Origin of the sequence: Hymenobacter fastidiosus (assembly GCF_039539565.1) — a bacterium.
Lineage (GTDB): Bacteria > Bacteroidota > Bacteroidia > Cytophagales > Hymenobacteraceae > Hymenobacter > Hymenobacter fastidiosus.
Genome location: NZ_BAABDJ010000007.1, coordinates 285,547 through 400,889, shown reverse-complemented (window position 1 = coordinate 400,889; position 115,343 = coordinate 285,547). Strand labels below are relative to the sequence as shown.

The following is a 115,343-nucleotide window of genomic DNA, read 5'->3' as shown; positions in this document are numbered from 1 at the left end:
GAATCGTAGATAAGCGTTGCGCTCTTCCCCGCTGTCGTCATCAGCTGCCCGAAAGCGGGGTACACCATTTTCTTCCTCAAAGAGCACAAACAGCACGTCGCTTTTTCCGCGGGTTTGAATCTCGTAGTTGCGGGTTTCGGTGGGGCTTATAGCAAAGTTGAGCTGTTCCCCATTCTGGATGTCCAGCGGCTGCGACTCCCCAACTTTCAGCAGGGGCATTCGATCGTCCATAGGTGGGTAAAACTGCTTCACCCAGTTGATGTCGGCGTCCGAGAACTGGTTGCCAATAGGCGCCGATTGACTCCTGGGGTAGATACCTGTGGTGTCGTATGGCTTGGGACTTTTCACAATACCGGGTTGGAACTGATACTGCATAATGGAGTCGTGGTCCCAAGTGGAGCCACGCACTAGGGACGGCGAAAGAGAGTCCAGAATGTTGGACTTAATTACATCCCGCTTCCAGTTGTTTGGTGGGCCGGAGAAATACTTATACACCTTCTTCTCATTCCAGACGATGCCGCTGAAAGGGCTTTGGTGCTCATGGGGCAGGCCTAGGGTATGTCCTATTTCGTGCAGAGCAGTGCAGTGCCCGTAGAGGGTTCGTAGGTCCCAGCCAAAGTTCATGGTTCGCTCGGCCGTACTGCGCTGCAGAATCTCGTCGCCGATATATGACCAGCTGCCGTCGGAGGCCAAGAAGCCGATCCGGATTTCTGCTTCCTCGCGATGCTGTACCTCCACGAACTCCAGACCGATACCCAGCGCTTTCCACTCTTCAAAAGCACCTCGGACCACATCCTGCTGGACTTTGTCACCGATCCAACTCTGGCGAACTTTTGTTCGGTCGGCTTGCTCTACATCGCTGAAGTCATGGTTAGGGTCATTGAAGAAGTAATAATGAAGGATAGTGCCATTTACCCATTTGTGGGCACCCGTAATGATGGCATGCGCCTGATCGTGGCTGATCGTCGCTGGTAACGGAGGCAGCTGGGGCGGGGCGGAGCTGCACAGCGGCACCTCTATTCCATTGCTGTGGACCGGCTGCTTGGGCTTAGGGCTAGCGGCTCTCAGAGCGGATTTGGTGGGAGTATTCATACAAATAGAAAAAGGTGGGGAATACTGAAAAAGAAGCGTGCTTGTGCCGAGTAATATTACCCGGCACAAGCAAGAGCGGGGCCGATGGTCACAGTGTGGAAGGCCTAGAAGTCGTGACAGCGGCTTGAGCAGGCTCCCACGCCACGGGCGCGTAGGGACAGAATACGACTAGTTGCCAGATCATTATTTCTAGCATCAGGACTGCTTGTTGGGCGGCATAACGGGGGGGGGGGCAGGCCGTAAGCCAGCGCTATGGCCATTATTGGCCATGGCAATTAGAGTGAAGGAGCGCCTCGCCAAAAAAGTATGTGTGATGGGAATTACCGCCTACTTCGCGCGGGTTACTCCAGCACCTGCTGCAGCGTCTGGCCCAGCTCCCGGATCTGTTGGGCAACGGCCTGAGTCTGGTTGGTTTTGCTGGTCATGGTTTCGTTGGTATCGGGCATATGGCGGGTTTGTGGCTGGCCAACGGGGGCCATCATTTGTGGGCTGGCTTGGCGGCTTTTAATCTGGCGCTGCAGGCCTTGCAAATGGTCCAGAGTATTGCCGATCTCGGCGAGTGATAAGTCGTTAAGCGACTCCAGCGCTCTATCCTTCAGATCCCCAAACGGACAGGATTCACGATACTCGATTAGGTCCTGGCGGGCGGTCTGACGCTCGTTCTGCGTACTGGTCGGGTGGCAGGCGGCGTCAGCTGCTACCACGAGCGTGTCGAGTTCTTGCTCCCATTCTTCATAGGAATTCAGGAGGGCAAAGTCGGAGTGGGACATGAGTGAAAGGGAATAATGGTGGATGGATTATTTGGGGTCAGTAGCAGCAACGTCACCTTTGGCTTCCTTTGCTTTGTCGGCCGCTTCTGCGGCCTCTTTGGCCGCTGCTTCCTTCGCGTCCTGCAACTCCTGAATCAACTGCTGGATGATTTTGGCTTGTGCCGCCAGGTCCTGACTCGACACGTTGCCGGCTTTGAGCAGCAACCGGCGCAGATCGTGGTGGCTGGTGGCCCAGGTATCTACCAGCTTCCGGCTTTTCTGAAACTGGACTAGGCTTTGCTGCCGGGGTAGGGTGTAGCTGCTATTCCAGCGCGCCTGTTCAGCCGCATACACAGTCTGCGGAAACGGATTGTCGATGATGGCTTGGTAGAAAGGCTGTCGCTGCCGCAGGGCGGCAAAAAGCCGGGCGTTCGTGTCCGGGTTGGGGCTGCGCTTAAATGCCTGGTAAGCAGTGTATATCCTAGCGTCCGCATCGGCCCCTATTACCCGAATCTCATCTATTGGCCCGCACTTATCGTCTTTGCCACATGTGGCCAAGCCAGCCTTGCCATTGCTTAATAAGGCAGTATTAGTGGGCGCGGTCATCAGCAGATTTTCTGCCTCGGTTAGCTTGGACAGGATAAAAAGCACCGACTCCCGCTGTTTCTGGATATTTCGGTAGTAGTCTTCTACTTGGGTATGCCGCACGTTGTTATCGAGCAACAGATTGTACGCTGCCGCATCAATCTGCGCGTAATCAGCCAGGCCTGCACTCAGTGCCTTGGCCGTGGTCTGGATCAGCTTTTCCTGCTCCGGCGAGGCTAGGGCTTTCAGTTGGTTGTTGGTCCGGTAGCTATTAACTGTGCCAGCAAGAATTTTCAAGGCGTCAAGGGCCGTTTGTAAAGGTACCGAGAAGGTTTTGAGAGGGACTGCAAAGTCCTGGCTGGCCTTAACAAGCTCATCGGTTGCCTTGAATACCGCTGTTATTTTCTCGTCGTGCTTCTTGCCCTTCTCGGCTGCCTTCTCCAAGGCTTCGGCGTACATATTGAAGGCGTGAGCTACAACCGTGAATTTTTCGGTTCCCTCTCGCAGCTGCTGTTGAGAGTTGCTTAGCTTCTTTTGCTGCTTTTCTGTAAGTGTGCGAATCGTAGTAGTTTTACCCAGGTCCTCCACTACCTGTTTGAGGCTCATGTCGATGGCCGCGCCCATATCGGAGGTGGCTTTGGTGAAGGGCTGAACATCAACAATACCGCTGCACCCGGACATGAGGGCCAAGAGCAGGAAAACATAAAAGCGAGTTTTTTGCATGACAAAGTAGGTGAAAGTGAATCTGTATCAGTGATGTCGGACTGGTAGGCTGCCAGGCACAGGGCGGGCTTTACTGACCAGCGGCGGTATAGATCAGGCAAACTAGTCGGAGTGAACTGGCAGCGGATGGTAGCAAGCCTTACCTTACCCATCCAGGAAGCTCTCGGGGGCACCCGTTACGTGCGTTAAATCATAAGCCAGCACCGTTTTGCCCGCATCCATCATGGCGACTACCGTGAAGGTGCCGGCGGAGAAGAAGCTGAGCCGGGCCTGACCGTCTTTCTGCACCGGTACCCGTATCACGCGTTGCTGGTAGGTAGGGTGCAGCAGAAACACGACTTCCCCCGTCAGCAACTCGCCCTCCACCCTTTTTACCGTGGCCAGCAGGTCGAGGCCACCCTTCAGCGTGGCAATAATCGTTACCACCAGGCGGCGGCCGTTTTGGGCGGCGGGCAGCAGTCCAAACACTTCTTTGCCGGGGTCACTGTCCCAGTCGACATACTTTGAACGCTCGTTGAACTTGGCCAGCAACTGATTCCACTGTTGCAGGTCGTCGAGGTAGGGCGACGTGTCTACTAGGGCGGCGGCGGCTGGTGCGCCCCGGGCAATGGCAGATGGCACAACGGGTATCGGGGAGGCAGCAGCATCTGAAGCGGCAGGAGCAGAGGGGGCGGTGGGCTCGACAAAGGAGACCGTGGGGGCAGAGCCTGCCGGGGGCGTTCCTACGTTTATGATGGTGGTGCCGCCCCCGGGTGGCATCCGCGAAGGGCCACCGCTGTCCGCGCCCGGCCCGCGCCCGGTAGGCAGCGACGTGCTGCCATCTGTTTTGGGCGTCACCTCATTGTTTTTCTGCACTAGGAACCCCGCGCTGCTAATGGAAATCAGGGCCAGAATACTGTTATCCAGCTCGGGCAGCGCCCAGTGGACGAGTACGTAGCGAATCAGATAGAGTCCTACTACAGCATTGAAGATGACAAACTGCAGGCGTACCACGCTAATGCCGTTCAGATCGGTGAGCACATCCTGCACCCAGCCCCGCGACTGTTCAATATGTTCGGTATGGCCCGGCGTGGTGGGCGTGGCGATAGCTTCGTCCTGCGTACGGTTGATGAGCCGGCTGAACAAGCCATTGGCGATGCTGATACCCAGCAGCCCCAGCAGACCACTGGGAATACTCGGTAGTGCCGACGTCACCAGGGAGATCATGAGGTACGCCGCCACTACGAGCAAGGTCCAGTAGGCTACCTGCGCCTTCGCCAGGCTGAAGGGGACCTGGCGGTAGAGCTTATCGATGACGGCTGCCTGTCTGCTCTGGTCAAGTGGAATACGATTCGAGCGGTCGGAGCGAATGAAGGTGCTGTTTCTTGCCAACCAGAAGAATACCCACACCAGCCCCGCCAGTAGCAGCACCCCAACCCACATCCAGCCCTTCTGGACCAACACCAGCTGCAGTCGGTCGTTGCCATTGGGGTAGGCTTTGCCCAGTTGGCCGGTTTCAAGCCCGACATTGATCCGGCTGAGATGCTCGTAGGTGCCGGGTATCTTATAAAAAAGCTGCCAGGTAGGTTCCGTTTCCAGATTCCGGACGAGCTGGAAGCGCACCGTAGCCGTATCCCGGCGCTGAGTCGTGTCGACAGCTATAGGGGGCATGGGCAGCATGATGTCATCTACGAACAGCCGTAGGTCTTTGAATAGGCGTTTGGACCGCCTCAAGGCCAGCCGTAAATCGCGCACCTGAAGCACGATATAGTCATTGAGGTGAAACCGGGTACTATCTTTCGACGACGGGTTGCTTACGCCTACCACTTCCACCTGGGGCAGCCTTCTGCTGTCGTTCTGCTCCCGCTGTTTGGTGAGGCTCAGGTAAGTTGCACCACCCGAAGCGGACTGGGGAGTAGCCTTCGGTTTCTGGTCATTGACGGAATCAGTTGGAGCCGGCCTGGGAACAGATGGCTTTTGGCTTCGGGGAGGAGCAGAATCAGTTATCTGTCCGTAGGTCTGCCTACTCAGCCAGCCATCGGCAACGGAGAGCCACCCAACCAGCAGAAAACAGAGGTTAATACGCATTATGGATTCTTGCTGAAAATGGCATCCGGTGGGCAGCACCAGAGGGGTATTGGTAAAAAGCCGTAGTCCTGAACTGACGAAGTAAGTTGCCATTTCGGCGGCCCTGGCGCATCAGTGCTACCACTGAATTTTAGGCATGCTACAGTGCCCGATGCAAATAGTTGGCACTCAGGCAGCGCCCGCCGAGCCCTGCGCATCTGTCAACATTGGACCCTAAACTCTGATTCCCGTGAAACAAGCTATCCTTGTCCTGCTCTGCGGCGCCTGCCTGCTCAATGCCCCCATGGTCCGGGCTCAACAGGTGAAGCAGACCCGCTCCACCGAAACCATCCAAGCCGTGTACGCCGGCGGGGGCATCGACGTATTTCTGACCCAGGATGAGGCCACGACCGTGGTAGTGGAGGCCCCGGCGGCGGCCCAGGGCAACCTGCGCACCACGGGACGCTGTCCATCGGCTGGGAGCCGGGCTTCTCCCGGAAAAAGCTGTTCGGCCAGGCCAGCGGCAACGTGCGCGTGTACGTGACCTGCCCGCGCCTGACGGCCCTCACCGTGAGCGGGGGCTCCGACGCCCGGGGCCAAACGCCTTTCACCACCGGGGAGCTGCGCCTGAGTGCCAGCGGCGGCGGCGACATCCGCCTCGCGCTCACGGCCACCACCCTCACCAGCTCCGCCTCGGGGGGCGGCTACATCTACCTCACCGGCAAGGCCACCCACCAGCGCGTATCGGCCAGCGGCGGCAGCGACTACCACGGCTTCGCCCTGCGAAGCACCACCGCCGACGTGCACGCCAGCGGCGGCAGCGACGTTGAAGTGGCTGTGGACGGCGAGCTGTCGGCCGATATGTCCGGGGGCAGCAGGGTGCGCTACAAGGGCAGCGCCCGGGTGCTAAAAGCCCACGCCAGCGGCGGCAGCGGGCTGCGCCGGGTGCAGTAGCCCGGGTTCAGGGGCACCCTGGTGCCTGCGCACCAAAAAACACCGTCATGCTCCGCCCGGCATGACGGTCTTTTGGAGTAATGCTTGCTGGTAAAGTGAGGTCCACGTCTCTAACGCAGCCAGCCGATTTTCACATTTCACTTCGGGACGAGTACAACTCCAATAGCCTGCTACGCGGCCGGGTCGTTGAAGTGGCGTTCCAGAAACCGCCAGACGTTGCGCCAGAGCAGGTCGCGCACCTTGTCGCGCACGTTGTCGGGGTCGAGGCCGTAGCGGGCGCGGGGGTTGCCGTCGGCCAGGCCCACCAGCCGCTTTACCAGGGCATCTTCCACGTCGTCGAAATCGAGCACGGAGCGGCTGCACTTCAGGGGCACGATCAGGCCGTCGAAATCGGAGCCGATGCACAGGCAGCGCCAGGTACCGGGACCGCCCACGCGCACCAGATACAGGATCTGCCGGGCCAGGAATCTGAGGTGCCGCCGCCGGGTGCGCTCCGGCCAGGAAATGCCGGCCTCGTGGTCGTCGGCTGGCCCCGGGCTGCGGGCTTCGGCCTGCTCGTCGGCTTCCAGCAGGTCGTCCTCATCCTCCACGTCGGCATCTTCGGTCGCCTGCGGCCCGGCCACTTCCACCGCCGGCCGATCCGGAATCAGGTTGTACTCGGCCCGGCTGAAGATTTCCTTGGCCGTTTTACTGACGCCGGTAATGCGCTTGTCGAGCGACAGGCCAATGAGTCCGCCCGAGTCCACGATTTCGCGGATGTCCTCGTCGTAGAGGTTGATGGACCAGCAGTTGAAGTCGCGGGGCGTGACGCCGGGGTTGAGCCCGCCCTGGCGGTAATGCACCACCACCAGGTCGGCCTCGGCGCGGTGCGCCACCGTTTTGCGGCTGGGCGGCTGGTCGCGGCTGCAGCCGGCGGCGGCCCCGTGGCTGCAGAGGATGGGCCGGGCCGGGAATTCCTGCCGCCGCAGGGCGTAGTACTGGCGGCGACCTTCCCGGCCCAGGTGCTTCACATCGATGAGCACGCCGGCCCGCAGCGCCACCCGGATCAGGTCGGCCCCGGTTGGAGTCAGGCCCGCGCCGCGCGGGTAAAAGTCGCGGCTGCGGGTAATAACGACAGGGCCGGCTTTCATGCGCATCCCGAAGGCGTGGGTGCAGATCCGGTTGTCGGTGAGGTGGGCCAGGGTGAGGTAGAGGAAACGGTGCCCCTCATCCAGCCGCCGCCGCAGGTTATCGGCCGCCGTGCGGCCATCCGGGTCACTGTACAGGCAATGCGCCCCCTCAACGGCGCGGATGATGTTCACGGCCTCGGGGTCGTAGTAGGCCAGGCGGCGCAGCACCCGCACGCGCTGTCCCTGCGGGCCGCGCAGACCGTCGGGCAGCAGGGCCAGGGAGTCGCGCAGGTGGTCGAAGTAGGTGCGCTGCCCGGGCTGCCCCACCTGCTGCACCTCGCGCAGCAGCGCCGGGCTCACGAAGGTGGGAATCTGCCCGGCCACGGTCTGGAACAGCTTACTGGCCACCATGCCGGCCTCGGGCGAGTGGTGGACCGACACGTTCAGGTTCACTTCCCCTTGTTCCAGCTGGTAGAGGTTGGCCTGGTGCCGCAGAATAGTGCGCATAAACAGCACCAGCGGCGAAGCTACGGGTACCTCGTCTTGTTCACTGGCCCATACGGGCCGGCGGTTGGCGGTCTGGGTGCCGCTCAGGTGCGCTTTCAGCGCGGGGTGGGCATGAAGGTCGAAGTAAGCCATAGAGGGAAGGCAAGGCGCCGGATTGTATTTTGCAATGGCTGATCCGGGAGTGGCCGCCATAAATCAGCAGCGGCCGGAGGCTACGAAGGATCTTCGGCCGGCCGGCCGAAAATCGATGCTGGCTTCAGCGTGGTAAAGCCTCGTAGCGGTTGCCGACAGGTGACATCCCGTTGGATCATGGGAAGAAGGTGTCCGCGCATGTGGGGTTTGCCACGTGTCAGGCCAGAGTCAGGAGCAGGCGCGGATTCAGCTCAGAAGCAAGAAGCTCTACCACGGTGGTTGCCGGGCGCCTACGCCCAGCGTGCTGCCGCCCGCCAGCACCCGCAGCACCTGGCCGCGGTTGGGCCGGTGCGTCACGTAGCTCGCGTGGACCCAGGCCGGACTGCGGGCCGAGCCGTACTCCCAGATAAGCTGGTCGAAGGGCAGGCGACGGCGCACGTAGTCGAACAGCTCCGCGTTATCGAGCCTGGTGGCGTCGCCATCCATATCAATGGCTTCGCCGCGCACGTGCTGGCTGGTAGGCGAGCCATTTACGGCCTGGTTCAGCGCCGGGGAACGGTAGAAGCTGGTCACGCGTAAGGGCCGGCCAAACGCTGCGCGCAACGGGTCGAACATGGCCTGGGCTACTGCCTCCATGCGCCGGAGCGTAGCCGCATCGGGGGTATTGTAGATGCCCAGGCGGATAGCGGTGGGACTTTTGTAGCCTTCAGCCTCAGAAACGTAGCGGGAAATCATGGGCGGCGTAGGAGTAATGGTGAAGCGCAGTACCCTGATCCGGTACCCGAAAAGGCCACTAGCGAAAGGCAGCGGAAAAGTACTCCACCAGAGTGCCGGGCGAATCAGTGCCAGCACGGAATTTTGTTGGCCGCGCCCTGGTGCCCTTCCTGCCTGAGCGCGCGGAATGCCGGCCCGCGCGCCGTCAGGCGACGCCGGGTCTGCCGGCCCGGCGCCGGTATCCTACGCCGTCACCCAGCCCTGGCGCACCGCCTGCACGGCCAGACCAACCAGGGTGCGCAGGCCGGACTTTTGCAGCAGGGCCCGGCGGTGGCTTTCCACGGTACGCACGCTCAGGTGTAGCTGATCAGCTATTTCCTGATTACAATAGTCGGCCATGATCAGGCGCAATACTTCCAGCTCGCGGCGACTGAACGGGGTTGGCGGTTCATGGGCGTGGCACCCTCTGCGGAAGGATTGATTCCGGAACTCCGGACTTTCGCCGTCGTTGTGGTGCAACAGTTGCCCGATGGTGAGCAATACCGCTTCCGGCGCGGCATGACGCGGCAGCAACGCCAGCGTCTGACGAGATGACCGGTCCTGGCGGAGTATAGTCAGGAGCGGGGGGCTGGTCAGGAGCAGTAACTGTTGGGCTGCGCGGGCCACGAACAACTGTTCCAGCAGCTGGGGCAATGGGGGGGCGACGAGCAACTCATCGACCACTACCAGCCGATAAGGCTGGTGCCGTAGCAGGGCGGGGGCTTGGCACGCGTCGGCCGTCAGGATAAAGGTCAGCGTGGGCCAGGCTTGCCGGAGCATCAGCACTAGCCCCTGACGATGCAGGGTAGGAGGAGCGATAATTAAAACGGCTCCGGATGAGATTGGCATGCCGAGCTGGGTAAAGTTCAGATCATATGGGTCAGGTAAGGAAGCGTGCAATAGGGTTAGGGCGGGGCGGAATGGCAAAGAGTGACTGGATACGAACCAGCGGTGGTAGCTGAGGGAAAAGATAGTATATAAAAAATTAAATATATAGTATGATTATAAAATTAAAAGAGCGGTTGCGTCCAGCTATTCACCCTGCGCAGCAGACCCCTGACGTGTAGCGGGGGGTAAATGCTGTAGCAGTCAGAATAATGCGGCTGATCGAACCCGGTACGCCTGAAACAGCCATGACACTTTCTCGCTTCCGTCCTACATCCTCAAAACAGTATTTTTTCTGAGCAGTATACTTATGAGAGTATGTCGGATAATTCAAAAAAATTCTTGAATAGAGTAAATTTTCTGGTAATCATTTGATTATCAGAAAGTACCTGAACGAAGAGCCGTCTGTGTATTTGCCGCGGGCATTGTAGTAAAGTAGTAGCTTTGCACTTCGCTCTGTACCCACCTTATTGCTCAAATGAAAAAAATTCTGACGCTTCTGCTGGCAGTCTTCTGCTGGGCTAGTGCTTACGCGCAAAATCCAACCTACCAGTTCTACTACGGCAACCTGCATGCCCACTCGTCCTATTCCGACGGCAATCAGGACCGTAATATTTCCAAGGCGGCCACCCCTGCCCAGGATTACAGCTTCGCCGATGCTTCGTTGCACCTCGATTTCCTGGGTATTTCGGAGCATAACCACTCGCAGGCGGGGATGCTGCGCCCGAATTACGCCAAAGGCCTCCACCAGGCCGATAGTATGACGAATGCCAGCTTCGTGGCCCTGTACGGCATGGAGTGGGGCGTTATTTCGGGCGGGGGCCACATTCTGGTGTATGGCGTGGATCAGCTGCTGGGCTGGGAACCCGGCAACTTCGACGTGTTCGTAGCCAAAAACGACTACCAGGGGCTGTTCAAGCAGATCAACCGCCGGCCCGGGGCCTTCGCGCTGTTTGCCCACCCTCAGAGCAGCGACTATGGCAATCTGGCGGGCACAGCCACCTTCAGCCCGCGGGCCGATAGTGCCATAGCGGGCACGCCCCTGCGCTCTGGTCCGGCTACGTCGACCAACATCACCTATTCCAACAAATCGACCAGCTCCTACGAAAGCACGTACCAGCGAATGCTGGCGAAAGGCTACCACCTGGGTATTGGCTTCGACCACGACAACCACAACACAACTTTCGGCCGAACCACTCCGGGCCGGGTAGTGGTATTGGCTCCTACGCTCACCAAAGCCGATCTGCTGCAGGCCTTGCGGGGCCGCCGCTTTTATGCTTCCGATGACTGGAACATTCAGGTTAATCTTACCGTGAACGGGCAGCCGATGGGCAGCATCGTGGAAGGTACGGGCAATGCGAACATCAGCCTGAACGTAGCCGATGGCGACAATGAAGCTGTGGGTTCGATAACCCTGATGCGCGGCGTCCCCGGCAATGGCGTCAACGCCGTGGCGGTAGCTACTACGCCCCTGGGCACCGCCGCCCTCACCTACACCGATATCAACGTGCCGAATTCGGCCTATTACTACTACGCTGTCATCATCCAGAACGATGGCGACCGTATCGTAACCTCGCCCATCTGGTATAGCCGCGGCTCAGTCATGGCCACGGCCAATGCGCAGGCGCTGGCCGCGCTGGATGTATTCCCGAATCCGATACAGGGCGGTGAGGCCACGCTTTCGTATGCGTTGCCCGGTGCCTCCCGCGTAACGTTAGACGTGCTCGATAGTATGGGCCGCCGGGTGAAGGTACTGGTGCAGAACGAACAGCAGTCCGCTGGTCCGCATGCTTACACCTTGCCCGTAAATCAGCTGAAGCTGGCTCCCGGCCTGTACACGGTGCGCCTGCTGCAGGCTACCGGGACTACCTATCGTAAGCTGGTGGTAGCGCAGTAAGGCAGGTTTATATTTGTTGGAAATCCCCGGTCCCATACGTGGCCGGGGATTTTTTTATGGCCCTGACGCATAGCGTTGACGGGATTTAGGCGGCGGGCAGCATAGCAGGCGCTACCACTACGTGGTGGGAGCAGCCGGGCGCCATCCCTACCAGAACCGACCACTCTACTCACCTAACGGCTCATCCTGACGCGCGACCCTGGCCAGGCCTAACCAGCGTATCACGCGAGCAACTCACGTAGTTCACCTTCGGGGTTCTTGACGGTGAACGAGGCTATTCCCTCCGGGTAGTGCTGCTCCGCCGGCTGCCGGAAGTTCAGTCGGTTTGGCCCGTCACCAAAGAACCCCGACTGTGCTGCCGGACCGTGACGCGTTATGAACTGGGGCGAGCAGTACATGAGCAGCTACGACGTCCAGGACTATCGCCGTAGTGGAAATTGCCCCGCTCCGGCAAAACCCGGTAAACGAGTTAGTCGCCCTTGCGCTGCCTGTGTTGAGCGTTTCGATACGTGCCGTATAGTGCGTTTAACGGCATTGAAGGGCGGATCGGTAACTGCGGCAGCGCCCATTTACAGGGGTGATATACTTGCGCTATTAAATTATTCCATGTTATGTACCTCAAATAGGGTGGAATAAAACCCGCACTGTTTATGATTTATTAATATAAATATTGCCTTAAATAACGTGCAGTCAGCAAGAACATTTGCTTAGAATTAAATTATTCTATGATATGCGTAGGATGCGATGTTGCCTGCCCGATTAGGACTGAGTTCATTGCCAGGACTTAGTGTAGCTGGTCCTTTTCTCGTGTTCTTTTCGTTTCTGCCATGAAAAAAACTTGTACTGTTTCACTTGCCGGCCATGTCGTTCGAAGGATACACGTCGGCATTCTAGCTTTGTTCGCGGCGGGGTCGTTTACTCCGGCTCAGGCGCAGTTTCCGCGTAACGAAACCTTTAAAGGCAGTTCGGCCCCGAACTTCTCCTTCGGCAATGCTGCCCGTCTGACCGGCACCGGTGGGGCTAATGATGCCGTGGGTGCGGGCTACCTTCGGCTGACTGATGCCGTAACCAATCAGGCGGGCTTCGTTATCGACAACCTGGGCTTTCCTTCTTCGGCGGGTTTCACCATCTCGTTTGAATTCTTTTCCTACGGCGGCACCACTCCTGGCGCTGATGGCTTCAGCGTTTTTCTGGTCGATTCCAACCAACCAGCTGGGGGCTTCCGCATCGGGGCTACGGGTGGGTCGCTGGGCTACGCGCAGAAAACGGTAGCTCCCCTGGCCGCTGGAGTTTCCAACGGGTACATCGGCATTGGCATCGATGAGTTCGGCAACTACTCCAACGGTCTGGAAGGTCGCTCGGGGGGCAGTGCGGTGCTCGATGCTACCGGGCGCGTCGCCAACGGCGTCGCTATCCGCGGAGCGGGCAACGGGTCGGCCGGCACGGATTATCCTTACCTGACCGGTACCCAACCGGGCGACTTAGGCTTCGCGCTGGACGTGAATGCGGTTCGTGCCCAGCCCGGTGCCGCCGACTACCGCCGCGCTTTTATCGACGTGGTACCCACCACGGTAGGTGCGGTGACCACCTACCGGATTTCGGTACGTATTCAGCACGGTAGCTCTCTGCGGACTGCCATCGACAATTTTGAGGTGCCTGCGCCGCCCCCTAATCTGCGCCTTGGCCTGTCGGGCTCCACCGGGGGCAGCACCAACATCCACGAAATCCGCAACCTGAACATCGTGCTGGTGCCGTTTGCCAATGCCGACGTGGCTACCACCAACTACAATCAGCCCGTGACGGTAGCCGTGCTGAACAATGACGTAGCCCCCGGCAGCAGCATCAACCCGTCGTCCGTAGACCTGGACCCTAACACGAGTGGGCGGCAAACCACCTTTAACGTGCCGGAAAAAGGAGCTTTTGCCGTAGACGCCGCGGGAGTGGTGACCTTCACGCCCAGCGGCATGTTTGCGGGTACAGTGACTGCACCCTACACCATGGAGTCGATTCTGGGCGCTGGCTATACGTCGAGTCCGGCTAACATTCAGGTAAAGGTGAATGGAGCCGATGTGGCTACGACCCTTACGGGGCCGGCTGTTACTACGGTTGGCGCGCAGGTTACCTACGCCATGACCACCGTTAACCAGGGCACGGTGACGGCGCTGAGCGTGGTGCCCAAACTACAGCTCCCCGCCAACCTGCCGGCGGGCAGTGTGACGTCGACCAGTGGCGGCGTATATGCTGCGGCTGACGGGTGGGTGACCTTCACGGCAGTACCAACGCTGGCGAATGGTGCTCCCGCGGTGGCCAATGATGTGACGTTTGAAGTACCAGCCGGTGCTCCCGCGTTCATGACCAGCCTGGCTACCTCCAACTCCTCGACGGTACCCGACCCCCAGCTGAGCAACAACACGGCCTCGCTGATTACTGGTATAGAAGCACCGCTACCCGTGGAGCTAACGGGGTTCATTGTCAAAGCTGCCAGTAACGGCGCCCAACTGACCTGGCTGACGGCTTCGGAAACCGACAATGCCCGGTTTGAGGTGGAACGCTCCCTGGATGCTGACCACTTTGCAACCATCCGGATTGTTCGGGGCCAGGGCACCAGCACCAGTGCTACCCGCTATGAGATGTGCGATAAGGAAGCGCCGCTGCTGCCGCGTAAGCCCATTTATTATCGCCTGCGCCAGGTAGATTATACTGGTACGAGCACTTACAGCCCGGTTCGGGCCGTGCAATTTGCTGGAACAAACAAGCTCGACGTGTCTGTCTATCCCAATCCAAGCCCTCACCTGACTCAGCCTACGCTGGATCTGACGAACCTGCCAACGGGGAGCTGCCACGTACAGGTGTTCGATGTGCGAGGGAAGATGCTGCAGCATTATACCCTTGACGGGGCCCGTCAGCACTTGCTGGATATGCGGGACTTATCGTCCGGCCTTTACATGGTGCATGTGCAGACCGATACGCAGACCACCGTGTTGCCGCTGGTGTACCGGTAACCTTTAAACCCCTCCTGTAGCATCATAAGAATGGCCGCTGGATTATGTCCAGCGGCCATTCTTATGATGCTACAGGAGGTTCACCTTTGTTGGTGACTGCAGAGTCGTCAGGGTAGACCTGAGGCAATAAGCAGGTGTGGCCTCTCACCACAGCGCAGGCTACCGCTGGCGGCTGTAAGCCGGCCGGTGTTTCTTATGCTTCTTTTTTTTTAGAAGCCCCCAGATGCTCGCCGGGGAAGTTGCCTTGACTATTGCGAAAGCAGGTCTGGCTTCGGTCGGAGCAGTTGAATTACTCCCAGCGGTAGCCAGGCGGCCACCTATAAGCAACAGGAAGAGAACGAGGATCTTCATATGATTTGGTATTATGAAAAGATTGATCGGTTTTTTGATGACGCAATATTATAAATAATAATCATATTAATGCAAAAAAATAAATATCATATAACGATATGAACCTAAAAACACCCCCGACAAGCCATAGCCTGTCGGGGGTGTTTTTAGGTTCAGCGCGACCAGAAACGGTTAGCACTACCAGTAAACCTGGGGGGCTTAGTTCGCAGATTTAGGGTCGCTCTCGCCCGCTTTTTTAGACTTGACGTCTTTTACCGGTTCGGCGGAAGTTCTTCCGTCCTCTTCTTCCTGATCAGGCCGAGCAGCACGGCTTACCACTACCACGGCCACGGCCGCAATGGCGGCAATACCCAGGATAAGCTGGGTTGGCGTGAGTCGTTGCGACGCTTTCTTGAGTAGTGTCCCGCCGTGTTTGAGCAGGTCGTCTATGTGGTCGTGGTTGCCTTGCACCAGCACGTGGTAGGCACTTTCAAAAGCGCGGGCCAGATCTTCGGGAAGAATTTTCTCTAGTTGTTGTTCGATCTGCTGTTCCATAGCGGAGCTTTGGTGTTTGTGGAAAAAGTCGGTTCAGATAAAGTGGTGCAACCACCGTGGCCTGTACGCAAAAAGCCGTCGGCGGGCTGCCCCACCGACGGCTTTTTTCATTTGCCTCTAAACATTCCGTGGGTAACGGGTTGGAGGCTCCGTCGCACCGTCCATCAGGTAGTAAATGGGGGGGTAGCTTTACCGCTCTATGGTCAATAACCGGCTGCTTACTCGGCTTCCCTGCTGCACGTGGCAGTAGTAGGCACCGGCCGCCAGCCCACTGGCCGACAGCGTTAGCTCGTGCGGGCCGCGCGGCAACTCGCGGTCCACGAGGCGAAGCACCTCCCGGCCCATAGTATCGAACACCAACACCTGCGTGTGCCCGCCTTCGGACTCGAACGCCACCGTTGCGCTTTCCCGGATCGGATTGGGATACACGCTAAAGTTTTTCACGGTGGTAGCAGTAGCTGAGGCTACGCCCGTCGCCACGCCGGGCCGCAGCACTGGTACGTAAGGCAATTGCCCGCCGCTGGAAGGCAGGAGCGCGTTGATGGTTGCCTGGGGTACCCGGAACCAGTCTTTCAGAATGCTGCCGTAAATGGCGCGGAAGTCGAACTGCATCGGGATTTGGTCATTCACCCCCGCATTGGCCGGCAAAATAGGGTTGGCCCCGTGAATGATTGGGTTGACGCTGGTACCGAATACGAACAGCGGGGCGGCCGCGCCGTGGTCGGTGCCTTTGCCCGAATTCGCCTTAATGCGGCGGCCGAATTCGGAGAAGGTCATGCCTACCACGCGGTCCTGCACGTTGAGGCGGCGCAAATCGTCCTGGAAAGCTTCTACGGCCTGCGAAATTTTGCCCAGCAGCGTGGCATGGGTGCCCACCGTGGTGGTGCCCGTGGCCGGCACCTGCAATACGTGCGTATCGAAGCCGCCGAGGTTACAGACGTAGATGCGCGTTTGCAGGCCCCCCGCCACCAGCTGCGCTACTATCTTGAGCTGATCGGATAGGGAGTTCACGCCCGTAGCAGGGTACATCGGCGAAAGGTTCTGAGCCCGGCCCGCGGCAGCCTGGATAGCCGTGGTATACACCTGGGTTTGCGAAATCACCTGCCGGATAAAGGTCAGTTCATGGCCTGCCGGCGTGTTGGGCGCGGTATCGACGACGCCCGTGAGCAGCTGGTAGAAGGAAGCGGTGCTGGCAATGGCCATGCCCATGTTCACGCTGGGGCCCTGCACGCAGTTGCTTACCACCGAGCCAATGCTGATGGCCAGCGGGTCGGGACTTTGAGGGTTGGGGTAGCCGCCAGGAAAATTGGGATATTCACCGTTGAGATAGCGGCCGGCCCAGCCCGAGGTGATGGTCACGTTCGAGTCGGAGGCCGAGGTCCAGATGTCGGTGGCGCGGAAGTGCGAATAGTTGGGGTTGGGGTAGCCCACACTCTGCACCACGCCCAGCCGGGCGTTGTTGTACAGGCTTTTCAGGCCCGTCATAGCCGGGTGCAGGCCGGTTACGGACGACAGCGGCAACACCTGGCTTTGCGGAATGGCAATGTCGGGCCGGGCGTTCATCAGGGCCGAATACTGGTCGAGCGGAATGACCATGTTCAGGCCATCGTTGCCGCCATTGAGCTGAATGAGCACCAGCACCCGGTCCGTTTGGGAAGCGGCGTTGGTAAGGGCGGCCAGCTCGGGCGAGTAGCCATAGGCACCAATCGGGAAGCCCCCCAGGAGTACCGGTAGCACCGAAGCTGCCGCGGTGGTGTGGATAAAGTCTCTGCGTTTCATTATGAGGTCTTGATTAGTTGGGGTCTCAGGGTCTTGGTTTTTGGCTGGAGGCCAGGAATCTGAACCGCTGGCTACGTCAGCAATCCGGGCTTCCAGGATCCCCAAGCGCCTAAGCCCCCACTAAGACAAATGATATTCGGCCAGGCCCATTATGCTGCGCAGCAGCATTTGCAGCTTGGTCGTCACGGCAGTCTTCTTGGCCGTATTGGTCGGATTGGCCAGGTACTGCGTCCACTCGTCGGTCCACTCAAAATCGGGTAGGCCGGGCAGTAGTACGTCGTTCAGATAGGAAAGCTGGTTGACGGTGAGCGGAATCGGGAAGACCAGCTTGGTAAGCTCCGCAATCAGCAGGTTCGCGTCGGAGGCGGTGGCCGCCGGCAAGGCCAGCACCAGCGCCAACACGTCGATGTTGATCTTGGCACCGTTGCGGGTGTAGCCGTTGGTACTGATCATCTGGTCCGTGAACTGGTTGCGGCGGGGCAGCGTCACGGCATTGATCCACATTTCGTAGTACTGCGGGGTTTGCCAGTAAGCCGCCCAGCCGGCCACGTTGGGCGGGTCGCCTACCACCTGTTGCTGCAGGTTGGTAATGCCGTTCAGGTAGTCCCACATGCCGTATTGTGCCACCAGGTTGGAGGAAGCCGGGAAGGCAATCTGAAACTGGCGGGCCACCGTTACGGTGAAGTCAATGGGGCTTTTGATTACGCACCCCATGTTCACGGCATCGAAGAAATGCTCGCTCGACAGCAGGGTGCGCAACACCGGCGTCACGTTGTAGTTGTTCTGAATCAGGAGCTGGGCCAGGGGCTGAATGACGTTCTGCTCGGTGGTGGCGTCGATAACGTAATACACGAACCAGCGGTAAAGCTTGCGGCACAGAAAGAGGGCCGTTTCGGGTTGCGCGAAAATCAGGTCCACCAGCGTCTTGTATTCCTGGTCCCCGCCGTTTGGAATGGCCGCGTTGCCGAAGGCCGCCGAAAACTGCTTGGTCGTCGCGTCGTGGCGGGAGGCGGTGAAATAGCCGTTGATGTTGGCCTGGCTGTCGCGCCAGCCGGTGAGTACCCGGGCCGCGGCCTGCACGTCGGCCTCCGTGTAGGTGGTATAGTTGCCCGACCCGATAAGCGGCCCCTTCCCCACCGTAAACAGCTCCAGCAATTCGCGGCCGTAGTTTTCGTTGGGCGCGCCGGCCGTGCTCTGGTTGCCGTTGAGGTAGCGCAGCATGGACGGCAGTACGGTTACGTCCTTGGCCAACTGCCTGATGTTGCCCAACGCGTTCTGCCGCAGCAGCGCCGAATACTGGTAGGCGTAGCGCGAATCGTTGATGTCGCTGAACTCAATCACGAAGTGGTTGTGCCAGAATAAGGTCATCTTTTCCCGCAACGACATATTCTGGGTCAGCATCTGCCCCATCCACCAGGCCCGCAGGGAAGCGCGGCGCACCCCTTCAACGTTCTGGTCAAACGCCTGCGTCACCCAGGTCTGCCCCACGGCCACGCTGGTATCGGTGGTCGATACGTTCAGCGGGGGCGCCGGGGCCGCCGGGGCCGTCAGCAAGTCGTTTACAACCTGCGTCAGCGTGCGACCCGCCGAAGTCACGATTTCCGCCCGCGTGGGACCAAAAAGGCTGCGGCGCAGCAGGTGCGCGGCCTGGTTATACCCCCAGGGGCCGGTGTAAGGGGCCAGGCCCGCCGTGGAGCGGGCCGTAGCGGGCAAGGCCTTGTTGGCAAACTTGCTGATGGGTTCGTCGCCACTGCCGGGCGAGCCACTGGGGTCGGCCGGGGCCGGCTGTTCCAATACGGCCGCCGGGGCCGTCAGTACGGCCGCGGGTTTACGGAGGAAAGCTCTACGATCCATAAGCGTACGGTGGTGGGTTAGGTTAGAACGGACAATAATTGGTTCGTAAGGAAGCTGTTACTGGTTTAATTTACAAGCCTCGGTGCTAAGGACATCTCAGAATAGTGAAGGTTTAATACGGTTTTATTTTTAGGGTGCCACGACTCTCCGGGCATAATGCCGTTTCGACGGGGGAGTATTTCCCGCTGAGCCCGTGTTTCGATTGCAGGCGGTGGGCTGCCTCGTCTGACCTGCCGTAGCTTATGGCCGCATGCAGCACAAAAAAAGCCCGGCCATTATCTGGCTCATTCTTACCCAAAACTCAAAAAAGCCCTTCCGGCCACGTGGCCGGAAGGGCTTTTTTGAGTTTTGGGTAAGAATGGGGGCGCTTTTCACGCGGGGTAAGCCAGCAAAAAAAAGCCTTGGCACTACCTTCAGGGAGCCGGAAAAAGATGTGGGTAAGGACAAGCCATTATCTGGCAGGGCTTCCCTATTGGGGTTTGGTAAGTGGCGCGTTGGCTTACTCGTAAACCTTTACTACAAACACGTAGTCCTGGAGCTTGCGGATCTGCTTGGGCCGCGACGTGCCGGTCAGCAGATTAGTCCGGGGCATGTTGTAGGGCTGCCCGGAACCGGCCGCCGACAGCGAGTCGACCAGCCGCATCAGGTAAGAGGACTTGGTGGCGAAAGCGGCGCTCTGCATATCCATCTGCCGGCCGCTGATGATGCCGATCAGGTTGCCCCGATCATCCAGCAGGGGGCCGCCGCTGTTGCCCGGGTTCACCGGAATCGAAATCTGGTAGAAGGCCGTGTCGCCCTCAAAGCCCGAGCGGGCGCTGAGCGAACCGTCGTTGAACACCAGATCCTCCCGGGGGTAACCCAGCGTGTACACCTTTTCCCCCAGGTCGGCTGAGCCGCGCTTGAAGGAATAAGGCAGCCGATCGAAGCCGGTGAATTTACGGTCGTTGATGCGCAGAATGGCCAGGTCGCGGGCGACGTCGGTGAAGACCGTTTCGGCGCGGTAGCGCTGCCGGTCGTGGCTTTCGATGAGCAAAGAATCGGCCCCCTGAATAACGTGGTAGCTCGTGACGAGGTAGCCGTCGGCGGTGAGGGCGAAGCCCGTGCCGCTGAACTTGCCCGGGTTCACTTCCGCCTCCGTCCTGGCCCCGTCGATCTGCTGACTGATGGCCTTGTTCATGGCCCGCTGGGTACGCTTGATGCGCTCCACTTCGCGGCGCAGCACGGTGTAGCCGTACAGCGAAGGCTGCTGCTGCGCAGCCCGCCACCATTCCAGGCCCAGCAGGGTGGTAAATACGGCCATCACGGCCACCGAAGCGGCCACCATCATCGTGGCGCGGTGAGCCCCCCAGAACTCCCGCAGCTTCCGCTCAATGGGCGAAATGTGCAGCGTAGGCATGGTCGGGATACCGGTGTCCAACGATTCACCGTCCAGCCGGACGGCCTCTGCCGCATCCATCTCGGCCTGCACGGCGTGAAGCTTGCGCCGGGTGCTGAGGCGTTGGCCGTAGGCCGACAGCGTGGTGGTCAGGGCTGCAAAGTCGGCGTACTGCTGCGCAAAGTCGGGTTCGGCAGCGAGGCGACGCTCCAGATCGGTGCGCTCCAGAGCCGGCAGCCCCCCGGTTTGGTAGGCTTCAAATAAGGCGTAATAGTCAGCTTCCGTTTTCATAAGCAGGCCGCGACGAGGCGTTTCAAAATGATTCCTCTTCCTTATAATGGGCGAAAAATAACTTCTTCAGACGCACCAGGCACTTGTATTTCTGATTCTTGGCGTTGTCGGGATTGGTGTAGCCAAACTCCGCCGTGAGTTGCTGCATGGACTTGTCCAGCAGATAAAAACCTTCTAAAAGCGAGCGGCACGGCTCCCCGAGATGCTCCAGCGCCTCGCCCATGAGGGCAAACTGCCGGTCGCGCTCCTCGGCCAGGACCAGATCGGCTTCGGCCCCGGTTTCGAGGAAGGGTTCGTGGTCATCGAGGCGGCCGCTGAAGCGGGTTTTCTCGGTGAGCCGCTTCAGCCACAGACGGCGGCACACGGCGTAGAGGTAGGTTTTGATCTGGCAGCTCAGCTCCAGGGAGCCGTCCCGAACCTTCTCATAAAACACCATCACGCCCTCCTGGTACACGTCCTTGGCTTCGTCTTCGGTGCCGCTGTTCTGCAGCACGTAGTGCGAAATCATGGGGTAATGCAGGCGGTAAAGCTGTGCCAGCGCCCGGTCGTCGCCGTGGCGGATGGCCGCCACAAACTCTTCATCGGTGTAGGAAGGAACGCCCTTGCCCATTCGCTTTGGTGGTTAATACAGGAGAGATGCCGGGGTAACCCAGCGAAAATATTTTTTCTGCCGCCGGGTTACCTTCCGGTAAAGCGGGTATGAAGGGCGTTTTTCAGCCAAATTTTTTCAAACGTAACACCAAAAATGAAGAATCTCCTGAAGGTTTCCGCTCTTGCTTTCGTATTCGCTGCTGCTCTGACTTCGTGCGAGTCGAAAACCGCTACTACGGAAACCACCATCACCGAGCCTACGACGGTTGAAACGACTGCTCCCGCTATGGACTCGACCAGCACCACCACCACGGTAACCACCGACACGACGATGGCTGCTCCAGCTACGACGACCACGGAAACCACCACGGAGACCAAGTAAGTAGTTATCCACTTCGGTGGCTCGATAACGCTAAAACGGCCCGGTATCCACTTTGGATGCCGGGCCGTTTTATTTTTGCCGCGTACTTAGGCGTGATTTCATGCTTTAGTAAACTATATAACTTTTATAGTGCAATATTTGCCTGATTCCTCTCTCAATCTGCTCATCGCTGGTATGGTAGCCTGTTCTACCCAAATTCTTTCGTCCGTGCGTTTACATAATTCATTGCCAATAGATTCTGATATGCTGCCCGGCCCGAAAGGGGCCACTCAGATAGAAGATCCAGCGGTTGCTTCCGGCAGCAGTACCGTATTGGCCGTGGGTGATTATCTGGTGGGTGATACGGAGGATGAAGGGTTGAGCGGACATCCGGATATCCGGTATTAGACTTATAGCTTCTCCTCCAGCCACAGAAACCCGGCGGCCAGTACAAACAGGCCGAAAAACCACCCCGCCGGCCACGGCCCGGTCGTGAATTCCGGCGCAGGGGTAGCCTCCGGCGGGCTCATCGTCCGCCACGGCTGGGCGGCCAGCTGGCGCAGGCGGTTTTCCGGCCCGGCCCAGGCGGGAGCCGCGAAAACGTAAAACCAAAAGGAGGACTGATTCCGGACCTGAAGCTGGTGCCACCCAGCCATCGCGGGCCAGTAGCAGCCGGTCTTCCATTCCGGCAAGGCGGCGTCCTGCTCCAGGGCCAGCGTGATGCGGCCCGTTCCTGACGCGTCTGTCACAGTTGGTGCCGCCGGTGGAAATCCGCCGGAAATCAGGCGTAGCGGGAGCGGCTCGTGCGGCCGGGGCCAGGCAGCCAGGACCTGCCACTGGTCGCTGGCACCCCAGGGCCGGGCCGCGGCCCGGAGCAACGTACTCCAGTAGGATTGATAGGTGCCGGCCGCATTCTGCAGGATCCAGGGGTAGGTTTGCGGAACCACGGAAACCGTAACGGAGCCCAGGCCGAGTCGTTGGGTGGCCACCACCGGCTGCCGGCGGGCATCGGCGACCAGCGCGCGGGCCGGCAGCACCAGCCGTAAAGCGGCCGGCACCAGGGCAGTAGCCTTTGGTCCCTCAGTCCAGGCTATTGATTGAGGCCGGTCGGCGGAACTGGCCGGTCGGGGCACGATACCGAAACTGGCCCGCGTGGGAGTAGCCCGCGGCAGTGCCGCCGCGTCGGCCAGCACGACCAGTCCCAGCCCGGCCGACTGCAGCGCCCGGCGCAGGGTCTGCGCTTCCGCGGCGGATATTGCGTTCAGGGTGCCGGCATCGGCAACAACGACGTCGTAGCGGTTCAGGAGCGGAGCCGTGATTCGGGTCAGATCATGGGCCGGCTGATTCAGAAACTCCGTCTGGGTCAGGCCCGGAGTAAGCCCCGTGCGCAGGGCCACGCGGTGTTGCTGAGTGCCGAGGTGGTTTTTCAGGAATTTAAACTCGAAAGAGGGAGCCGCGCTCAGCAGCAGGATGCGCAGCGGCCGGGGCCCGGCTACCTCCACGGGTACCGGTTCGGTGGCCAGCACCCGACCACCCTGGCGTGCGCTGAGCTGGTACACGGCCCGGCCCGCGGTTTTCGGCAAGTACCGCAGCCGGAAGCTGCCGCCCCGACCCGCCACCCGGACTGAATCCGCCAGACGGCCGGGACCCCGCAGGCTAAGCCAGACCGGAGCCGGCGAAGCCGAAGCGCGGCCGGCAAACACGCCTTCCAGAATTACCGGCTGACCAAGCTCCGGCTGCTGATTCCAGCTGGCGTGGGTGAACCCCTGAAAAGGCGGCGGGGTATGCTGTACCAGCCGCAGGGAATCCAGGCGGGTTAGCGCGGCGGCGGGCAGCCCCCGGCCCAGGACGTGAAGCCGGCGCAACGCAGGATACCGCTCCCGTATTGCCTGCAGGCTGGTTATGGTAGGCGGGGCAGCCGACGCGGTAGTCGCATCGAAGCGCCACACCCGCGTACCCCGGCCCAGCTGCCGCACGAGCCGGCGGAGGGTGTCGGGCTGGTAGCCCTGAGTCAGTAGAATGACTTCGGTTGAGCTGCCCGGCAAACTGCGTTGCGGAGGATAGGCCGTGAGCCAGAGCCCCAGAATGGCCAGCCAGCCGGCGCCCAGCCGGGCCAGCCGCCGCCGCTGGTTGGCGCGCCGCAGAGCTGCCACACTAAGGCCGGCAGCCAGCAGCAGACAGACTGCCAGGAGAAGATAAAAGACGGGTGGGTGCGACATGCTAAAGCGAAAACTACCGGCTTAACTCCTGGAAATAACGCCGGCCAAGGCGGTCGGGACTGGCGGGCCGGGCCGGTTGCGGTGGCGGCGGGGGCAGCAGATCCGTCAGGGCCGGTACTACCGCTGCGGCGCAGGACCGGCAGGGCGGGCGGCCCGTCCGGATTTCGGTGGTGAGCTGCCGCAGGTCGCGCATCGCCGCCAGGTAGCGCCCCGGGCTCCGCAGCGCGGCCTGCGCCAGGTTCTGACCAGCGCGTTCCAATACGACTGCCTTACCGGGTACTACAGTTTGGCCCCGGCCTACGGCTTCTAACAGCTCCAGCGCCGCGTGAACCGTGGGTTGCGAAGGAGGCGCGGCTACCTGCTGCTGGCGGCGCGGGGCGGCGGCCCCGTCCAGCTCGCCGGTGAGGCGCACCGTAGCCTCGGGAATGACGGGCGAGTCGAAGCCGGATTTTTTCACGTAGGCCCGGGTTTGCTGCTGCACCTGCTTGAGCAGGCGCAGGGCCCGGTACTCGTAGGGCAGGGCTTCGGCGGGGCGGGTGGTGCGCAGACGCAGCTCGGCCTCCCACATCTGGCTCAGCACGCCGCGCAGCTTGGCCTTGACGGCGGGCTCCAGGAAATCGGCCGTTTCGGCGTCTTCGTGGCGGTGGACGTAAGGCTCCATCAGCTGCTCCACCGCAACCGTGCCGGCGCCGGCGGCGGGTTCCGCGTGGTCGTGGTCGGCTTCGCCCGCGGCATGACCGGCTTCCTCAGCGGCCTCATCCGCTTCCGCCACGGGGGGGCGGGGGGAACTTTGACCGATACCCTGCTCGAACTCTTCGCCTAAAAACTTGCCGTAGCGCAGCCGCAGCACTTTCTGGTCGTGGCCCAGGGCGTTGGCCCGGTCGGCAAATAAGGTGGGAGTCAGCTGCCGCCGCCCGGCCAGCAGCTTTTCCGTATCCATAATCACCTGGCGCTGACTGCGGAAATAGGCCGGCATCACGTTTACGCCCATGGCCATGTCGGTGCCGGAGTCATTTACGGTGGTATCTTCCCACTGTACCAGGTAGGTGTCGGAGCGGGTGCTGTGGCGGGCATTGTCCCAGGCCCGCACGTAGAAGTATACCTCGTCGCCGTAGGTGAGACCCAGGGCCGGCAGGTTCAGGAGGTGCGTGGCCGAAAGCTGCGCTGGTTGCCCGCTCAGGCCCGTGAGCTCGGCTACCGTTTCCTGGAATTTGACGGCTTCACCCTGGCCCTGCGCCACGGTAGCCACCACCTGGGCCCGGCTGAGGCCATAGTCGTCGCTCAGCATTACGCGGATGGCCACCGTCGGCTTTTGCCCAAACTCCACCAGCGTATACGGCCTGGGACTGCGAATCTGAATCACGGGCGCCCGGTCCGGCAGCACCTCGACGGCGTAATCATCGGAAACCTGGCCCGCAAAGCGGATCCGGTACAAGGCGGAGGCCGTAAACGTATGAGCCGCGCTAAACTCCCCCGACCGACCGGGTATAGGCCGGAACACAATCCGCTGCCGGCCTATTTCCAGCCGGGGGCTGCCCGCCGGTCGGCTGACCCGTACGGTCCACTGCACCCGGGTTCCCTGTGGGCAGGTGAAGGAAGGGGCCGCCGCCGTAAACCGGGGCCGGTGGGTATATGCCGGTGGCGAAGCCTGAATCTGGGTTGCCAGAATTTTAGCCGAAGCTACCAGCCCCGGCCGGGCCTGGGCGGCAGGGAAATGCAAGGCCAGCACCGGTGCCGCCGGAGCCGGTTTATCTTCCAAACGGGAGGACCAAAGCCATAGGCCGGTTGCCAGCAGGACGAGTACTCCCGTGAGCAGTGCGGCCCGCCGGTAGGCTACGGGTAATACCACCGCGCTTGCCGTCTGGATTTCAGTCAGCCGGGCTGCTGTGCGCTGCTGCTGCAGCTGTTCCAGCAGGTTGAGGTCTGCCGGGGGCCGCAGCACCAGACCCGTGCTGTCTTCCAGGGTCGGAAAACGCCGGTCGAGCCGGCGGGCAATGGCGGACAGGGGCCGTTGCCAAATGCGCCGCAGCTGCCACGCCAGTACCAGCAGCCCCAGGCCGGCCGCGCCAGCTACCAGCATTCGGGCCTGGGGAATATAGTACGCCGCGAGGATAAGCAGCAGCATTGCCGCTCCGCCGGGTCCGGCCAGAACTGCCGTCCGGTGCCAGGCGTGGGTGCGCCTGATCCGGCGCAACGCATCCAGGCCAGGAGTAGTGACGGCAGGGCGTAAGGTGGTAGCAGGACTCATAGGGAAGCTACGCGTAATGAAGCAAATCGAGCCGCCAGCACCCGCTCTATTCCCCAGACCAGACCCGCCGCTAGTACCAACCACACGCGCAAGTCAGTGTCGGAAGCCCTGGGTGCTGAAAGCCGGGACCCGGTAGCTCGTACCTGTTGGGGTACCCGGATCTGCGTAGGGTCGAGCAGGCGCTGGTCGTAGGGGCTGGGCATGGCGGTCAGGGCCGGCCGCAGCAGGGTGAGCCAGAGCTGGGGCAGCGCCGGGCTTTCGGCCAGGCTGCTCCAGGCCGGATTCAGGCGGCTGTGAAAGTGATACCGCACGCCCCGGCCCATCAGCTGCTCAGAAAGTACCGGCTGCCCGGTCGCCGTACTCCACCGGGTGCCGGCCCCGGCAATCCGCACGGTATCCAGGCGGGTCAGGCGCAGGGGTTGGGACAAGGGAGAGACGGTAAAATGGGTAGTCAGCGCCGTGCCCGGCCGCTGACCATCCTGCCAGAGGTGCAGCCCCTGCGCCACGCGCGTCTGCCAGGCGGCAGGCGGGGGCGAATCGGCCAGCCAGTACAGCCAATCCAGCGGCGCGGTAAGCGGCGGCACTGCGCCGGTAACCGTAAGCTCCAACCGGGTCGGCAGGCCCACGGCCGCCGCCCGCAGGACGGCCCGCAGATACCGGGCATCCGGGGCGTGGGCAGCATCATAATACACCCACGCGCGCAACGGTGGCTGCACGGTTACGGTGATGGAACCGGAATCGGACATAGCGAGGGTGGCCCCGGCCGCCGTGGCGGTGTAGCGCAGCGGCGGCAAACCAGCCCCGGCCGCCGCGATGGTAGCCGACTGCGCCGGGCGGGGTACGGTAACGCTACGAGTGTAAGCAGCTTCTTCCGTGCTGCTGCCTGCCATCAGCCGCAGGCTGTCCGGGGTGCTGAAGCTAGCGGCCCGCAGCCAGGTGGTTTCGGTGGGTACCAGCGGAACCGTCTGCCAGTGTACCCGGGCCGGCAGCGCCGGCCGGATACCCTGAAAGTGACGCAACGCCGCGGAGGAATACACCCGGATCGGCTGCCGCGGAAAAGAATCGGCGGCCTGACTCACGCGCAGCCAGAAGCTGGCGGTGCGGTCGGCCGTCAGAGGAGTGGAATCGGCTAAATCAAGGTGCTGCCCGGCCTGCTGCCAGACGGTATCCGAAATGCGAGGTAAGCCAATTTTAAGCTGCCGGAGCACGAAGCCGCGCCGCCGCAGGGAGTCGATGCCAGGGCGTACTACTGCCAGGGTGCCGGACGCCAACAGGTCAGGGCTGATCAGGATCTGGCCGGCCTGGGGGCGGGCCGGGCGGCGCCATACCGGCCCGGCCACGGCCAATGCCAGTAGTACCACCACCATCAGGCGCAGCAGCAGTAAGGCCCGCTGCTCCAGCTTCAGGTTGCGCAGGCGGCGGTTGGCGGCAGCGGCCAGCCAGCGGATGCTGCCCACGGCTACCGTCCGGCCCGGCCGCCGGTTCCACAGATGAATCGCAACGGGAACCGCTACGCCCAGCAACGCCAGCCAACCGGAAGAAGCAAGAAAGGTGAGCAAGCGGGTCAGGGGTTAGAAGGCGAAAACATCCGGCAGCAAGGACGCGGGGTGCTACAAAGAGGTGGCTTGGCGGCGGCGCAGAAACTCGCGCAACGCCCCGTCGAGCGGTTCGGTGGTGGTGAGCTGGTGGTAGTCGAAGCCCTGGCGGCGGGCGGCGTGGGCCGTGGTGCGCAGCCATTCCTGCAGCTGCTGCTGGTAGCCCGGGCGCTGGTCGTCGGCATTGAGCTGCAGCGTCTGGCCCGATTCCAGATCCTGGAACGTGACGGCCCCGCGGTAGGTGAAGTGCAGCTCGTTGCCGGCCATGAGGTGGAGCACCAGCACTTCGCCGGCCACCGCCCGCAGGCGGGTCAGCAGCTGCTGAATCTCGCCCTGCTCTTCGTACAAATCACTTACGCACACGGTCAGGGCGCGCTGACGGCGGGCCAGCAGCGGAGCCAGCCGGGCTGCTTCGGGAAAGCGGCCCGTGCCCGTCGTGTTTTGCAGGGTCTGGTAGATGCGGGGCAGCTGCCGGGCATCAGCGCGGGCGGGCAGGTGGACCAGGCCGGCCGGGTGCAGCACGCTCAACGACACGGCGTCGCCCTGCTGCTGGGCCAGGTAAGCCAGGGCGGCCAGCAACAGGCGGGCATAGTCGAGCTTGGTCAGGCCGTTGTCGTCGCGGTGGTTCATGGAGGCGCTGGCATCGAGCAGCAAATGCACCGTCAGGCTCGTGTCCACTTCCGATTCGCGCAGGTAATACCGGTCGGAGCGGGCCGCCAGGCGCCAGTCGAGCTGGCGCAGATCGTCGCCGGGCTGGTAGGGGCGGTATTGGCTGAACTCCATGCCCGGGCCCCGCCTGCGGCTCAGGTGGTGACCCGCCAGGAAGCCCTCCGCCGCCTGACGGGCCGCCAGAGGAAGGTTGTGCAGCGCATGGAGCAGCTCGGGCGTCAGCATTTTGGGGAGTTCTGAGAAGTGAATTCAGGAGGTGCCGGCTTGCAGGGTCAACCTAAACCGTTTGTCATGCTGAGCGAAGTCGAAGCATCTCGCGTGCTTCGTTGGAATGGTAATCAGACATCAGCACGCGAGATGCTTCGACTTCGCTCAGCATGACCCTACCCGTAACTCAAACTACTACCGCTTTCAGCAGCTCGGCCACGGCATCATCCGCCGTCAGGTTTTCGGCTTCGGCGTTGAAGTTCAGCAGGATGCGGTGGCGCAGTACCGGCGGGGCCAGCGTGCGGATATCGTCGAGGGTGGCGGCAAAGCGGCCCTGAAGCAGGGCCCGGGCTTTGGCGCACAGAATCAGGGCCTGCCCGGCGCGGGGACCGGCTCCCCAGCGGCCGTAGTCCTGAATGAACTTCACCTCCGACGTGGCCGGCCGGGTGGCGCGCACCAGGCGGTTTACGAAGTCCAGCAGCTCGGGGCTCAGACTCACCTGGCGCACCAGCTGCTGGAGCTGGCGGATGTCTTCGCCGCCCAGCACGGGCTGCACCTCGGCGCGGGCCGCGCCGGTAGTGCCGCTCAGCACGGCCAGCTCTTCCTGCTCGGTGGGGTAGCCGATGCGGATGTAGAGCAGAAACCGGTCGAGCTGGGCCTCGGGCAGCGGGTAGGTGCCGCTTTGCTCAATCGGGTTCTGAGTAGCCAGCAGAAAGAAGGGCCGGGGCAGGGCGTGCTCCAGGCCCGCGTAGGTCACGTGGCCTTCCTGCATGGCTTCGAGCAGGGCGGCCTGGGTTTTGGGCGGCGTCCGGTTGATTTCGTCGGCCAGCACCAGGCTGGCGAAGATGGGGCCCGGGTTGAACTTGAACGAGCGGTGCCCGGTGCCGTGGTCTTCCTCCAGCACCTCGGTGCCCAGAATGTCGGTGGGCATCAGGTCGGGGGTGAACTGGATGCGGCGGAAGGGCAGGTCGGTGGCGGCGGCCAGGGTGCGCACCAGCAGGGTTTTGGCCAGACCGGGCACGCCCTCTAATAGCGCGTGGCCGCCGGCCAGCAGCGCCACCAGCACTTCATCCACCACGGTTTCCTGGCCCACGATGACTTTAGCGATTTCGGCCTTAAGCGTCGGCAGCCTGGCCAGCAGGGGACGTAGTTGGTCTTCAGTCAATGGTAATGGGAGTAAGTAGGTCCTGAAAGTAAATTTATAAAGTCAGACAAATAAGCAGCGGTAATTGTATGATGGGTAATAAAAGGGGATTTTGGTCTAATCTGAAAGTCTAGTGAATTTGAATAGGTGATTGGAGTCAGGCCTTATCGGCGGTTCCTTTGCTCATTCTTTCAAGAAGCCCTGTTTGCCTCCATCAACCCATCGCCATGTACGCCTCAAAATCTTCACCTGGTTTAAGTGCCACTGCTGTTCTTTTTACGGTTTTAATAGCCCTAACCCCCGAAGCTGGCGCTCAAGTAAGCGAAGTGCCCGCTAAAGCCCCCGTTTCCACGACCGTTCGCCGCAATATTATTCGCCTGGATTTGCTCGCACCGGTAGTTTTCAATGTCAGTAACACGCTCTTTAATACCGGATTTGTGTTTCCGGCCCTCGTTTCCTACGAGCGGCAGCTGAGTGGGCAGTGGAGCCTGGGTGCCGAAGCACTCGTCAATGGTGGCGACCGCACCGACCGCCGCAGCGGGGCGGGGCTGATGGCTCGCTACTATACCAAAAAGGCTGACCCTGCCGTGGGATTGATGACCGGCTTCTATTGCTCGCCCGTCGTCAGCTACCGCGCCCTCGCCTCTACCTGGTTGCTGGATGGCAACCTGTTCACCCGGGGCAAACGCTTGGGGGCAGGGCTGATGATAGGCTATCAGTTCCCCTTGGGTCGGCCAAGCACTTCCCGCGTGGCCTTGGATGTGAGTACGGGCCTCCTCAACTGGAGCCGCATTGGCACAGACCGGTCCGAGGTGGACCCTGCCCAGCCTAACTCGTCGGGCCCAGCCTTGAATAAAACCGGCCCCAGCCCCGATTTTCGTTTGGGCGTAGGCTTCCGCCTTTAGTGATGTAGTCGAGGCCTTAGGTAGTGAGCGCATAGAGCAGGATGTTGACGCCAAATTTGGTGTTGTCCTCCGCCAGAAAGCGCTTGTTGCGGAAGTCGTAATCCCACTCGCAGCCGTAGTCTTTGTTGGAATAAAGCACCCCGATTCGGCCCTTGATTTCCACGGCTTTCAGGTAGTCGTGCACCAGGTCGTCGCCCCAGCCGTTGAGCTCGAAGGTGGTAGCGGGCGGCCCGTCCTTGAAAGTGAAGAACTGCGAGTAAATCGGGTGGGTTTTGGGGATTTTCCGCAGCGCGCCGGCCCCGAAGCACTGGCGCATCTGCTCCTCAAAGGAACGGGCAAAGAGGCCGTCGATGTCGTGGTTGCAGTCGTCGACGAACACGAAGCCGCCGTTGCGCACGTACTGGGTGAAGTTCTGCTTTTCCGCCGCCGAAAACTGCACCAGCCGGTGCCCCGACAGGTAGCAGAAGGGATAGTTGAACAGGTCGGGGCTGTCCAGGGCCACCACTTTCTCCTTTTGGTTGACGGGTACCTGGGTGTACTGAATCAGGGAATGCAGCAGGTTGGCGGGCATCCGCTCGTCCACGGCATCCCAGTCGCCGGAGCGGTACTGGAGGCGGACGAAGGTGAAGGGAATAGGCATGCGGCAGCTACGGAAAGAGAACGGGCCAAGGACAACTGGTATCCGCAAAGGTGGCTTCCGGCCGCGCCCAAATGCCAAAATAACCGGCGGGGCTCAATAATATCCGCGTATTTCAAGTTCTTTGCCTGGCAATAGCGGGCTTACACGAGGATGCTATGGCAACCAACGGCCCAAACGGTAACCTTTGCCCCCCCTTTTTCCTCTTTGCCTGCTGCTATGAAACGTCTTGTTCTGCTGCTGTCCGGATTGCTTTGCCTGCACGCGGCGCAGGCCCAGTTGGGCGTCAAGGCCGGGGTGAATGCAGCCGTGCTGGACGGGAAAATCGACCAGAACACGGACTATAAAATCTACTACCACGCGGGCCTGCTCTACCAGTATTCGATTGTGGGGCCCTTATCGATTCAGCCGGAGCTGCTGTACTCATTGCAGGGCACCGAAACCAAATCCGACTTCGAGAACTACGACACCAAGCTGCACTACCTGAATCTGCCCGTGCTGGCGAAAATTTCGCTGGGACCGGTGTTCGTGGAGGCGGGTCCGCAGTTTGGCCTCCTGCTGATGGCCCGCGACGCGGGCACCCTGCTGGTTTCCGCGCCGGGTGCCACGGCCCAGTACGGCAGCACCAGCCGGCAGGTCGAGGAGCAGTACAAGAAGGGCGACTTCAGCGTGTGCGCCGGGGCCGGCCTCAAGCTGGGACCGATTCTGCTGGGCGGCCGTCTCAACGCGGGCGTCAACGACATCAACGACGTCAAAAGCGTTACCGGCGTCAACGACCCGAAGCTGCGCAACCGGGTGTTTCAGGCCTACCTGGCCGTGCAGCTCGGGCAGTAGAGCCGGCCCGCTTCAGGGTTTGGCGGCTACGTGCTGGTTGTACTCCGTTATGATATGCACCATATCCGGATACTGGTAGTATTTGGTGTGCTGCTGCACTTTCTCGACCAGGGCGGGCTGATCCTGCAGATACCCGCGGAGCTGCTCGACGAACTGCCCGCGCTTCACCTCCGTCAGCTCGCCGTTGCGCCGCAGGTACCAGTGGTTCTTGGTGTAGGGAATACTGGCAATCGGCAGCAGCATCGCACCCGGTATCGGAATGGGGATGGGCACGCCCTTTTCCTCGGCGAAGTTGAACAGCTCCACGGGGCCGTCGACCAGGCGGGCCGCCAGCACGTGCAGGCTTTTGCCGTTCCGGGTCAGGGTCTCAAAATGGTTGCCCCGCACCGTCATGGTGTGGATCTTATCAACGCTGATAAGCTTGGCCGGGGGAAAGGGGCGCACCTCCGGGTGGCTGTAGTAGAAGGCAATGGTTTTTTCGAAGCCATTGACGCTGTTGGGGAAATAGGCTTTTACGCGCTGGCCCGTGGGCGTTACCACTTCGCCGGGAGCGTAGTCGCTCCTGGCGCTGGTTTCAGTCTGGGCGGAGTCGGGCGCCTGAGCCCGGGCGGCAGCGGGCAGCGCCAGCAGCAGGGCCCCGATAAGGGGGCGGTAGAGAAAGGGCAGCATAGCGAAAGGATAAAAAAGCGCCATCACTTCCGCCGGACCGTCCGGCGGCAGTGATGGCGCTTTAAAGATAGCAACCACGATGAGTTACACCGCGTCGGAGAGGCTGGTGAAGGTGAACTCCCGGATTTTGAGCGGGGGCACCAGATTGCCGTCCACGCGCTGGGGCTTGCCGATGGCTTCCACGTTGTTGAGCATGATGATGGGGCTTTCGTTGAAGCGGAAGTTTTTCACCGGATGCTTGATCTTGCCGTTCTCGATGTAGAAGGTGCCGTCGCGGGTCAGGCCGGTGTAGAGCAGCGTCTGCGGATCTACCGAGCGGATGTACCACAGGCGCGTGACCAGGATGCCCTTGGCCGTGCCCTTGATCATATCCTGCACCGACTGGGTGCCGCCTTCCATAATCCAGCCGTCCGGCGAGGGGATGTCCGGACTCCCGCTTTTCTGGGCCCAGAACCGGGACGAGTACAGGTTTTTTACCACGCCCTTCTCCACCCAGGCCACCTTTTTCTGCGGCCGGCCGTCGCCCGCAAAAACACGGCCGGCGGCTTCCGGATGGGTAGGGTCGGAGTAGATGGTGATGCGCTCATCGAAAAGCTTTTCGCCCTTCTTGTTGCCGCCGCCCTTTTTGCTCAGAAAGCTGCGGCCTTCGTCCGCGCTGCGCACGTCCATCGAGCCCATCATGTTGCCCAGCAGCTCGACCGACGCCGCCGGCTCCAGAATCACGGTGTACTTGCCGGGCTCAATGGCTTTGGCCTGGACCGAACCGGCCGCCTTGTCGGCCGCAATCTGGGTGAGGCGGCCCGCGTCGAGCTTGGCCGCGTCGTTGTAGTCGGCCATGGCGTAGCCCGAGCCGGTGCCGTCGGGGGTGCGCACCGTAACGGAATACTCCAGGCTGGTGTAGGGCTGGTAGGCTTCCAGGCCTTTGTTGTTGCGCTTGGCCACGAAGCCCGCCGTGTCGTTCAGGAAGCCGGCCGAGGAGAGCTTGCGCTTTTCGCAGTGCTGCAGGCTGGCGGCGGTTTGCTGGGCGCGGAAGTCGGGGGTGATGCCGGCCGTGCTCGGCACGAAGGCTTTGGAGCCGTCCAGGTACTGCTGCGGGCCCAGCATAGGCATATATTCGGGGCTTTCGGGGGCCAGGCGGGCAATTTCCTCGGCCCGCTGCACGCAGCGGCGCAGCGTAGCGTCGTCGAACTCGTTGCAGGTGGCGCTGCCGCTGCGCTTGCCAAACCGCGCTTCCACGCTCAGCTGCACGTTGTCGACGGCCCCGCTGGTGCTGATCAGGTTGCGGGCCGAGCGAATGTTGCCGCCCGTCTGGCCGCTGAGCGTTGCCTCGCACTCCTCGGCCGTGCTGAAGCCCAGCACCTTTTTCAGGATGCTCTGGGCTTCGTCTTTAGATAGTATTGCCATTTTTTAATGTGCTGATGTGGGAATGTGCTGATGTGGGAATGTGCTGATGTGGGTTAATGGGCTGATGTGCTGATGTGGGCTGATGTGGGAATGGGTTGATGGGCTGCAGGTTGGGAGAAGGTATTCGGGCGCTATAGTGCGTCAGGTTGGCTTTGAGTTGGCTTTGCTGGTGCTTATAATGCGCGACAGCAGCCGTTGAATGTCCAGCAGCGTAGCCAGCATATCCGCTGGTGGTGTTGGGTAGCTGGGCGCGTGCTGGCAGAGAAGCAGCCAATATTCTGTTTCGGCGGCTTCTTTCGCGGCAATCTTGCATTTGTGCACGAAGTCAGCCCGGCTTTCAGCGTGTTGGGCTTCGCGCACATTGGCTCCAATGGATGTACCGCTGCGCAACAGCTGCTGCGCAATGACGTAGCGACGCACCTGTTCCAGCTCTTCCACGTAAGCCAGCACCCGAAGCGAAAAATCAAAGGAAATGCGCACAATCGGATTATCGGCAGGTGGCAGCATCGACGCCAGGATGATTTGGTTAGAGAAACGTTGCCAATGGCCCGCGGCCTTTAAATTCAGCCGTCATGCCTCACTCCAAGCGCATTAGAACCCGAGCAATTGAGCACATCAGCACCCGAGCAATTGAGCACATTAGCACCCGAGCAATTGAGCACCCGAGCACATTAGCACCCGAGCACATTAGCACCCGAGCACATTACCCACATTACCCACATTAGCACATTAAACCTTCCGGGCCGTGTTGATGATGTTGACGCCGTTGAAGCGCGTGGTGCTGGAACCGTGGCTCACGGCCGATACCTGGCTGGGCTGGCCCTTGCCGTCGAAGAAGGAGCCGAACATGCGGTAGTCCGACTCGTCGCAGATGGCCGCGCAGCTGTTCCAGAACTCCTGGGTGTTGGCCTGGTAGGCCACGTCTTCGAGCATGCCGGCAATCTTGCCTTTCTCGATGGCGTAGTACACCGTGCCGCCAAACTGGAAGTTGTAGCGCTGCTGGTCGATGGAGTAGGAGCCGCGGCCGGCGATGTAGATGCCCTTGTCCACGTTCCTGATCATGTCGTCGACGCTCATCTTCTGCTTGCCGGGTTCCAGGCTCACGTTGGCCATGCGCTGAAACTGCACATCCTGCCACGACTGGGCGTAGCAGCAGCCATCGGAGTGGTCCTGGCCCACCATGGCGGCCTGGTCGCGGGTTTTCTGGTAGTCCACCAGCAGCCCGTCCTTGATAAGGTCCCACTTGCCGGTTTTCACCCCTTCGTCGTCGTAGCCCACGGCGCCCAGCGAGCCGGCCTGGGTTTTGTCGGCCACAATGTTGACCAGCTTCGAGCCGTAGGGCTGCTTTTTGGCTTTCCACTCCAGCGTGGCGAAGGAGGTGCCGGCGTAGTTGGCTTCGTAGCCCAGCACGCGGTCGAGCTCCGTGGCGTGGCCGATGCTTTCGTGGATTGTCAGGCCCAGGTGGTTGGGGTCGAGCACGATGTCGTACTTGCCCGCCGTCACCGACCTGGCCGTGAGCTTGGCTTTGGCTTGCTGGGCGGCCAGGGTGGCATCTTCCAGCATGTCGTAGCTGTTCTTGTAGCCCACCAGCCCGGTGCCCGAGGGGCCGGCGATTTTGTCGGCCGCTTTCGGGGTCATGTATTCGTAGCCCAGACCCATGGGTGAGCTGAGCGCCTCGCGGGTGCGGAACTTGCCGCTGGCGCGATCCACGGCCGTCACGCCGAAGGTAGGCCAGATGCGGTGCACGTCCTGGTCGATATAGGAGCCGTCGGTGCTGGCGAAGTACTTCTGCTCGTTGATCTGGAAGAGGGAGGAGTTGACGAAGCTGGCGCCGTTGTCGAGCGCCTTGGCGTTGGCCGCCAGCAGCAGCTCGACCTTCTGGGCAATAGGCACCTCGAAGGCATTCTGCTGAATCGGGGTTTTCCAGGTTACCTCGCCGTAGCCTTTCTGGGGCGCGAGGTTCACCTGGCCCTTCTGCACTTTGGCGTTGGCCTTGGCAATAGCTACCGCCAGCTGGGCGGCTTTGGCCAGGCCGGCTTCGGTCACGGTATTGGTGGCGGCGAAGCCCCAGTTGCCGTTGGCCAGCACCCGGACGCCCGCGCCGTAGCTTTCGCCGGAGGCAATGTTCTGCACCTGCTTTTCGCGGGTGAAGATGCTCTGATTGAGGTAGCGCCCGATGCGCACGTCGGCATAGGTGGCCCCGGCCGATTTGGCGGCGTTCAGGGCGGCGTCGGCCAGCCGCTTTTTCAGGGCCGGGTCCACCGTTTCGAGCAGGCGGGCCGGGTCAACCAGCGTGCCGCCGAAGCCCGGGAAACTGGGCAGAAACAGAGCCCCGGCCGCTAAGCTGGAAAGCCCTACAAAGTCGCGTCTTTTCAAGGGGTAGGAGTTTGGTAAGTAGAAGAAGTGAGAAGCAGTTTAGGCAGAAATCCGGGGAATTCAACTGCATGGACGCAGACCCCGGATCGGGGCTGCATGCAATGAAGCTGGGGGGGCGCCGCGCCTTTCCCTAATCTACTCTACCAACCCCAGCAGATCGGCCGCAATAGCCGGCCAGGGCTGGGCCAGGTCGATGGTAACGATGCGCACGGGGTGGCCGCCGAGGGTGTAGCGCAGATCCACGGCCTGGGCCGCCGCGGGGTAGAGCAGAATGCCTTCCAGCGCCTGCCCGGGAGCCACGGGCTGATTCTGCAGGTAGGCGTAAAGCTGGTAGAGGTGGGGCGAAATGAGCTTCTGCTGGTCGTAGCGCGGGCGCAGGGCGGCGGCGTAGTACTTGGTGTCGAGGATGATTTTGCGGTCGGGGGCTTCCAGCGTGGTGTCCGTTATCATGGCCGGCAGCAGGGCTAGGTCGGCGGCGGAATCGGCGGCGGCCTGCCAGGCAATGGTTTCGGACCGCACCCGGAAGCGGTGCTGCTCCAGCCGGTAGAAGTTGCGCACGAAGGCCTCGAACAGCTGGGCCATGAGCCGCTCGTCGCGGCGGAAGTCGCGGAACCGGGCGCGGCCGGTGGCAGTGGCTTCGGGCAGGGCGCTGCGGTGAATCAGCTCCACTACGTTCAGCAGAAAAGCCTCCAGCCCCGACCGCCGCTGCCGGCGTACCATCCGCAATGCCGACAGGGAAAGTGGAGTGGGCTCAACCGTAGCCGGAAAGCGGCGGCGCAGGATCCGGATGTCGTGGCGCAACGGGGCGGGCAGCCGGCGGACGGCGCCGAGGTGCAGCAGGGTACCGAGCAGCAGACGGTTGAAGGGCGTGGCCGGGCCCAGCTCGTCGTAGCGGCATACGGCCCGGCCCCGGCGCAGCAGGTCGCGGCTCAGGCTGGGGGCCAGCAGCAGGCGGCCGCGCAGCTCGCCCAGGTCTTCCTGCCGTTCCGAATAAGCATTTTCCAGCCCCTGCCGCAACAGCCGCCGCGTCCCCGTGGCCAGCACGTGGGCCAGCAGCTCCAGGGGCCGGTGAAACGCCGTAGCTTCCGTCGTCAGCAGCGCGTCCGGTTCCGGCAGGCGGTTCCAGGCGTAGCAGAGCAGGTAATACAGGTTCTGAATCGGGACCACGGATCAAGCGGATTTTAAGGATGGCTCACTTGTTTTCAGTTGCCGGTTGCCGGTTGCCAGTTGCCGGTTGCCAGTTGCCAGGTGTCAGTTTTCAGTTGCCGGTTGCCAGGTGTCAGTTGCCGGTTGCGTGGAATTTCACGGATTTTGCGGACGGTTCCCTTGTATGGCCTTCCACTCGTTAGCTGTGGCCGGCAGGGTTTCAGGTGCGCCGCAGCTTCTGGCGCTGGGCGGCGGCTTTGGCCGGCTGGTCGAGCCAGTACTCGTCCAGCAGGGGCCCGATTTCCTGCTCCAGAATCAGCGTGAGCCATGCTTGCGCCGCGGCTGGTTCGGATGGGGGTTGGCAGAAGTAGCTGTGGCCCACCTGAAAGTCCGGGCCCAGCTCCGGGTCGTCGGCAATAGTCTGGTTTAGCTCCGTGAGGCGGGCGGTCAGGCGGCTGATAACCGGTTCGGGCACACCTTTGTCCGCCAGAAACTGCCGCAGCGCGGGCCCAAACTCCGGCTCCAGCCGCACAAAGGCAAAGCGGCGGCGCAGGGCGTAGTCCAGCGGCGCCAACGACCGGTCGGCAGTGTTCATGGTGCCGATAACGAAGAGGTTTTCGGGCACGAAAAAGCGCGGGGCGCCGGCGGGGGCGTAGGGCAGGCGCACGGCGTGGGCGGGGCCGCGCTTGTCGGCTTCGAGCAATAGCAGCAGCTCCCCGAAAATCCGGCTCACGTTGCCCCGGTTTATTTCGTCGATCAGCAGAAAATACGGCTGGCCCGGGTCATTCAGGGCTTTCCGGCAGAGCTCCGGCAGCACCCCATCAGTAAGGTGAAAGGCGCCGTGGGCATCGGGGCGGAAGCCCTGGATAAAATCCTCGTAGCTATAGCTGGGGTGAAACTGCACCAGCTCTACCCGGGCGGTATCGGTGGCCCCCAGCTCCAGCCAGGCCAGGCGGCGGGCCAGAAACGTCTTACCCGTGCCGGGCGGCCCCTGCAGAATCAGGTTGCGGCGCCGGTGCAGCGCGGCCCGCGCTTCGTCCAGGGCCTGATCCGGGATAAACAGCTCCTGCCGGGCCCGGGCAAGGGAGTAGGGCTGCGAAGCCGGGGTATAGTTAGCGGCGGGTTCCTGAGCGGCGGGGGCCGGGGCGGGTCGGGTGGCAGTAGCGGCCGCCCCGGGGCGGGCCGGGCTGGTATACAGGTCCTGCATGGCTTCCTGCGCCGCCACGTCGCCGTCGAGCATGGGCGAGCTGGCCAGCGTGGGCCGCTTGGTAGCAATGGTGAAATCGAGGCGCTCCAGCACCTGGTTGGTGGGGGCGCCGGCGGGCAGCGGCCAGGCGGCGTCGGGCTGGTTGGTAGCCAGCCGCCAGGCCTGCTGCGCCACGGCCCGCGGCGGGTAGCGCCGGCCCCGGTATACGAGGTCGTAGACGGTACTGGCGGGAATGGCCAGGGCCGTACGGTCGAGGTGGCGCAGGGCCCGCAGCACCTGTTCGCGGGTGAGCTGGGAAGGGTCGAGGAGGGAGGCCGGCATTCGGTTAAAAGTACACGCAAAACCAGTGCGGCGCGCAATAAAGAGGCCGGAGCTGAAAATAACCGGCTGGAGTGGTGCCACGACTTTTTCCAGTCGTGGTACCACTATCGTTGCTGAGGTGGAAACGACAGTCGTGGTACCACTATCGTTGCTGAGGTGGAAACGGCAGTCGTGGCACCACTATCGTTGCTGAGGTGGAAACGACAGTCGTGCAACGTAGTGGTACCACGGCGGAGTCGTGCAACGATAGTGGTACCACGACTGGAAAAAGTCGTGGCACCACGGCTGGGTTACGCCCCGTTTTCCGGCTCCGGCAACTCTTTCGCCCAAGCGAAGCTCTCCATCATCCGGGTAGTGGACTGTAAAAGAAAAAATAAAATCCTGCAAGTACCTTGCTTTGCATAGTACCGATATATATGTTTGTGACGGTATTCCTGATCCAGCGCTTCCCGCACCGATTTCGCCAGAACATAAAATTCCTGCATCCGCCCGATCCGGACCAAGGGCTGGGAATATCCGCCTACATTTAATCCGTCTTCAGGCAGCTATGGGGGCATTGCCCGCATCTGTTACCCGTGCCGGGCCGGACCCGGCAACCTCCTTTGACTTCCCCACTTCGTTCTCCCATTTCTTCTTTCCCGCATGAACAAACTCCTTACCGCGGCCGTCTGCCTGTTAAGCACGGCCGCCGTGGCCCAGCAGGCCCCGCCCGCTAACCCGGCCCTGAAAATCTACCGGGCCTCGGCTACCAAGGTCAACGACCTGGTCCACACCAAGCTCGACGTGCGCTTCGACTACGCCAGGCGCTACCTCTACGGCAAGGAGTGGGTCACGCTGAAGCCCCACGCCTACGCCACCGATTCGCTGCGCCTCGATGCCAAGGGCATGGACATCAAAGCCGTTTCGTTGGTCAACGGCGAGCAGCTGCAGCCGCTGAAGTATGACTACGCCGACCAGAACAACCTGCGCATCAGCCTGGGCCGGGCCATGAAGCCGGGGGAAGCCTACACCGTCTACATCGAGTATACGGCCAAGCCCGACGAGCTGAAAGTGCAGGGCAGCGCGGCCATTTCCGACGCCAAGGGTCTGTACTTCATCAACCCCGACAGCACTGAGAAAGGCAAGCCGGTACAGATCTGGACCCAGGGCGAGACGGAAGCCTCCTCGGCCTGGTTCCCGACCATCGACCGGCCCAACCAGAAGACGACCTCCGAAATCAGCATGACGGTGCCCAGCAAGTACGTGACGCTGAGCAACGGCCGCCTCGACTCGCAGAAGCCCGCCGGCGCCGGCCTGCGCACCGACACCTGGAAAATGGAAATGCCCCACGCGCCCTACCTGTTCATGATGGCCGTGGGCGACTTCAAAATCCATAAGGAAACCTGGCGCGGCAAAGAGGTAAGCTACTACCTCGAACCCAAGTACGCGCCCTTCGCCAAGCAGATTTTCGGCAACACGCCCGACATGCTGGAGTTCTTCTCCAACCGCCTGGGCGTGGAGTACCCGTGGAATAAGTATTCCCAGATTGTGGTGCGCGACTACGTGAGCGGCGCCATGGAAAACACCTCGGCCACCCTGCACGGCGAATTCGTGCAGATGACCGACAAGCAGCTGGTGGACCGCGAATACCAGAACGAGTCCGTTATTGCCCACGAGCTGTTTCACCAGTGGTTCGGCGACTACGTAACGGCCGAAAGCTGGAGCAACCTGACGGTGAATGAGAGCATGGCCGACTTCTCGGAAGGCCTCTACGCCGAGCACAAGTACGGCGCCGATGCCGGCGACTCGCACAACCACCGCAACCTGCGCAACTACCTGCGCAGCGCCCCCGACGCGCAGAAGAACCTCGTGCGCTTCAACTATGGCGATAAGGAGGAAATGTTCGACCTGGTGAGCTACCAGAAGGGCGGCGCTATCCTGGACATGCTGCGCACCTACCTCGGCGACGACGTATTCTTCGCCGGCCTGCAGAAATACCTGAAGGATAATGCCCTCGGCAACGGCGAAGCCCACCAGCAGCGCCTGGCCATGGAAGCCATATCGGGCAAAGACCTGAACTGGTTCTACAACCAGTGGTACTACGGCACCGGCCACCCGGTGGTGAGCATCGACTACGCCTGGGATGCGGCCAAGAAAGTGCAGTCCGTGACGGTGAAGCAGAACCAGCCGGGCCAGCCCTTCCAGCTGCCCTTCGCCATCGACTACTACGTGAACGGCAAGCCCCAGCGTCAGCGCGTGATGATGACCGAAGCCAGCCAGACCTTCACCATGGCCCTGGCCGCCAAGCCCGACCTGGTGGACGTGGATGCCGAGAAGACGCTGGTATGGCAGGCAACCGACAACAAGTCGATGGCCGAGTTTGCCTACCAGTACAAAAATGCCCCGCTCTACGTGGCCCGGCGCGAGGCCTTGCTGGCCGCCGACGCCAAGCAGAAAACCGACCCCGCCGCCCTCAAGCTGCTGCAAAGCGGCCTGAACGACAAATTCAACAACCTGCGCATGGTGGCCGTTGAGCGGCTCAAGCTCGACGACAAGGCCGTGGCCAAAGCCGCCCTGCCCGCCCTGCGCAAGCTGGCCGCCAGCGAGAAAGACCCGCACGCCCTGGCGATGGTGCTGACGGCCCTGGCCAAGACGGAAGAAAAGCGCGATGAGAAGCTCTTCACCCAGCAGCTGGCCAACAGCCCGTCGTACGTGGTGCAGGCGGCCGCGCTGCAGTCGTTGGCCGCGGTGAACTCCGCCGCCGCGCTGACCAAAGCCAAGGCGCTGGAAACCACCGATCAGCCCGGCCTGAGTGCTGCGGTAGCCGGAGTCTACGGCAAAAACGGGGGCCTGCCCCAGTGGGAGTACGTGCGCAGCCAGTTCGACGCCGCCGGCGGGCAGGGCAAGTTCAACTACTTCGAAGGCATGGGCACCATGCTGGCCCGCCTCGAAGATCCGAAAGCCTTTGCCGAGGACGTTGACCGCCTCAAGGCGCTGGCCATCCAGTACAAGCGCTACGGTGTCGATCAGCCGACCATTGCGATGATGCAGGAAGCGGTGAAAAAGCAGGCCGGTAGCGCCAACGCCGCCGTCAACCAGGCCGTGGCCGACAAGGCCATTGCCGAAATTCAGGCCGCGAAATAAGCGTTCTGCTTTTCACTTCAGCCCACGAAAAAGGCCGTTCTGACGTGAGTCGGAACGGCCTTTTTCGTGGGCGGGCAAGCCGCTTACTTTTTCTGCGTCGTCTTGTTTTTGCCGTCGGGCTTGTCCTTGATGGTTTCCTCGTTCTGCTTCTCCTTGTTCTTGGTAGCAGGGTCGGTGTGTTTGGGCGTGGTGGTGGGCTGAGCCATGGTACAGGGAATTGGAGGTGGATGGATGCCAGTTGTACGCAGGGGTCCGGCCGCGCGTTGACATATCCTCGTCGCACCCTACTTCCTTTTCGCAAACCACTGCGCGAGCAGCATAGCGCCCTGACTTCCGTGGCATCAGGCCTCCGGCCCCACCGTGCGGCGGATACCCAGCTTTTTCCTGCGGGCTTCCAGGGTTTTGGGGTTGATGTCGAGCAGCACGGCGGCGCCGTGGGGGCCGCCTTATCACTCACCAAAAATGGCCCGGCAGAATCCTGCGGGGCCATTTTTCCGTTTGCAGCATACTCCGGAAGCGGAGCTAAAAAGCCCAGCCCAGGTTCAGGCCCGAGGAAATCTTGGCTTTGGTGCCCTTGGGCATGGTCGTTAGGTGGCTGCCGTTCCGGTCGTAGATCCGGGTGTCTTTGTCGCGGCGGTCCAGGCCGGTGAAAACGTCGATTACCAGGTGCCGGCCCAGCACGGTCTGGTAGCCGATGAGCAGGTTGTAATTCGTGTTTTTCTGGGTGATAAGGAAGCTGGTGTTAAAATCCGGGAAGCTGACGCGGTAGTCGGCCTGGGCGTAGGAAACGTTGGGGCCGAGGTATAGCCCTTCCGGCGCCTGCCGCTTGCGGGTGAGGTAATACCGGTACTGTAGCTGGTAGCGGTAGCCCCTGGTGCGCACTTTGGCGTCGGTCCACACTGCGGCCGGGTGGCCCGAGAGCGTGATGGCCGAGCTGATGGCGGTGCTCAGGGCAAAGCTGCCGATAAAGCTGAACGGGTAATTGGTGCCCAGGTAGGAGCCGCTGACGCCGAGGCTGCTGCGCCCGCCCAGTACCTGCTCGTAGCTGATGCGCGACTCGGTGCTGAACGGCAGCTGCCCGTGCACCCAGCCCAGGGGCGCGATTTTGAGCAGGTTTCTGGGCGGAGCCGGCGGGGCTTCTCCCGCGGGCACCTGGGCCAGTAAGGAAGGGGAAAGTAGCAGGCCGGCGGCCAGCAAAGAATAGCGGAGTAGGGGTAGAAGCATAGAATCCGGAAAGGATAGTTTGCACAAAACCAGCCGGAATTTCCCAGCCGAGACAAGGTGTTTTCGGGGATTAAGGGGCATAAAAAAAGGCCTTCAGCACGCTGAAGGCCTTTTGAAAATCAGTGGCAAAGCCTACTGGTACTGGATGTACAGCGGCTTGGGCGTAAGCTGGGTGAGCACCTCGGTGGGCGTCATGATGTGGTGGGGCTTGGGCCGGGCGTCGTACTCGTAGAACAGCTTGAAGCCGGTGTACTGCACGGGCTCGGTCTGGATGTAGTCGTGATACGAATCCTTTTTCAAGGTCGGCTCGCCGTGGCCGTCCATGTGCATCACAATCTGCACCCGCGGGTCGAGCTTGATGTTTTTGTAGTTCGTAACCATCTTCCGGGTGAAGCGGTGGACGGTGAGCACCTTGGGCGGCAGGTTGTTTTCGCTCACGATACGGGCCAGGAAATTCACCGCGAAGTTCACGTCCTTGGCGTCGAAAGTGCCGATTTTCTGGTTGGGGCGCACGCCGGGCATGGTCGCCAGCGAGAACTCGGGGTCGATGCCGAGGTGGATATCGGGCTGCTTGAGGTAGGGTTCGAGCTTGGGCAGCTCGGCCTGGAGGGTGCTGTGGCCCACCTGCACGTCGAGGAAGACGATGCAGTTGTGCTCGCGGCCCCAGCGGATAACTTCCTCGATGGTGGCCTTGGAATTCATCAGCCGCCATTTGCCGTCTTTGCCCGGCGTACCCTGGGCCGTGATGGTCACATTGTGGAGGGCGGCCTGCACCGGAATAGACGGGTCGGCGGCCTGCCACTCGGCCAGCACTTTCTCAAACTTGCGGAACATCTGCTCCTTGGGCTCCCGACCCAGAATGCCCATACCCTTCGAGCGGATATTGCCATAGAAGGCAATAATGCGGTGACCCGGCAGAATGGCGCCCGGCAGCTGCCCGCTTTTCTTCACGATGGAGTCGGCCTTAAGCGAGTCGCGCTGCATGGCCATGGCCCGCAGCTTAACGCTGTCGACGACCACCGGGGCGGCGGGCGTAGTGGCTTCGGCCGTGGTTTTGGTGTCGGCCGTTTCGCCGTCGGTGCGGGTGCCGCAGCCAGCCAGGGAAAGGGAGAAAATCAGGCCCAGCGCCGAAACGAAAGGCGCCGCGAAGCGGGTGGAGGAGGAGGAGGAAAAAGCCACTGAAAAGAGAAAGGGTGAAAGCAAGACCGGTCAGCAAGTTACGCCTTTTTGCCGCGAAAAACCGGCGGGCGCCACGTTTGTAAAAGCTTGAAAAAGGGTTTGCCCGAGTTATTGCGATGCGAAAAAGCCTGATTCAGCCGTCAAAACGGACAAATCAGGCTTTGGCGACTTAGCCGCGCGGCAAGTGGCCGGGCGACCAAACTTACGGAGCCGGCGCGGCGGTGGGAGCGAAGGTCAGGGGAACGATATATCGGACGGATACGGCTTTCCCGTTCTGGCGGCCCGGCTTCCAGGGGGTAGCCGTCAGCTTCGCCACGGCCTGGATGGCTGCTTGGTTGAGCTGTTCGGCCAGCGCCTCCTGTCCCGCCGGGGCACTAACGCGCTTTTTGAAGTCGATAACGCTGATGTTCCCCTCGGCATTGACGACGAACTCGATAAAGACCCTGCCACCCAGATTTGCCGCCCTGGCTTCGGCCGGGTATTTCAGGTTGGCCACAAGGTCGTTGAGCAGCCGGGTCTGGCCCCCGGGGTACACGGGCATCTGGTCTACCTGGTCGTATACCTTCTCCTGACTGAATTTAGTCAGGGCAGGCGGTGGCGGCGGCGGCGGTGGCATCAGCGCGGGTGGTGGGGGGGGCGGCGGGGGTGGTGGGCCGATCTGGTCGAGGTCGGTGCAGGCGGCCAGGGTCAGCAGCAGGGCCGCGGCGGCCGGTAGCGGCAGCCATTGTTTCCAGCGCCGGGCCGGGTGGGAGGGTGTCAGCATGGCAATGCGGTTAAGGGTTTGGGAATAAGTGAAAGAATGAACCAGGGGCAAGTCAAGCGAGAAACGCTGCAGCGTGAGCCGGGCCAGCAGCGCCCCGTAGGCCGAGGCGGCTTCCGGGGCCGGCGCGGTGCCCAGCGCGGCTTCATCGGCCAGATACTCGTGAGTCAGCTCCAGGGCGCGGGGGTAGAGGTGAACGAAGGGGTTCAGCCACAGCACGCTCCGCAGCAGCTCCAGCCCGAGCCGGTCGCGGGAGTGGTGCTGCACCACGTGGGCGGCCTCGTGGGCCAGCACCAGCCGGGCTTCGGCGGCGGTCAGCGGCGCGGTTTCGTCCCAGAACACCCGGTGGCCAAACGAGCTGATGGGCAGCTGCCCGGCCGTGCGCACCAGCTCGTAGCCGGGACCCGCCTCGCCCGGCAGCTGGCGGGTGCGCTGCCACAGGCTGAACAGCTGCCAACTGAGCCGCCCCAGTATCAGCAGGGCGCCCACTGCGTAGAGCCCCAGCAGCCAGGGCAGCGTATCGAAAGAGTTGGTGCCCTCGCCGCCGGCCGTCACGGCTGGTAGCAGCACGCCGGGCCGCAGCAGCGCCGGAGCTGATTCGCGCGCCGGCAGCCAGGCTCGCAGCCAGACTTGCAGCCAGGGCGTGGTAAGCGTGAGCAGGGGCGGCAGCAGCAAAGCCAGCAGCGGCGTGAGGCGCAGAAACTGCCGGTTGTAGCGGAAGTTGGGCTCGGCGCGCAGCGCCAGCTGGTACAGCAGCCAGCCGGTGCCCAGAATCAGGCAGCTTTGCCACCACCAGTTAAGCAGCGTGGGGAGGGTCGGGGTTAGCATCGGCGTCGGGAGTAGGTTTGGGGAGGTCCTGTTGGGCGAGGTGGAGCAGCTTTTCCAGCTGGGCGGCATCCAGGTCTTCTTCCTTGGCGAAAAATGACACGAGCCGGCTGAACGATCCCCCGAAATAGCCGCCCAGCAGCTTGCTGAGCGAGAAGCGGCGGTAGGCATCCTGGGCCACCAGCGGAAAGTAGCGGTGGGTACGCCCGAAGGCCTCGTGGCCCACGAACCCCTTTTGCTCCAGGATGCGGATGATGGTCGAGACGGTGTTGTAGGCGGGCGGCGGGCCGGGCATTTCGGCCAGTACGTCCTTCACGAAAGACGGGCCGCGCTGCCAGAGTACCTGCATCACCTGCTCTTCGGCTTTGGTGAGTTCGGGGAAGGATTCCATAGGGAGGGGTTGATGAATTAAATGTATAACTAAATTTTTAGTTATACAACTGTATTTTTAGGTATTAGGAGAAATCGTAGTTAAGCCGGATTGCTGGTCCCGGATATTTTACATTGGGTGAGCCGCTCAGGAAATCTTTTATCGGGATGGGTGTTGTGAGAGTACTAATCCACTGCCTTCCCTTCAACGTGCTAGTGAACCACCTTAATAAGCGCCTGGCGCGTTTCGTCTTTCTGGTATGGGCCGGCCTGGCTACGGCATCTTTCACCGGCTGCTCCAAGGAGGCTGCTATGCCGCGTCTGGCCGGGGAAGGGGCTACTGCCCCGGATGCCTACCTGGTCAGCAGCACTCTTATCGGGGAGTATCCGGCCAGTGAGCTGGCCGCCCGGATTCCGGAAGTTCCCATTGCCGGGGCGCTGGTGCGCTACCCGATCCGGGTGTACCGGCTCACGTACCGGACCCGCAACACCGACGGCCAATTCATCATGGCGTCCGGGGCGCTGCTGGTGCCAGTGGGTACGGGGCAGGCGCTGCCGGTGCTCAGCTACCAGCACGGCACCATCCGGCCCGACGAGGAAGGGCGGGCGCCCTCGTACTACCGTTCCGGCAGTGAGGTCTGGTCGGTCGTATCGGTGCTGGCTTCGACGGGCTACATGGTATCGGCCCCCGATTATATTGGCTACGGGGCTTCCAAGGCATTTCCGCACCCCTACGAGCAGGCGGCTTCCCTGGCTTCGGCCTCGCTGGACATGCTGCGGGCCGCCCGGGAATTTGCCGGTCAGCAGCAGGTGACGCTCAATCAGAAGCACTTTCTGCTGGGCTATTCCGAAGGCGGCTTCGCTACCATGGCTTTGCACAAGCTGATGGAGGAGCAGTACTCCGCTGAGTTTCCCGTCACGGCCAGTGCGCCGGGCGCGGGGGCCTACCACAAGTCGGCCTTCGCCGACTATATTCTCAAGGTGGATAAGCCGCTCAGCTTTCTGAGCACCTACGTCTGGGTGCTCGACACCTACAACCGGGTATACGGCATCAACCGGCCGTTTGCGTACTACTACAATCAGCCCTGGGCCACGCAGCTGCAGGCTGATCTGTACAGTGCGGTGCCGGACCGCGCCGCGCTGTTGTTCACGCCCGCATTCCAGCAAGGCATCCTGAATCGTACCGACCAGGCGATGCTGGCCGCTTTCCGCGCCAATGATATTCACGACTGGCGGCCCAAAGCGCCCCTGGCCCTGTTCCACGGCACGGCCGATGATTACGTGCCGTTTTTCAACTCCAAGGATGCCTATAATGCCATGCATCTCCGGGGGGCAACCCAGGTAGAGCTGCGGCCGATTGCGGGCGGCAACCACTTCTCTTCGGTCACGGAATACACCCTGCAGGCCTACGCCTTCATCTCGCAGTATCGCTAAGCCTGGGGTTCAGCAAGTCGTAACGATAGTATCGTCTTTTTGAGCCGTGCCTTTGCCTATCCCGGCAAGGGCACGGCTTTTTTGTTGCCCCCGGAATGCCGCTGCCTACGATGCTTAGCGGGGTGCCGGAGCAGCCAGCGGCCGGGCCGCCTGACGCAGCCAGTAGCCCGCCAGGGCCGCCAAGCCACCCACCAGCCCGCCGATAAGCGCCGTAACCAGCACCAGCAGCCAGCCCTGCCCACCCAGGGGCAGCAGCTGCGCTACCCGGTGGCTCAGGCGGCCGGCACCCTGCACCTGCTGCCACGACGCCAGCAACAGCCACCCCAGCCCGATGCCCGCGAAGCCCGCCAGAAAGACGCGTCCGCCCGGACGGCCCAGAGTGGCTCCGGCCAGGAAGGCAACGGGGGTAATACTCCACCAGGGCAGCAAGAGCTGGGCTCCGGCGGCTACCAGCAGAATAACGAGGAAAAGGCGCATATCAGGCTGATTCAGGATTGAGGATGGGGGCGGCGGCAGGGGCCCGCTACTGCTGGGTTTGCAGGATCCAGGCGGCCTGCACCCGAACGTGTTTCTGGTCCGGACTGCGCAGAAACACCAGCTCGTCCAGCTCGCCCGCGCTCCAGGTGTCTATCATGTCGTCGTAGTAAGCCGAGCCGGGGTTGCCGCTTTGCCCGCCGGGAAACACGCCGTAGCCGCGTACCTGCGGCCCCAGCGCCACCACCATCCGCCACGAGGGGCCGTTGCGCTCCGAGGTAGCATTCACGATGCCCGCGCCACCACCCACGTTCAGGTCCATCCGGCCAAAGCCGGGCAGCTGCGCCATGTGCAGAATGTCGGTGCTTTTCTGGTGGGCCCAGCGCCATTCAGGGCCCAGCGCCCCAAACTTGCGCTGCAGGGAGTCGGCCGCAAACTGTAAGGACTGCAGGGCCAGCGTTTCCAGGGTTTCCCGGGCCGGGGTGCGCTTGTCATCAATCCAGGGAGAAGCCGGCTCCGAGAGAATAAGCGTGTTGGTCCGGTCCCGGGGCGGGTGCCGCATTTCGCCGGCCTGGGCCGCGGCGCCGAAGTCATCGTCCCAGAGGCGCTTCACCAGGGTATTGTACCACAGCTCGAAGATGCCGGGCCCGATGGCGTCGGCGGTATACGCGTAGTTCCAGCGTCCCAGCGCCGCGTAGGCCTGGCGCTGAGCTGGGCTGAGGTTCGCCGGACTGACCAGGGCCAGCAGCCGCGGCAACATCAGCTGGGCATTCACGCCGAAGTTGTCGTTCTGCAGCTCCCGCAGGCTGTCGGGCGTAGCGCGGGTCATGCGGGCCAGCCGTTCGTTGATGCGGTGACCCCGCTCCCAGCTGCCGAAGTTCCAGTTCAGGTAATACGGGTAGTCCGGTCCGGTGGAAGACTGGTTGGCGGAGCTGACGAAGCCCCGCGCCGGGTTCTTCACGTGCGGATTCTGGGCGGCCGGAATCCAGCCCTGCCAGTCGTAGGCCGGGTCGGTGCCATCGAGAATAAACTTGCCCTGATTCTTCCACTTCAGCGGGAAATGGCCGTTGGGCCAGATGGCCACGTTTTTTTGCTGATCAGCGAAGATGAAGTTCTGGGCCGGGGCGCCGTAGGTTTCCAGCGCCGCCGTGTAGTCGGCGTAGTTGCGGGCCCGGTTGAGGCGGTAGAAGGTCTGGTACTCGTTGGCCGCGTCGTGGGCCGTCCAGCGCATGGCGTGGCGGATGGGCGTCTGCGGCAAAAACGGCTTCTCGTCGTGGTCGTACACGATGGGGCCGTGGTGGGTGTAGAGCACCGTGTCGAGCCGGTCGGGCTGGCCGCGTACCCCGATGCGCTCCACTACCCGGCGTACCGGCTTCCAGCGGCCGTCGTGCCAGTACTCGCGCATGGCGGCATCTTTGAACTTCAGCTGGTACCAGTCCATCACGTCGGCCGCCACGTTGGTCACGCCCCAGGCTACGTTTTCGTTGAAGCCGATGATGGCAAACGGGGCGCCCGGAATCGAGACGCCGTACACGTTCACGCCGGGCGCGGCCAGCTGCACCTGATACCAGATGCTGGGCAGGTTGAGCTGCAGATGCGGGTCGTTGGCCAGCAGCGGATAGCCCGACGCCGACTTCGCCCCGCTCACGGCGAAGTTGTTGGAGCCCAGCTCCGGATCCGGCTCGCGCTGCGGCACCTGGTCCGACATGGCCGCCAGAAACGCCGGCGGCGCGGCGGGTATCGGTATCGGTACCGGCTGGAAGTCCAGGGCCGTGCCCACGGGCACAATCGGGTCTTCGCGCTGCGGATAGTCGGGAAACAGGTCCTTGATAACGGCCGCGCCGTACTTACCCAGGGCGTTGCTCATCCGCAGGTCGTCGGAGCGGCCGCTGAGGTCGAAGGCCATGTACTTCAGAATAAGGGCGCTTTTGAGCGGCGCCCAGGGCTCGGGGGCGTAGTCGAGCAGCTTGTACTCGAAGGGCAGGGTTTGCGGCGTGAGCGTGCCGATGTAGGCATTCACGCCCTCGGCGTAGGAAGTCAGCACCATCCGCGTCACGGGGTTGGCCATGGCCGTGGCCAGCGACTTTTGGGCTCCGAACCCGAGGCCCATGCGCCGGAAAAACCGGTCGGTTTCCAGCCGCGCCGGCCCCACGATTTCAGCCAGCCGCCCGCCGGCCACGTGGGCCACGAAATCCATCTGCCAGAGCCGGTCCTGGGCCGTGAGGTAGCCCTGGGCGTAATACAGGTCGTGGTCGTTCTGCGCGAAGATGTGCGGTACGTGCCGGTCGTCGTAGCGCACCTGCACCGGGGCCTGCAGGCCCGGCAGCGTGAGGGTGCGGGCGGCGGGAAAATCGTTGGCCGCGTCGTTCTGCCAGAAGCCCCGGAACGGGCTGAGGAACTTGCCAAACGGCGGCAGGTCGCCGTTTTTCGTGTTGAGTACCCAGGTAAGCACCAGGGCCAGGGCCGTGGCCAGAATAGCTTTAATCCACTGCCGCATGAAGCCGAGTTAATCGAGCCGGGAAGATGGGGGAAGTTTCCCGCCCAAGCAACCCTGCTGCAGTTATCAATTATCAATGAGCAATTATCAATGAACAATTACTAACTGATGTTACGCACTCGATTTCTTGTTTCTGGTTGGCCGTTTTTTGGGCGCCCATTCAACCAGAAACGAGCAACCAGCAACGAGAAACAACCTGAAAAGCCAGTTGCCAAAGTTGCCTGCGTAACAGCAGTTACTAATGAACAATTATCAATGAGCAATTACCAATGAGTCGTTGAACCGCATCGATAATTGCTCATTGATAATTGTTCATTGATAATTGCTCATGATTACAGGTTCTCGGCCTGCCGGACCATGCCGGCAATGCCCCACTGCATCAGCCGGCGGCGCACCAATTCGGCCTCGGCGCGGTCGGCGTACTGCCCGACGATGACGCGGGTCAGGGGCTGGCCGTTCAGCTCGCTCTGGGCTACGGTTACGGTCAGACTTTTATCCAGCGCCTGAATCTTGCTTTGAATGGTCTGGGCGTTGAGCGGGTTGCCAAACGTGCCGGCCTGCACCACGAAGGTGGGCGCCGGCGCGGGTACTACCACCACGTCGGCGGCTTCGGTAGCACCGGCTACGATGTCGGTGAGGGTGGCTACGGCCAGGGTGGTTGTGGCGGAGTCGGTGGCCAGGGCCGCCAGATCAGCGGGCGCCGCCGTAGGGCCCAGGGGCGTGGTGGCAGGCACGATTTCGGCCACTACCGATACGGCGCCGCGGCGCACAATGTCCAGCGGGCGGGCCGCTACTTCCGACAAATCCAGAATGCGCTGGTGGCGGAACGGGCCGCGGTCAGACACCCGCACGACGACGGATTTGCCGTTGCCGGGGTTCGTCACGCGCAGCCGGGTGCCGAAGGGCAGGGTCTTGTGGGCGCAGGTGTACTTGAACCGGTCGAACCGCTCGCCGTTGCTGGTCCGCATTCCCTGGTGCTCCCGGCCGTACCACGAGGCCCGTCCGCGCAGCACGGTGGCGCGGGAAGCGGCAGTAGTTTTTTTGCCGTCGTCGCCGGTCCTGGCCCGGGTAGCGGGGGCCGCAAACAGCGGGAAAGACAGAGCCAGCACCAAGCTGAAAACGGGAAGGCGTAGCAGTAAGAATTTCATCCGATTACAAGGGTGGTGAACGGAGTAAATCTAGAAGCACGAAATCAACAACCTGTCGAAAGTCAATACTATACGCAGAAGACAATGGCTGAAAATTGATCTTTTTCGAGAAAACTTGCACTAATTTTATTGGTTTAATTTGGAATAAATAGCTGATTGTGTTTGGTGAAGGCATATTTTGTATTATGGAAAGGGCCTGTTCCGGCGGTCCGGGAAATAAGACTATCCGCCGGATAAAAAATTTTGGCATTCCTGGTCGAGCTATGTCCGGGGAGGGGTTGCAAAAGTTGCGGGATTTAGCTATAGCCGGACTGCAAAATCGGTTGCGGCCCCGCGGGGAAAGACCGACCCCGCAACCCGTTGCGGCCCCTCCGCAAAATCCGGGCAATCCGCAGAATCCAAGCAAATCCGGGGCTAGCTTTACGCCATGGATTTTGGCCGCCTTTCCGATCTGCGCTACGTTGACTTTTGCCTGCCCGCGGACCACCCCGAAACGGCGGCCGTGCTGGCCCGGGCGCCGTCTCTGTCCGGCACCCCGCCCGCTGTCTATATAGGGTGTCCGATCTGGACGAATAAAGCGTGGCTGGGGACTTATTTCCCCGCGGGTATCAGGGATGCCGACTACCTGCACCACTACGCCCGGCAGTTCAACAGCATCGAGCTCAACACCACCCACTACCGGATTCCGGAGGCGCCCACCGTGCGCAAGTGGCGCGACGCGGTGCCGGCGGGTTTCCGCTTCTGCCCCAAGATGCCCCAAAGCATCAGCCATGAGCGGGCCCTCTACAATGCCGATGAGCTGACAACGACCTTCTGCCGGGCCATTAGCGAGCTGGGAGAAAAACTGGGCCCGGCTTTTCTGCAGCTGCCCCCCACGTTCGGGCCGGAGCACCTGCCGCGTCTGGAGCGCTACCTGCTCGACTTCCCCGCTTACGTACCGCTGGCCGTGGAGCTGCGCCACCCGGCCTGGTTTGCGGATGCCGGCCTGCGCGACGCGGTTTTTGCCCTGCTCGAAGCATTGGGCAAAACGCTGGTACTAACCGACGTGGCCGGCCGCCGCGACGTGCTGCACCTACGCCTGACCACGCCCACCGCTTTTCTGCGCTTCAACGGCCACGGCCTCGTCGGCAGCGACTACCGCCGGGCCGATGCCTGGGCCGAGCGGCTGGCGCAGTGGATCAGCGGGGGTTTGCAAACGGCCTACATCTTCATCCACCAGAAGGATATCAGGCATTCCCCGCTCTGGACGCAGTATTTCCTGGAAAAATTACGAGCCTTGACTGGTCTGGACGTGCCGCCGCCCCGCATTATTCCCCAGTCCGTGCAGGGGAGCTTATTTTAGCCGGAGCAGCTTGGGAAGTTCCAGCGTCAGGCCTGCTTCCGGGAAATCTGAATCTGGGAAAGCCGGTTGATACCCCGGCGAATCCTGTATCTTGTCTGGCTGGTATTGCTGGTATTTCCCCACTATGATATTTACTTCTCCTGTCCACCGTTTCACCGCCTTATTGTTGGGGCTACTCAGCCTGACTTTTCGGAGTGAGGCGCAGCAATCTGATGACGCTACGGCAACCCACTGCCTGCTGCTGCCTCTCGACCCGGTCCGGCGTAGCCAGCAGGCTGCCCTCGTGGTGGAAGGGGAGGTGCTCAGTGCGGACGGCTTCTGGGATACTCCCCATCAGCACATCTACACGGCCCACCGCCTGCGGGTGTTTACCGCCTTTAAGGGCGGGGCCAGCTCAGAAATAACGGTGGTGACGGAAGGCGGCAACGTGGGCGAAGACTGGCAGGAGCTGAGCAATACGCTGCGGCTGACCATTGGCGAACAGGGCATATTCTTTCTGCGGCAGGCGGTCTGGCCAGGTCTCCCACCGGCGGCCGCTCCGGCCTGGGCGGTCTACGGTAGCCAGCAGGGATTTATCCGGTTCGATCTGGTTACCCTGACGGCTGCCGAGCCTTTCCGGACTTACCCCGCCATCGACAAAGGTTTCTACGCCACCATCAGCGCCCAAACCGGGCAGGCCCCGCGCAATCTGGCGCCCAACCAGGCCCTGAACGAGGCCCGGCAGCGGAATACGCGGGCCTCCGCCGCCGCCGCGAAAGGTCAGGCCCCCATTATCGGCGCGTTGCTGCCGCTGACTATCACGGCTGGTACCGGCAGCGTGCTGACTATCAGCGGGAGCGGCTTTGGCAGCCCGCAGGGCAACGGTTTCGTGGAATTCCGGAATGCCAACGACGGCGGCAAAACCTTTGTTCGTCCCCAACCCGCCGACTACGTGAGCTGGTCGGATGCGCAGATCCGGGTGCGGGTTCCTTCGTTCGGTACGGCGGGTGAACCGGCGGGGACCGGGGTGGTGCGCGTCAATACCACCGAGCTGCTGCAGGCCACGAGTACGGAGATGGTAACTATTCCTTATGCGCTGGCTAACGTGCAGGAGCGCAACAGCAAACTGGTGGTACGCCCCCGCCACAGCAACCAGGATGCAAGCGGGGGCCTTACTTTTCAGATGGAAGCCGGCTTCGCGGCCAATGCGAATGCCGCCGGGATCCTGCAGCGGGATCTGCTGGATGTCTGGCGCTGCCAGACCGGCGTGAACTGGCGCCTGGGGCCCAACCGTACCGGGCGGGGCGCCGCCGACGATGAAATAAACTCAGTGGGCTTCGATAGCGGGAGCGAATTGCCTGCTAATGTACTGGGCCGGACGACCAGCTACTACCGGGGCTGCTTCGGGCCACGGGGCCAGCTGGAATTTCACGTCAAAGAAATTGATCTGCAGTTCGACGACGGCGTGAATTTCCTGTTTACTGCCGGCATACCCGCACCGGGACAGTTCGATTTTGAGTCGGTGATGATCCATGAGCTGGGCCACGCGCAGCAGCTCGGCCACGTGATTCTGACCCGCGCCGTGATGCACTTTGGCTTAGCTTCCCGGCAGGTGAAGCAGGTGTTGAGCCCCGACGATATCAGCGGCGCCCGCTTCGTCCTGCGCACCCGCAGCTTCGTAGCCGCCGCCTGCGGCCCCGCGGCTATGCTGCCCGCGCCGCTCGCCACCCAGCTGGTCCGCCGTGTTGGGAGCGGGGCCGAAATAGTGTGGACTACCCGGGAGGAGTGTCTGGTGCAGGAGTACGTAGTTGAACGCGGGGCCGACACCAGCCGGTGGCAGCTGGTTGCCGCCCTGCCCGCGGGAAACGGTACGGGCACCTACCGCTTCGTAGACCCCCGGCCGCTGCCCGGCCTGAGCTACTACCGCCTGCGGGTGCGCCGCCCTGATGGTACGCTCGACCCCGCGGTACCCTTGGCCACAACGGACGAGGCGGCCGCTAACGATCAGCTGGTGGTGTTTCCTAACCCGGTGCGGGGGGGGCTGCTCCAGCTGCAATTCCCCGCCTCTGCCACGGGCACCCTGTCGGTATTCCTCTATGATGCGCTGGGGCGCTATTACCGGGGGCAGGGTGTCGAGATAGCCGCCGGCTTAAACATCCGGAGCCTGAATGTAGACGCTCTGCACCCGGGCTGGTACCTGTTGCGCTGGCGCGACCAGGCTGGTAAAACCGGAACGACGCGCTTTATAAAGCTGGCGCCGTGAGCCAGGCCCACCCCAGCGAGGCCGGGCCCCGGTGGTTCCGGCCGTTGCGGAGATATTAGCCCGCTGACGAAAACTGCCGGGCCAGCAGACCGCTGCCGGGAACAACCGGAAAAGCTTACCGCTCCAGCAGCATAGCCCCGTAAGAATAGCCGCCGCCGAACACCGTAAGCACTACCCGGTCGCCGGGCTTGATTTGGTCGAGGTGGTTGGCCAGGGCAATGGCTGCTCCCGCACAGCCCGTATTGCCGAGGTACTCAATATTGGAAACGGCGCGCTCTTCGGGCAAACCCAGATTCTCCAGCACGTTGCGGGTGATGCGCAGATTGGCCTGGTGCGGAATCAGCCAGCTCACATCCAATACATCCAACTGGTTGCGTTCCAGCACCTGTCGCGTTACGCGGGCCATGTACTGGCAGGCGTGAATAAAAACATCCTTGCCATGGGGCATCACAATGCCTTTGGCCACGGGCTTGAGCGTCACGGCGGTATCCGCTTTGCCGATGTTGCCGGCCCCGGCCGTGAGCAGGTCCACCATCCGCAGGTCGGTGGGCGCAAGGCGCTCCTTGCTGATGAGCAGCGCCGCGGCCCCGTCGCCCCAAAGATGGCCGGCAATAGTGTCGTCCTCGTTGTTGTAGGCTGTATTGTGCTCCGAAACCACTACCAGGGCGCGGGTGGCCTTGCCCATGGCGAAGTACCCCTCCACAATCTCAATGGCATTCAACAGCGAGGAGCAGGCGGAGGAAACACTTACTACGGGAATGTCCGCCACGTCCAGTGCCCGCTGCACCGCGTGCGCCACGGTATAAATGGTGTCGTGGGGCGTATAGGTAGCGCCCACAATCAGGTCGATGGAGCCCTGGGGGAATAAAGGAGCCGCCGTCAGTACCCGCCCGGCGGCTTCAATTGCCATCGTATTGGTGTCTTCCTCCGGGCTGGCTTTGCGGCGCTCCTGAATACCGGTGCGCTCAATGATCCACTTGTGAGAGAGGCCATTGAGGCGGGTGAAGTGCTCGTTGGTGACGATGTGGGCGGGCAGATAAGCCGCCACCTGATGAATATACACGGGTGGAAACGGGGCTGAAAGACGCGGGAGGAATGGAGCCGCAAGGTACACGGTTGCCGGGCAATATTGGGCGGTTTGCCAGCCCGGCCCGTACTTTGCTGGGTCCGCTGCGCGTTCAAACGGCGCAACGGCGCCCAGGTTTCCGTACTCCACCCAAGATTATGACGTTTCGTTTCGCTTGCCTCCCTGTTTTTTCTCTTTTCGTTGGAGTCAGTCTGCTGTCGGCGCCCGCCGTCCGGGCTCAGAAATACCGCACGGCCGCGGGGCTGCGGCTCGGCAAGGACAATTACGGCCTCACCATCCAGCAGAAAGTATTCGACAAGACCACTCTGGAAGGTATCGCGCTGGTCTCACCGCGCGAAATAAGCGGCACCGTACTGGTCGAGCGGCACTTCGGCATCCTGGGGCCGAGCCTCAATTATTACTTCGGCGCCGGAGGGCACATCGGCAACCACAAAGACGATGGCGCTTTCGGCGGCTTCGACGGGCTGGCAGGACTGGAATACAAAACGGCCTTTTTTCCCTTTGTACTGTCGTTTGACGTGAAGCCCAGCGTGGAAATCAACTCCGCCGACTGGGCTCGTTTTCCGGCGGCCTTCTCGGTCCGCTACGTGCTGATCAGGGAAAAGAAAACGGGCCTCTTCAACGGTATTTTCGGGAACGACAAGGATAAAGACAAGCCAAAAAAGGAGCGAAAATCCTCCGACGCGCCCCGCCGCGGGCTATTCGACTTCTAGCTGACGGCGCTGGCCTACGCCCGCGCCGCCCCAGGCCCGCGGGGTTCCGGCAGCCCGCTCAGCACGGTGACCATGTTACCCCGGAAACAGCCTGGCAGCCTTGAGTGAGATGCGGTGCCACCCCGGCCTCGCTGGCTTCCCGCAAGCGGGAGCCGCGGCGAGGAGCAGCCGGGTGCCCGCCGACTGGGAAAGGTGCTGAAACAGTCATAGGATCACCAGATCAGCAACTTGTGGGCTACCGGCATGTAATTTTTGAGACAGAAGAAAGCGGGGTATTTCAATTGGAATATCCATATTTATTAATAATACAAAATAAAACTTAAATATTGCAATTTGATTTTGAGCCTGCTATATTTAGATAAGCCAGATCATGGCTCTCTATCTACTTAAAGCTGTAGTCATGAAATCAGATTCTCCTCTCGTTTCATTAAAGCGGATCAGTCTTGCCAGCTTACTGCTCGCTTTCCAATTTGTCGTCAGTCTTCCGCTTCTTGCTCAGCCCACCGGGTGCGGTAGCCCCGATCCGGGCGGTAATCCTGCCGTCAGTGGTCTGTACGCCGAATACTACGCCGGCTATTTCGATGATGCCCCCGCGCATTTTACGGATAATGCGGCTCCGCCCGGCATCCGGAGCGTAGCCGCCCAGGTGAACTTCAGTACCAGTGCCAGCTTCGGCGACCTGACGGCAGTTTCGACCGGGACGGTCACTGACCCCGATTACTTCAGCCTGCGTCTGCGGGGCAGCCTCAACATTCTGACGGCGGGCACCTACACCTTCTACCTGACCGCCGACGATGCGGCCTATCTGTGGCTGGATGGGGCCGCGCGGGCTTTGCCGGCCAGTAATGCCCTGGCTACTATCGACAACGGCAATGCGCACGGGCCGGTAGAAATAGCGGCCACGGTAACTCTGACCGCTGGTCTGCACAGCTTGCTGATTCACTATGGCGACGCCTTAGCCGGCAATATGCTGGTACTGGAGTACGCGGGGCCCGGAATCAGTGGCCGCCAGGTGGTGCCCAACAGTGTGTTGTGCACGTCGCTGTTGCCCGGTGGGCCGCCCCAGGCTATCAGCTACGCGCCGGTGGCCGCCACGGTCCAGGGTAGCCCGCGAAGCTCCCAGCCGCCGGCAGTGCAGGACGGTGGGGCGGCGGTGAGCCAGTACAGCCTGGCGGGCGTGGTTCCGGCGGGCTTTAGCATTGATCCGCTGACGGGAGTAATAACGGCGGGGGCTACCGTGGCACTCGGCGTCCACTTTCTGGATGTGACAGTCGTGAATGCTAATGGCCCGAGTACCTTTCAGAATGTGCTGAGCTTTCAGGTGGTGCCGGCCGGGCCGGTGGGCTGCACGGGCCCCGACCCCGGCGGCAGCCCCGGGGCGGCGGGCTTATACGCCGAGTACTACAGCGGTTACTTTAACGACGTGCTGACGTTTGCCCTGAACCCGGCCGCTATCACGCGCATTGCCCCCCAGATCAACTTCAATACCTCGGCCGACTTCGGCAACCTTACGGGCGTAGCTACGGGCCCGCCCGCCGATCCGGATAACTTCAGTGCCCGCTACCGGGGGAGCCTGCGGGTGGCTACGGCGGGGACGTATACCTTTTATCTGAGTGCCGACGACGCCGCTTACCTATGGCTGGGCAATGCGGCGCTGGACGCGCCCCCAAAGCTGGCCCAGGTGACGATCAACAACGGCGGACTACATGCTCTGCAAACCATTCAGGCCAGCGTATATCTGACCGCCGGGCTGCACAACGTGCTGCTTTACTACGGCGAAAGCGTCAGCAACAACCAGCTGATACTGGAGTACGAAGGGCCGGGCCTGGTACGGCAGATAATTCCTAATTCCGCGTTTTGCACTGCTCCCCAGCGCTTAGTCGGTCCCGCTTCCTCCCTGACGTATTCGCCCCGGTCGGTGACGCTGATAGCGGGCAGCACCGTGGTGCCGGGCGTTTCCTCCCTGCCCGTGGTCGTTACGCCGGCCCCCGTCACGCAGTTTGCGCTGACCAACCCCGCGGCATTGCCCGCCGGCATAAGTGTCGATGCGGCCACCGGCCAGCTGTTCAGCGCTACCAGCGTGCCGGCGGGAACCTACACTATCGCTGTAACGGTGACGAATGCTGATGGTATAGCCGATTTTCCGGCGGCGTTTTCCTTTGTCGTGGCTTTGCCGCCGCCCGACGGCTGTACTGGTCCCGCCGAGGGTGGCGGTCCGGCTACGGCCGGGCTGCACGGCGAGTATTTCGCGGGCTATTTTAACGATGACCAGTCCTTCTTCACCACGAATACGCCCGTGCTGACCCGTACCGAGGCCCAGCTGGAATTTACGGCCGATGACTGGGGCAATATTCTACCGCCTGCCGACGGCACCCAGCTCGATCCGGACCACTACAGCGCCCGGTTCCGCGGGAGTGTTTCCGTTCCCACCGCCGGCGACTACACCTTCTTCCTGACGTCCGACGACGCTTCGTATTTGTGGCTGGATAATGCGGCGCGGGTGCCGACGCCGGTGACGGCGCAGGCGACTATCAACAACGGTGGGCAGCATGGCATCGTTGTGCTAGCCAAAGTGGTTTCCCTCTCGGCCGGGATGCACGATTTGCTGGTGCACTTTGGGGAAGACTTCGGGGCTAACCGCCTCACGCTGGCCTACAGCGGGCCCGGTATCCCGCTCCAGACCATCGCCAATACCAGTATGTGTACGGCCCGCACCGGGGCACCGCTCCCCGTGGAGCTGGTGCGCTTTGAGGCCAAGCTAATCGGCGCCGCCGTACGGGTGAGCTGGGCTACGGCCCAGGAGCTTAACAGTGCTTACTTCGTAGTGGAGCGCTCCGCCAATGGTATTCTGTTTGAGCCCGTCGGGCGGCTGATGGGGGCCGGTACGACCACGCAACGGCATACCTATTCCCTCACCGACCGTACCCCGCTGCCCGGCCTGAGCTACTATCGCCTGCACCAGGTGGATACCGATGGGCAGGAAGCTTACTCCGCGCCCGTAGCCTTAAACGGCAATAGCTTGCAGCATGATCTGGTCGTAGCTGTTTTCCCGAATCCCAGCCGGGGTTCGTTTGTGGTACGGGTGCAGCAGCCCACGGCTCAGCCCGCGCAGCTGGTTTTACTTAACGGGCGGGGGCAAACCGTTTTTCAACAGGCTTTGCCGGCTGCGGCCCAAGCGGAGTATACCGTTGCGCCTCCTCAGCTATCCAGTGGGATCTATTGGCTGCGCCTGACTACCGCGGCCGGTACTACTACCCGGCGAGTAGCCATTCAACGATAACCCGCACAGGAAAGGCCCCGAACAAAGCTGTTCGGGGCCTTTACGGATCTTCGGGCCGGTGAGGTCCTAGCTGCGATGCACGCGGCCGCTGCCCACCACGGAGCTGTTGACTTTGGGGTTGCCGGTTACGTGCACGTCGCCTGAGCCGATGATGCTGGCTTCCAGGGTGCGGGTGGCGTTAAGAAAACAGTCGCCCGAGCCACTGATGCTGACGCGCCCGGTTTCCGCTCGTACGTCGGCCGCTTTCAGGCTGCCCGAACCGCTGATGCTTACCTCGTGCTGCGTGATGGTGCCTTTGCCAATCACAATGGACCCGGAGCCCGCAATGGAAGAATGCAGCGTAGTAGCCTGCACCGTGCCCACCTCCACCCGGCCCGAGCCGCTGAGCGACAAACTCAGCTCCGTGGAGTTCACCCCCGCGGCGGCTTTCAGCGTGCCGGAGCCACTTACGCTCAAGCCAGTGATAACCGGGGCCGTGACGTAAACCGTGATATTACTTTTGAAGCGGTAGCTGGACATGCGGTTGGTTTCACGCACGGTATTGATACGCAGGCGCTGGTCGCGCACCGTCGTTTCCAGGTGAGCCAGGTCTTCGGCGGTGCCTTCCACTTCCACCTTTTGCGGGCTGCCCTGCACCACTACCACCGTCACCGAATTGCCCAGGCTTACCTGGGTGAAGCTGGCGACTTCACGCGTTTCGCGGCCGGCGGCCATCGACTGGAATACGGGAGCCAGCAGCGCCAGCAGCAAAGCGAGAGAAAAGGAGTAGCGGGTTTTCATGGCAGCAAGCGGTTAAGGGTGAAACATCTGCCCCGAAAGATGTTCCGCCGCGCTCATGCGTTGCCTGCTGGTCCGAAGCCGCCGAAAATAAATCGGCCGGCATCAGCCGAACGGCTGTTTGTCGGCCGCCGGTAGGGTAGATGGCACCGGGCAGGCGCTGCCGGCGCGGTGCAGGTAGTCCTGCCCCCACACCAGCAGCGCATCCAGCAGCGGACTCACGCGCCGGCCCTGCTCGGTGAGGGTATACTCCATTTTCGGTGGCACCCGCTGGTATACCGTGCGCTGCACAATGCCGTCCTGCTCCAGCTCGCGCAGCTCCTGAATCAGCATCTTCTCCGTCACCTCGGGCATCAGGCGACGCAGCTCCCCGTAGCGGCGGGTATCCTGAAGCAGGGAGGAAAGGATAAGCAGCTTCCATTTGCCCCCGAGCACGTTCAGGGTGGTGCGCACCGGGCAGAAGTTAAAGGGCATGGGCTCGGTAGCAGTTTGCCAGTACGCTTCCGCGATCTGCTGCTTGGTTTGCTTGTTCATGAAAAGTATTAGGGCCGAAACCAAAGCCGGCTGCACGACTCCGCTTTCCTGACCGATGCCCTGAGCGGCGCCGACGCGGCCTTTCTGATGATTCCGCCCAACGTAGCGGCCCCCGACGTGCTGGACCACATGCGGCAGGTAGGCGAAAGTATTGCCCGGGCCGTGCGCGCCGCCGGCCTGAAACAGGCCGTGCACCTGAGCAGCATCGGGGCCGACCAGCCCGCTGGCACGGGGCCCGTCGTTGGCCTGTTTCACCAGGAAGCCCGGCTCAACGCCATTGCCGGCCTGCAGGTGGCGCATTTGCGGCCGGCCTATTTCATGGAAAACCTGCTGGCGCACATCGGCCTGATTCAGCACCTGGGCATCATGGGCTCGGCTATGCGGCCGGAGCTGGTTTCCCCAATGGTTGCTACTAAGGATATTGCCGCCAAAGCCGCGGAGCTGCTCGACCGGGGCTTTGCGGCCGGCTCGGTACACTACGTACTGGGGCCCCAAAACTACACTCAACAGGAAGTGGCCCAGGCCATCGGCGTCGCCATTGGCCGGCCGGAGCTGGCCTGCGTGCAGTTTCCCTACGCCGATGCCAGGCAGGGCATGATCGGGGCCGGGCTTTCCGAGAGCATGGCCGGCCTCTACGATGAGATGACGCGCAACATGAACTAGGAGAAAGTGATGGTAAAGCAGGAGCGCACCGCCGCCAGCACCACACCCACTACGCTGGCCGGGTTTGCGCAGACCGTCTTTGCCCCGGCTTTCCAGGGCGCCCAGTCCGCGCAAACCGCTTAGGATCAAGGTAATTATTGAAAAAACCACGGACCCCGGATTTCCGGGGCCCGTGGTTTTTCAGGCAGTTTCAGGCCTCCGGCCACGCCCCTGCCCGGTCCCCCGGTTTTCATCCTGATCATGCCGCCCAACGAAGAGCTTCTGCACCGCTGCCACCAGGCTTTCCAGCGCCGCGACCATGCATGACCAGTTCAGCTTCTAACACTGGAGCCGGCAGGTGCCGGGGCCGCTGGGCTGGTCGCCGTTTCTGCGAAACAAAGTGCGCGCCTCCGCCCGGCAGACGCTCGATGCCTTTATGGCCCAGCGGGGCATCAGCGCGTAAGCCGGGTGGTGCCACGACTTTTTGGTCGTGGTACCACTATCGTTGCACGACCGGCAGTCCTACTTCAGCAACGATAGTGGTACCACGACTAAAAAAGTCGTGGCACCACGCCGCTCCTGCTACCAGATTTTCACCCGGGCGCTGTCGGGGCGGTAGAGCTTGTCGCCGGGCTTCACGCCGAAGGCTTCGTAGAATTCGGGCACGTCGGCGAAGGGGCCGTTGACGCGGTAGTTAGCTGGTGAGTGTACGTCGGTGAGAATGCGCTGGGCCAGCACTTCGTCGCGCTGGTGGTTCTGCCAGCCCAGGGCGTAGCCCAGGAAGTAGCGCTGGGTAGGGGTGAGGCCCCCGATTTTTTCGCCCTTCCTGTACTGCTCGGTTTGTTTGAAGGCATCGAGGGCAATGACGATGCCGCCCAGGTCGGCAATGTTTTCACCGGCCGTGGCCTTGCCGTTGATGTGCAGCGAATCGAGCACCTGGTAGCCGTTGAACTGGCGCACGATGCCGTTTACGCGCTGATTAAACCGGGGGCGGTCGGTCTTGGCCCACCAGTTGCGCAGGTTGCCCTTCTCGTCGAACTGGCTGCCTTCGTCGTCGAAGCCGTGGGTGAGCTCGTGGCCGATGGTGGAGGCGCCGGCGTAGCCGTAGATGGTGGCGTCGTCGGCGTCCGCGTCGGCCAGGCCGGGGATGGCGAAGATGGCGGCCGGCAGCACGATTTCGTTGTTCGAAGGATTGTAGTAGGCGTTGTAGGTCTGGGGCGTCATGCCCCATTCGGTGCGGTCGACGGGCTTGCCGAGCTTGCTGAGGTTGTAGCGGTAGGCCCACTGGCGGGCGCGCATCACGTTTTGGGCGTAGGAGCTGCGGTCGATGGTCAGCGCCGAGTAGTCTTTCCACTTGTCGGGGTAGCCGACTTTCTTGGTGATTTTGCCCAGCTTCACCAGCGCCTTTTGCTTGGTCGAGTCGCTCATCCAGTCCAGCTTATTGATGTGCTGGCGGAAGGAAACGACGACGTTGTCGACCAGCTTATCGTAGCGCTGCTTGGCTTCGGGCTTGAAGTACTCCTTCACGAAAAGCTGCCCCAGGATTTCGCCCATGGCGTTTTCCTCCTCATCCAGCACCCGCTTCCAGCGGGCCCGCTGCTCTTTGCGGCCCTGCAGAATGGTGCCGTAGAAGCGGAAGTTTTCCTGGTCGAAGGCGCGGCTGAGCTTGTCGGCGTAGGTGTGCAGCAGCTGCCACTGCAGGTAGGCTTTCCAGGTGTCGAGCGGGGCGGTGCGCAGCTGGCGGCCGGCTTCGCGGTAGAACTCGGGCTGGCCCACAATGACGGTGTCGGCTTTGCCCAGCTCCAGCTGCGTCAGCCAGGGCTGCCAGTCGAGGCCGGGGGTAAGTTTGCTCAGGTCGCGCACGGCCATCTTGTTATAGTTGGCGTAGGGGTCGCGCAGGGCTTCGAGCTTGCGCGACGACTTAGCCAAAGCCGTTTCCAGGGCTACCACCCGGGCGCTGCTGGCCTGGGCGGCTACCGAATCCTGGCCCATGAGCTGGAACATGCGGGCCACGTGGCGGCCGTACTCGCGGCGGATGTTGGCCGTGCGGGAGTCCTTGTTGAAGTAGTAGTCGCGGTTGGGCAGGCCCAGCCCCGCCTGCCACAGCTGCAGGGCCATCTTGTCGCTGTTCTTAGCATCCTGCCCCACGTAGGGACCAATCAGGGCATCTACGCCCAGCGGAATGAGGCGGGCAATGGCGGCCTGCACGTCGGCTACCGATTGGATGGCGGCCAGGCGGTCCAGCTCCGGCTTGAGCGGAGCCAGGCCCTGCTTCTCCACCGTGGCCGAATCGAGCCCGGTGGCGTAGAAGTCCCCGATTTTCTGCTGGTTGGTGCCGGCCGCGGCGTTGGCCTGGGCGGCTTCCTCGTTGAGGCTGCGCAGGCGGGCGTACACCTCGTTCTGCACTTCCTTGCCAATGCCCCAGGAGCTTTCGGAAGCCGGAATGGGGTGCTTTTTCAGCCAGCCGCCGTTGGCGTAGGTGAAAAAGTCGTCGCCGGGGCGCACGGTAGTATCGAGGTTGGCCTGGAGCAGATCGGGCCGGGCCGGCCCGGACGATTTACCGCCGGGCTGGCAGGCGGTGAAAGTCAGGGCCGCCAGGGGCGCGGCCAGCAGCCAGCGGCGCAGAGAAGCAGAGAAGAACATAGGAAAGAACAGGGAAGAAAGAAGGAGGTGGCGAAGCTAGTCGGAACGGAGGAAAGTCAGGCCTTACATTGCGCCGCAACCCGCCGCTGCGCGTAAGCAGGGGGCGGAAAAACAGGGCCGGGCAGTCAAAGAACCCGGAGCATTGTTCAAAGCTGCATCCCGTATCCATCTTAAGGCTTTCCGCCCGAAACTATGCCGCTGAAACTACTGGTCCTGCTGAACTTTGCCTGCGCCGCCTACCTGACCGGTGTGATCTGGACCATCCAGCTGGCGCATTATCCCGGTTTCGCCCAGGCCGCGCGCGACACATTTCCCGCGTTTCACCAGCAACACGCCCGCGGCATCAGCTGGGTGGTGCTGGGGCCCATGGTGCTGGAGCTGGCTTTGGCCAACTGGCTGGCCTGGCAGGGGCGGGCGCTGGGAACCGCGGTGTGGTGGGCGCTGGGGTTGGTGGTGCTGATCTGGGCGGCCACCTTTTTCATCTCTGTGCCCTTTCACAACCGCCTCGCCCAGGGCTACGACTACGTGGCCATCGACGGGCTGGTGCGCACCAACTGGATCCGGACCCTGGCCTGGACGGCGCGCAGCGGCATACTGGGCGGCCTCCTTTATTCGCTGATCCGTTAATGTGGGGTTAATGTGCTAATGTGGGGTTAATGTGCTGATGTGGGGAATGTGTTAATGTGCTGATGGGGGGAATGTGTTGATGGGGTTAATGTGCTAATGTGAGGTTGATGTGCTGATGTGGGGAATGTGTTGATGGGGTTAATGTGCTAATGTGAGGTTAATGTGCTGATGTGGGGAATGTGTTAATGTGCTGATGGGGGGAATGTGTTGATGGGGGGAATGTGTTGATGGGATTAATGTGCTGAGGTGCTAATGTGGTTGAATGTGCTAATGCGGGGAATGGGCTGAGGTGCTGATGGGAAAGTGGAGGGAAGATCTGACCTTTGGGGTTGCCTGTTGCTACAGCGTTAGCAGGCAGCCTTCAAGTGGCAGTGCCGGGGAGCTGCTAAATGCTCAACCCAACGGCTAATATACTTCGGCCAGCAGCTCGCTCCGTACATTCAGGCGACAATTCGGCTTATCCATTGTAAGCCTCCCATCCGCACCTCAGCACATTCAATCACATTAGCACCTCAGCCCATTAACCCCACCTCAGTACATTCAATCACATTAGCACCTCAGCCCATTAACTACACATTAGCACATTCAACCACATTAGCACCTCAGCCCATTAACCCCACCTCAGCACATTAACCTCACCTCAGCCCATTCAACCACATTAGCACCTCAGCCCATTAACCCCACCTCAGCCCATTCAACCACATTAGCACCTCAGCACATTAACCTCACATTAGCACCTCAGCCCATTAACCTCACATTAAAAAAATATGCTTCCGTCCGCCGCCGCCTTTTTGCCCGAGCTTCAGTTTCAGACCAGCCGCAGCAGTGGCCCGGGCGGGCAGAATGTGAATAAGGTGGAGTCGCGGGTGGAGCTGCGCTTCGTGGTGGCCGCCTCCGAGCTGCTGACCGCCGAGCAGAAGCTGACGATTGCCGAAAAGCTGGCTTCCCGCCTCACGGCCGAGGGCGAGCTGCTGGTGGTGGCCCAGGAAGACCGCAGCCAGCTGCGCAACAAGGAAACCGCGCTGCTCAAGTTTCATCAGCTGCTGGTCAAAGCCCTGCACCAGCCCAAAGCCCGCAAAGCCACCAGGCCCAGCAAAGGCGCCGTGCGCAAGCGCCTCGACTCAAAGAAAAAGCACGGGGAGAAAAAAGCCAACCGCAAGTCAACGGACCACTAGCCGTGAGCCGTTGTGCATTGGCCAGCCCCTGGCGGCCGCTGCCAATTCATGGCTCAGTTCAGATCGAGGCCGAACAAAACGCCGAACCAGGGTTTGCGCTGGTAAATCCAGTGGCGGCCATCGGGACCCAGCAGCTGATCGACGCCCACGGCCAGCCCCAGGTTGAAGATGCGGGCATCGTAAATAGTAGCGGCCCCGACGTGAACCACAAAGCCTTCGTAGCCCGACGCAATAGCCGTTTGCTGGTTGGTCACGTCGGGGTTGATAGTCGTGGAGCCCAGGCCCGTGAATAAACCGTAGCCCAGCCCCATCGTGCGGATTTGCGGCGCCGGCCGCCCATTCGGCTGCACGGCGCTGTTCAGATGGTAAAAATCCAGCCGGCGGCCGAAATACAGGGCGGCATTGAAATTGGTATTGAGCTGCACCGGGACTGGGCCCCGCGGCGGGCGGGCCTTGAAGGGAATGGTAAATACGTCGAGGTCAAACTTGCGGTCGACCAGAATCACGTGCTGGCCCGGGCGCAAAGGGTAGCTGAAGCGGCGGGGCGCGGCTTCCGGCGACCGGGGCGGGGCCAGGAATTTCAGCGAATCCTGCCCCTGCTCCACGTAGAAGGAGCGGTCTGGCCCCAGGGTAGCGGCCAGGGCGGGGTCAGTGGTCTGCAGAACCTGATAGTGGCCCGGCGCCAGGCTGGGCACGTGCCCTACGGCGGCGCAGCCGGCCAGCAGCGCGTTCAGGCCGGTGAGCGGCCCAGCCCAGGTTTTTCGGCGCCAGTCAAGATTTCGCATACAAACAGCCGGCTACATGGTACCGCGCCAAGCCGGGGCCAGGCGCGGTGGGTTGGGAAATCTAAATCCAGCCTTTGCGCTTAAACCACACATAGATGCCAACGGATATCAGCACCATAGCCGCCATCGCGCCCGGGTAGCCCAGCTTCCAGGTCAGCTCGGGCATGTAGTCGAAGTTCATGCCGTAGACGCCGGCAATAAACGTCAGGGGCAGGAAGAAGGCCGAGAAAACCGTCAGTACCCGCATGGCCTCGTTGGTGCGCTGCGACGACAACGACAGGTACAGGTTCATCAGGTTGGTGGCCGCGCCATCAAGCTGCTGGTAGAGGGTTTCCACCTTGGTCTGCAAATCCTGGGTGTCCTGCAGCAGCGTATTATCGGCGGCGTCGGTGGCGGTCTGGCGGCGCAGCTTGGTCAGAATGTCGCGGGTGAGCAGCAGCAGCTGTTTGGCGGCGGAGGCTTTGCGCTTGAGGAAATACATGCCCTGCAGGGCGTTGGGCCCTTCGCGCTTCAGAAATATCTCGGCTTCGTAGTCGTCCAGCTCTTTGGTCAGCACGTGGGCGGGCTGCAGGTAGCTGCTGAGGGTGTAGCGGACAAGGTGCAGGGCTACCTCGGCCGGCGTGGTGCACTCCTGGCCGGGTGCCCGGGCCACGTTCTTCAATTCACTTAGCACGGGGTGGGGGCGGCGGTGAACCGTAATGAGGTAGTCGGCGGCGTAGAATACGGCAATCTTGGTACTCAGCTCCTGAATGGTGTCGGCCTGGCTGTTTTCGGGCACCACGAGCACCCGCAGAATCACGAAGTTCAGCCCGTTGGTGGCTTCAAACTTGGGCAGGTGAGTGGGCTCCAAGCAGTCGTGCACCAGCGCATCGGGGAGCCTATACTCGTCGGCCACGGCCTGCAGCTCGGCCACCGTGGGGTTGGTGAGGTCGAGCCAGGTGAAGTGGCACTCCTGCTTGGTGAGAAACTGTTCGGTCATGCGCAAAGGAAAAGCGGCGGGCGGCGGAGGCCAGGGCAGCCCCAGCCCCGTACGGAGCGGCGGGCTACAGCAGCGTGCCCTTCAGAAACAGCAGGGCAAACGAGAAGTAAATTACCAGGCCCGTCACGTCGACCAGCGTGGCTACAAAAGGGGCCGAGGACGTGGCCGGGTCGGCGCCCAGGCGCTTGAGCAGCAGCGGTAGCATGGAGCCGCACAACGAGCCCCAAAGTACGATGCCGACCAGTGAAAAGCCCACCGTGAAGCCAATCAGCCAGTAATGCTCGCCGTATTCGCCCGGATACAGGCGCGACCAGAGCAGAATGCGTACCAGCCCGACCACCCCCAGAATGGCGCCCAGCATCAGGCCCGTGGCCAGCTCGCGCCGCAGTACGCGCCACCACTCGTCCAGCGTCAGCTCGCCCAACGACATGGCCCGGATGATGAGCGAGGTGGCCTGGGAGCCCGCATTGCCGCCGGCGCTGATGATGAGCGGAATAAACAGGGCCAGCACAATGGCCTTGGAAATCTCCTCCTCAAAGAAGCCCATGGCCGTGGCCGTAAACATCTCCCCGATAAGCAGAATCACCAGCCAGCCCGCCCGCTTGCGGATCATGCCCAGCAGCGGAATACTCAGGTAGGGCTCATCCAGGGCCTCCGAGCCCCCGAGCTTCTGAATGTCCTCGGTGTCTTCTTCTTCCCGGATGTCGAGAATGTCGTCGATGGTCACGATGCCGAACAGCACGCCCTCGTCGTTGACGACGGGCAATGCCCCCCGGTCATTTTTGCGAAACACGTCGATGGCCGTTTCCTGGTCCTGCATGGCCCGTAGGCTCACGTAGCGGCGGTCCATAATGTCGCTGACGCGCTTGGACGGGTCGGCCAGCAGAAATTCGCGGATGCGGATGTCGTCGATCAGTACGCCCCGCTCATCCGTCACGTAGAGCACGCTCAGCGTTTCCGACTGCCCGCCGTGGTGGCGGATGTAGTCGAGTACCTGCTGCACGGTCCAGCTTTCCCGAATGGCAATATAGTCGGGCGTCATCAGGCGGCCCACGCTGTACTCGGGGTAGCCCAGCAGCTCCAGGGTCACCTTGCGCTCGGGCTCCGACAGGGTCTGGATCAGCTCCTTCACGAAGTCGTCGGGCAGGAACTCCAGCAGGGCCGTGCGGTCATCGGGCGACATCTCGTTGAGGATGTCGGAAATCTTTTCCTGCGAGAGGTTGGCCAGAAAGTGCTTCTGTACTTCCAGGTCGAGGTATTCGAACACCTGGGTGGCCAGGCGCAGCGGCAGCAGGCGGAAAATAATCAGCTGCTCCCGTTCTTCTTCGGCTTCTATCAGCTCTACCAGCTCCGAAGGCTCAAAGCGCTTGAGCATCTCCTTAAGCTTAAAGAATTCGCCCTCCTGAATCAGGACTGTAATCTGGTCGGTAGTGGGATGCTGATTCATTAAAAAGAAAGGGAGGTTTCTCGCTAGGCAGGAAGGTTTGATCCGAAAACGGGCGCGCAAAAATAGCCCAAAAAAACCGCTCCGGCCAGCAAAGGCATAAATAGCCGTCGCCGCCGAAGCGCAACGCTAACGCGGCTTTTCCCGCCGCGCACATTGGCCCGGCCCTCGTACATTTGGGCCGCTCCTTCCGCCTCCCTTATGCTTCAGTCGTCTACGCCGCCGCTCGGAACGCTCGTTGCCCTCGGGGGCGGCGACGATGACGCCATGCTGGCTTTGCTCAGCGACCTGCTTCCCGCGCTGGATTCGCGGGTTGAAATTCTGGCCATGGCCTCCAGCGACGCTACCCGTACCGGGGCCAACTACGTCCGGGCGCTGCGGGAGCTGGGCTGCACCAACGTGCATCACCTCAAAATTGATGAGCGCCACTCCGCCGACAAGCCCGCCGCGCTGCGTCGTCTGTGCGATGCCAGCCTGCTGTTCTTCACCGGCGGCGACCAGGAAATGATAACGGAAAGCCTGCGGGGAACCGAGTTTCTGCGCCAGCTGCTGCACCGTTACCACACCGATGCGCAGTTCTTCATTGGCGGGACCAGTGCCGGGGCCTCCGTGCTCGGCGACCTGATGCTGGTGGATGGGCACGGCTGGCGGGCCCTGCGCAAAGGCGGCATCCGCACCGTGCCGGGCCTGAATGTGGTGCCGCGGCTGCTTATCGATCAGCACTTCGTGGAGCGGGGCCGCTTTGGGCGCCTGGCCCATGCCGTGCTGGCTCACCCGATGTGTATGGGCATCGGGCTGGCCGAAGAAACCGGCATTATCGTGCGGGCGGGCCAGGAAGCCGAAGTGTTCGGCGATGGCGTGGTGATGGTACTGGATGGCGCCCAGGTGCAGGGCTGCAACCTGGGCCAGGCCGGCCGGGGGGAGCCCATAGCCGGGCAGGACCTGCGGGTGCATCTGCTGGTGGCCGGGCAACGCTTCCTGCTGCGGGCTCCGCGACTGGCCGGGCCGGAGACGGCCCCTTGATTCCAGGACCCTGATGGCTGCCCTAATAATCTATCTGGCGCCGCTCCCAAAAATAGTCGGCACGCCGACTATTCAATTGATTTTCTGCCTACATTTAGCTGCGAAAACCCCTCATTCCCACTTTTCTCTCTTTCATTATGAAGTTAAAATCTCTACTCCTCGTGGGTGGTGCACTGCTTACGGGCCCGGCCGCTTCGGCGGGCGGCTACCAGGTAACGCTGGCCGGACAGAAAAACAACGGCATGGGTGGCGTCGGCGTCGGTCTGTCACTGGATCAGGCGGCCATGTTCTACAATCCCGGGGCGCTGGCTATGGTGCGCGACCGGGGCGTGCAGCTGGGAGTGAATGGCACGCTGGCCCGCAACTCGTTCGTGGCGGAGGGTAGCAGCACGCAGCGCGAGCTGCGCAACAGCGTGGTAACGCCGTTTAACCTCTACGTGGGCTTCGGCCCCGAAGAAGGCAAGTTCCGGGCGGGCATTGCCGTGTATACGCCCTTCGGCAGCAAGCTGCAATATGCCGACGGCTGGGAAGGCCGCACCTCGCTCACGGATATCGACCTGAAGTCCATCTACGTGCAGCCCACCTTCAGCTACGCCATCACCGACCAGCTCAGCGTGGGCGCGGGCCTGATGATTCTGGCCTACGGCGCGGTGAACCTGCAGCGCGATATTGCCCTGCCTGATTCCTACGGCCATATTGAGCTCGACGGCAAAGCCAAGAACAAGCTCGGCTACAATGCCGGGGTGTTCTTCAAGCCCAGCGAAAAGCTGAGCGTGGGCGTGAGCTACCGCTCCAAGATTGACGCGCAGGTTGAGGATGGCGACGTGACCTTCACCAACATTCCGGATAGCTTCAAGCCCCGCTTTGAAGCCACGAAGTTTAGCGCTACCCTGCCGCTGCCCGCTACCACCAGCATTGGTATCGGCGTCATGCCGAACGAGAAGCTCACCATCGGCTTCGACGTGAATTTCGTGGAGTGGAGCGCGTACCGCGCCCTCACCTTCGAATTCGACCGCCAGATCAACGGCCAGACTACCAGCACCTCCAAGCGCGACTACGAAGATGCGCTGACCTTCCGCTTAGGCGGGCAATACCGGCTCACCGACGGCCTGACCGTGCGGGCCGGCGGAGCTTATGATGATTCCCCGGTGCGGGATGGTTTCGTGACGCCCGAAACCCCGGACGCCAACCGCGTGAGCCTGACGGCCGGCGCTTCCTATGCCTTCGGCAAATTCGGCGTGGATGCCTCGGTGCAGTACGTGAAAATCGATAAGCGGACGCAAACGCAGCAGGACCTGTTGAACAACGGCACCACCGACCGTATCGCGGGCACCTACAAGACCAACATCGTCATTCCGGGCATCGGTCTGAACTACAATTTCTAAGCGCCTTTTGCCTGTAATTCCCATGCATACGACCACTGTATTTCGCAAAATCGCGCCGTTTGTGGCGCTTCTGGGCCTGGGGCTCACGGCCTGCCAGCCCGATCTGGAAGCTGACTTCAAACCCAGTGCCGGCTCCGCCGACTTCGCCCGCTACGTTGCCGTGGGCAACTCGCTGACGGCCGGCTTCTCCGACAACGGCCTGTACCTGGAAGGCCAGCAGAACTCCTATCCGGCCCTGTTGGCCCAGCAGTTCAAGCTGGCCGGCGGCGGCGACTTCACCCAGCCCCTGTTCGCCAGCAGCGAAAAGAACGGCTCGGGCTACCTGCGCCTGGAAGGCTTCACCAACCCGCCGGCACCGGCCACGCCTTCACCCATCATTCGTCCCGTAACCACCGAGCTGGCCACGAGCCGGGGCAAAGGTCTGGACGGCCGTACCGAGCTGCTGACCCGCTACACCGGCACCGACAACCAGAACCTGGGCGTGCCCGGCATCCGGGTTGCCGACGTGCTGACCCCCGGCTACGGGCTGAACAACCCGATTGGCTTTAATAACTTCTTTGAGCGGTTGTTGCCCGCCGGCAGCCCGACGTCCTACCTGCAATACGTGCAGGAACGGGTGAGCACGGTAAAGCCGACGTTCTTTACCAACTGGCTCGGTAACAACGACGTGCTGGGCTATGCCAGCTCGGGTGGCACGGCCGCGCCGCTCACGCCGGTGGCTGACTTCACCACCAGGTACAATCAGGTGGTGGATGCCCTGACCGTCAACGGCGCCAAGGGGGTGCTGGTCACCATTCCGAACGTGACGAGCGCACCGTACTTTACCACGGTGCTCACGGCGGCCGTTATTGCCCGGATCAATGCCACGCCCATTCCCGCCGCTCTGGTTCCGGTTATCGTAGCCCAGCTGGGGCTGCCGGCCGGCTCGCCCTTGCCCGCGGGTACCCGCTTTGGCCTCTACATTCGCACCAGTGCCACGGGTGCGGCCGCCGTACGGGAGGCTACCGCCAGTGACCTGCTGCTGCTACCGGCCAGCTCCTTTATTAATACGACCTCGGCCACTAGTCCCTTTCCCAATGGCGTTGGCCTGGTAATCCCCGGCGCGCCGGCTCCAATTCCGGCCGCCCTGGCCGCCAGCGCCAATCCCCTGCCGAATAACCTGGTGCTGGATGCGTCTGAAATCGGCCTGGCCACGGCCCGGACCACCGAATTGAACAACGCCATCCGCGCGGCCGCCGCCCGCAAATCCCTGGCCGTATTCGACGCCAACACGTTCTTCGCGCAGGTGACCACTTCGGGCATCGTTACCAACAACGTGAGCAACACCACGTCCTTTATTTCCGGCAACCTGTTCTCGCTCGACGGCGTGCACCTGACCCCGCGGGGCTACGCCATCGTGACCAATGAGCTAATCAAAGCCACCAACCTGCAGTACGGTGCCCGGGTACCGGCGCTCAATCCGGCTGATTACCGGGGCGTGAAGTTTCCGTAAGGAAACGGAATAGCTACGGTATAAAAAAAGGTCCTTGCTTCAATTGGAGCAAGGACCTTTTTTTAGGTAGGACTTACGCTCCTGCGCCGTTTACCAGCCCCGGCGGGGCGGCCTATCGGTCGTAAAGCAGGGGCTATCCGGAAGAAAGCCCCCGAGGGGCGGCACCCGACTGCCGTGCTGGTAAGTGCCGTTCCTCGGGGGCTTTAGTCTTCTGTTGCAGGCAGTTACTGCCGACAGGCCACCCCGCCGGGGCTTGGTGAACATGGGTTTGCGTAAGTCCTGCTGTGGCCCAGGCGCGGAATGGGCTATGAAATCTTTCCAAACACTTAGCTTTGAGTGCCGGAGTAGCTGATATCTGCCTGTATAGATTTCCTGGCGCGTATTATCCGGCTACTGCATCCACTCGTCTCATCTTTTATCCTTTCTCTTTTTTTATGAAACGCTTTACTCTGAGTGCCCTCCTGCTGACCACCATGGCCAGCTCCCTGGTTTTCACTTCCTGCAAAAAGGACAAAGAGGAACCCAAGCCCAAAACCAGAACGGAACTGCTGACGGCCCGTAACTGGCGTATTTCCGCGGCCACCTATACCGTGGGCCCCGATATTGAAGATGTCTACCGCTCCGTTCCGGGCTGCACCAAAGATGATTTCACGAAGTTTAATACCGACAAGACTACGGTATTCGATGAAGGACCCACCCGCTGCAGCACCTCCGACCCCCAATCATCTAAAGGGGCGTGGGATCTTACTTCCGGCGACAACAAGCTGCTGATTCAGGAGTCCACCACCAGCACTTCGGGTGAGCTGTACGAGATTGTCGAGCTGACGGAGTCGACCCTGAAGATCAAGCAAACCGACAGCTCCACCCCCGCAGAAACGATTGCCATTACGTTTACGGCGTTTTAATTCGCCGGGCTGGTTGCCTGGATACCTCAATAAAGCCCCGCGTCTGAGGTCAGACGCGGGGCTTTATTGGGGATGACGCCGCCCGCTTTTACGCCGACAGTACCACCGCTTGCTGGATTGCCGGCAGCGCCGGGGCCACGGCTCCGGCCAGGTGAGCCGCGATAACCGCGGCGTGGTAACGACCGTTTTCGATAAACCAGCGGCTGGTGTTCAGGCCGCCGCACACGGTGCCGGCCACGTACACCCCGGGCCGATTCGTTTCAAAGGTTTCTTCGTTGTGCCACGGCGTGTGGGCCGCGTCGGGGCGGGTGTCGATGCCCAAGGCCGTGAGCAGGCGGTAATCGGGGTGGTAGCCGGTGAGGGCGTACACAAAGTGGGCGGGCACCGTCAGCGGGCCATCCGGGGTCAGCACCTGCACGGCTTCAGCATCGATACGCTGAATGGTGGTGTTGAACAGCGCCCGGATGCGGCCCTCGGCGATGCGGTTAATCAGGTCGGGCCGGATCCAGTATTTCACCGACTCGGAGATGGCCGCGCCGCGCACCAGCAGCGTGACCCGGGCGCCGGCCCGCACCAGCTGCAGGGCGGCTTTGGCGGCCGAGTTCTTGGCCCCGACGACCACCACGTCCTGCCCCACGTGGGCGTAGGGCTCCTTGTAGTAGTAGCTCACGTGCGGCAGCTCCTCGCCCGGCACATTCAGCCGGTTGGGCACGTCGAAAAAGCCGGTGGCGACAATGACGTAGCGGCAGCCCAGGCGGCCTTTTTCCGTGACCACTTCGTACGCGCCCGGCCCGCCTTCCAGCGCCAGCACCCGCTCGTAGAGCCGCAGCGTCAGGTTTTCGCCCACCGCCACGCGGCGGTAGTAGTCCAGCGCATCTTCGCGCAGGGGCTTGTAGTGGGCGGTGGGAAAGGGGTAGCCGCCGATTTCGAGCAGCTCGGGGGTGGAGAAGAACTCCATGTTGGTGGGGTAGCCTACCAGGGAGTTGACCAGGGCGCCTTTGTCGACGACGCAGACGCGCAGGCCGCGCCGCTGCGCTTCCAGGGCGCAGGCCAGCCCCACGGGACCCGCCCCGATTACTACGGCGTCGAAGGAGGAAATTGCCGGAAAAGTTGATTCAGCCATAATACCGGCTAAACTACCGATGGCGGGGCGGGGTTTCATCCACCGCTGGTAACCAGGGCCGCAACCAGCCCGCCGGATGGGTATGGCAGCAACCAAAAATCGGCGCCTTTATCCCCGGAGCTGCTTTTCCGACCTACCTGATCAGGGTAATCCTGGCCGCCTGACTACGTTATCCGGCGTAATTCTCTTTTCTTTAGGACTTACGCAAAACCCTCCTGGTGCCATTTCACGCAGTGTTTCGCAGTGTTAAACCGCAGTGTTTCGCAGTGTTTAACGTCCTCGCACTGCGAAACACTGCGGTTTAACACTGCGAAACACTGCGTGAAAGCATTTTGCGTAAGTCCTATTCTTATTCCTTCATTCCATAAAGAATTACTCACTACTCCTGTCGGCCCTGTTGCTGACGGGGGCATTCACCGGCTGCAAAAAAGACGACGACAAAGCCCCCGGCAAAACGGAGCAGCTGACGGCCTCCGCCGTTACGGTTACCAATGGCGGCACTACCACCACGGAAGATATGTACGCGGATCCGGAAGAGTGCGGGAAAGACAATTTTCTCAGGTTCGGCAGCACCAGGGCGGGGGACATGAACGAGGGCAAAACCCGGTGCCGCACCTCCGATCCGCAGGTGCAGAACGGTACCTGGGATATCAACTCCGACCAGGCTCTATCTGACCAACGCCGGGGTGGGCGGCAGCCTGGCGGGCCAGCTGAATATCGTCGAGCTGTCGGACGCGAAGATGGTGCTGCAGGGCGTAGTGGTAGAAGACACGGAAACGGCCACCGTCAAGCTGACCTTCGCCGGCCAGTAGCCGCTGCTAACCGTTTGCTGGTAAGCGGGGAGCAGTAAATAAGAAAGCAGGCTGCTGCGCTAATGGGCCTGCAGCCAGTTCTGGCCCGTGCCTACTTCCACTTCCATCGGCACGCTGAGTGGCAACGCGCCAATCATCAGCTCTTTGATGCGCGGAATCACGTAGTCGACTTCGGCCTTGGGCGCGTCGAAGACGAGTTCATCGTGGACCTGCAGGATCATGCGGGTACCGAGGTTTTCCGCGGCCAGCCAGGCGTGAATGCGGATCATGGCAATCTTGATGATGTCGGCGGCCGTGCCCTGGATGGGGGCGTTGATGGCGTTGCGCTCGGCAAAGCCGCGCAGCGTGGCGTTGCGCGAGTTGACGTCGCGCAGGTAGCGGCGGCGGCCCAGCAGGGTTTCGGCGTATTCCTGCTCCCGGGCCTGGTTGATGCTGGCATCCATGAACTTCTTCACGGCCGGAAACTCCTCGAAATAAGCGTCGATAATCTCTGCGGCTTCCTTGCGCGAAATGCTCAGGCGCTGGGCCAGGCCAAAGGCCGAGATACCGTAGATGATGCCGAAGTTGACGGTTTTGGCCTTGCGGCGCATTTCGCTGTCTACCTCGCTCAGCGGCACCTTGAACACCTTGCTGGCCGTGCTGCTGTGGATGTCGATGCCGTTGCGGAAGGCCTCAATCATGGTAGCGTCCTGGCTGAAATCGGCCATGATGCGCAGCTCGATCTGGGAGTAGTCGGCGGCGATGAGCACGTGGCCGGCGTCGCGGGGTACGAAGGCCTTGCGGATTTCGCGGCCCTTCTCGGTCCGGATCGGAATGTTCTGCAGGTTGGGGTTGGTGCTACTCAGGCGGCCCGTGGCCGTCACGGCCTGGTTGAAGGAGGTGTGCACGCGGCCATCGGCTTCGCACACCAGCTGGGGCAGGGCCTCCACGTAGGTGCTGCGCAGCTTGGTGAGCTGGCGGTATTCCAGAATCAGACCGGCAATGGGGTTGTCGGGGGCCAGCACGCTCAGGATTTCCTCGCCCGTGGCGTACTGCCCGGTTTTGGTTTTCCTGATCTTGCCCCCGCCCAGGCCCAGCTTGTCGAAGAGCACCTCGCCCAGCTGCTTGGGGGAGCCGATGTTGAATTCCTGCCCGGCAGCGGCGTAGATCTGCTGCTCCAGCTCCGTGATGTAGCCCTGCAGCTGGGCCGAGTACTCGCCCATTGCCGCCGAGTCGATCCGGATGCCCTCGTACTCCACGTCGGCCAGCACGGGCACCAGCGGGTTTTCCACGTCGTTGAGCAGCTTCAGCAAACCCAGCTCCTGCAGTTTAGGCTCGAAGACGTGCTTGAGCTGCAGCGTGACGTCGGCATCCTCGCAGGCGTAGTCCGACACGTCGGCGGGCGGCAGGTCGGCCATCGTCTTCTGCTTTTTGCCTTTCGGGCCAATCAGCTCGGTGATGGACACGGGCGTGTAGTGCAGGTAGGTTTCGGCCAGCACGTCCATGTTGTGGCGCATGTCGGGCTCCAGCAGGTAGTGGGCCAGCATGGTGTCGAACAGGGGCCCGCCGATGCGGATGCCGTAGTGCTTGAGGATGGTCAGGTCGTACTTCAGGTTCTGCCCGACTTTGGTGATGCCCGCGTGCTCCAAAAACGGCCGGAACTCATCGACCAGGGCCTGGGCCGCGGCGGCATCGTCCTGGGGGACGGGCACGTAGTACGCCTCGCCGGGCCGCCAGCAGAAGCTCAGCCCTACCAGCCGGGCCGTCATGGTATCCAGCCCGGTGGTCTCGGTGTCGAAGCTGACCTCGGTTTGCCGCAGCAGGAACTCGAGCAGCTCCTGACGCAGCCGGGGCGTTTCGATCAGGTGATACTGGTGGGGCACTTCGGCCAGGGTGCGGCGTGGTCCGCCCGGGGCGCCGGGAGCGTCCTCATCTTCCTCCACAAACTCCGTGATGCCGGCCGGGGCGGCAAACAGCGAGGCCTGGTGGCCGGCGCCGGTCGGGACGCTGTTCTTGCGGCCTTTAGCGGGGCTGATGGGCGTGGCGGACGTGCGCACGGGCGCGGTTTTGAGCACCCGGGCCGCCAGCTGCCGGAACTCCAGCTCGTCGAACAGCGCCGTGAGCTTTTCCTCGTCGGGCGCGCTGAGCGTCAGGGCTTCGGGCTCGAAGGGCAGGGGCACGTTCACGTGGATGGTGGCCAGCTCCTTGCTCAGCAGGCCCTGTTCGGCGAAGTTGCGCACGTTTTCCTGCTGCTTGCCTTTCAGCTCATCGACGTGGGCAATCAGGTTCTCGACCGAGCCGTACTTCTGAATCAGGGTTTTGGCCGTTTTCTCGCCGATGCCGGGGATGCCGGGGATGTTGTCGGAGGCGTCGCCCTGCAAACCCAGGATGTCGATAACCTGCCCGGCGCGCTCAATCTCGAAGCGCTTCAGCACGTGGTCCAGGTCCAGGATTTCGGCCGCGTTGCCCATGAAAGCGGGCCGGTAGATCTTGATGCGGTCGGTGACGAGCTGGCAGTAGTCCTTGTCGGGCGTCATCATGTAGATTTCCTCGAAGCCGTGGGCCTCGGCGCGCTGGGCCAGGGTGCCAATCACGTCGTCGGCCTCGAAGCCGTCCAGGATCAGGATCGGGATATCAAACGCCTGAATAATCTGCTTGATGTAGGGCAGGGCCGTGCCGATATCTTCGGGCATGGCCTGGCGCTGGGCCTTGTAGGCGGCAAACTGCTCGTGGCGGAAGGTTTTCTTGGGGCCGTCGAAGGCCACGCCGATGTGGGTGGGCTTTTCCTTCTGCAGCACCTCCACCAGCGTGTTGGTAAAGCCCAGGATGGCCCCCGTGTTCATACCCTTGGAGTTGATGCGCGGGTTTTTGCTGAAGGCAAAGTGGGCGCGGTAAATCAGGGCGAAGGCGTCGAGCAGGAAGAGCTTGCGGGGGGCGGCGGCGGTGTCAGTCATGGTAAGACGAAGGTACGGAAGGCAACGGCACAAGGATAGGGGTTGTTTTCGCCGTCGCAAAAGCAGCCTGAAAGTGCCCTCTGGAACAGAAGCCGACTTATACGACGCAGCAGGCCAGCGCTTTGAAAATACGGAGAGGGGTGAAATGCAGAAATCGACTGAATAAATGCAAGTCGTAATTATCCGAACAGTGGCCTTTATCCCGGCCTGATCCAGCGCTATCCTTGCAGCGGCGTTCAGCCAGCGGCAGGCCTCTTCGGGCTCACGCAGTAGTTTTGCCCACCTGAACGTCCCCTCATGCTTTTTATATTCTATGCTCCGCTTTCTCTCACTGCCCCTGGCCCTGTGCGCCACGGCTACCCTGGCCTCGGCCCAAACGCCGGATTCGACTACCTACAAACACCAGCTGGGCCTGACGGCCAGCCCCGTGCTCGATGGCTTTTTCAAAAACAACCGCAGCCTGCCGCTGGGGCTGATTTACAAGCGGCAGCTGAAGCCCAACCAAGCCCTGCGCCTGCGGCTGGTGGGTCGGTACAGCCACCGCGATACAGCCAATTACCCTGGGTCCTTTCCCGGTTTTTTTCCCGGCCTCCGGGAGGGTACCTACACCCGGTTCATCGGAGTAAACCTCTATGTCGGCTACGAATGGCAACGGGCCATCACCCGGCGCTGGGGCTGGGCCTACGGGGCGGAGTTAGGTGCCGGGCGGAGCCAGAAAAAAGACCAGCTAATCATCGATGAGAATCTGGGCAATGCTGCGGGCAACCTCTTTGTCCGAACCACCTTCATTCAGACGGCCACAATTTGGGAGGGGCAGGCTCGGCCGTTCGTGAGCTTACAGTACCATGTCACGAACCGGATAGCCCTGTTTGCCGAAAGCGCGGTGCTGCTCATTTATCAGAGGCGAAAAGATGAGCAGGACAGCTCCGGTACGGCACCCTATGGCACTTCTTATGTCTACAACAAGAGCAGCTCCTTTTCTCTGCTGTGGCGGCCAGTTCAACTAGTAGGAGCATACTTCAGTTTTTAATTCTTCTAACCTCACTAACTGCCTTTTATGAACCTATTTGTACGAGTCCTACTCCCGTCGCTGCTTTTACTTGGTATGGCAAGCCAGAGCTTCGGTCAAGCAACGAGAATTACTGACCCCAATATTGGCTTACCAGTTTGCCCAGGGGTTTCTTATCTCTACTCACTTCAAACCACTACCCCAAATACCAACCTCAGTGGCTGTACTATTAGCTGGACGATTGAAGGAGGGGTGGTAACGGGCACAAATCAGACCACCTCGATTAGTAACGTGGTTTCGGTTACCTGGAACAATATGCCAACCACTTCGAGTAATATTACCCGGCTAAAGGCTTCGGTTGCCAATTGCTCAAATTCAAGTATAAACGGTTCACCTAATGACTTGAATGTCTTGGTCCGCTCCTTGAGCACCACTACGCCGGGGGCGCTAACCGTGAACGGCAGCACCTCGGGTGCTATTGCTTTTGGCGACATCAGCACGCTCACGCTGACTACGCCGCAGGTAACGTTTCCGGGCGTCTCGCCTACGGCTTATGCGGATGCTTATGAGTGGACGATTCCCGCTGGCTGGGTGTTTCTCACCGATGGCACAGCATCCACGGGCGCGGGAAAGATAATGTATGGCTTCAATGCCAACTCCATTCAGGTAAGAACCACCGCCGACGCGGGTGGACAGGTCAGGGTACGGGCCGTGGATTATGAATGTGGTGAGCGGCGCGGTAATCCGCGTCTGGCCAGCTTGCCGCAAACGTTGCCCATCGTTCGCACGCTGCCCACGCTCACCATCATCAGCAACCGTAGCCCGCAGGGTGGTTCGTTCAGCTTATTTTGCGGCGAACGGCTGGAGCCCCAGCAGGTGCGGGCCAGCAGCGGAGGCGTGCCCAGTGGCGGGGGCTTCAGCAACTACACCTTCACCACCAGCGGTATCGTTCGTTCCTTCTGCTGCCTGAACACGGCTTCGCCGGGTGTGTCCCTAAACGGCACGGGCACCGGCACTGTGGCCCTGAGTGCCCTATACACCCGCAACGGGGCTAGTACCACGGTCACGGCTCCCAGCATTGTGATAACGGCTCGGCCGGAAGTTGCTACGCCGGTTTTTTTGGTAAGCAACTACGACCTGTGCCTGAACTAGACCCGGCGCTTTGAGGTGGCGCCCGTAGCGGGAGCGACCAGCTATCAGTGGACGGTTTCGCCGGCCAACCTGACCCCCAGCGGCACCGTGACCACCAGCGTGCCGTATCTGGACATTACCGCGCCGGGCAACAACTTGTTGCCGAACGGAGAAGTCCGGGTAACGGCTTCTTCCGCCGGCTGCGCTACGTCGGCCCCGGCCATAATGCGGTTTCAGATTGGGGCCGGCACCACTGAGTTTCGCAGCTCCGCTACTCCCTACGGCTACGTCTGCGCCGGTATGCCGGTGGTCTTCGAGGTGACGCGCGTCAATGCCCGGGGCGAGGAGACGTCGGCCTGGTTTATCGATGAGGTATATCAGGGCAGCAATATCGGCCAGTTTCAGGTGCTGGCCCCAGCGGCCGGCCAGGCCACCTACGTGCGCGTAGAAATTATCAACTCCCGCGGGGGGCAGATGGGGTTTGGGTAGATGATATACGGCACCAGCGAAATTGATGGTCTGCCCTGCCAGCTGCCACGGACGGCTCCGGCAGAACCCACGGTGGCGTATCCTAATCCGGCCGACGCGGAGCTGGTACTGGAGCAGGCCCCCGGCGTTTTGCTGACTGTCTACAACAGCCAGGGGCAGATCGTGCATAGCGGTAAAAGCGGCCCGCCCTTCGAGAAGATAGACACGCACCGCTGGCCTGCGGGCTTGTATTACCTGCACACGCAACGCAACCAGGAAATCCGGCGGCAGCAAATCCGCATTGAGCACCGGTAAGTACCGCTGTACTCTGCTACCCGAAGCAGCCACCTCGTCCTGAAGTGGCTGCTTCATTTTCTCTTTATCCCACACCAGGATAGTCAGGTTCTGCAGCCCGCCGAAAGACCTGCCAGGAAAAGGGCGGCCGCGCCCGCGGATTGGGGTAAAGGCAGGCGGTGATATTGAAAGGCATCCTGCCCTACCACTCCCCGCTGGCGCCGCCGCCGCCGGAGCTGCCGCCGCCGAAACCGCCGAAGCCGCCCCCACCGCCGCCGCCACCGCCGCCGAATCCGCCGCCACCGAAGCCGCCGCGGCCACCGAGGAAATCACCGAAGATGATGGGTGGGATCATGGCGCCGCCGAAGCCGCCGCTGCGCCGTCCGCCGCCACCACCCCCGCCGCCGCGGCTGCGCAGGATAATGAACAGCACCAGCGCGCCGATAATCAGCCAGAACTTCCAGCCGCCGCCGCTGTCGTCGCTGCTGCCGCGGGTGGGGGGCGCCTGGTCAGCCTTGTACTCGCCTTTGGCCAGGGCAATCAGCTGGTCGGTGGCGCGGTTCAGCCCTTCGTAGTACTGCTTCTCACGGAAAGCCGGGACGATGGTGCTGGAGATGATGCGCTTGGCCAGGGCATCGGGCACGGCGCCTTCCAGGCCGTAGCCGGTCTGAATACGGGCCCGGTGCTCCTGCTCGGCTATCAGCAGCAGAATGCCGTTGTTGTTGCTCTTCTGGCCGATGCCCCAGCTTTCGTACAGCTTCTGGGCGTAGTCGGCAATTTCGTAGTCGCCGAGCGTGGCCACGGTGACCACGGCAATCTGGGACGACGTGGAATCATTGTAGGCCACCAGCTTCCGCTCGAGGGCCTGAATCTCGTCGGGCCGCAGCATCCCGGCCAGGTCGTTGACGAGGCGCGGCGGGTTGGGGCGCGGCGGCAATTCCTGCGCCCGTCCCGGCACCAGAGCGCCGATGACCAGCAACAAAACCAGCACCAGCCGGCGCCAAAGACCGCGGGGCGGTAAAACGGGGGAGTTGTTCATACGCGCGGCGGCTTGGCGTCGCCAATCGAGATAGAGTCGTCGAGTTCGTTGCGGTCGGTGGCGGCGTTGTAGGGGAAGTGGCGCTGCAATTGCTCGCCCACCATTCTGATGCCGCGCTCCAGACCCAGCACGAATTTGCCGAGGCGAAACTGCTCCAGCACGGTTTCCTTGGTGATTTCCCAGAATTCGTCCGACACGGCGGAGTTGATGCCCGCGTCGCCGATAACGGCAAACTGCCGGGTATCCCAGGCCAGGTAAAACAGCACGCCGTTGCGCCGCGCCGTTTTGTGCATGTTGAGCTCGGCAAACACCTGGGCCGCCCGGTCCAGGGGCTCGGGAGTGGGACAGGAGTCTTCCAGGTGAACCCGGATTTCGCCGGAAGTCGTGATTTCCGCCTGCCGGATGGCCGCGACCAGCGCCGCCTCCTGCTCCGGGGTGAGAGGGTTGTTCATGTGGTTGGTTTTTGGTTATTCGTTTTTGGTTTTTGGCTTCGGCCGACAAAGGCCAAAAACCAAAAACCAAAAACCAAAAACGAACTTAGAACTGGACCGTCGGGGCTTTCTGCGAGGCGGCGTCGGCTTCGAAGTACGGCTTCTCGGCAAAGCCGAACAGGCCGGCAAACAGGTTGTTGGGGAACGACTTCACGTAGGCATTGTAGTCGTTGGTGGTGGCGTTGAACTTGCCGCGCTCCACGTTGATGCGGTTTTCGGTGCCTTCAATCTGGGCCTGCAGCTCCTGGAAGTTGGCGTTGGCCTTCAGCTCCGGATAGTTCTCCGACACGGCCAGCAAACGGCCCAGGCCGGCACTCACCTGACTCTGGGCTTCCTGGAATTTCTTGATGTTCTCGGGCGTCAGCTGGTCGGCGGACAGCTGCACGCTGGTGGCTTTGGCCCGGGCGTTGATGACGTCGGTCAGGGTTGACTTCTCGAAGTTGGCGGCGCCTTTCACGGTATTGACCAGGTTCGGAATCAGGTCGGCGCGGCGCTGGTAGCTGTTCTGCACGTTGGCCCACTGGGCTTTCACGGCCTGGTCTTTAGACACCATCGAGTTGTAGCCGCACGACGATTGGGACAGCAGGACCACCAGCGCGAAGAAGTAGAGAAGAAGACGTTTCATGGGGGAAAGAAATAGGATTTGGGGAAAGGAAGGGAAAGACGGCGGAAGCGCGAAAACCCGCAGGGCCCGCGGCGGGTTACGACCAAGCCACGGCCCGGTGCGCTGCAAAGTACGCATTCAGGTCGTCGCAGTTGTGTTGTGGCGCGCGTTGCTGCGCAATGATTGATTACTTTGCGGACTTACTGCTAGCGTCCCCGTTCATGAAAGCTGTTATTCCCGTTGCTGGTATTGGGTCGCGCCTGCGTCCGCACACGCATACCCAGCCCAAGTCGCTGGTGCCCGTGGCCGGCAACACCATTCTGGGCCACATCATCGACCGGCTGCGGGCGGCCGGCATTGAGGAGTTCGTCTTCATCATCGGCTACCTGGGGGAGAAGATTGAAAATTATGTGCGCCGCCAGTACCCCGAGCTGAAGTCCACGTTCGTGGTGCAGGAGCCGCGCGAAGGCATCGGCCACGCCCTGTGGCTGGCCCGCGAAACGTTCCGCCACGAGAAGGACGGCGTGCTGATTATGCTCGGCGACACCATCGTGGACGTCGACCTGCCGCAGCTGCTGCAACTGCCGGGCAGCGTGCTGGCGGTGAAGGAAGTGAAAACCCCGAGCATGTTTGGCCTGGTCGAAATCGGCGCCAAGGGAAAGGTGACGAAAGTGGTGGAGAAGCCCCGGATTCCGAAGTCGAACTACGCCCTGGTGGGGCTGTATAAGATTGACGACCCGGCGTGGCTGGCCTCGGCCCTGGAGCGCATCGTGGAGCAGGACCAGCGCACCCACCACGAGTTTCAGCTTACCGACGCGCTGATGCTGATGATCAACGACGGGGCCCAGATGACCACGGCCTCGGTAGATAACTGGTTCGACTGCGGCCGCAAAGACACGCTGCTCGAAGCCAACGCCCGCCTGCTCAACCGCCCCGAGTTTCTGGAGCGGCAGTACTCGGAGTTCCCCGATACCATCATCATTCCTCCCGTCAGCATCGGCAAGGACTGCCAGATTTCGCACTCCATCATCGGCCCCAACGTCGCCATCGGCGACCGGACCATCGTGAAGAACACCATCCTGAGCAATTCCATCATCGGCTCCTACAGCGAGCTGGGCCAGGCCGTGATGCACGACTGCATAGTGGGCTCCGACGCCTCGTTCCGGGGCCTGAACCACAGTCTGAACATCGGCGACAACACCGAAATCGACTACAGCTAGGCAGTTTCCTTTCGCCCGATTTCGCTCCGGAGCGCGGGACGTTTCCCAAAGCCCCGCCGCTTTACTGAATCAGTAGGGCGGTGGGGCTTTGGCGTTGTGGCACAGTTTTGTCGGGTGGGCGGGCCCGGCTTCGAAGGGGAAGCAGCGGCTACATGCGGTTTTTGCCATAAAATTTTATAGCCTTACATCCGTTCCCCACAACCTGTCGGGCTTCCCGGCAGTACGCACAGGGCAACATCCGTTGACGGCTCTTACTTTGTTCGAATGCATTTGACCAGCTCTTTCCGCCTGTTTCCTGCTCTGGCCCTCGGGCTGCTGCTGGCGGGCTGCTACTCCCGCTCCGATATGAAGGGCGAAACCAGCGCGGCTGCCCCACCCGCCGAAACGCCGGCCGCGGAAGTGCCGAAAGAAACTGCCGCCGCCGCCGCGGTGGAGCCTCCGGCCGCTCCGGCCATTCCCCCGGCGGCTGGTCCGCTGGCGCAGGTGAATGTGTTTCTGGAAGTGTCGGGCTCGATGGAAGGCTTCATGCCTAAAACCGGCGCGGATGCCTCCAACACCCGCTTTCAGCAGCACGTGGCCCAGTTTCTGTCGGAAGTAAACCGCAGCAGCGCGGCCCGCAAGACCTACTTCCGCATCAAGGAGAAGCCCTACCGCGACTCGTACCAGCTGCTGTCCCAGACCGTGCGCGGCGGTATTCAGCAGCCGGCCAGCAGCACCAACATTCCCACCGTGCTCGATACGCTGGTAAGCGGCTACTACGCCCCCAACACGGTGAACGTGCTGATTTCGGACTTCATCTACTCCCCGAAAAACGCCGGGGCCATTCCCTACATCAGCACCGACGTCACCGACGCCCTGAACCGCACCCAGCGGGCCGACTTAGCCGTGTCGGTCTACGGCTACACCTCGGACTTCCGGGGCGCGTTCTATCCGGCGCTCAAAACCGCGGTGAAGAAAATCAATAGCTGCTGCGACACGGCTATTCCCTACTATTTCTGGGTGATTGGGCCCGCCGACGCGGTGCGGCGCTTCGATGCCGCGCTCATGGAGCGCCAGCCGGGGCAGCAGGCCCACTTCGGGGTGAAGTATCCGGTGCCGGCCTCGTCGCTGCTGAATCGTTTTCAGAACGTGGGCGCCTGGTATTACGGCGAGAAAGATGCCAGCAAGCGCGCGGCGGGGGCGGCCTACCATACCGTGGCCATCAGCAGCGTATCGACTAAGGAGCCGGTGGAGTTCGTGGTGGGGCTGGACCTGAAAACCCTGCCGGGTCTGTACCGCGACGTGAACTACCTGAAAACCAACCTGAAGCTCCGGGCTCAGGATACCGACGCGAAGATCAGCAGCGTGTTTGCCGCCAACGACCAGACGAAAAACAGTAGCGGCGCCGAAAATCAGTACACGCATTTCGTGAAAGTGCGCGTTACGAAGCTCGGCAAGGCCGCCCGCCCCCTCCAGCTTATGCTCAACGACCAACGCCCGGCCTGGATCAGCCAGTGGACCACCAAAAACGACAGCAACATCAACCAGGCCGGGGCCAAAACCTTCGCCCTGAGCAGCCTCGTCGACGGGGTGGCGGCCGTCACCACCACTGAGCAGGGCCAGCAGCCGGTTTTCGTCGTTCCGCTCATCCTGCAGCCCGCCGATTAATTAACGCGGACTGCCGGTTGCCGTATCAACCGCACGGCCGGGCTTTCCTTTCCTGAACCCCTTCCACCACTCGCAAACCCGATTTGCGCCATATTCCGCCCCATGAAAAGCTTCTTCCGCTTTCTGTACGAACTGATCGGTACCCCGCAGCCATCCTCCGAAACGCCCGTGTACCGGGAGGTTATTTTCCCCAACGTGGGCCTGCTTACGCTCGGTCTTTCGCTGGGCATGGTGCTGATTTTCTACTATCTCATCAACCGCGCTATGGGCGTGGCTACCTTCAACAAGCTGCGTCACTGGGTAATATTTCTGGTGCTCAACGCCGTGCTGGCCTTCATCATCGGCATCACGCAGGCCAACTCCCAGGCCGTGGCCTCGCACTCCTACATCTACTGGATGGCGACCTGGAACGCCATCATTGGGCTGGTCTGGTTCTTCCTGTTCTCCGCCCTGCTCAAGCGCGGCTCGACCAACGCCAGCACGACTCCTTTTTAAGTCATTAGTATTGAGTAGGTGGTATTGAGTAGTGAGACAATGGACGCAACCCTCAGTTGCGCGGTTTTGCCTCATTCCCTTATCTAACTACTCACTACTTACTACTCCCTACTAGACATGGCTAAACTGTTCATTTTCGGCATTGGCGGCACCGGCTCCCGCGTCATCCGCTCCCTGACCATGCTGCTGGCCTCGGGCGTGAAGCTCGCCAACTGCGACCGGGTGGTGCCCATCATCATCGACCCCGACGCCCACAACGGCGACATGAACCGCACGGTGGATATGCTCAAGAGCTACCAGCAGATCTACCAGCACCTGGGCCCCCGCGACGACGGCTTCTTCCAGACCGACATCAGCACGCTGAGCAGCATCTCGGCCGATACCAACGGCGGGGTGAAGGACACGTTCGTGTTCGACTTCGGCGGCATCAACCAGAGCTTCCGCCAGTACCTGAGCTACGACCAGCTGTCCGTTGATTCCAAGGGCCTGGTGGAGCTGCTCTTCACCCAGGATAACCTGGAAAGCCCGCTCACCATTGGCTTCCGCGGCTCGCCCAACGTGGGCAGCATCGTGCTGAACAAGGTGGTGGAGTCGCCGGAAATCCGGTTTTTCGCCGATAACTTCCAGGCCGGGGACCGGGTGTTCTTCATCTCCAGCATCTTCGGAGGGACGGGTGCCGCGGGCTTCCCGCTGCTGCTCAAAAACCTGAAGGACCCCAACACCCGCCTCAGCAACTCGGGCTACCTGCGCTCGGCCCTCACCGGCGCCGTGACGGTGATGCCCTACTTCGCGCTCCAGAGTGAGGATAACTCGGTTATCGACTCCAACTCTTTCCTGACCAAGACCAAGGCCGCGCTCAGCTACTACGAGCACAACCTGCCGGGCCTCGACGCGCTGTACTACCTGGCCGACACGCCCGACACGCCCTACGAAAACCAGCCCGGCGGCACGGCCCAGCGCAACAAGGCCCACCTTATCGAGCTGCTGGCCGCCCTGAGCGTGGTAGACTTCATGCAGTACTCCGACGCCGAGCTGCGCAACGGTGCCCCGCACTTCCACGAGTACGGCCTCGGCACCGACACTCAGGATCTGAACTTCAGCCACCTGCCCGACGAAAGCCGGGAGCTGATTGCCAAGCACCTGACCCAGCTGCTCTACTTCTCGCGCTACCACAAGCAGCACCTGCCCACCGACAAGGCGCCCTACCACGACAACCTGAACCTGGCCCACGCCCTGCGCAACGAGCCCATCTTCAAGGAGCTCAACAACTTCCTCCACAGCCCCGAGTACGGCGTGGACGAATGGCTGAAGGAGCTCAGCCAGAACCGCCGCGCCTTCCGCCCCTTCGACCTGACCACCGACGACTTCAACGCCATGATTGCGGGCAAGCCGGTGGAGAAAAAGTGGAACGACTTCTTCAACAAGGGCCTCAGCCAGAACTACTTCCTCAATCAGCTCAACGACGCCGCCAAATCCATCCAGGAGCCCGACAGCTTCCGCAAGCTCGTCGCCCTGTTCGATCAGGTGACCGACAAGGCGTTTGAGGAAAAGGTGAAAGTGGTGTAGCCCCTCCCCAACCCCTCCCCTGTGGGGAGGGGCTCTAGTTGTAGTTTCCTAGTTCAAAATCTAAATACCCCGAATACCTTCGTCAGGCTCTCCCTCTCCCAAAGGGGAGGGGGCCGGGTGGTGGGGCTGATATATGCCCAAAGTCCTTCGTCTTCACAACAACGGTTCCCAGCAGGTGCAGGGCTGGCAGAAAACTGCGCCCATCACCAGCACCGAAATCAACACCGTCACCGACCCCACGGGCGGGCGGGCCAGGAACGTGGCGGTGAGCATTCCGACGCCGTTTGCGCGGATGCACCTCTTTGAAACGGCTTTCGACTTCCTGGCCCGGGAAGGGCAGCGCAACCCCGGCTCGGTGTACCATGAGCTGGTGTCGCACTTCTGGGACCTGTTTGAAATCCTCTACAACTACAACCTCTACACCCAGGCCGGCCGCAAAATCACGCTGCGCCGCTGGAACGTGGAGGCCGAGTTGAAGCGGATGCAGCAGGACGAAGGCACCCGCCTGCTGGGCGAAACCCTGCGCCTGTTCCTGCAGGACGACCGGTTCCGCGACTTCTCGGATATGTACCTCGTGTTCTACGAGTCGCCGAATATGCCCGGCGGGCCCCAACTGCTGGGCGGCACCTCCCCGCTGACGCTACTGTTCACGGCCCCGGCCGTGCGCCAGCTGGATCTGGAGCGCGCCCAGGCCAAGGGACATTACTTCGATAATCAGGTGGTGTTGCTCGAAGACCGTTCGCCGGCCTTCCGGGAGTTTATCTACGAGCTGTTTCTGGCCTACCCGCAGCTCCAGCGCCGGGAGTTTGCCGGCAGTGTGTTTGCCGGACTGGACCGCAACCTCATCAACCAGATGCAGATGCAGGGCGACCATACGGCCCAGCAGTTTGCCACCAAGTACCCCGCCATTGCCGACTTCCAGGGCAACCTGGCCAGCGTGAAGTACGTGCCGCTGCCGAGCCGCGCCGACCAGTCGGCCGTGACCAGCTCCGACCTGTTCATCGCGCCCACGCGGCACACCAACCAGAGCCGGCCCACGCCGCTGGTGCTGCGCCCCAACCTGACCATGCAGGGCGCCAACTACCTCAACGGCCAGCCCTGGGACGACCGCACGCCGGTGCCCTACGCCGACGAGCTGACCCTGGAAAACCGCGTGCTGCCCGGCAAAGGCTTCAAATATCCTTACCTCACCGTCGGCGACTTCCTGGAGGATGCCCTGGTGGAGCTGCCCTACGAGCTGAACGCCCAGCGCTTCCACACCGGCAAGGTCACGTTCCAGTACGGGGCCGACACCCAGGGCCGGGCGCGTTTCCCCTACCTGCTGCCCCTGCGCCAGACGTTCTTCGAGTACTTCACCGACCACGACCTGGCCGAGCTGCTCACCTTCACCATCGACCTGAACCACGTGCGCATCACGCTGCGGATTCCGGTGCAGGGCGGCCGCTTCATCACCTTCGAGCGCAGCTACTACCAGAACCCCCAGAACCCGAAAGATGCGCAGGGCCGGGAGATTCCCGAGAAGGGCCGCATCGTGAAGGCCAACATCGGCCTGGGCGTGTTCCCGTTCTACAAGATGCGGGCCCAGCCCGAATACAACGACTTCTACAAGGTGATGCTCGTGGACGCCGACAACTCGCCCACCATGCTCCAGCGCCGCTACGACCTCACGTTCTTCGTGGGCGGCGAGCGGCTCACCGACCAGGGCGCGGCACGGAAAGCCACCAAGTTTGAGCGCACCCAGAAGAGCGTTTCCACGGCCGGCAGCACCTACTACGAAATCACCGGCACCCACTTCGACCTCGCCGAGCTGACCTGCCCGCCGGCCTTCCACGGCGCACCGCCGGCCCGCGGCCTCATCGTGCCGCGCTGGCGGGAGCTGGACCGCGGCACCCGCCGCTTCACCTTCGCCGTCGACTTCGGCACCAGCAACACCCACGTAGCGTACGCCGATGGCCCGTCGGCGCACCCGCGCCCGTTCACCATCGGCGAGGCTGATTTGCAGATGGAGCTGCTCAACGCCCCACTGCCCGACACGGGCTACTCGGCCTTCCAGCGCTACATGCGCGGCCCCGGCCAGCTGTTCGATATTCCGCTGATTCAGAACCGCGAGTTCGTGCCCAGCATCATCGGCGAGGCCGGATCGGTGTATGAATTCCCAATTCGGACCGCCGTGTGCGAGACGAACTCCTATGCCAATGAGCCGAGCAAGGTGCTCAGCAACATCAACATCGGCTTCAGCATCAACACCGAAACCGGGCAGCCGCCCCAGAACCGCTTCGTAACCAACCTGAAGTGGAGCGCCGAGCTGGACCCGCAGGGCGTGAACCGCATTGCGGCCTTCTTCAAGGAGATTCTGCTGCTGATGAAGCACAAGGCAGCCATGCAGGGCGGCATCCTGGAAGACACCCGCGTGGTGTGGTTTGCCCCGCTGAGCTTTGACATGTTTCTGCGCAACCAGTTCCAGCAGGTCTGGGACGAGGCGTTCCAGCAGATTTTCCGGGCCCGCCGCCCCACCCAGTGCATTTCGGAGTCGGTGGCGCCGTACTACTACCTCACGGCCACCAACCAGGTGGTGCCCAACCGCGACGAAAACGTCATCAACATCGACATCGGCGGCGGCACCACCGACCTGCTGATCTTCGCCGACCAGAAGCCCGCCTTCAGCTCGTCCTTCCGCTTCGCCGGCGACGACCTCTGGGGCGACGGCTACGCCCGGGTGCAGGGCGCGCCCAAGCAGAACGGCCTGCTCCGCCTCGGCGTGCAGTACGTGGAAAGCCTGCCCGACTCGGAGGAAAACCAGGAGTACAAGGGCTACCTGCGGGCCGCCCTGCAAAACCCCGACTTTGGCTCGGCCGACGTGACCAGCCTGCTGTTCACCTACAACGACGCGCTGCGCTTCACTCAGAGCCTTGGCCTGGGCAAGGGGCGGCAGCTGCGGGTGCTGTTTTACCTGCATTACACGGCCATCGTCTACCACGTGGCGCAGCTCGTGCAGCACCTGGGCCTCAAGCCCCCGCGCTACCTGTGCTTCTCGGGCAAGGGCAGCCTGTACCTGCGCATCCTCAGCGGCGGGGCCAGCATGGCCGCCATCGAGAAGATCAGCAAAGCCGTGTTCAAGGCCGCCACGGGCCAGGAAGCCCCCCAGAACTTCCGCGTAATCCTGGCCGACAACCCCAAGGAGGCTACCACCAACGGCGGGGTGCTGTTCGAGGAAAGCGCCACCAGCGCCGCCGACTTCGACCAGATCCGGACCGTGAAGCTCAACGGCGCTCTGGAAGGTCAGGACATCGACACCGCCCGCCTGAAAATGCCGCAGGTGGATGCCGACCTCAAGCAAAGCATCATCGACAACACCAAGCGCTTCCTGGACATCGTGCTCGACGACGACGACGTGGCCCCGCTCATGCGCGAAGTCGGCGTGGACGTGGACCGGCAGCGCATCAAGGAGCTGCTGTTGCGCGAAATCGAGGACAGCCTCAACCTGGGCCTGCACCAGATTGGCCGCAACCTCGGCCAGGGCGAAACCCTGCCCGAAACGCTGTTCTTCTACCCCATGAAACAGGCGTTGTATAACCTGAGCCGGGAGCTGATTTCGAACGGGTAAAGCAAGACTGCTAGAACAAAATCGTCTGTCATGCTGAGCGAAGTCGAAGCATCTCGCGTGCAATGGCATTGTCATGCTGAGCGAAGTCGAAGCATCTCGCGTGCTGACGTCTGATTAGCAATCCAACGACACCACGCGAGATGCTTCGGCTTCGCTCAGCATGACGATCGAAACAAACAACAAAAACCAGCGTCCCTATTCCTTTCCCGCTGCTATGACTCTTCCCCGCCGCGTCCTTGCCCTGCTCATCGGTCTGCTGCTCACCACGGCCAGCTACGCCCAAACGCCCCTGGGCCAGCCCACGCTCGACGAGCAGAAAACCCAGATCTGGTGCGCCACGATGAAGTTCGTGTACGGCGACACCGGCCGGCCCAACCTGCAAAGCACCCTGCGCTGCGGCGGCACCCTGAAGGAGCTGGCCAACAGTATCAAGGCCGACAGTCAGAAGGTATACAGCATGCTCTACCAGCCGCTCGAAGGCCGGGGTACCATGTATAATGGTCTGGGCTCGGATAAGGCGCGGCTGCAGAAGCTGGCCACCGAAATCATCACCAAGCTGAAAGCCTCCCCGGCCCGCCGCAAGGACAACGCCCGCATGCAGGGCGTGCAGAACCTGGAAGCCCAGCTGAAAGGCTACGTCGAAAACGGCACCCCGCCCACCGACGTGGCCTCCAGCCTGACCGACGACCAGACCGACCTCGTTGATACCACCGCCACCGACGAAACCATGGCGGCAGATGCGGGAGCTGGCCTGGGCGGTGAGCAGGACCAGGCCAATGGCGTAGCGCCGCGCCCGGCTGCCGGCGAAAGCCTGATGAGCAAGTTCTTCGCCCCGCTGGCCCTGATTCTGTCGCTGCTGAGCTTGTTTCTCTACGTCATGCTGCGCCGCAGCATCAGCGACCTGGGTAGCCGCGCCGACCGCCACCGCAGTGAGCTGGAATCAGTGAAGGCTTCCGCCGGCGGCGCTATGCCGGCCCGCCCGGTGTCGGCCGCCAAAGGAATGACGCCGGAGCTGCAGCGCGAGATTGAGAAGCTGGTGCAGCAGCGCGTGGCTGAAGAGCTGGGTAAGCGGCCGGCCGGCAATCAGCAGCTCCAGAATCAGAACCAGGGAAAGCAGCAGAATCAGCCGCGTAACCAAGGCAACCAGCCGCAGGGCAACCAGCCGCAAGGCAACCAGCAGCGGCAAGCCCCGCCGGTAGCGGCTCCCGCGCCCCAGACGCAGCCGCAGAATGTAGCCAAGCCTGCGCCAACCCTACCACCTGCTACGCCGGTAGCTGCGCCTGAGTCATTTCAGGAAACAGCCGTTACGCCGCCGATACTGCCCGTTGGCTCCCCCGCCAGCGCCCCCCGCGACGAATTCGACAGCCTGATTCCGCCGGTTCAGCTACCGGCTACGGACTGGTCGGCTGCCACGGCCCCGCTGCCCCCAGTCGCCGCGCCGGCTGCGCCCATGCCGACGCGCTACTACGCCAAGGTGCCCGTCAACGGCAGCTTCAGCGACTACGATCTGCAGGACCAGCCCCAGCACGACAGCATCTACGAAATAACCCCCGACCCCCGGGTGCCCGAGCGCGCCACGTTCCGCGTCACGTCCAACTCCGCCGTGCACGCCTACGCCATTCAGAGCGCCCAGTACTCCCTGCGCGAAGCCTGCCTCTACCAGCAGCCCAACGGCCCCGTGACGCGCATCGTGACGGAAAAGGACGGTACGCTGGTGAAGAGCGGCGGGGCCTGGCAGATTGAGCAGAAGGCGGCTATCCGGTTTGAGTAGGGGTAGGAGAAAACCACAGGGCGGTCATGCTGAGCGAAGCCGAAGCATCTCGCGTGGCGTCGTTGGATTACTATTCATACGTCAGCCCGCAAGATGCTTCGGCTTCGCTCAGCATGACGTTCTTTTTTGCAGATTGATTCGTAGGTCAGCGTATTTGCGCTGACCTTTGTGCTTCGTTTCCGTTGAAGTTTCCATGCTCGAAATAACCCTCGAAGTCGTTGTCGTTGCCATTGTCGTGGGCCTGCAGATTCGCGCGTTTCTGCAAACCCGGGCTCAGGCGCAGCGGCTAAGCCAGCTGTACCCGGCCAAGGACGCCCTGCGGGTGGAGCGGCGGCTGGTAACGCCCACCGGCGAAGACCTGCCCGATTATGCCGCCAACGCCCCGGAAGGCTCCTTTCCGGTGGAAATCATCAAAGCCGAGGCCGTGTCGGAAGGCTTCCACGAAATCATGGCCGACACCAACGGCTACCTGCGCTACAACAAGGGCGCGGCGGACTTCAGCATCCTCAAGGATATTTCGGAGCGCCAGAGTCAGGTAATGGAAAACGCGGTGCAGGCCAACGTCGCCACTCCCCTGTATCTGGGTTTGCTGGGTACGTTTCTGGGCGTGATTCTGGGCCTCGTGGGCATTGCCCGCAACGGCGTATCCGACGACGAGGCGCTGACGCCCTTCCTGACCGGCGTGCTCATCGCCATGGCCGGCTCCTTCGTGGGGCTGCTGCTCACGCTGCTCGGCAACGGCCTCGTGCGCAACGCCCACCAGCGCCTCGACCAGGCCCGGAACCATTACTACACCTTCCTGCAGGCCCGCCTGCTGCCCATCCTGCACTCCGACATGGCCGGCAGCCTGTCGAACCTGAAGGGCGTACTCGACGCGTTCAACCAGGATTTCGTGAGCAAAGTCGTCCTCTTCGAGCCCGTGATTGGAACGCTGACGGAAAACGTGAAAGTGCAGCGCGACTTCCTGCTGCGGCTCAACGAAATCGGGTTCGACAAGATGGCCAACGCCAACGTGGCCGTGTTTGAGAAAGTGAGCCAGTCGGCCGAAATGTTCGGGCAGTTTGTGGGCTACCAGCAGCGGCTGAATGAGATGCTGGAAGACGGCACCGCTACCGCCCAGGCCGTGAGCAGCATCCTCGACCGGCTCGTGGGCTTCGAGCGGGGCATCAACAACGTGGGCCAGTACATCGGCCAGCACGACAACCTGGTGCAGGCCCAGCTCGACTTCTTCCAGCGCCACCAGCAGGAAATGACCAACGTGGCCGCCCGCACCGAGCAGTACTTCGACGAAGCCACCGGCCGCCTCACCGACCTGATGCAGCAGCGCCTGAGCTTCCACGAGCGCGACGCCCAGCAGGCCTACGAAAAGTGGAGCCAGCACTTCCAGGAGCTCAACAAGGACAACGTCTTCGACCGGATCCGCCAGTACCTGGAGCCCTTCCAGAATCTCAACGCCCAGCAGGACGTGCTCGGCCGCGAAGTATCGGCCACCCAGCGGGAACTGCTGCGCAAAATTGAGCTGGACTCCCAGATTCAGGCCAAGCTGCTGCTCGAATTGTCGAACCTGAATACGGTGCTGGTAAAGGCGACTTCCAAGAACCGGTTTCAGCGGTTTATGGACAGCTTATTTGGCGGGGTGAAGCCGGTGTAGTAATTGCCATTTAGCACGTCATGCTGAGCGAAGCCGAAGCATCTCGCGTGCTGACGTTGCCAAAGTAACTGTCATCCTGAGCAGCGCGAAGGACCTTATACCAGTTGAACGACTTTCATTGTGGCGGCTCGTTCTGCCCTGATAAGGTCCTTCGCTTTGCTCAGGATGACAATAGTAATCCAACGACGCCACGCGAGATTCCTCGACTTCGCTCGGAATGACGGCCAGTTAGAACACCAATAAAAACCATGAACGACCCGCAAAACCGCTCTTCCAACGATTTCTTCTGGCCCAGCTACGTGGACCTGATGACGTCCTTGTTCGTGGTGATGCTGGTGCTGTTCGTATATAGCTTCAAGCTGTTCAAGGAGCGGGAAAGTGATTTGAAAAAAGCCAACGGCGAGCTGAAAGCCAAGGCCGAGGAGCTGGAGCAGATAACCAAGATCCGCCGCTCCCTGCAGCGCCTGGAGGGCAAGTACTTTAAATATGACCCCACGCTGGAGCGCCACGAGCTGCTGGTGCCGGTGCAGTTCAAGGCCGGGCGCGACGAAATTCAGGATGCCTACAAACCCGCTCTGCTCCAGGCCGGCCGCACCCTGCGCTCGGTGCTTAAAACCATCAAGACCGAGCAGCCCGTGCGCTACCTCGTGATTGTGGAGGGCATGGCCGCGCGCTATGCCGGCAACAATGCCCGCAACCGGGCCGAGGAGCAGCTCACCTACCAGCTCAGCTACCGCCGGGCCCTGAACCTGCTCAACTTCTGGAAGCAGAACGGCCTCGACTTCAGCCAGGACCGCGGCGTGGAGCTCATCATCGGCGGCAGCGGCTTCTTCGGCACGGGCCGCTACGCCGGGGCCCGCGAAGGCCAGAACAAGCGCTTCCTGATTCAGGTGATTCCCAAGATCGGGCGCATGACGAGCCCCGCTCAACCGTAAAACCGGACTCTGCGCTACTCTGCGTACTCTGCGCGAAACAATGCCCGATTGAGCCGAACGCGCTACATTTACCTCTTCCCCGATCTGTTTTCCCTATTCGCGCTATGCGTACTCCCGCCCTCGCCCTGCTGACTCTCACTGCCCTGGCCGCCTGCCGCTCCTCCCAACCCCCCCAGGACGGTGCCTTGCAAACCACTGCTACCACGAACCCGAACCCGACCGAACGGCGGGGGATGGTAGCGAATTTACCCCGCCTCACTGTGGACTACCCCAAAACCCGCAAAGTCAACCACACCGACGACTACCACGGTACCTCCGTTACGGACCCTTACCGCTGGCTGGAAGACCTCGACTCGCCCGAAACCAAAGCCTGGGTCGAAGCCGAGAACAAGGTGACGTTTGGCTACCTCGACCAGATTCCGTTCCGGGAGCAGATCAAGGCCCGCCTCACCAAAATGTGGAACTACGAGCGCTACGGCGTGCCGCAGGTGGAAGGGGCCAACATGTACTTCTCCAAAAACGACGGCCTGCAAAACCAGGCGGTCCTTTACGTGCAGCAGAACGGCGCCGAAGGTCAGCCCGACGTGCTGCTCGACCCCAACAAGTTTTCGGCCGATGGCACCACGGCCCTGGCCGGCACCTACTTCTCCAACGACCACCGCTACCTGGCCTACGCCACCAGCGGCGGCGGCTCCGACTGGCAGAAGCTCAAGGTGATGGATCTGCAAACCCGCAAAACCCTTCCCGACGAGCTGCAGTGGGTGAAAGTATCGGGCGCGGCCTGGTACAAGGACGGCTTTTTCTACAGCCGCTACGACGCGCCCAAGGCCGGGGAAAACCAGCTGTCGGGCAAAAACGAGTTCCACAAGGTCTACTACCACAAGCTGGGCACGCCCCAGAGTGCCGATAAGGTGGTGTACGAAGACAAGGCCATGGCCCTGGGCTTCCGCACCGTGGGCACCACCGAAGACGAGCGGTTCCTGACCCTCTACACCACCGATGGCAAAGCCGACGGCAACCGTCTGGCCGTGCGCGACCTGACCGACGCCAGACAGGCGGCTAAGTTTACCCCCCTGATTGCCAGCTACGAGCACAACAACTCGGTGATTGGCAACGTGGGCGGCCAGCTGCTGGTGCTCACCAACTACAAGGCTCCCCGTTACCGGATTGTGCTGATTGACCCCAAAAAGCCCCAGGAGGCTAACTGGAAAGAAGTTATCGGGCAGGGCGAAAACAAGCTGGAAAACGTGGAGCACGTCGGTGGCCGCCTCGTGGTAACCTACCTCCGGGATGCCAGCAGCCAGATCAAAGTGTACAGCGAAACCGGCGAGTTTCAAAACGACGTGGAGCTGCCAGCCATCGGCACGGCTTCGGGCTTCGGCGGCCGCCGCGATGCGAAGAGCGTGTACTACGCCTTCACCTCCTTCACCTACCCCACCACCATCTACCGCTACGACTTCGCCACCAACACCAGCACCGTGCTGCGGGCCCCGAAGGTGGCTGTGAACCCGGCCGACTACGTGACCACGCAGGTGTTCTACGCCAGTAAGGACGGCACCAAGATTCCGATGTTCATCACCCACAAGAAAGGGGTGCAGCTCAACGGTCAGAATCCGACTTACCTGTATGCCTACGGGGGATTCAATATTTCCCTCACGCCGAGCTTTTCGGTGGTGCGCATGCTGTGGCTCGAAAACGGCGGCATCCTGGCCATTCCTAACCTGCGCGGGGGAGGCGAATACGGCGAAGCCTGGCACCAGGCCGGCATGACGCCCAACAAGCAGAACGTATTCGACGACTTCATTGCCGCCGCCGAGTATCTCAAAGTTCAGAACTACACCGACACCAAGCACCTGGCTATTGCCGGCGGCTCCAACGGCGGCCTGCTGGTAGGCGCCACCATGACCCAGCGCCCCGACCTGGCCCACGTAGCCCTGCCGGCGGTGGGCGTGATGGACATGCTGCGCTACCAGAAGTTCACCATCGGCTGGAACTGGGCGCCGGAGTACGGCACATCCGACAGCTACGCCCAGTTTCAGAACCTCTACAAGTTCTCGCCCCTGCACAGCCTGAAAGGCGGCACCGCCTATCCGGCCACCATGATTACCACCGCCGACCACGACGACCGGGTGGTCCCCGCGCACTCGTTCAAGTACGCGGCCGCGTTGCAGGAAGCCAACTCCGGCCCCAACCCCCAGCTGATTCGGGTGGATGTGAATGCCGGTCACGGCGCGGGCAAAAGTACGGCCCTCCAGATTCAGGAGTGGGCCGACATCTGGTCGTTTGCCTTCCATAACATGGGGGTGAATCCGTATCCTCTGGGACGCTAACCGCGTAGGCAGGTTTCGCGGCCTGCTTCGTATCTTGCGGCTCCAAAGTCCCAATCGACTGTCCCATTTTGGCTTACCTATGAACAAAAAGCTTCTGCTCGGTCTGCTGGCCAGCGTTTCACTGACCTTTACGGCCTGCGAAAATCCCGACTACACCACCAACGATAACGTAGCCACTCAAGCCCTGCCGCCCATTCCGGCGGCTCCCGACACCACTGGCGGTAAAGTGGCCCCCGAGAATCCGGCAACCCGCGAAATCAACGCGGTCAACGCCACCGAGGACATCAAAAAGATGCAGCCTCAGATGTAATTCCGGCCCGCGGCCCCGGGTAACGTAAACGCCCATCTGCTGATCGTGCAGATGGGCGTTGCTGTGTGGTTTGTTTTTATTTACTCTGTCATCCTGAGCAAAGCGAAGGACCTTCCTCGGATAAGTAGGTGGCGAAAATCGTTTTGCATTAAAAAGAACGTCATGCTGAGCTTGTCGAAGCATCTCTACCGCACACTAAACCAATCGTTTAACGACTAGTTAGAGATGCTTCGACAAGCTCAGCATGACGTTCCAAATAGGTCAAACTAATTCTTGTTGGGTACTTACCCTGGAAGCCTTTTCAATGAGTACCGCCGTTTATGTTGTGCTGGAACAGCTTATTGAACTACGATGAGTATTGATGAGGAGGAAGGTCCTTCGCTTTGCTCAGGATGACAGACGATTTTAATTTCCCCTCCCCATGTCCACCATCACCATCCGCCGCGGTACTGAAGCCGATCTGCCCCGCGTCCACGCGCTTATCGTCGAGCTGGCCATCTACGAACGGGCCCCGGACGAAGTCACCAACACGCTGGCCGACATGCAGCGCGACGGATTCGGACCGGAGCCGATTTTCGGGTTTTTCGTGGCCGAAACGACGGAGCAGGATATTCTGGGCATCGCGCTTTTTTACACCGCCTATTCCACCTGGAAAGGCCGGATGCTGTACCTCGAGGACCTGGTAGTGACGGCAGCGGCGCGGGGCACGGGCCTCGGCCGAAAGCTGTTCGACGCCGTGGTGGCCGAAGCCCGGCGCACCAACGCCTGCCGCCTGAAGTGGCAGGTGCTGGACTGGAACGAGCCGGCCATCGGCTTCTACAAGCGCATCGGCGCCAACCTCGACCCGGAGTGGCTCAACGGTAATATGACGGCCGGGCAGCTTCAGGCGTACGTGTGCGACGCCGCCGTGGAAGCCGCCGTGGCTCCACCTCAGCACACTCCCCCACATTAGCACCTCAGCACATTCCCCCACCTCAGCACATTAGCCCCACATCAGCACATTAATCTTAAAACAGCACTTCCAGCGTGGTGCGGAACGAGGCGTAGCGCCCACCGAAGTGCTTCTCCATTTCCTGGATCAGCGCGGGCGCCGCTACGGTCTGGTACTCTGCCAGCTGCTCCAGGCTCACGCAGTAGTATTGGGAGGCATAGGTTGCGCCGTTGTCTTCCTCGTGGAGCAGGCGGCAGAGCTGGCTTTTGATGAAAAAACCCGTTGCCATTACTTCCGGCATGTGGGTATCGCGCATATAAGCCACCCATTCTTCGGCAATTTCCGGGTCGATGCTGGTGGTGACGTTGTATAGGATCATGGTCTTTGGGGTCTGGGGGACTTGGGAGCCTGGGAGCTTGGCCTTTTGCTTGCGTTCCGGATTGCCTGCGCCGGATCGGGGGAGACGGGTCTTGATAACGCAAAAGTCGGCGGAAAAACCCAGGATCCTGAGCTCCCGAGTCCCCCGGACCCCAGAAAATCACACCCGCAGCGAATCGAACTGAAAATCCTGAATCCGGGCCTGAATGTCTTTGCCGCTGAGCTTTTCCGTGATGGCGGCCTGCACTAAGCCGGGCAGCTCGGCGTCGCCGGCGAAGCGCAGGGACAGAATCTGCTGCATCGTCAGCTGTGCTTCCAGGGGTTGCAGGCGTTGGCCGGTCAGCTCGAAATAGCGCTGACGCACTTCCAGGCGCAGCAGCCGGTCCTGGAGCCTGAGGGCGTAATGCTGGCGCAGCATCACCAGTACGCCCAGGCCCACTATGGCCAGCGCCATTACCGTAAACCACAGGCGCGAAATTTCAGAATCTTCGCCGGCTACATCGAGGTAGCGGCGGATGCCGTAGCCGGCCAGCACCAGGGCTGCGGGTAACAATACGAAGTGATGCCACGGGTATAGCATCGGGGTGTTTTTGGTTGGTTGGTCAGCCATCAGGGGGTGAAAATTGGTTGGGGAAAAGGCAGATAAAAGCAGCGGTGAGCAGGGCAACAAAAAACTCCAGCCGGGGCCGGAGTTTTTTGCTGAGAAGGCGGCGGGTGTTAATTCATGGCCTTAGCCCGCTTCTTTTCGGCCTTCATTTGGGTGCGTGCCGCTTTTTCGCGGGCTTTATTCTCTTTTTCAGTTTTGCGCTGGGCTTTGAGCTGCTGCTGCTGGTCGCGCAGCTGCTTTTTCTGCTCGCGCAGCTGCTGCTTGTTTTCGCTCATGGCGCTGCGCGTGTCGCGGGCGGCCTGGGCACTGACTGCGGTCTGCTGTTTCTGATCCTCGTAGGTGCCGCGAGCCTCAGCGGCCCGCTGCTGCTGCATTTCCGGCGTCGTCGTAACCGGCGGCGCGGGAGTGGTGGGCGTAACCTGGGCTTGCGCCGAAAAGGCCGAAGCCGCAATGATGGCCAGAAGACCGAGTGATTTTTTCATGACTGGGGTTGAAAACCGGTGGTTTGGTCCGTGTACGCCGGGCTTTGAGCAAGGTTGGTAGCTCTAGCCTTTTGCTTCACGTAGCAGCAGCCCGAGGGCACCGGCTTACTCTTCCAGATAGTCGAGGTCCTTGCCGTAGCTTTCCGGCAGGCTGCTCACGGCCCAGAACGCCACCAGCAACGATACCAAGCCGATAACGGCCGCGCTGCCGATAATGCCCAGCGGCCCGGCCAGCCCTTTAAACAGGGGCACCAGCATCACCACCGAGCCCCGGGCGAAGTTGGGGGCCGTGGTAGCTACGGTCGCCCGCAGGTTGGTGCCGAACTGCTCGGCGGCCACCGTTACGAACAGCGCCCAGAACCCCACCGACAGGCCCAGCAGGAAGCACACGGCATAGAATACGGTAGGCGACACGCCCCGGGTGCCGAACAGATACACGCCCACCATCACGCCGCACAGCCCCAGAAATACCTGCAACGCCCGGTTACGGCTGCGCAGCAGCTGGCTCATGGTGCCGCTGGCGAAGTCGCCGAATACGAGGCCGAAGTAGCACCAGAACACGCCCAGACCCGCCGTTACCGGCCCCGTCACGCCCAGCTCCCGGCCAAACTCCGGCGCCAGCGTAATCAGGATGCCGACCACGAACCACAGCGGCACGCCAATGAGCAGGCACTTGACGTAGCGCGCCAGCCGGGGGCCATTGGTGAACAAACTGAAAAAGTCGCCCCGCGGGGCCTCGCTTTTCCGGGTCTGCTCAAACATCCCCGACTCGTATACGCCTACCCGCAGGGCCAGCAGGGCCAGGCCCAGGCCGCCGCCCACGAAATAGGCGTTGCGCCAGCCCAGCGCCTCGCCCACCCAGTAGGCCAGCATCGCGCCCGAAACCCCCACGGTGGCTACAATCATGGTGCCGTAGCCCCGCTTTTCCTTGGGCAGGGTTTCGGCCACCAGCGTGATGCCCGCCCCCAGCTCCCCGGCCAGCCCGATGCCGGCAATCAGCCGCAGCCAGGCGTACTGGTCGATGGTCTGCACGAAGCCATTGGCCAGATTGGCTACCGAATACAGCAGAATGGAGCCGAACAGTACCGACAGCCGCCCGCGCTTGTCGCCCAGAATACCCCACAGAATGCCGCCGATCAGCATTCCCCCCATCTGCATGTTGATCAGGAACAAACCCTGGTTGGTTACCTCGGCGGCGGCCGTGATGCCCAGCTCATTCAGGCTTTTCACCCGCACGATGCTGAACAGAATCAGGTCGTAGATGTCGACAAAGTAACCCAGGGAGGCCACGATGACGATGGCGCTGAACAAGCCGGTGGTTTTGGGGGTGGATTCAGAAAGGGTGGGAGTGGCCATGCAGAAACGCGGGATAAGCGGATTGGAACCGCATATTAGTCAGATTTCGCTGATGTTGAGGTCCGCCCGCCGCACCCGTTCAGGGCTGTTTCTCAGTTGAACGCCAGCGGCACTACCAGCTTCACGCTCACGTTGCGGCCCTGATTGAACACGCCCGAGCGGCCGTTACTCGCGTTGACGGCCGCGTATTTCAGCCGGCTCAAATGGCTTTGGTAGCCGACGTCGAACAGGTTGTTGCCCGCCAGAAATACCGAAAACAGCGTTTTGCCCCGGGCGTTCTGCACGTCCGAGCCCAGGCCTGCGTTCACGAGCGTGTAGCCGGGCGTGCGGGTTTCGGTATCAAAAGCCGAAAAAAAGCGGTTCTGGACGAAAGTATACTCCACCCCGCCGCGGGCGTAGAGGTTGCCGAGCCGTGAGGAGCCCGCCTTACGGAAGTTCACCCGCACCTCCGACTGCAGGCGGTCAGCGGGAATGAAGGGCAGGTTTTTCTGACCGGCTGGTTGGTCCAGCTGGATGGCTCTCACCATCGAAAACGAGTTTTCAAAGTGCAGCCAGTCCAGTGGGTGAGGGTGGATGTCGAGGGTGACTTCACCACCGGCCAGCCGGGCGTCGCCTTGTCCGTAGCGGAACACCGGGTCGCCCTCCGCCGAAATGGAATCATTCAGCCGGCTGGGGAAGATGTAGTTCTGAATCCGGTTGCGGAAGGCATCCACGCTCAGGCTGAGGTGGTCGGTGGTGTAGCTCACGCCGCCGTCGACCTGGAGGCTGGTTTCGGCCTTAAGGTTGGTTTCGCCGATTTCGTAGCGGATGGTGCCCTCGTGCTTGCCGTTAGAAGCCAGCTCCGCAATATTGGGCGCCCGAAATCCGCGCGACACGTTGGCTTTCAGGACCAGCTGCTCAGTGGCGCTGAAGGCTCCCCCCACGCTGCCCGATACATTGCGGAACGTCTCCCGGAAGCCGCCGAACTTTTGCTCCCCGCTGGTAGCGGGCTGTTCGTTGGCATCCAGAAATAAGGCATCACCAGTAATGGTCCGCACATCATAGCGGAGGCCGCCGCTGAGGTCGAGGCGGCCGACGCTCTTTTTGCCCACGGCGAAGAGGCCGTTATCGAACAGCCGGTAGGCCGGAATCAGAAACTCAACGCCCCGGTTCACGTTCTGCTGCTGCATGCCGCTGGTGCCGAGCGTGAGGTTCCAGCCGTTTTTCTCGGGCAGGAAATAGCGCACGGCATAGTCCAGCGTCCGGAGCTGGAAAAACAGGGAGGTTTCCGCCGGGTCGAGGGCGTTGCCGAACTCGCGGCGCAGGTTCTGCTGCCAGCCCACGTTTACCGTCAGCCGGCTCTGGCCCAGGATGAAATTGTTGTCGGTGCCAATCCGGAGGTGGCCGATCTGCTGCCGGGGCACGTCCAGCCGGTAGCCGCGCAGGTCGTCGGCCGTTACCGGCACGCCTGTCACCGAGTTGCCGGCCACGGCCTGTTTCAGAAAGCGGCCCGTGGTTTCGTCCCGTTCGCCCTCAACCAATCCTACCTGCTGATTGAAGGACGACACGGTGAGGTGAGCGTAGCCCCAGCTTTTGTTTACGCCCACGTAGCCGTTGCCATCCAGCTCCCGGAAACCGGAGTTGTACACGCGGCCGTCGTAGCGGTTGCGGTAGTTGCCGGCCAGCTTGCCGCTGCCCCGCGCCAGCCAGTTGAAGCCGTTCAGATTGCCGGCATTCATCACGGAGTAGCCCTGCAGGTGGTTGTTGGTCTGGTAGTTGGCCGCTACCGAGCCCAGCACTTTGCCTTCTTCCACCGGTTCGGGGGCCAGAAAGTTGATAACCCCCGCCATGCCGTCGGAGCCGTAGAGCAGGCTGCCGGGGCCCTTGATAATCTCGGCCCGGTCGATGGCATACTCATCTATTTCGATGCCGTGCTCATCGCCCCACTGCTGGCCTTCCTGCTTCGCGCCGTTGTTGAGCGTAATCACCCGGTTAGCGCCCAGCCCCCGGATAACGGGCTTGCTGATGCCCGCGCCGGTCGTAATCTGGCTCAGGCCCGGCGTGTGCGCAATGGCATCCACGGCATTGGTTGAAGCGGTCTGGTTAAGCTCCGTGCGGTCTACTACGGTTGTCGGGATGGGGGAGCGGCGCATCTCGGTAGAAGCGGAGACCCCCGTTACCACCACCTGCCCAATTTCGGTTGCCGCCGTGGTCAGGGCCACGGCCAGCGCCTGCGGGGCACTGGTATCGACGGTACGCACCACGGTGGTGTAGCCCAGAAAGCGCACCTGGATCAAAAACCGGCCGCGGGGCAGGTTACTAAATCGGAACGTGCCGTCGGCTCCGGTGGTGGTGGCCTGCCTGAGGTCGGGAAACAGCACCGTAGCACCCGGCAGCGGTTCTTTGGTAACCTCGTCGGTAACCCGGCCGGTAACCGGCACGGCTACGGGGCGGGGTGGTTTCAGAGGGGTAGTGCTGGTTTGAGCCCCGGCCGCCGGAGCCAACCCAAGAAGCAGTACTGCCAGAAACAAACGGGACATAGCAGGAGGGAGAGAAAGGCAGAAAAGAAAACCGCGGAACCCCCAGCGGTGCCGACGACGAGCAAACAGCAGACAAAGGGCTCATCCTGCCGTCAGGACGGCTGTGGCCGCTTTCGTCGGTTCCGGCCCCAGTTCGGTCGGCTGGTGCGGGTGCAGGGCCAGTACCCAGGCATCGGGCCGCCGCCGCCGCCCGAAGCACAGGAGCAGGACAGCCAGTTGGGAACGAGAAACACGCATTGGCAACGAGGATTCAGCGACTAAGGCAAAGGTAGTGGATTTTCAACCCCAGGGTACCGGTACCATGCTTAGCTGATAACCGACCTGCCCCCTCTTCAGGCAGTTCAGGGTAGGGTTTAGGGTCCTGGCAAACCTTACTTACCAGGGTTTCAATTCCGCCCCCGGGTGGGCTGGTTAACCGCGCTAAGCACCCCGGAAAGAGGCTTGGTAAATGGTAGCCACTCTGGAGATTCTCATATTAATGATGGTAATACTGGAAATATAAAAAATTGTATAAAAGCTATGAAGTGTAGGTCGTGCTGCCAGGATTCAGCTAGTCGCCTGAAAGTCGGTATTCGACGGGGAATATGGGGGAGTTGCCGAAATCAATGCGGTGTAAAGCGTTGTTGTGTAGTATATTTGGGCAATCGCCCCGGATTTACAGCGTTGGTGATAGCCCATGATTAACAGACAGGATTCGCTTTGCTTTCAATATGACGATTTATTGAAATTGCTGCGCTGGCAATGGCGGGGTGGCATGGATTTGGGCAAGTTTCAGAATGCCTTTGAACAGCTCGCCGACTTCTCCCGCCAGCACCGGATAACCAGATGGCTGGCCGACACCTCTGATATGCCGCTGGTTGGCAGCGATGAGCAGAACTGGCTGGGAGAACACTGGCTGCCGCAGTTTCCGCGTCTGGGCGTGAGCAGGATTGGGCTGGTATTGCCCCTCAGTTTGCACAATGTACTGGTGGTAGAACATCTTATGTTCGACGACCAGCATTACATGCCCGCCAACGTGCAGTTCTTCTCCGATACGCCCGCCGCGCTGGACTGGCTTACCGATTCCTCGCCCCGGATTAAGCTGCTGGAGAACGAATGGCTGCTCGGTACCGGAGCCAATGCCCAGATCCGGTAACCAGCGCCAGGACCCGGTACCGGAGCCGTGGGAATAGCTGTCAAACTGACAGCCATCAGCGGCCTGGAACGCCTTTTGAAGCACCAGGCCGAACGATACCAGTCTTGACCAGGCTGGCGTTTCGTCCGGTTTTTTTGGTTTCACCCCTTCAGGCAACGAGCTATGCAAGAGAAAGGTAGCATTTCGATTCATACCGAGAATATCTTCCCCATCATCAAGAAATTCCTCTACTCCGACCACGAAATCTTCCTGCGGGAGCTGGTTTCCAACGCGGTAGACGCCACCCAGAAGCTGCGGAGTCTGGCCCAGCTGGGCGAGTTCCAAGGCGAGCTGGGTGAGCTGAAAGTGCAGGTAAGCGTAGATAAGGACGCCCGCACCATCACCATCGCCGACCGGGGACTGGGGATGACGGCAGAGGAAATCAAGAAGTACATCAACCAGATTGCCTTCTCCGGGGCCTCCGAATTCGTGGAGAAGTACAAGGAGCAGGACGCCGCCACCAAAGACCAGATTATCGGCAAGTTTGGCATGGGGTTCTACTCGGCTTTCATGGTAGCCGATAACGTTGAGATCTTCTCTAAAAGCTATCAGGAAGACACCGAGGCGGCGCATTGGACCTGCGACGGCAGCACGGAGTTCACCCTGGACACCGCCGACAAAGCTGATCGGGGCACTGCTATCGTGCTGCACGTAGCCGCCGACTCCGACGAGTTCCTGGAACCGGCCCGGCTGCGTACTATCCTCAACAAGTACTGCAAGTTCCTGCCTATCGAAATTGAGTTCGAAGGCGAAGTTATCAACCAGACGGCCCCTATCTGGACCAAGCAGCCGGCTGAGCTGACCGATGAGGACTACGTGAAGTTCTACCAGGAGCTGTATCCGTTTTCGGAGCCGCCGCTGTTCTGGATTCACCTCAATGTCGACTACCCGTTCAACCTGACCGGCATTCTCTACTTCCCCAAGGTGAAGGACGAGCTGCAGTTTCAGCGCAACAAGATCCAGCTCTACTCGCGCCAGGTGTTCATCACCGACGAGGTAAAGGATGTGGTGCCCGAGTTTCTGATGCTGCTCCACGGCGTTATCGACTCGCCCGATATTCCGCTGAACGTGTCGCGCAGCTTCCTGCAGGCCGATGCGGCGGTGAAGAAGATCAACACCTACATCACCAAGAAAGTAGGCGACAAGCTGGCGGAGCTGTATCGGAAAGACCGCGCTGGCTTCGAGCAGAAATGGCCTGATATCGGCTTGTTCGTGAAGTACGGGATGCTTTCGGATGATAAGTTTTACGAGAAAGCCAAGGATTTTGTATTGGTGCAGAACGTAGCCGGTAAGCTCTTTACGCTGCCCGAGTACCAGGAATTCGTGCAGGCGAATCAGAAAAGCAAGGACGATCAGACGGTGATGCTCTACACCACCGAAGCCGAGGCCCAGCACGCTTTTGTGCAGGCGGCCCAGGATCGGGGCTATGATGTATTACAGCTTGATGGTCCGCTGGATTCCCACTTCATCGGGCAGCTGGAGCAGAAACTGGAGCAGACCAGCTTCAAGCGGGTAGACGCCGAAACGACCAGCAAGCTGATTGACAAGGAGGAGGCCGCGGAAAGCGTCCTTAGCGACGAGGACAAGACGCGTCTGCAGGAGCTGTTCACAAAAGCCATCAGCAACGAGCACATGCACGTGCAGATTGAGGCACTGTCGCCCCAGGATTCCCCCGTCATCATCACCTTGCCCGAATTTATGCGCCGCATGAAGGATATGCAGCGCACGGGTGGCGGTGGGGGCATGCAGATGTTTGGGAATATGCCCGACAGCTATACCGTAAGCGTGAATGCGAACCACCCCGTGGCTCAGCGCGTGCTGAGTGCTGAGGGCGAAGCCGGCGAAAAGCTGGCCCGCCAGGCCTTCGACTTAGGTCTGCTGGCTCAGGGAATGCTGAAGGGGGAAGCCCTGACCGCTTTCGTAAAGCGCAGCGCCGATTTGCTGGCCGCGGAGTAAGCAGGAATTCATCGCGTCACTCCCCCGATGGCCGGCCGGCTGTCGGGGGTTTGTGTTTTAAGCGGCGCATTAAGCGGCAAAGTGGTGCCGGCTGCCGTTGGCTTTTCTGGCTGCTGCGCTGGTTTCTCCTTCCCCACTTGGGCACCAATTACCTATATCTTTACGTTCGACCTTACGAATTCGCCTTATTTCGTTGATGCGCCTACTTCGCCCGCTTCTTTCGCTGCTTCCGGTGCTATTGCTGCTGGTAGGGGCCTGTTCCAAAAAAACGGTTTCCTTCAACGGTAAGCCCGATCAGAATCTGCTTGGCGTCGTTCGGCGCGATTCCCTGGCTACTGCGCGCGACACCACGAATGGGCCTTCGCTGGATACCAGGAAGGTCGCGCTGACCAAGGAGCAGGAAAGGGCCGCTAAAGAGAAACAGAAAGTTGCGCAACGCACGCCCAAGAAGAAGAAAAACGTTTTCCTGGGTGAGCGGATCAAGAAGAGTTTCACCAAGTCGGGTCCGAAAGGCCGTAACCAGGTAATCGAAACGTTTCATTATCTGCGTACTTTTCAGCAGCCCAACGACTTCGCGCCGTCCCGCTACTACTTTGAGCCTAAGAAGCGGAAGGTTTTCAAAACCACGGAAGAATTAAACCCGGCCAACGATAAGGTCTTGCATGGTCCTTATAAAAAGACGCAGGGGGGCAAAGTAGTCGAAACGGGATTCTTTGCCATGGGCACCCGGCACCTGCGCTGGGAGAAGTTCAACAAGAACAACATCCTGCTCAGCAAGAATCATTATGAAATGGGCTTTCCCCGCGACGCGGCGGTGAGCTACTATGCCAACGACAAAAAGCGCCTGAAAGAAGTTATTCCTTACGCCGATGGCAAAATCGAAGGGGACTACGTGAGTTTTCTCGAAAATGGCAAGCGGGAATGGGAAGGGCAGTTCGAGAATGGCAAGAAAATCGGGGAGTGGACCAGGTTCTGGGGCTTCCGCAACACCAAGGACCGCCGGCACTACGTGTATCAGTACGGTGAGTCGGGTTACGAGCCGGAGGTGAGCGAACCGGTTTTGCTCAAAGAGTATAATCGTAACGGGGTGCTCGTCTATGAGAAAGATAAGTACGACAAGCGCGACGTCGTTACGGATCGCCCCGGAGCTAGGAATTAAGGGGCATGGGCGGCAATCCTGCGCTTGTCTCAGGTGAATGCATCCTCGAAATGCTCGATGCGAAAGCCGCCCGTAACCTGGATCAGCGCCAGAATATCGAACCGGATGTCGCCGGCCCAGTTCACTTCTACCTGGTACTGCTCGGCGGCCAGCCGGAAAAGCTGGCGCTTACGTTCCGTCACAAACTCCTCGGGGTGTCCGAACTGGATTGAGGAGCGGGTCTTAACTTCTGCGAACACCAGCAGCTCCTGCCCGCGTTGCGCGATCAAATCCACTTCGGCCCGGCGGTAGCGGTAGTTTTGTTGAACAATGGCGTAGCCTTGAGCGCGGAGGTAAGCTGCCGCCGCAGCTTCGCCAGCCTGACCAAGCAAGTGGGCGGCAGAAGGTATAGTCAAGGTCTTGAGGGAGAAGGAGGAAGATTGGGGCTAAATCTAGTACCTTTGCCCGTTTTCTGGGCAGTTTCACCAAAGCCGCAGTCCTCCGGTATTTCATTCAAGGCTCTTCAAACCATGCTTATGTCTGTTCTGCCGTCTTGTCCAACGCCGCCTGCCGCTGGTTCTGCTGACCCGTTGGTGCCGTCTGCCCCGCAGGCCGGGCAGAACCGGCAACTGCGGGTAGAACACCTGGGATTGATTGATTACGAGGCGGCCTGGGCTTACCAGGAGCAGTTGCTGGCTGCTACGGTGGCCCGCAAAACGCGCAACCGGTTTGCCGCCGAAGCAGGATCAGTGGCCGAGCCGACGGCTAATGTGCTCCTGCTGTGCCAGCACCCCCACGTCTACACCTTAGGAAAAAGTGGTAAACCCGAGCACCTGTTGCTTAATGCGGCTCAGCTGCTGCAGCACGGGGCTACTTACCACCGCATCAACCGGGGCGGCGACATCACCTACCACGGGCCCGGCCAGCTGGTTGGGTATCCTATTCTCGACCTCGACAACTTCTTCACCGATATTCACCGCTACCTGCGCGTCCTGGAAGAGGCCGTAATTCGGACATTGGCCGAATATGACCTGCCGGCTGGCCGCATTGCCGGCCTGACCGGCGTCTGGCTCGGGTATGAGGATGGGGCCGCAAATCCGCGCAAAATATGCGCTTTAGGGGTGAAATGCAGCCGCTGGGTGACCATGCACGGCTTCGCCTTCAATATCAATACCGACCTCTCGTACTTCGGGCACATCGTCCCTTGTGGTATCCCGGACAAAGCCGTTACCTCCCTGCAACAGGAACTGGGACGGGTGGTACCCCTGCCGGAAGTAGAGGAAAAGTTGCTGCGCCATCTGGCTATACTGCTGGATGCCACCCTGACCAGCTGAACAGGCATGAAAGACGATATTATTTTTGATCCGGTTGAGGGCGTATCGGTGGCCGTAGTGCCCGACGAGAACGCGGCCACCGAAGACGGCAAACAGGGCTGGCAGGTGTACCTGCTCAACAGCAACCCTTTTCCGTTGCGTAACGTCATCGTCAGTTCCAACGGCTACGGTATCCGGACCAACGGAGAAGCTGTTCGGACCTCCACCCTGCGTCACGTCATTCTGGAAGTAGAACCCCAAAGCGCTGTTCCGATCGAGCCTATCGACCCGGATTTGTTTCAGCTCAACAACCAGTATTGGGTGAGCTACTATCGTGGGCCCCAGATTTTTGACAAAAAATACATCTTCGTGCCAGATTCGATTGTGCCCGCCAACCTGATCCACATTGCCCTGCTCGACCGTGAAGGCGTATTGCACAGCTAGAGTTGGTCTCACCATTGACCCGTGGCCTGCAAACCCGGGTAGAGTTGCTTAATTTTGAGTCAATACGTATGAATCCAATCGGAATTCAGTTAGGGTTGTCTTTCCTGTGGGCTTTTTTGGTGGCATTGTTTGCGGTGCCTTCCATCATTTACATTGCTCACCTGAAGAACATGCTCGATACGCCCAATGTGCGTACCGTGCACGAGTCGCTCACGCCGCGCCTGGGGGGCGTAGCCGTGTTTGCCGGCTATATGTCGTCGCTGACCATTTTTGCTAATCTTGGCAATGGTATTCAGGAGTTGCTGGCCGGGTGTATCGTGCTGTTCTTCGTCGGCTTGAAAGACGACTTGGTTAGCATCTCGGTAACCAAAAAATTTGTGGGCCAGCTACTGGCCACCGGTATCGTCATGATTATGGCGGACATCCGGGTGACAAGCTTTCAGGGGATCCTCGGCATTGAGGAGTTACCAATTGGCATCAGCTACGCCTTCACCTTTTTGGCCATCGTCGGAATCACCAACGCTATAAACCTTATTGATGGCCTGGATGGCTTGGCGGGCACCATCGTCCTGATTATAGCCACCACCTATGGCTACTACTTCCTGCGCTATGGCGGAAGTAGCTACGGTAACTACGTCTTTGTGTCAGTCTGTTTGATCGGAGGAATGCTGGGCTTTCTTCGCTACAACTTTCATCGCGCCAGCATCTTTATGGGCGATACCGGTTCCTTGGTGTGTGGGTTCATTGTGTCTATCCTGACCATTCAGTTTATTGAAATGGGGCTGCGGGTGGGCCAGCCGTTTGGCTCCTCATCTCCGGCCGTGGCCATCGGCATTCTGTTCGTCCCGCTCTTCGATACCCTGCGCATTTTTATCGTGCGCATGATTGCTGGCCGCTCCCCTTTTGCTCCTGATAAGAACCATGTTCACCACCGGATTCTGGCTATGGGCTTCCAACAGATTAGTACCGTAATGCTGCTGGGCTTGCTAAATCTGGTTGTAATCTTGTTTGTTATCAACTTCGCGGCCTTGGGCAACACCTGGCTGATTGCTGGAATTGTTGCCTTTTCCCTGGTATTGAGCATATTTCTAGGGGTATACCAAAGTCGAAGCGCTCAGCAGCGCGTAGCATCCTGAATATCGCTACTTCGGGTAATAAGGGGAGAAGCATGAATTTACGCCGCCTCCGCATCTGGGTCTTAGCGCTGGTCCAGTTGGTGCTGGCTGCGCAGACCACACTGGCTGCCGAATATCGGCTGCTCCCGCTGGTGCCGCGCGGCGGTCTTTCGGCCGATTGGCTTATCTACGACGCCGGCCGCAATAGCCTGATCCTGTACCTGCCCGATTATCATACGCCGGCTCAGGCCTATTATCAGTGGATTAATGTGCGCCCTGGCCGGCCGTTGCTGGTCACCTTCGCTGCCCGTCAAGGCTTGAGCCTGTTTTTAGATAACCGATTAGTATTTAGTGCTCCTAAGGCAGCCTCCTACACTTTGGACTTCGCTACTTTACTGCCTGGAGAAGAGCGGACGGGCTCCCACCTGCTATGTGTGTGGCAAGCTGAGGTAGCGCCAAATCTGCCTTCGTTTACGAATGCAGCCGTGGCACCAGTTTCCCGGACCAGCGACACGAAGGCCTCTACTGCCCTGGTGGCTCAACCCCGGCCCCGGGGGCATCAGGGGCAAAATGTGTTTCTCTGTTTCCTGTTGGTTATTGGGCTACTCTATGGCAGTATTCGGGCCACGTATCAGCCAGGATTTGCGCGCATATACCAATTTGAGGGGCTGTGGAGTAAGCAGGCCAATGACCAGGATTTTCTGACCAAGCCTACTGTGACTTGGTTGAACCTGCTTTTGGTGCTGGTCTTCGCGCTGTCTTTTGCCTTGCTGCTGGTAGCCATTCACACCAATGTTCAAACTATCGTAATTCTGCGTCAGCTGTTTGATGTCCCGGAATCTGCGATAGTGCTACGGGTTCTACTCTATGCTGCCTTAGTAGCCGGTTTCGTACTGGGCAAGTACTTATTTCTGGAACTGATGGGCTATATATTCGATGTTGCTCCCTTGGTAATGGTTCAGTACCGGGAGTTTGTGCGCACTATTCTATTTATGGGGCTTTTTCTGCCGCTGGTTATGCTGCTATACCTGGGGCTGAACCAGACGCTGCCCCAAGCGGTGCTGTGGGTTTCCAATGGCGTGGTTTCCTTGATGTTGATTGGTACGGTAATCCGGATTGCCCGAACCCTCCACCAACGGAGTTCCCTGCTAAATCTACATTTGTTTTCTTACCTTTGCGCCACGGAAGTGATTCCGTTGATCATTCTGTTGAAATTGATCATTTTTACCTACTAATGC

At 61.2% G+C, this 115,343-nt stretch carries 95 protein-coding genes (1 of these 95 running past the window's edge); 44 read left to right on the top strand and 51 right to left on the bottom strand.

Annotated features, from left to right (window positions below; translation table 11 throughout):
* From ABD833_RS06700 to ABD833_RS06685, 4 genes are all read right to left on the bottom strand, one after another.
* Positions 1-1,092, bottom strand: the 5' portion of a protein-coding gene (locus tag ABD833_RS06700) for a M12 family metallopeptidase (protein WP_345071821.1). 87 nt of this gene lie to the left of the window's left edge; the window shows 1,092 of its 1,179 coding nt (coding positions 1-1,092); it begins with the start codon at positions 1,090-1,092; the stop codon falls past the left edge of the window.
* Between the two features lie 341 nt (positions 1,093-1,433).
* Complete coding sequence (locus tag ABD833_RS06695) at positions 1,434-1,862, bottom strand: hypothetical protein (RefSeq protein WP_345071820.1); 429 nt, start codon at positions 1,860-1,862, stop codon at positions 1,434-1,436.
* A 27-nt stretch (positions 1,863-1,889) separates the two neighbouring features.
* Positions 1,890-3,149, bottom strand: coding sequence for a hypothetical protein (locus ABD833_RS06690; protein WP_345071819.1), 1,260 nt, complete (start codon positions 3,147-3,149; stop codon positions 1,890-1,892).
* 144 nt (positions 3,150-3,293) lie between these two features.
* Entirely contained in the window at positions 3,294-5,216 is a 1,923-nt protein-coding gene (locus tag ABD833_RS06685) for a pYEATS domain-containing protein (protein ID WP_345071818.1), read from the bottom strand.
* A gap of 229 nt (positions 5,217-5,445) precedes the next feature.
* Here ABD833_RS06685 and ABD833_RS06680 point away from each other — a divergent pair, with 229 nt between their 5' ends.
* Complete coding sequence (locus tag ABD833_RS06680) at positions 5,446-5,739, top strand: hypothetical protein (protein ID WP_345071817.1); 294 nt, start codon at positions 5,446-5,448, stop codon at positions 5,737-5,739.
* A complete protein-coding gene (locus ABD833_RS06675; protein WP_345072005.1) occupies positions 5,661-6,149 on the top strand; it encodes a head GIN domain-containing protein in 489 nt (162 codons plus the stop codon). The genes ABD833_RS06680 and ABD833_RS06675 overlap by 79 nt, the downstream gene beginning before the upstream one ends.
* A 170-nt stretch (positions 6,150-6,319) precedes the next feature.
* Here ABD833_RS06675 and ABD833_RS06670 read toward each other — a convergent pair whose 3' ends face one another.
* The 3 genes from ABD833_RS06670 to ABD833_RS06660 all read right to left on the bottom strand — a co-directional run bounded on the left by ABD833_RS06670 (position 6,320) and on the right by ABD833_RS06660 (position 9,499).
* Positions 6,320-7,897 carry a membrane dipeptidase gene (locus ABD833_RS06670; RefSeq protein WP_345071816.1) on the bottom strand — a complete coding sequence of 526 codons (1,578 nt, stop codon included), beginning with the start codon at positions 7,895-7,897 and terminating at the stop codon, positions 6,320-6,322.
* 267 nt (positions 7,898-8,164) lie between these two features.
* Complete coding sequence (locus ABD833_RS06665) at positions 8,165-8,632, bottom strand: D-Ala-D-Ala carboxypeptidase family metallohydrolase (RefSeq protein WP_345071815.1); 468 nt, start codon at positions 8,630-8,632, stop codon at positions 8,165-8,167.
* A 222-nt stretch (positions 8,633-8,854) separates the two neighbouring features.
* Positions 8,855-9,499, bottom strand: a complete 645-nt coding sequence (locus ABD833_RS06660; RefSeq protein ID WP_345071814.1) for a helix-turn-helix transcriptional regulator — start codon at positions 9,497-9,499, stop codon at positions 8,855-8,857.
* Between the two features lie 514 nt (positions 9,500-10,013).
* On the opposite strand from ABD833_RS06660, the gene ABD833_RS06655 reads away from it, so the two are divergent.
* Both ABD833_RS06655 and ABD833_RS06650 read left to right on the top strand, forming a co-directional pair.
* On the top strand, positions 10,014-11,432 hold the full coding sequence (locus ABD833_RS06655; RefSeq protein WP_345071813.1) for a CehA/McbA family metallohydrolase: 1,419 nt from the start codon (positions 10,014-10,016) through the stop codon (positions 11,430-11,432).
* Between the two features lie 896 nt (positions 11,433-12,328).
* Complete coding sequence (locus ABD833_RS06650) at positions 12,329-14,434, top strand: T9SS type A sorting domain-containing protein (RefSeq protein ID WP_345071812.1); 2,106 nt, start codon at positions 12,329-12,331, stop codon at positions 14,432-14,434.
* Between the two features lie 549 nt (positions 14,435-14,983).
* Here ABD833_RS06650 and ABD833_RS06645 read toward each other — a convergent pair.
* The 5 genes from ABD833_RS06645 to ABD833_RS06625 all read right to left on the bottom strand — a co-directional run bounded on the left by ABD833_RS06645 (position 14,984) and on the right by ABD833_RS06625 (position 21,228).
* A complete protein-coding gene (locus ABD833_RS06645) occupies positions 14,984-15,319 on the bottom strand; it encodes a hypothetical protein (RefSeq protein ID WP_345071810.1) in 336 nt (111 codons plus the stop codon).
* A 189-nt stretch (positions 15,320-15,508) separates the two neighbouring features.
* Complete coding sequence (locus ABD833_RS06640) at positions 15,509-17,098, bottom strand: DUF1501 domain-containing protein (protein ID WP_345071809.1); 1,590 nt, start codon at positions 17,096-17,098, stop codon at positions 15,509-15,511.
* Between the two features lie 120 nt (positions 17,099-17,218).
* Positions 17,219-18,952 (bottom strand): DUF1800 domain-containing protein, encoded by a 1,734-nt coding sequence (locus ABD833_RS06635; RefSeq protein ID WP_345071808.1) that lies wholly within the window; start codon positions 18,950-18,952, stop codon positions 17,219-17,221.
* Positions 18,953-19,451: 499 nt separating this feature from the next.
* Complete coding sequence (locus ABD833_RS06630; protein ID WP_345071807.1) at positions 19,452-20,618, bottom strand: S1C family serine protease; 1,167 nt, start codon at positions 20,616-20,618, stop codon at positions 19,452-19,454.
* A 22-nt stretch (positions 20,619-20,640) separates the two neighbouring features.
* Entirely contained in the window at positions 20,641-21,228 is a 588-nt protein-coding gene (locus ABD833_RS06625; RefSeq protein ID WP_345071806.1) for an RNA polymerase sigma factor, read from the bottom strand.
* A gap of 135 nt (positions 21,229-21,363) precedes the next feature.
* On the opposite strand from ABD833_RS06625, the gene ABD833_RS06620 reads away from it, so the two are divergent.
* Positions 21,364-21,591: a hypothetical protein gene (locus tag ABD833_RS06620; RefSeq protein WP_345071805.1), complete on the top strand. Its 228-nt coding sequence runs from the start codon at positions 21,364-21,366 to the stop codon at positions 21,589-21,591.
* A 138-nt stretch (positions 21,592-21,729) separates the two neighbouring features.
* Complete coding sequence (locus tag ABD833_RS06615; protein ID WP_345071804.1) at positions 21,730-21,978, top strand: hypothetical protein; 249 nt, start codon at positions 21,730-21,732, stop codon at positions 21,976-21,978.
* Between the two features lie 2 nt (positions 21,979-21,980).
* Here the strand turns inward: ABD833_RS06615 and ABD833_RS06610 are convergent, their stop codons facing one another.
* The 5 genes from ABD833_RS06610 to ABD833_RS06590 form a co-directional block, all read right to left on the bottom strand.
* On the bottom strand, positions 21,981-23,789 hold the full coding sequence (locus ABD833_RS06610) for a hypothetical protein (protein ID WP_345071802.1): 1,809 nt from the start codon (positions 23,787-23,789) through the stop codon (positions 21,981-21,983).
* A gap of 13 nt (positions 23,790-23,802) precedes the next feature.
* Complete coding sequence (locus tag ABD833_RS06605; protein WP_345071801.1) at positions 23,803-26,037, bottom strand: hypothetical protein; 2,235 nt, start codon at positions 26,035-26,037, stop codon at positions 23,803-23,805.
* Positions 26,034-27,596 carry a BatA domain-containing protein gene (locus ABD833_RS06600; protein ID WP_345071799.1) on the bottom strand — a complete coding sequence of 521 codons (1,563 nt, stop codon included), beginning with the start codon at positions 27,594-27,596 and terminating at the stop codon, positions 26,034-26,036. Before ABD833_RS06600 ends, ABD833_RS06605 begins: the two co-directional genes overlap by 4 nt.
* Before the next feature lie 51 nt (positions 27,597-27,647).
* The gene (locus ABD833_RS06595) at positions 27,648-28,526 is read right to left on the bottom strand and encodes a DUF58 domain-containing protein (RefSeq protein WP_345071798.1); all 879 of its coding nucleotides are present in this window, start codon (positions 28,524-28,526) and stop codon (positions 27,648-27,650) included.
* Positions 28,527-28,695: 169 nt separating this feature from the next.
* Positions 28,696-29,673: an AAA family ATPase gene (locus tag ABD833_RS06590; protein ID WP_345071796.1), complete on the bottom strand. Its 978-nt coding sequence runs from the start codon at positions 29,671-29,673 to the stop codon at positions 28,696-28,698.
* Positions 29,674-30,089: 416 nt separating this feature from the next.
* On the opposite strand from ABD833_RS06590, the gene ABD833_RS06585 reads away from it, so the two are divergent.
* Entirely contained in the window at positions 30,090-30,557 is a 468-nt protein-coding gene (locus ABD833_RS06585) for a hypothetical protein (protein WP_345071794.1), read from the top strand.
* Positions 30,558-30,573: 16 nt separating this feature from the next.
* Here ABD833_RS06585 and ABD833_RS06580 read toward each other — a convergent pair whose 3' ends face one another.
* A complete protein-coding gene (locus ABD833_RS06580; RefSeq protein ID WP_345071792.1) occupies positions 30,574-31,197 on the bottom strand; it encodes a DUF4159 domain-containing protein in 624 nt (207 codons plus the stop codon).
* A 216-nt stretch (positions 31,198-31,413) separates the two neighbouring features.
* Here ABD833_RS06580 and ABD833_RS06575 point away from each other — a divergent pair, with 216 nt between their 5' ends.
* Complete coding sequence (locus ABD833_RS06575) at positions 31,414-32,028, top strand: porin family protein (protein WP_345071791.1); 615 nt, start codon at positions 31,414-31,416, stop codon at positions 32,026-32,028.
* A 12-nt stretch (positions 32,029-32,040) separates the two neighbouring features.
* Here ABD833_RS06575 and ABD833_RS06570 read toward each other — a convergent pair whose 3' ends face one another.
* The 6 genes from ABD833_RS06570 to ABD833_RS06545 form a co-directional block, all read right to left on the bottom strand.
* Positions 32,041-32,697, bottom strand: coding sequence for a hypothetical protein (locus ABD833_RS06570; protein WP_345071789.1), 657 nt, complete (start codon positions 32,695-32,697; stop codon positions 32,041-32,043).
* A gap of 84 nt (positions 32,698-32,781) precedes the next feature.
* The gene (locus ABD833_RS06565) at positions 32,782-34,101 is read right to left on the bottom strand and encodes a TldD/PmbA family protein (protein WP_345071788.1); all 1,320 of its coding nucleotides are present in this window, start codon (positions 34,099-34,101) and stop codon (positions 32,782-32,784) included.
* A gap of 141 nt (positions 34,102-34,242) precedes the next feature.
* A complete protein-coding gene (locus ABD833_RS06560; protein WP_345071787.1) occupies positions 34,243-34,608 on the bottom strand; it encodes a four helix bundle protein in 366 nt (121 codons plus the stop codon).
* 222 nt (positions 34,609-34,830) lie between these two features.
* Complete coding sequence (locus tag ABD833_RS06555) at positions 34,831-36,477, bottom strand: TldD/PmbA family protein (RefSeq protein WP_345071785.1); 1,647 nt, start codon at positions 36,475-36,477, stop codon at positions 34,831-34,833.
* 135 nt (positions 36,478-36,612) lie between these two features.
* Positions 36,613-37,644 (bottom strand): 5-methylcytosine restriction system specificity protein McrC, encoded by a 1,032-nt coding sequence (locus ABD833_RS06550; protein WP_345071784.1) that lies wholly within the window; start codon positions 37,642-37,644, stop codon positions 36,613-36,615.
* Positions 37,645-37,843: 199 nt separating this feature from the next.
* On the bottom strand, positions 37,844-39,151 hold the full coding sequence (locus ABD833_RS06545; RefSeq protein ID WP_345071783.1) for an AAA family ATPase: 1,308 nt from the start codon (positions 39,149-39,151) through the stop codon (positions 37,844-37,846).
* Between the two features lie 642 nt (positions 39,152-39,793).
* Between ABD833_RS06545 and ABD833_RS06540 the strand changes: the two genes are divergently transcribed.
* Positions 39,794-42,274, top strand: a complete 2,481-nt coding sequence (locus tag ABD833_RS06540) for a M1 family metallopeptidase (RefSeq protein ID WP_345071782.1) — start codon at positions 39,794-39,796, stop codon at positions 42,272-42,274.
* Between the two features lie 83 nt (positions 42,275-42,357).
* Here the strand turns inward: ABD833_RS06540 and ABD833_RS06535 are convergent, their stop codons facing one another.
* The 5 genes from ABD833_RS06535 to ABD833_RS06515 all read right to left on the bottom strand — a co-directional run bounded on the left by ABD833_RS06535 (position 42,358) and on the right by ABD833_RS06515 (position 46,653).
* Positions 42,358-42,480 carry a hypothetical protein gene (locus tag ABD833_RS06535; RefSeq protein WP_345071780.1) on the bottom strand — a complete coding sequence of 41 codons (123 nt, stop codon included), beginning with the start codon at positions 42,478-42,480 and terminating at the stop codon, positions 42,358-42,360.
* A 316-nt stretch (positions 42,481-42,796) separates the two neighbouring features.
* Entirely contained in the window at positions 42,797-43,498 is a 702-nt protein-coding gene (locus ABD833_RS06530) for a hypothetical protein (RefSeq protein ID WP_345071778.1), read from the bottom strand.
* Between the two features lie 132 nt (positions 43,499-43,630).
* Positions 43,631-44,677, bottom strand: a complete 1,047-nt coding sequence (locus tag ABD833_RS06525) for a hypothetical protein (protein WP_345071777.1) — start codon at positions 44,675-44,677, stop codon at positions 43,631-43,633.
* Between the two features lie 202 nt (positions 44,678-44,879).
* Positions 44,880-46,265 (bottom strand): TonB family protein, encoded by a 1,386-nt coding sequence (locus tag ABD833_RS06520; RefSeq protein ID WP_345071776.1) that lies wholly within the window; start codon positions 46,263-46,265, stop codon positions 44,880-44,882.
* A complete protein-coding gene (locus ABD833_RS06515) occupies positions 46,234-46,653 on the bottom strand; it encodes a BlaI/MecI/CopY family transcriptional regulator (protein ID WP_345071775.1) in 420 nt (139 codons plus the stop codon). The genes ABD833_RS06520 and ABD833_RS06515 overlap by 32 nt, the downstream gene beginning before the upstream one ends.
* 188 nt (positions 46,654-46,841) lie before the next feature.
* Here ABD833_RS06515 and ABD833_RS06510 point away from each other — a divergent pair, with 188 nt between their 5' ends.
* Complete coding sequence (locus ABD833_RS06510; protein ID WP_345071774.1) at positions 46,842-48,065, top strand: alpha/beta fold hydrolase; 1,224 nt, start codon at positions 46,842-46,844, stop codon at positions 48,063-48,065.
* Between the two features lie 114 nt (positions 48,066-48,179).
* Here ABD833_RS06510 and ABD833_RS06505 read toward each other — a convergent pair whose 3' ends face one another.
* The 3 genes from ABD833_RS06505 to ABD833_RS06495 all read right to left on the bottom strand — a co-directional run bounded on the left by ABD833_RS06505 (position 48,180) and on the right by ABD833_RS06495 (position 52,184).
* Positions 48,180-48,542 (bottom strand): hypothetical protein, encoded by a 363-nt coding sequence (locus tag ABD833_RS06505; protein ID WP_345071773.1) that lies wholly within the window; start codon positions 48,540-48,542, stop codon positions 48,180-48,182.
* 46 nt (positions 48,543-48,588) lie between these two features.
* The gene (locus ABD833_RS06500) at positions 48,589-51,036 is read right to left on the bottom strand and encodes a penicillin acylase family protein (RefSeq protein WP_345071772.1); all 2,448 of its coding nucleotides are present in this window, start codon (positions 51,034-51,036) and stop codon (positions 48,589-48,591) included.
* Between the two features lie 332 nt (positions 51,037-51,368).
* Positions 51,369-52,184, bottom strand: coding sequence for a septal ring lytic transglycosylase RlpA family protein (locus ABD833_RS06495; RefSeq protein ID WP_345071771.1), 816 nt, complete (start codon positions 52,182-52,184; stop codon positions 51,369-51,371).
* A 427-nt stretch (positions 52,185-52,611) separates the two neighbouring features.
* On the opposite strand from ABD833_RS06495, the gene ABD833_RS06490 reads away from it, so the two are divergent.
* Both ABD833_RS06490 and ABD833_RS06485 read left to right on the top strand, forming a co-directional pair.
* On the top strand, positions 52,612-53,526 hold the full coding sequence (locus ABD833_RS06490) for a DUF72 domain-containing protein (protein ID WP_345071770.1): 915 nt from the start codon (positions 52,612-52,614) through the stop codon (positions 53,524-53,526).
* 124 nt (positions 53,527-53,650) lie between these two features.
* Positions 53,651-55,768, top strand: a complete 2,118-nt coding sequence (locus ABD833_RS06485; RefSeq protein WP_345071769.1) for a T9SS type A sorting domain-containing protein — start codon at positions 53,651-53,653, stop codon at positions 55,766-55,768.
* Positions 55,769-55,883: 115 nt separating this feature from the next.
* Here ABD833_RS06485 and ABD833_RS06480 read toward each other — a convergent pair whose 3' ends face one another.
* On the bottom strand, positions 55,884-56,831 hold the full coding sequence (locus tag ABD833_RS06480) for a 3-oxoacyl-ACP synthase III family protein (protein WP_345071768.1): 948 nt from the start codon (positions 56,829-56,831) through the stop codon (positions 55,884-55,886).
* A 161-nt stretch (positions 56,832-56,992) separates the two neighbouring features.
* Between ABD833_RS06480 and ABD833_RS06475 the strand changes: the two genes are divergently transcribed.
* Together ABD833_RS06475 and ABD833_RS06470 are read left to right on the top strand one after the other, a co-directional pair.
* Positions 56,993-57,568 carry a hypothetical protein gene (locus ABD833_RS06475; protein WP_345071767.1) on the top strand — a complete coding sequence of 192 codons (576 nt, stop codon included), beginning with the start codon at positions 56,993-56,995 and terminating at the stop codon, positions 57,566-57,568.
* A 400-nt stretch (positions 57,569-57,968) separates the two neighbouring features.
* Positions 57,969-60,848 (top strand): PA14 domain-containing protein, encoded by a 2,880-nt coding sequence (locus tag ABD833_RS06470; protein ID WP_345071765.1) that lies wholly within the window; start codon positions 57,969-57,971, stop codon positions 60,846-60,848.
* Positions 60,849-60,914: 66 nt separating this feature from the next.
* Here the strand turns inward: ABD833_RS06470 and ABD833_RS06465 are convergent, their stop codons facing one another.
* Together ABD833_RS06465 and ABD833_RS06460 are read right to left on the bottom strand one after the other, a co-directional pair.
* Positions 60,915-61,628: a head GIN domain-containing protein gene (locus tag ABD833_RS06465; RefSeq protein WP_345071764.1), complete on the bottom strand. Its 714-nt coding sequence runs from the start codon at positions 61,626-61,628 to the stop codon at positions 60,915-60,917.
* Between the two features lie 102 nt (positions 61,629-61,730).
* Entirely contained in the window at positions 61,731-62,159 is a 429-nt protein-coding gene (locus tag ABD833_RS06460; protein ID WP_425553577.1) for a winged helix-turn-helix transcriptional regulator, read from the bottom strand.
* 30 nt (positions 62,160-62,189) lie between these two features.
* Here ABD833_RS06460 and ABD833_RS06455 point away from each other — a divergent pair, with 30 nt between their 5' ends.
* Positions 62,190-62,822 carry an NmrA family NAD(P)-binding protein gene (locus ABD833_RS06455; protein ID WP_345072002.1) on the top strand — a complete coding sequence of 211 codons (633 nt, stop codon included), beginning with the start codon at positions 62,190-62,192 and terminating at the stop codon, positions 62,820-62,822.
* A 561-nt stretch (positions 62,823-63,383) separates the two neighbouring features.
* On the opposite strand, the gene ABD833_RS06450 is transcribed toward ABD833_RS06455, so the two are convergent.
* Positions 63,384-65,444 (bottom strand): M13 family metallopeptidase, encoded by a 2,061-nt coding sequence (locus ABD833_RS06450; protein WP_345071762.1) that lies wholly within the window; start codon positions 65,442-65,444, stop codon positions 63,384-63,386.
* Between the two features lie 192 nt (positions 65,445-65,636).
* Between ABD833_RS06450 and ABD833_RS06445 the strand changes: the two genes are divergently transcribed.
* Together ABD833_RS06445 and arfB are read left to right on the top strand one after the other, a co-directional pair.
* Complete coding sequence (locus tag ABD833_RS06445) at positions 65,637-66,071, top strand: hypothetical protein (protein ID WP_345071761.1); 435 nt, start codon at positions 65,637-65,639, stop codon at positions 66,069-66,071.
* A 767-nt stretch (positions 66,072-66,838) separates the two neighbouring features.
* Entirely contained in the window at positions 66,839-67,246 is a 408-nt protein-coding gene (gene arfB, locus ABD833_RS06440) for an alternative ribosome rescue aminoacyl-tRNA hydrolase ArfB (protein WP_345071760.1), read from the top strand.
* Between the two features lie 53 nt (positions 67,247-67,299).
* Here the strand turns inward: arfB and ABD833_RS06435 are convergent, their stop codons facing one another.
* The 3 genes from ABD833_RS06435 to mgtE all read right to left on the bottom strand — a co-directional run bounded on the left by ABD833_RS06435 (position 67,300) and on the right by mgtE (position 70,457).
* On the bottom strand, positions 67,300-68,031 hold the full coding sequence (locus ABD833_RS06435; RefSeq protein ID WP_345071759.1) for a hypothetical protein: 732 nt from the start codon (positions 68,029-68,031) through the stop codon (positions 67,300-67,302).
* Positions 68,032-68,092: 61 nt separating this feature from the next.
* On the bottom strand, positions 68,093-69,010 hold the full coding sequence (locus tag ABD833_RS06430; protein WP_345071758.1) for a magnesium transporter CorA family protein: 918 nt from the start codon (positions 69,008-69,010) through the stop codon (positions 68,093-68,095).
* A gap of 64 nt (positions 69,011-69,074) precedes the next feature.
* Complete coding sequence (gene mgtE, locus ABD833_RS06425; protein ID WP_345071757.1) at positions 69,075-70,457, bottom strand: magnesium transporter; 1,383 nt, start codon at positions 70,455-70,457, stop codon at positions 69,075-69,077.
* 198 nt (positions 70,458-70,655) lie between these two features.
* On the opposite strand from mgtE, the gene ABD833_RS06420 reads away from it, so the two are divergent.
* The 4 genes from ABD833_RS06420 to ABD833_RS06405 all read left to right on the top strand — a co-directional run bounded on the left by ABD833_RS06420 (position 70,656) and on the right by ABD833_RS06405 (position 75,259).
* Entirely contained in the window at positions 70,656-71,477 is an 822-nt protein-coding gene (locus tag ABD833_RS06420; RefSeq protein WP_345071755.1) for a cyanophycinase, read from the top strand.
* 137 nt (positions 71,478-71,614) lie between these two features.
* The gene (locus tag ABD833_RS06415) at positions 71,615-72,862 is read left to right on the top strand and encodes an OmpP1/FadL family transporter (RefSeq protein WP_345071754.1); all 1,248 of its coding nucleotides are present in this window, start codon (positions 71,615-71,617) and stop codon (positions 72,860-72,862) included.
* 22 nt (positions 72,863-72,884) lie between these two features.
* Entirely contained in the window at positions 72,885-74,354 is a 1,470-nt protein-coding gene (locus ABD833_RS06410; protein ID WP_345071753.1) for an SGNH/GDSL hydrolase family protein, read from the top strand.
* 434 nt (positions 74,355-74,788) lie between these two features.
* Positions 74,789-75,259: a lipocalin family protein gene (locus ABD833_RS06405; protein WP_345071752.1), complete on the top strand. Its 471-nt coding sequence runs from the start codon at positions 74,789-74,791 to the stop codon at positions 75,257-75,259.
* Between the two features lie 88 nt (positions 75,260-75,347).
* Here ABD833_RS06405 and ABD833_RS06400 read toward each other — a convergent pair whose 3' ends face one another.
* Positions 75,348-76,382, bottom strand: a complete 1,035-nt coding sequence (locus ABD833_RS06400) for a YpdA family putative bacillithiol disulfide reductase (protein ID WP_345071750.1) — start codon at positions 76,380-76,382, stop codon at positions 75,348-75,350.
* Positions 76,383-77,068: 686 nt separating this feature from the next.
* Between ABD833_RS06400 and ABD833_RS06395 the strand changes: the two genes are divergently transcribed.
* Positions 77,069-77,194 (top strand): hypothetical protein, encoded by a 126-nt coding sequence (locus tag ABD833_RS06395; RefSeq protein ID WP_345071748.1) that lies wholly within the window; start codon positions 77,069-77,071, stop codon positions 77,192-77,194.
* A 59-nt stretch (positions 77,195-77,253) separates the two neighbouring features.
* Here ABD833_RS06395 and polA read toward each other — a convergent pair whose 3' ends face one another.
* Positions 77,254-80,127 carry a DNA polymerase I gene (polA, locus tag ABD833_RS06390; RefSeq protein WP_345071747.1) on the bottom strand — a complete coding sequence of 958 codons (2,874 nt, stop codon included), beginning with the start codon at positions 80,125-80,127 and terminating at the stop codon, positions 77,254-77,256.
* A 313-nt stretch (positions 80,128-80,440) separates the two neighbouring features.
* On the opposite strand from polA, the gene ABD833_RS06385 reads away from it, so the two are divergent.
* The 4 genes from ABD833_RS06385 to ABD833_RS06370 all read left to right on the top strand — a co-directional run bounded on the left by ABD833_RS06385 (position 80,441) and on the right by ABD833_RS06370 (position 83,050).
* Complete coding sequence (locus ABD833_RS06385; RefSeq protein ID WP_345071745.1) at positions 80,441-81,157, top strand: hypothetical protein; 717 nt, start codon at positions 80,441-80,443, stop codon at positions 81,155-81,157.
* A gap of 390 nt (positions 81,158-81,547) precedes the next feature.
* On the top strand, positions 81,548-82,288 hold the full coding sequence (locus tag ABD833_RS06380; protein WP_345071744.1) for a hypothetical protein: 741 nt from the start codon (positions 81,548-81,550) through the stop codon (positions 82,286-82,288).
* 15 nt (positions 82,289-82,303) lie between these two features.
* Complete coding sequence (locus ABD833_RS06375; RefSeq protein WP_345071743.1) at positions 82,304-82,756, top strand: hypothetical protein; 453 nt, start codon at positions 82,304-82,306, stop codon at positions 82,754-82,756.
* Positions 82,757-83,050 carry a T9SS type A sorting domain-containing protein gene (locus ABD833_RS06370; RefSeq protein ID WP_345071742.1) on the top strand — a complete coding sequence of 98 codons (294 nt, stop codon included), beginning with the start codon at positions 82,757-82,759 and terminating at the stop codon, positions 83,048-83,050.
* A 181-nt stretch (positions 83,051-83,231) separates the two neighbouring features.
* Here the strand turns inward: ABD833_RS06370 and ABD833_RS06365 are convergent, their stop codons facing one another.
* The 3 genes from ABD833_RS06365 to ABD833_RS06355 all read right to left on the bottom strand — a co-directional run bounded on the left by ABD833_RS06365 (position 83,232) and on the right by ABD833_RS06355 (position 85,184).
* Positions 83,232-84,068: a TPM domain-containing protein gene (locus ABD833_RS06365; protein ID WP_345071741.1), complete on the bottom strand. Its 837-nt coding sequence runs from the start codon at positions 84,066-84,068 to the stop codon at positions 83,232-83,234.
* The gene (locus ABD833_RS06360; protein WP_345071740.1) at positions 84,065-84,520 is read right to left on the bottom strand and encodes a TPM domain-containing protein; all 456 of its coding nucleotides are present in this window, start codon (positions 84,518-84,520) and stop codon (positions 84,065-84,067) included. The genes ABD833_RS06365 and ABD833_RS06360 overlap by 4 nt, the downstream gene beginning before the upstream one ends.
* A gap of 85 nt (positions 84,521-84,605) precedes the next feature.
* A complete protein-coding gene (locus tag ABD833_RS06355; RefSeq protein WP_345071739.1) occupies positions 84,606-85,184 on the bottom strand; it encodes a LemA family protein in 579 nt (192 codons plus the stop codon).
* Between the two features lie 200 nt (positions 85,185-85,384).
* Between ABD833_RS06355 and ABD833_RS06350 the strand changes: the two genes are divergently transcribed.
* The 11 genes from ABD833_RS06350 (at position 85,385) to ABD833_RS06300 (ending at position 101,644) form a co-directional block, all read left to right on the top strand.
* Entirely contained in the window at positions 85,385-86,383 is a 999-nt protein-coding gene (locus tag ABD833_RS06350) for a sugar phosphate nucleotidyltransferase (RefSeq protein WP_345071738.1), read from the top strand.
* A 270-nt stretch (positions 86,384-86,653) separates the two neighbouring features.
* Entirely contained in the window at positions 86,654-88,030 is a 1,377-nt protein-coding gene (locus ABD833_RS06345) for a hypothetical protein (protein ID WP_345071736.1), read from the top strand.
* Positions 88,031-88,132: 102 nt separating this feature from the next.
* Positions 88,133-88,525: a hypothetical protein gene (locus tag ABD833_RS06340; protein ID WP_345071735.1), complete on the top strand. Its 393-nt coding sequence runs from the start codon at positions 88,133-88,135 to the stop codon at positions 88,523-88,525.
* A 117-nt stretch (positions 88,526-88,642) separates the two neighbouring features.
* A complete protein-coding gene (locus ABD833_RS06335; protein ID WP_345071734.1) occupies positions 88,643-90,091 on the top strand; it encodes a hypothetical protein in 1,449 nt (482 codons plus the stop codon).
* A gap of 133 nt (positions 90,092-90,224) precedes the next feature.
* Entirely contained in the window at positions 90,225-93,695 is a 3,471-nt protein-coding gene (locus tag ABD833_RS06330) for a hypothetical protein (RefSeq protein WP_345071732.1), read from the top strand.
* A 214-nt stretch (positions 93,696-93,909) separates the two neighbouring features.
* Positions 93,910-95,466, top strand: a complete 1,557-nt coding sequence (locus ABD833_RS06325) for a hypothetical protein (RefSeq protein ID WP_345071730.1) — start codon at positions 93,910-93,912, stop codon at positions 95,464-95,466.
* 193 nt (positions 95,467-95,659) lie between these two features.
* Positions 95,660-97,117, top strand: coding sequence for a hypothetical protein (locus ABD833_RS06320; protein ID WP_345071729.1), 1,458 nt, complete (start codon positions 95,660-95,662; stop codon positions 97,115-97,117).
* A 248-nt stretch (positions 97,118-97,365) separates the two neighbouring features.
* Complete coding sequence (locus ABD833_RS06315; RefSeq protein WP_345071728.1) at positions 97,366-98,052, top strand: hypothetical protein; 687 nt, start codon at positions 97,366-97,368, stop codon at positions 98,050-98,052.
* A gap of 104 nt (positions 98,053-98,156) precedes the next feature.
* Positions 98,157-100,382, top strand: a complete 2,226-nt coding sequence (locus tag ABD833_RS06310; protein WP_345071727.1) for a prolyl oligopeptidase family serine peptidase — start codon at positions 98,157-98,159, stop codon at positions 100,380-100,382.
* 79 nt (positions 100,383-100,461) lie between these two features.
* Complete coding sequence (locus ABD833_RS06305; protein WP_345071726.1) at positions 100,462-100,692, top strand: hypothetical protein; 231 nt, start codon at positions 100,462-100,464, stop codon at positions 100,690-100,692.
* A 421-nt stretch (positions 100,693-101,113) separates the two neighbouring features.
* The gene (locus ABD833_RS06300) at positions 101,114-101,644 is read left to right on the top strand and encodes a GNAT family N-acetyltransferase (protein WP_345071725.1); all 531 of its coding nucleotides are present in this window, start codon (positions 101,114-101,116) and stop codon (positions 101,642-101,644) included.
* A gap of 55 nt (positions 101,645-101,699) precedes the next feature.
* On the opposite strand, the gene ABD833_RS06295 is transcribed toward ABD833_RS06300, so the two are convergent.
* The 6 genes from ABD833_RS06295 to ABD833_RS06270 form a co-directional block, all read right to left on the bottom strand.
* Positions 101,700-102,002, bottom strand: coding sequence for a DUF4286 family protein (locus ABD833_RS06295; protein WP_345071724.1), 303 nt, complete (start codon positions 102,000-102,002; stop codon positions 101,700-101,702).
* 159 nt (positions 102,003-102,161) lie between these two features.
* The gene (locus tag ABD833_RS06290; RefSeq protein ID WP_345071723.1) at positions 102,162-102,611 is read right to left on the bottom strand and encodes a DUF6526 family protein; all 450 of its coding nucleotides are present in this window, start codon (positions 102,609-102,611) and stop codon (positions 102,162-102,164) included.
* Positions 102,612-102,718: 107 nt separating this feature from the next.
* Positions 102,719-103,090, bottom strand: a complete 372-nt coding sequence (locus tag ABD833_RS06285) for a hypothetical protein (protein WP_345071722.1) — start codon at positions 103,088-103,090, stop codon at positions 102,719-102,721.
* Between the two features lie 105 nt (positions 103,091-103,195).
* Complete coding sequence (locus ABD833_RS06280) at positions 103,196-104,446, bottom strand: MFS transporter (RefSeq protein ID WP_345071721.1); 1,251 nt, start codon at positions 104,444-104,446, stop codon at positions 103,196-103,198.
* A 92-nt stretch (positions 104,447-104,538) separates the two neighbouring features.
* Positions 104,539-106,965, bottom strand: a complete 2,427-nt coding sequence (locus ABD833_RS06275) for a TonB-dependent receptor (protein WP_345071720.1) — start codon at positions 106,963-106,965, stop codon at positions 104,539-104,541.
* 81 nt (positions 106,966-107,046) lie between these two features.
* The gene (locus ABD833_RS06270; protein ID WP_345071719.1) at positions 107,047-107,202 is read right to left on the bottom strand and encodes a hypothetical protein; all 156 of its coding nucleotides are present in this window, start codon (positions 107,200-107,202) and stop codon (positions 107,047-107,049) included.
* 439 nt (positions 107,203-107,641) lie between these two features.
* On the opposite strand from ABD833_RS06270, the gene ABD833_RS06265 reads away from it, so the two are divergent.
* The 3 genes from ABD833_RS06265 (at position 107,642) to ABD833_RS06255 (ending at position 111,254) form a co-directional block, all read left to right on the top strand.
* Positions 107,642-108,100: a hypothetical protein gene (locus ABD833_RS06265; RefSeq protein WP_345071717.1), complete on the top strand. Its 459-nt coding sequence runs from the start codon at positions 107,642-107,644 to the stop codon at positions 108,098-108,100.
* A gap of 162 nt (positions 108,101-108,262) precedes the next feature.
* A complete protein-coding gene (gene htpG, locus ABD833_RS06260; RefSeq protein ID WP_345071716.1) occupies positions 108,263-110,095 on the top strand; it encodes a molecular chaperone HtpG in 1,833 nt (610 codons plus the stop codon).
* A 196-nt stretch (positions 110,096-110,291) separates the two neighbouring features.
* Positions 110,292-111,254, top strand: coding sequence for a toxin-antitoxin system YwqK family antitoxin (locus ABD833_RS06255; RefSeq protein ID WP_345071714.1), 963 nt, complete (start codon positions 110,292-110,294; stop codon positions 111,252-111,254).
* A 29-nt stretch (positions 111,255-111,283) separates the two neighbouring features.
* On the opposite strand, the gene ABD833_RS06250 is transcribed toward ABD833_RS06255, so the two are convergent.
* Positions 111,284-111,649, bottom strand: a complete 366-nt coding sequence (locus ABD833_RS06250; RefSeq protein ID WP_345071712.1) for a YraN family protein — start codon at positions 111,647-111,649, stop codon at positions 111,284-111,286.
* 177 nt (positions 111,650-111,826) lie between these two features.
* On the opposite strand from ABD833_RS06250, the gene lipB reads away from it, so the two are divergent.
* The 4 genes from lipB to ABD833_RS06230 all read left to right on the top strand — a co-directional run bounded on the left by lipB (position 111,827) and on the right by ABD833_RS06230 (position 115,340).
* Complete coding sequence (gene lipB, locus ABD833_RS06245) at positions 111,827-112,567, top strand: lipoyl(octanoyl) transferase LipB (RefSeq protein WP_345071710.1); 741 nt, start codon at positions 111,827-111,829, stop codon at positions 112,565-112,567.
* A 6-nt stretch (positions 112,568-112,573) separates the two neighbouring features.
* Entirely contained in the window at positions 112,574-112,990 is a 417-nt protein-coding gene (locus ABD833_RS06240; RefSeq protein WP_345071709.1) for a hypothetical protein, read from the top strand.
* Positions 112,991-113,058: 68 nt separating this feature from the next.
* Positions 113,059-114,126, top strand: coding sequence for an MraY family glycosyltransferase (locus tag ABD833_RS06235; RefSeq protein WP_345071707.1), 1,068 nt, complete (start codon positions 113,059-113,061; stop codon positions 114,124-114,126).
* Between the two features lie 32 nt (positions 114,127-114,158).
* The gene (locus tag ABD833_RS06230) at positions 114,159-115,340 is read left to right on the top strand and encodes a DUF4271 domain-containing protein (protein WP_345071705.1); all 1,182 of its coding nucleotides are present in this window, start codon (positions 114,159-114,161) and stop codon (positions 115,338-115,340) included.
* Positions 115,341-115,343 lie beyond the last annotated feature (3 nt).

Bases quoted from the DNA above. Each gene is read 5' to 3' on its own strand.
- ABD833_RS06695 (WP_345071820.1), bottom strand. From the start codon at position 1,862: ATGTCCCACTCCGACTTTGCCCTCCTGAATTCCTATGAAGAATGGGAG.
- ABD833_RS06690 (WP_345071819.1), bottom strand. From the start codon at position 3,149: ATGCAAAAAACTCGCTTTTATGTTTTCCTGCTCTTGGCCCTCATGTCC.
- ABD833_RS06685 (WP_345071818.1), bottom strand. From the start codon at position 5,216: ATGCGTATTAACCTCTGTTTTCTGCTGGTTGGGTGGCTCTCCGTTGCC.
- ABD833_RS06670 (WP_345071816.1), bottom strand. From the start codon at position 7,897: ATGGCTTACTTCGACCTTCATGCCCACCCCGCGCTGAAAGCGCACCTG.
- ABD833_RS06665 (WP_345071815.1), bottom strand. From the start codon at position 8,632: ATGATTTCCCGCTACGTTTCTGAGGCTGAAGGCTACAAAAGTCCCACC.
- ABD833_RS06660 (WP_345071814.1), bottom strand. From the start codon at position 9,499: ATGCCAATCTCATCCGGAGCCGTTTTAATTATCGCTCCTCCTACCCTG.
- ABD833_RS06655 (WP_345071813.1), top strand. From the start codon at position 10,014: ATGAAAAAAATTCTGACGCTTCTGCTGGCAGTCTTCTGCTGGGCTAGT.
- ABD833_RS06645 (WP_345071810.1), bottom strand. From the start codon at position 15,319: ATGGAACAGCAGATCGAACAACAACTAGAGAAAATTCTTCCCGAAGAT.
- ABD833_RS06640 (WP_345071809.1), bottom strand. From the start codon at position 17,098: ATGAAACGCAGAGACTTTATCCACACCACCGCGGCAGCTTCGGTGCTA.
- ABD833_RS06635 (WP_345071808.1), bottom strand. From the start codon at position 18,952: ATGGATCGTAGAGCTTTCCTCCGTAAACCCGCGGCCGTACTGACGGCC.
- ABD833_RS06630 (WP_345071807.1), bottom strand. From the start codon at position 20,618: ATGAAAACGGAAGCTGACTATTACGCCTTATTTGAAGCCTACCAAACC.
- ABD833_RS06625 (WP_345071806.1), bottom strand. From the start codon at position 21,228: ATGGGCAAGGGCGTTCCTTCCTACACCGATGAAGAGTTTGTGGCGGCC.
- ABD833_RS06620 (WP_345071805.1), top strand. From the start codon at position 21,364: ATGAAGAATCTCCTGAAGGTTTCCGCTCTTGCTTTCGTATTCGCTGCT.
- ABD833_RS06610 (WP_345071802.1), bottom strand. From the start codon at position 23,789: ATGTCGCACCCACCCGTCTTTTATCTTCTCCTGGCAGTCTGTCTGCTG.
- ABD833_RS06605 (WP_345071801.1), bottom strand. From the start codon at position 26,037: ATGAGTCCTGCTACCACCTTACGCCCTGCCGTCACTACTCCTGGCCTG.
- ABD833_RS06595 (WP_345071798.1), bottom strand. From the start codon at position 28,526: ATGCTGACGCCCGAGCTGCTCCATGCGCTGCACAACCTTCCTCTGGCG.
- ABD833_RS06580 (WP_345071792.1), bottom strand. From the start codon at position 31,197: ATGCCTATTCCCTTCACCTTCGTCCGCCTCCAGTACCGCTCCGGCGAC.
- ABD833_RS06575 (WP_345071791.1), top strand. From the start codon at position 31,414: ATGAAACGTCTTGTTCTGCTGCTGTCCGGATTGCTTTGCCTGCACGCG.
- ABD833_RS06570 (WP_345071789.1), bottom strand. From the start codon at position 32,697: ATGCTGCCCTTTCTCTACCGCCCCCTTATCGGGGCCCTGCTGCTGGCG.
- ABD833_RS06565 (WP_345071788.1), bottom strand. From the start codon at position 34,101: ATGGCAATACTATCTAAAGACGAAGCCCAGAGCATCCTGAAAAAGGTG.
- ABD833_RS06560 (WP_345071787.1), bottom strand. From the start codon at position 34,608: ATGCTGCCACCTGCCGATAATCCGATTGTGCGCATTTCCTTTGATTTT.
- ABD833_RS06545 (WP_345071783.1), bottom strand. From the start codon at position 39,151: ATGCCGGCCTCCCTCCTCGACCCTTCCCAGCTCACCCGCGAACAGGTG.
- ABD833_RS06540 (WP_345071782.1), top strand. From the start codon at position 39,794: ATGAACAAACTCCTTACCGCGGCCGTCTGCCTGTTAAGCACGGCCGCC.
- ABD833_RS06535 (WP_345071780.1), bottom strand. From the start codon at position 42,480: ATGGCTCAGCCCACCACCACGCCCAAACACACCGACCCTGCTACCAAG.
- ABD833_RS06530 (WP_345071778.1), bottom strand. From the start codon at position 43,498: ATGCTTCTACCCCTACTCCGCTATTCTTTGCTGGCCGCCGGCCTGCTA.
- ABD833_RS06520 (WP_345071776.1), bottom strand. From the start codon at position 46,265: ATGCTAACCCCGACCCTCCCCACGCTGCTTAACTGGTGGTGGCAAAGC.
- ABD833_RS06515 (WP_345071775.1), bottom strand. From the start codon at position 46,653: ATGGAATCCTTCCCCGAACTCACCAAAGCCGAAGAGCAGGTGATGCAG.
- ABD833_RS06505 (WP_345071773.1), bottom strand. From the start codon at position 48,542: ATGCGCCTTTTCCTCGTTATTCTGCTGGTAGCCGCCGGAGCCCAGCTC.
- ABD833_RS06500 (WP_345071772.1), bottom strand. From the start codon at position 51,036: ATGCGGCAGTGGATTAAAGCTATTCTGGCCACGGCCCTGGCCCTGGTG.
- ABD833_RS06495 (WP_345071771.1), bottom strand. From the start codon at position 52,184: ATGAAATTCTTACTGCTACGCCTTCCCGTTTTCAGCTTGGTGCTGGCT.
- ABD833_RS06490 (WP_345071770.1), top strand. From the start codon at position 52,612: ATGGATTTTGGCCGCCTTTCCGATCTGCGCTACGTTGACTTTTGCCTG.
- ABD833_RS06485 (WP_345071769.1), top strand. From the start codon at position 53,651: ATGATATTTACTTCTCCTGTCCACCGTTTCACCGCCTTATTGTTGGGG.
- ABD833_RS06475 (WP_345071767.1), top strand. From the start codon at position 56,993: ATGACGTTTCGTTTCGCTTGCCTCCCTGTTTTTTCTCTTTTCGTTGGA.
- ABD833_RS06470 (WP_345071765.1), top strand. From the start codon at position 57,969: ATGAAATCAGATTCTCCTCTCGTTTCATTAAAGCGGATCAGTCTTGCC.
- ABD833_RS06465 (WP_345071764.1), bottom strand. From the start codon at position 61,628: ATGAAAACCCGCTACTCCTTTTCTCTCGCTTTGCTGCTGGCGCTGCTG.
- ABD833_RS06460 (WP_425553577.1), bottom strand. From the start codon at position 62,159: ATGAACAAGCAAACCAAGCAGCAGATCGCGGAAGCGTACTGGCAAACT.
- ABD833_RS06450 (WP_345071762.1), bottom strand. From the start codon at position 65,444: ATGTTCTTCTCTGCTTCTCTGCGCCGCTGGCTGCTGGCCGCGCCCCTG.
- ABD833_RS06445 (WP_345071761.1), top strand. From the start codon at position 65,637: ATGCCGCTGAAACTACTGGTCCTGCTGAACTTTGCCTGCGCCGCCTAC.
- arfB (WP_345071760.1), top strand. From the start codon at position 66,839: ATGCTTCCGTCCGCCGCCGCCTTTTTGCCCGAGCTTCAGTTTCAGACC.
- ABD833_RS06435 (WP_345071759.1), bottom strand. From the start codon at position 68,031: ATGCGAAATCTTGACTGGCGCCGAAAAACCTGGGCTGGGCCGCTCACC.
- ABD833_RS06430 (WP_345071758.1), bottom strand. From the start codon at position 69,010: ATGACCGAACAGTTTCTCACCAAGCAGGAGTGCCACTTCACCTGGCTC.
- mgtE (WP_345071757.1), bottom strand. From the start codon at position 70,457: ATGAATCAGCATCCCACTACCGACCAGATTACAGTCCTGATTCAGGAG.
- ABD833_RS06420 (WP_345071755.1), top strand. From the start codon at position 70,656: ATGCTTCAGTCGTCTACGCCGCCGCTCGGAACGCTCGTTGCCCTCGGG.
- ABD833_RS06415 (WP_345071754.1), top strand. From the start codon at position 71,615: ATGAAGTTAAAATCTCTACTCCTCGTGGGTGGTGCACTGCTTACGGGC.
- ABD833_RS06410 (WP_345071753.1), top strand. From the start codon at position 72,885: ATGCATACGACCACTGTATTTCGCAAAATCGCGCCGTTTGTGGCGCTT.
- ABD833_RS06405 (WP_345071752.1), top strand. From the start codon at position 74,789: ATGAAACGCTTTACTCTGAGTGCCCTCCTGCTGACCACCATGGCCAGC.
- ABD833_RS06400 (WP_345071750.1), bottom strand. From the start codon at position 76,382: ATGGCTGAATCAACTTTTCCGGCAATTTCCTCCTTCGACGCCGTAGTA.
- polA (WP_345071747.1), bottom strand. From the start codon at position 80,127: ATGACTGACACCGCCGCCGCCCCCCGCAAGCTCTTCCTGCTCGACGCC.
- ABD833_RS06385 (WP_345071745.1), top strand. From the start codon at position 80,441: ATGCTCCGCTTTCTCTCACTGCCCCTGGCCCTGTGCGCCACGGCTACC.
- ABD833_RS06370 (WP_345071742.1), top strand. From the start codon at position 82,757: ATGATATACGGCACCAGCGAAATTGATGGTCTGCCCTGCCAGCTGCCA.
- ABD833_RS06365 (WP_345071741.1), bottom strand. From the start codon at position 84,068: ATGAACAACTCCCCCGTTTTACCGCCCCGCGGTCTTTGGCGCCGGCTG.
- ABD833_RS06360 (WP_345071740.1), bottom strand. From the start codon at position 84,520: ATGAACAACCCTCTCACCCCGGAGCAGGAGGCGGCGCTGGTCGCGGCC.
- ABD833_RS06355 (WP_345071739.1), bottom strand. From the start codon at position 85,184: ATGAAACGTCTTCTTCTCTACTTCTTCGCGCTGGTGGTCCTGCTGTCC.
- ABD833_RS06350 (WP_345071738.1), top strand. From the start codon at position 85,385: ATGAAAGCTGTTATTCCCGTTGCTGGTATTGGGTCGCGCCTGCGTCCG.
- ABD833_RS06340 (WP_345071735.1), top strand. From the start codon at position 88,133: ATGAAAAGCTTCTTCCGCTTTCTGTACGAACTGATCGGTACCCCGCAG.
- ABD833_RS06335 (WP_345071734.1), top strand. From the start codon at position 88,643: ATGGCTAAACTGTTCATTTTCGGCATTGGCGGCACCGGCTCCCGCGTC.
- ABD833_RS06330 (WP_345071732.1), top strand. From the start codon at position 90,225: ATGCCCAAAGTCCTTCGTCTTCACAACAACGGTTCCCAGCAGGTGCAG.
- ABD833_RS06325 (WP_345071730.1), top strand. From the start codon at position 93,910: ATGACTCTTCCCCGCCGCGTCCTTGCCCTGCTCATCGGTCTGCTGCTC.
- ABD833_RS06320 (WP_345071729.1), top strand. From the start codon at position 95,660: ATGCTCGAAATAACCCTCGAAGTCGTTGTCGTTGCCATTGTCGTGGGC.
- ABD833_RS06315 (WP_345071728.1), top strand. From the start codon at position 97,366: ATGAACGACCCGCAAAACCGCTCTTCCAACGATTTCTTCTGGCCCAGC.
- ABD833_RS06310 (WP_345071727.1), top strand. From the start codon at position 98,157: ATGCGTACTCCCGCCCTCGCCCTGCTGACTCTCACTGCCCTGGCCGCC.
- ABD833_RS06305 (WP_345071726.1), top strand. From the start codon at position 100,462: ATGAACAAAAAGCTTCTGCTCGGTCTGCTGGCCAGCGTTTCACTGACC.
- ABD833_RS06300 (WP_345071725.1), top strand. From the start codon at position 101,114: ATGTCCACCATCACCATCCGCCGCGGTACTGAAGCCGATCTGCCCCGC.
- ABD833_RS06295 (WP_345071724.1), bottom strand. From the start codon at position 102,002: ATGATCCTATACAACGTCACCACCAGCATCGACCCGGAAATTGCCGAA.
- ABD833_RS06290 (WP_345071723.1), bottom strand. From the start codon at position 102,611: ATGGCTGACCAACCAACCAAAAACACCCCGATGCTATACCCGTGGCAT.
- ABD833_RS06285 (WP_345071722.1), bottom strand. From the start codon at position 103,090: ATGAAAAAATCACTCGGTCTTCTGGCCATCATTGCGGCTTCGGCCTTT.
- ABD833_RS06280 (WP_345071721.1), bottom strand. From the start codon at position 104,446: ATGGCCACTCCCACCCTTTCTGAATCCACCCCCAAAACCACCGGCTTG.
- ABD833_RS06275 (WP_345071720.1), bottom strand. From the start codon at position 106,965: ATGTCCCGTTTGTTTCTGGCAGTACTGCTTCTTGGGTTGGCTCCGGCG.
- ABD833_RS06270 (WP_345071719.1), bottom strand. From the start codon at position 107,202: ATGCGTGTTTCTCGTTCCCAACTGGCTGTCCTGCTCCTGTGCTTCGGG.
- ABD833_RS06265 (WP_345071717.1), top strand. From the start codon at position 107,642: ATGATTAACAGACAGGATTCGCTTTGCTTTCAATATGACGATTTATTG.
- htpG (WP_345071716.1), top strand. From the start codon at position 108,263: ATGCAAGAGAAAGGTAGCATTTCGATTCATACCGAGAATATCTTCCCC.
- ABD833_RS06255 (WP_345071714.1), top strand. From the start codon at position 110,292: ATGCGCCTACTTCGCCCGCTTCTTTCGCTGCTTCCGGTGCTATTGCTG.
- ABD833_RS06240 (WP_345071709.1), top strand. From the start codon at position 112,574: ATGAAAGACGATATTATTTTTGATCCGGTTGAGGGCGTATCGGTGGCC.
- ABD833_RS06235 (WP_345071707.1), top strand. From the start codon at position 113,059: ATGAATCCAATCGGAATTCAGTTAGGGTTGTCTTTCCTGTGGGCTTTT.
- ABD833_RS06230 (WP_345071705.1), top strand. From the start codon at position 114,159: ATGAATTTACGCCGCCTCCGCATCTGGGTCTTAGCGCTGGTCCAGTTG.